The organism is Salmonella sp. NW1250 (assembly GCF_051812965.1).
GTDB classification, from domain to species: Bacteria; Pseudomonadota; Gammaproteobacteria; order Enterobacterales; family Enterobacteriaceae; genus Salmonella; species Salmonella enterica.
Window position 1 is genome coordinate 1 of record NZ_JAMNDD010000005.1, and the last position, 115,343, is coordinate 115,343.

The following is a 115,343-nucleotide window of genomic DNA, read 5'->3' on the forward strand; positions in this document are numbered from 1 at the left end:
GGTACCGGTTCTGAAGTCACACCGTTTGCGGTTGTGACCGACGATGCAACCGGTCAGAAATATCCGCTGGCTGACTATGCCCTGACCCCGGATATGGCGATTGTCGATGCCAACCTGGTGATGGATATGCCGAAGTCCCTGTGTGCGTTCGGTGGTCTGGATGCGGTAACTCACGCCCTGGAAGCTTATGTTTCCGTACTGGCTTCTGAGTTCTCTGACGGTCAGGCTCTGCAGGCTCTGAAACTGCTGAAAGAAAACCTGCCGGCGTCTTACCACGAAGGGTCTAAAAACCCGGTTGCGCGTGAACGTGTTCACAGTGCAGCGACTATCGCCGGTATCGCGTTTGCCAACGCCTTCCTCGGTGTATGTCACTCCATGGCGCACAAACTGGGCTCTCAGTTCCACATTCCGCACGGTCTGGCGAACGCCCTGCTGATTTGTAACGTTATCCGCTACAACGCGAATGACAACCCGACCAAGCAGACCGCTTTCAGCCAGTACGATCGTCCGCAGGCACGCCGTCGTTACGCTGAAATTGCTGACCACCTGGGCCTGAGCGTGCCGGGCGACCACACCGCCGCTAAGATTGAAAAACTGCTGGCATGGCTGGAAAGCATTAAAGCTGAGCTGGGTATTCCTAAGTCTATCCGTGAAGCAGGCGTACAGGAAGCTGACTTCCTGGCACACGTTGACAAACTGTCTGAAGATGCCTTCGATGACCAGTGCACCGGCGCTAACCCGCGTTATCCGCTGATCTCCGAACTGAAACAGATTCTGCTGGATACCTACTACGGTCGTGATTTCACCGAAGGTGAAGTTGCAGCGAAGAAAGACGTCGTTGCCACACCGAAAGCAGAGAAGAAAGCGAAAAAATCCGCTTAATTCGTTATCTGCTTTAGCATGACAAAAACGGCCTCAATTGAGGCCGTTTTTTTGTTTTACCTGTTTATCTGATGCCTGAAGGCGCTATGCTGATCATCTGGCCTACGTGCTCACGGCACGCCCTTCGTCAGAAGGCCTGAATAATGACCTCCAAAGCGCTACAGGGCGTTTTATAAGCCGATCTTTACCTCAGGTATCATATGTGCCGATGACGCTCCTGAATCGCCGTCAGTGAGCCCTCCTCCAGCGCGTCCTTATAATGCTTACGGCAAACTGAAACGTAGCGTTCATTCCCGCCAATAACCACCTGTTCGCCTTCGTTATAAGGCCTGCCGTCCTGATCAAGGCGCAGAACCATACTGGCTTTACGACCGCAGAAACAGATAGTTTTTAATTCCACCAGCTTATCTGACCATGCCAGCAAGTATTGGCTGCCGACAAAGAGCTCCCCACGAAAGTCTGTTCGTAGCCCATAGCAAAGTACTGGAATATCTAATTTGTCGACAACCTCGGATAATTGATAAACCTGCTGGCGAGTCAAAAACTGGCTTTCGTCGACTAACACGCAATGTATTGTCTGCCGCGCGCTCTCGGCACGAATCTCTTCAAACAAGGATGTATTTTGGTTAAACAATTTTGCCGGCGACGACAAACCGATACGAGAGCTGACTTTGCCTGCGCCGAAACGATCGTCGATTTCCGCCGTATATACGACGGTACGCATCCCGCGTTCCTGATAATTGTATGAAGATTGCAGCAGTGCAGTCGACTTACCCGCATTCATTGCCGAATAGTAGAAATATAGCTGTGCCATTGGTCGCAGGACCTCACCTGAGTGAAATAAAGATTGGCGGGATTGTACCATAATTTACCGACGCGACGGCGCGGCTCGCGCTCCGGTGAGTATTAAGAATTGTACAAACATCGCTCACTATACCCAAAATAATTCGAGTTGCTTAAAGGCGGCAAGGGAGTGAGTCCCCAGGAGCATAGATAACTATGTGGCTGGGGTGCGCGAGCGTAGCCAACACATAAGCAACTTGAAGTATGAAGGGTATATACACATTCCTTCACAAATTATGCCGTTAAAATTCATCAACAATGCTTATCATCACCCGCCAATATGAAAACCTTGTACTTATTGTTACCGTTACTCATACCCGGTGCAAAGTAATAGGGTTTTCTTGTAAGGAAAGCTAATACAAGAGATTGATATCTCTGCAATGAGATCGTATTTCATCATGATAAAATGTGACCTGACTCCTAAATTTTTAGCGACAGACGGTGAGTATCCCCCCTGCCAATAAGCTCTTTTTTGTGCGGCGCCTCAAGGAAAATTTAAGTTGAGATAATTAAAACGTGTGCTTAATAAAGCGTAATTTTGAATTCCTTACATTCCTGGCTATTGCACAACTGAATTTATCGCTCTATTATTAGCTCAACAAACCACCCCAATATAAGTTTGAGATTACTACAATGAGCGAAGCACTTAAAATTCTGAACAACATCCGTACTCTTCGTGCGCAGGCAAGAGAATGTACTCTGGAAACGCTTGAAGAAATGCTGGAAAAATTAGAAGTTGTCGTTAATGAGCGTCGTGAAGAAGAAAGCGCTGCTGCTGCTGAAGTGGAAGAACGCACTCGTAAACTGCAACAGTATCGTGAAATGTTAATTGCCGACGGCATTGACCCGAATGAACTGCTGAATAGCATGGCTGCCGCTAAATCCGGCACCAAAGCTAAACGCGCAGCTCGTCCGGCTAAATATAGCTATGTTGACGAAAACGGTGAAACTAAAACCTGGACTGGCCAGGGTCGTACACCGGCTGTAATCAAAAAAGCAATGGAAGAACAAGGTAAGCAACTGGAAGATTTCCTGATCAAGGAATAATTTACTTCCTGGATGCTTAAAATCCCGCCGCTGGCGGGATTTTTTTTGCCTGAGTTCTCCGCTGACGACCCCAGGCATAAAAAAAGCGCCGGATTTACCAGCGCTTCTGTTAAAAAATTTATAACGTATCGTTACTTCTTAATACCCATTTCTTCTTCAAGCCAGGCTTTAAATTCAGCACCCAGCGAATTATGACGGATGCCATATTCAACGAATGCCTGCATATATCCTAACTTATTACCACAGTCATGGCTTTTACCCTTCATGTGGTAGGCTTCAACCGTTTCTTTTTCGATCAGCATATCGATAGCATCGGTCAACTGAATTTCATCCCCGGCGCCCGGAGGGGTTTTCGCCAGCAACGCCCAGATATCCGCGCTCAACACATAACGCCCGACAATCGCAAGGTTAGACGGCGCGACATCCGCTTTTGGTTTTTCAACCACGCCAACCATCGGCACACTTTCGCCCGGCGCCAGCTCAACGCCTTTGCAATCGACCACGCCGTATGCAGTCACATCTTCTACTGGCTCAACCATAATCTGGCTATTGCCGGTTTCGTCGAAGCGGCGGATCATTTCAGCCAGGTTATCCTGAGACAGGTCGGACTCATATTCGTCAAGAATAACGTCTGGCAGAATAACAGCGACAGGTTCGTTTCCGACAACGGGATGCGCGCACAATACGGCATGGCCCAGGCCTTTTGCCAGCCCTTGACGTACCTGCATAATAGTGACATGCGGAGGGCAAATAGACTGAACCTCCTCCAGAAGCTGACGCTTAACGCGTTTTTCCAGCATCGCTTCCAGCTCAAAACTGGTATCAAAGTGGTTTTCAATAGAGTTTTTAGACGAGTGCGTAACAAGCACGATTTCAGTAATGCCAGCAGCGATACATTCGTTCACGACGTACTGAATTAATGGCTTATCAACCAGCGGCAGCATCTCTTTCGGGATAGCTTTGGTCGCTGGCAGCATCCTGGTTCCCAATCCCGCGACCGGGATAACGGCTTTTTTGACTTTCGAATTAAGGGCAGCCATTTAAAATTCTCCTGGACTGTTCATGTATTGAACGTGTTCATTAATCTGTATCGTGTTCCAGTATATCAGTACCAGAACAAGCCTCAGGTCCAAAAAGGACTTATATTGGTATAATTAAGACAAATACTTATAAATCTGCCGCAGATAGTAACACTCGTCGGGAAAGGCCGGTAAAGCAATTTCCGCTCACTCTTCCGTTTGGTCATTCCGCAGACAACATCAATCGCAGGCGCCCTCCTGCGCCCCATATTTGACACTGCCATGAGTCGCAACGCTGGCTTAATTGGTTAAGGTAGGCGTTACCCAATGTTCCTAGCGGCACGCCGCTGCTAATTTGAACCTGATGAGCGCCCGTATTTAAGGTGGCGTTCAATCCGGCGGAGACGAGAATCAAATTTTTGAGCTCACTGTGATAGTAGCCGACAAATAGCGGGAATTGCCCAGGTAAATTGGCTTGTCTGAGCAGATGATTTACCTGTTTTAATAGCGCGCCTAACTCCGGTAAACGGTGCTTTTGTTGGCCGAGCTGATCCTGCAATAAGCCGTTAAATAGCGCTCGCAGCAACAATGCGGCTAACACGCCGTTATCGCCCGCCCGGGTGACATCCAGGCAATAAAATGCCAGTTCGTTATCAGATAGCGGCGCAATATCCAGCACCAGTCCAGGCTGATCGGCGGAGACGAGCTGCCGGTAATTAATGCGGCAATGGGAAATCACCTGCTGTACCGGGGGCTGCAATTCCTGCAACAATTGCGCTGCGGCGGTTGGATTACTCACCATTGCATCCCAGTCACGAAACAGGCGTTCTTCTTCTTCAACCCGCGAGTTAAACATATTAGGGTATAAGCAAGCGAATACGGTTTCCCGCAAGCGGTTGAGATCTTTTACCGGCTTCAGCAAGACATCTTCAACCCCAAGGCGTAACGCTTTGGCGATATCCGCCATATTTTCTGTTGCGGAAATAACCAGAATAGGCGTCTGGTCTCCGCGATTACGTAAGTTTTCTACCAGTTTGAGACCGTTCATTCTCGGCATCGCGATATCACATATCATGAGATCAGGGGTAAAACGCCCCATCAACTCCAGGGCATCCACCCCGTCGCCTGCCAATGCCGTTGTCGCTCCCAAAGAGGAAAACCACGAATCCAGAAGCGAGCGAAATACAGGCTCGTCTTCAACAATAAGAATCTGTTTTCCGACCAATGGCTGCGTCATGTTCTCTCCCCTGACTGGCTTTAATCAATAGTGGCATGGTATTGCCGCTTGCGCCTGTCAGAATTTGCTTAAGTGATCGTAAAAGGTACATTAAACGTCGGTACGCACCAAGGGTATAAGTTCGTCCATCTTTTTCTCTACGGCTAACTGACCCGCCGCAATAGCGGCATGGGCGCGATGAAAATCCAGCGTAGAGATTTGCGGACAGAATGGTTGAATGAGAATATCAGGCGGATCGCCAGCCATACGGTTACGTTTAAGACGATTTTCCAACACCTGAATGGAGGTTGTCATGATTTCCATTGCCCCAGGCGAACTCACGCCACGGCGTGAAGTCAGGCTACTGAAACGTTCTTTTAAACGCTTATGCCAGGGCAGCGCATCATCGCTCTCTTCATTGATATTCCCGACATTTACAGAGAGCAAATCTTGCTGCATGAGGTGGGCATCATGTTGCAGGTCTACCGCAATAACGATATCAGCCCCCAGCGCCCTGGTTAACGAAACAGGTACCGGATTAACGACTGCGCCATCTACCAGCCAGTAACCGTTATGTTCAACCGGAGACATCAGCCCTGGCATACTGCACGACGCGCGTACGGCAAGGTGTAGATCGCCTTCAGTAAACCATAGCTCTCGTCCCGTGCTAAGATTCGTCGCGACCGCGCCAAAACGTCTTGAACAGTGGTCAAAATCCGTGACGGGCATAATATCCCGATAGTGATTAAATACGCGTTCGCCGCGAAGCAACCCTCCTCTGCCCCAGGATACATCCATCAGGCGTAAAACATCCCAGTAGCGGAATGAACATACCCACTGTTCAAGCGCCGATAATTTATTACAGGCATACGCGGCGCCGACCAGTGAACCTATTGAGCATCCTGCAACGATATCAATATCAATGCCTGTTTGCTTGAGGGCTTTGATGACCCCAATATGAGACCATCCTCTCGCTGCGCCAGATCCCAGCGCCAGCCCTATTTTCATTTTTCTCATCGTACTTAACGACTTCCCCTGGCTTCAAGACGTAGCAACATCGCCACTGCTCAGTTAACATAATGCCACCCTGGCGTTCAACGCCGTTTTTTATATTCAGGGAGATTATTGTGTCTCAGCCTTGTCCCTGTGGTAGCGCTGACGAGTATAGCCTATGTTGTGGTCGTATTGTGTCCGGAGAACGAGTAGCACCCGATCCGTCACATCTCATGCGCTCTCGTTACTGCGCTTTTGTGATGAAAGACGCAGATTACTTAATTAAGAGCTGGCATCCAACCTGCAATGCGGCCGCGTTTCGTGATGATATCATCGCCGGATTTGCCAATACCAGGTGGCTCGGCCTGACTATTTTTGAACATACCTGGTCAGAAGCAGAAAATACAGGGTATGTTAGTTTTATCGCGCGTTTTTCCGAACAAGGGAAAACCGGGGCGATTATCGAACGTTCTCGTTTTATCAAAGAAAACGGTCAGTGGTATTATATTGACGGTACCCGCCCGCAGTTGGGTCGAAACGATCCCTGCCCGTGCGGTTCAGGCAAAAAATTTAAAAAGTGCTGCGGCCAGTGACGCCTGACAGTATCGATACAGCAAACACTCTCAACAGGATTTTTCCGGCAATGCAATCACTACAACGTAAAGTTCTGCGTACTATTTGTCCCGATCAAAAAGGCCTTATCGCGCGGATTACCAACATTTGCTATAAGCACGAGCTTAATATTGTGCAAAACAATGAATTTGTGGACCATCGCACCGGACGCTTTTTTATGCGGACCGAGCTGGAAGGCATCTTCAATGATTCCACTCTTCTGGCCGATCTGGACAGCGCCTTACCGGAAGGCTCTGTTCGTGAACTCAATCCCGCCGGACGCCGTCGGGTAGTGATTCTGGTTACCAAAGAGGCGCATTGTCTGGGCGACCTGCTGATGAAAGCCAACTATGGCGGGCTGGATGTTGAAATCGCCGCGGTCATTGGCAACCATGAAACGTTACGCTCGCTGGTTGAACGTTTTGAGATCCCTTTCGAACTGGTCAGCCATGAGGGATTAACGCGTGAAGAGCATGACACGAAGATGGCGGACGCCATTGATGCCCATCAACCGGACTATGTGGTGCTGGCCAAGTATATGCGTGTTTTGACGCCAGGTTTTGTGGCGCGCTTCCCGAACAAAATTATCAATATCCACCACTCATTCCTGCCGGCGTTTATCGGCGCGCGTCCTTATCATCAGGCCTATGAGCGCGGCGTGAAAATCATCGGCGCTACCGCGCACTATGTGAATGATAATCTGGATGAAGGCCCAATCATTATGCAGGACGTGATTCACGTCGATCACACTTACACCGCAGAAGATATGATGCGTGCCGGGCGCGACGTTGAGAAAAACGTATTAAGCCGCGCGCTGTACCAGGTTCTGGCGCAGCGGGTCTTTGTTTACGGCAATCGGACGATTATTCTTTAATCGTCAGTAATATGAATTGATTAGCTTTAATCCGTTACGGATGAAAAGTACGCAAACAGTTCATTTCAGGCAAAGGAATGCTTTACAGCGGCGTGTCATTTGATATGATGCGCCCCGCTTCCCAAAAGGAAGCGGGCCAGTATTAAGCATTACCCCGTGGTGGGGTTCCCGAGCGATCATAAGGGAGCTGACTGCAAATCTGCCGTCATCGACTTCAAGGTTCGACTCGAGCAATAGTGAGAGAACGTTGCCGCAGGCAACGGCCCGAAGGGTGAGGAGCTTTAGCTCCGAATAATCCTTCCCGCTATAGAATGCAAGCAGCATAATGAATTTATCCCGTGGTGGGGTTCCCGAGCGGCCAAAGGGAGCAGACTGTAAATCTGCCGTCATCGACTTCGAAGGTTCGAATCCTTCCCCCACCACCATTATTCACTACAGCGATGTAGTTAACTCGATGAGCAATGCAGAAGTTTGCACTTGTCGGGGAAGGGTGAGAACCTTCGATTAAGGTTCGACTCGAGCGAAAGAACGTTGCCACCGGTAACGGCCCGTAGGGTGAGGAGTGAAGCGACGAATAATCCTTCCACCACCACCATCTTCAAGCTTTACCTACAATTTGAATTACCCCTGGTGGGGTTCCCGAGCGGCCAAAGGGAGCAGACTGTAAATCTGCCGTCATCGACTTCGAAGGTTCGAATCCTTCCCCCACCACCATCATGATCTTCAGAAAGCATCTAACCTTCATTCGACATCGGTTTGTCATAATTCTACCCATGTGGGGAAGGATGAGAAGCTTCGACTAAGGTTCGATTCGAGCGCAGCGAGAAAGCGTTGCCGTAGGCAACGACCCGAAGGGCGAAGCGCGCAGCGCTGAGTAATCCTTCCCCCACCACCATAATCTCCTGGCAGCGCCTCAATCAATCTTAATCGCCCCCACAGGCAGACTTCACACCATGGCGCCATAGCTTATTGGTTATCTTATCAATACTTCTTCCTGGCTGTCTTTTTCGCCTCCTTTGACTGGTCAATTTTTCGCCAGATGAGATTAAAGGCGGCATATGTCTCGCTAAGTTGATCTGGGGTGAGCGTTCCCTTGAGTCGGTTTCTTTCGGCAATGAGCGCTGAACAATCATCCTTAGATTTTTCCGTATATATACTTGCCATGTAATACCAAATATAGGCCTGCTTATTATCTTTAGGCACACCCTGGCGCCCATGAGCATAAATTTCCCCAAGCGCTGATTGTGCCGGAGTAAACCCCTGCTCTGCCGCTTTGAGGTACCACTTCAGCGCATTCCGGCTATTTTCAGGCACGCCTCTTCCCGTGCTATATGCTACGCCAAGCTGATATTGCGCTTTCGCAAAATCCTGTTTTGCTGCTTTTCGATACCATGCGATAGCCTGTCTGTCGCTTTGCGCGACGCCGCGACCAAATGCAGACATGATGCCAAGATGCGTTTGCGCAGCAGGCAGTCCCTGGCGAGCGGCTTTGCGATACCACGCCAGCGCCTGTTGGTAGTCCTGAGAAACGCCCTCGCCCTGCATAAACATCACGCCGATCGCATCCTGCGCCTCGGCCAATCCTTGCGCTGCGGCTCTGCGATACCACTCCAGCGCCAGGTTGTGATCTTTCAATAAGTGATAACCGTTGTAATACCATACGCCAAAATTGTACTGTACCTTTGCCATCACGCGTTGCGCTGTTTTTCGATACCACGTCTGAGAGTGAACCCGGTCAGCGGGATGCGCTTTATCATAGAGCGCATTCAGTGGAATGTGGCCTGGCGTATAGCTGCTTGGTATACCTTCATTAAGCCAGTAAACTGCCTGACGATAATCCTGAGGCACGCCTTCACCATAAAAATAGGCAACACCGAGATAAAGTTGCGCGGGGTAGTACATATTTTCCGCCGCTTTACGCATCAAGATCGCCGTTTGCTGATAATCCTGAGGGACGCCCTGACCGTGGGCGTACATTACCCCAAGCTTAAATTGTGCTGACGAAGCTGAACCCTGGCCGCGGACAACGCCCGCATCATTGGTTGGAGAGGCGGCTTTTCGATACCACTCCAGCGCTAGCTGGGTATTTTGGGGAAACCCATCGCCATACATATAGGCGTCACCGAGGATTTCTTGCGTACTACTATCCCCTAGCTCTGCCGCCTTGCGATACCACTCCAGCGCTTTTTGTCGACTAAGTGGAAAATTTTCACCATAGTTGTAATGATAGCCAAGGATGAAATAGGAAAAATCAGAACCTTGTTTACCCGCTTTCTCCAGCCATTTTATGGCTAGTTTATAATCAGGCTTAACATATCGCCCCTCCGCATACCAGCTTCCAAGCGAGAACTGCGCGCTTTCATCTCCTTGTTCCGCTTTTTGCTCTAATTCCTGAACGTACTGGCATTCTTCTGAGTCGGCGGGATAGCGCTCCTCGCAGACAGCAGCGTGAGCCATTTTTGAAATAAATATATTTAATATTATTATTTTGAAAATTGATGAAAAACGCATACAACTATCCTTATTGTCGTTTATGGCGTGATTATATGCTGCATCATCCTTTTTCTGCTTACAAAAAACTCGCACAGATGCTGAATAAACCCAAAAACAAAGAGTACGGATTCAGATGCCAGACATGGCAAATCCGCTGTAAACGAAACAAGGCGGCGGTCGATAAGGCATTTATGCCGCACTCCGGCAAACAGCCATAAAAAAACTCCGCCGAAGCGGAGTTTAGGGCATCGAGAGAAAATCAGTGACGCGCACGTACAATCTGGTATTTGCGGGTCAGATACTCGACCGGCACGCTCCAGATATGCACCAGGCGCGAGAAGGGGAACAACAGGAACAGCGTCATCCCCAGTACCAGGTGCATACGGAAGATAAAGGCTACACCGTCCAGATGTGCGGATGCGCCACCGTGGAAGGTCACAACTGACTGCGCCCACCCGACCAGCTTCATCATTTCACTCCCGTCCATATGCTGGGCGGAGAACGGAATGGTCAGCAGGCCCAGCGCGCACTGAATCACCAGCAATGAGAGAATCAAAATATCTGCACCGGTAGTGGTGGCGCGGACACGTGGGCTAAACAGACGACGCTTGAGCAGTAAAATACCGCCAACCAGCGTCAGCACGCCGCAGGCGCCGCCGGCAATCATCGCCATCTTCTGTTTCACGTCGACCGGCAGAAAAGCTTCATACATCCAGTGCGGCGTTAACATGCCCAGGAAGTGACCAGCGAAAATACCCAGAATCCCAATGTGGAACAGGTTTGACGCCAGGTTCATTCCTTTGCGATCCAGCATCTGACTGGAAGCCGCCCGCCAGGTGTACTGGCCGTAGTCGTAACGTAACCAGCTACCGATCAGAAATACCGATCCGGCAATGTACGGGTAGATATCAAAGAAGAACATATTCAGGAAGTGCATTAGTGCTGTCCTCCGGTGGTGATATTCAGATATTGCGGCGCCACGGCACCGGCAAAACGACGCTGGTGAGCGGAGATCTCCGACTCGCCACACCCTTGATCGGCGAAGAATTTCACCTGCTCTTCTTCCCAGACCGCATCCAACGCCTGCGGGGTATCATCACGTGCTTCATTCGCAATTTTTTCAGCCACTTTGTCGCTGTCGATAACGGTATTCGCCAGTTTTAACAGCAGATCGAACAGCACCGCATAACGGCTGTCACGTTGTTGCAAACGTGCGCTGAGCAGCGCCAGAATCGGCGCGATATCCTGTAACCCCCCTAACGCTTCGCTTTTCGGCAATTGCGCAAGGTATTCCAGATACAGCGGCAGATGATCGGGAAGTTCGCGGCTGTCGAGCTGCAAACCGTGCTGTTCATACTGTGCCATCAGGTCAACCATCGCCTGACCGCGATCGCGGGATTCCCCGTGTACATGTTCAAACAGCAGCAGCGATGTGGCGCGACCACGGTCAAACAGTTCACTGTAGGCGGCCTGTACATCCAGCATGTCCTGCGCGGTTAAATCGCGCAGGAAAACGCCCAGAGTCTGGGCATCCTCTTTATCCAGGTTCTCAGATGACGCGAGCGCATCGAACAACTCCTGCTGATGCTGCCACAGGGCAGCATCCGGGTACTCGAGCAGACGCGAAACAATGACGAGTTCAATCATGCGTGCGGCTCCGTTTTGCTGGTCACATCAACAGCGTCGATGCGGCGGCTGTTGAACAGATTGAATTTGGTATCAGACCCGTGGCAACCATCGCCGAAGGTAAAGCCACAACCGCTTTTCTCCGGGAATGCGTCACGCGCCAGTTCACGATGGCTGCTCGGTACCACAAAGCGATCTTCATAATTAGCAATCGCCAGGTAACGATACATTTCCTGCGCCTGGGCTTCGCTTAAACCCACCTCTTCCAGCGCGCGGGTATCCACTTTACCGTCTACGGTTTCCGCACGTTTGTAGTGACGCATCGCCAGCATCCGTTTCAGCGCCAACAGTACCGGTTGGGTGTCGCCAGCGGTCAACAGGTTCGCCAGGTACTGCACCGGGATACGCAGACTGTCTACATCCGGCAGAATACCGTTGCTGCCCAGTTCACCCGCGTCGGCGGCAGACTGAATCGGTGACAAAGGCGGCACGTACCAGACCATCGGCAGCGTGCGGTATTCCGGATGCAGCGGCAGCGCCAGCTTCCAGTCCATCGCCATTTTGTATACTGGCGATTGCTGCGCCGCATCGATCACGCTCTGCGGCACGCCGTCCTTCAGCGCCTGCTCAATGACAGCCGGATCGTTTGGATCGAGGAACACGTCCAGTTGACGCTGGTACAGATCTTTTTCGTTTTCCGTACTGGCGGCGCTTTCAATGGCATCTGCGTCATACAGCAGTACGCCGAGATAACGGATACGGCCCACGCAGGTTTCCGAGCAAACGGTCGGCTGACCGGCTTCGATACGCGGGTAGCAGAAGATGCACTTCTCGGACTTGCCGCTCTTCCAGTTGAAGTAAATCTTCTTGTACGGGCAGCCGGTGATGCACATCCGCCAGCCGCGGCACTTGTCCTGGTCGATCAGCACGATGCCATCTTCTTCACGCTTGTAGATAGCACCGCTCGGGCAGGTCGCCACGCACGCCGGGTTGAGACAGTGCTCGCACAGGCGCGGCAGGTACATCATGAAGGTGTTTTCGAACTGGCCGTACATCGCCTTCTGCATGTTTTCGAAGTTCTGGTCTTTAGCGCGTTTTTCGAACTCGCCGCCCAGAATCTCTTCCCAGTTTGGCCCGCTGGTAATTTTGTCCATCCGCTGGCCGGTAATCAGCGAGCGCGGACGCGCGATCGGCTGATGTTTGCTTTCCGGCGCGGTATGCAGGTTCTGGTAGTCGTAATCAAACGGCTCGTAGTAGTCGTCGATACCCGGCAGATGCGGGTTAGCGAAGATTTTACCCAGCAGCAGCGCCCGGTTGCCTATGCGCGGCTGTAGTTTGCCGTTGATTTTGCGGATCCAGCCGCCTTTCCATTTTTCCTGATTTTCCCAGTCATTCGGAAAACCAACGCCAGGCTTACTTTCTACGTTGTTGAACCACGCGTATTCCATACCTTCGCGACTGGTCCAGACGTTTTTACAGGTGACTGAACAGGTATGACAGCCGATGCACTTATCGAGATTCAGCACCATGCCGACTTGTGAACGAATTTTCATTTTACGCTCTCCTGTACCTGGTCATTGCCTTCGCCATCCAACCAGTTAATGTTCTTCATCTTACGTACCACCACAAACTCATCGCGGTTGGAGCCGACGGTACCGTAGTAGTTAAAGCCGTAGGCTAACTGCGCATAGCCGCCGATCATATGGGTCGGTTTCGGCGTAATGCGCGTCACCGAGTTATGAATACCGCCGCGCTGCTGGGTAATTTCCGACCCCGGCAGGTTTACGATACGTTCCTGCGCGTGGTACATCATGGTCATACCCGCCGGTACACGCTGGCTGACCACTGCGCGTGCGGTCAATGCGCCGTTGCTGTTGAAGACTTCGATCCAATCGTTATCTTCAATGCCCAGCTCTTTGGCGTCGGTTTCGCTCATCCATACAATCGGGCCGCCACGCGACAAGGTCAGCATCAACAGGTTATCGCTGTAGGTCGAGTGGATACCCCATTTCTGGTGCGGCGTCAGGAAGTTGAGCGCCTTCTCCGGATTACCGTTGGATTTACGCCCCATCACCGCTTTCACCGAGCGGGTGTCGATCGGTGGGCGATACACCAGCAGACTTTCGCCGAAGTCGCGCATCCACTGGTGATCCTGATACAACTGTTGGCGACCAGACAGCGTACGCCACGGGATCAGCTCGTGAACGTTGGTATAACCGGCGTTATAAGAAACATGCTCATCTTCCAGACCAGACCAGGTCGGGCTGGAGATAATTTTGCGCGGCTGGGCCTGAATATCGCGGAAGCGGATTTTCTCTTCTTCTTTATTGGTTGCCAGATGCGTATGGTCGCGACCGGTAAACTCGCTCAGCGCCGCCCAGGCTTTCACCGCCACCTGACCGTTGGTTTCCGGCGCTAACGTCAGGATCATCTCTGCCGCGTCAATCGCCGTGTTGAGCATCGGCTGGCCTTTCGCCGGACCGTCCGCTTTGGTGTAATTAAGCTTACGCAGCAAGTCCATTTCGCTCTGCGTGTTCCAGGCAATCCCTTTCCCGCCGTTGCCGATTTTCTCCATCAGCGGGCCGATAGAGGTAAAGCGTTCGTAAGTCGCCGGGTAATCGCGCTCGACGGTCATGATGTGCGGCGCGGTTTTCCCTGGGATCAGATCGCATTCGCCTTTTTTCCAGTCTTTCACGTCCAGCGGCTGTGCCAGTTCAGCGGCAGAATCGTGCTGGATCGGCAGCGTCACGACGTCAGTCTCTTTACCCAGGTGGCCTACACAGACTTCGGAGAATTTCTTCGCAATGCCTTTGTAGATTTCCCAGTCGCTTTTCGATTCCCAGGCCGGATCTACGGCGGCAGACAGCGGATGAATAAACGGATGCATATCCGAGGTATTCATATCGTCTTTTTCATACCAGGTGGCGGTCGGCAGTACGATATCGGAGTACAGGCAGGTGCTCGACAGGCGGAAGTCCAGCGTCACCACCAGATCCAGTTTGCCGTCCAGGCCATTGTCACGCCACTCCACTTCTTCCGGCTTCACACCGCCCTGCTTGCCGAGATCCAGCCCCTGAATACCATGCTCAGTACCCAGCAGATATTTCAGCATGTACTCATGGCCCTTACCGGAAGAGCCAAGCAGGTTTGAACGCCAGATGAACAGGTTACGCGGGTGGTTTTTACCGTTTTCCGGCTGCTCGGCGGCAAAGCGAATCGAACCCTCTTTCAGGGATTTGACGGTATAGTCTACCGGCGTCATACCGGCTTTTTCCGCTTCACGCGCAATGTACAGCGGGTTAGTGCCTAACTGCGGTGCCGACGGCAACCAGCCCATACGTTCGGCGCGCACATTGAAGTCAATCAGATGACCGCTATAGCGGGATTTGTCCGCCATCGGCGACAGTAACTCCTCGGCGGTCACCGTCTCGTAGCGCCACTGGCTGGAGTGGTTATAGAAGTAAGAGGTGCTGTTCATGTGACGCGCCGGACGCTGCCAGTCAAGGGCAAACGCCAGCGGCTGCCAGCCGGTTTGCGGGCGCAGTTTTTCCTGGCCGACGTAGTGCGCCCAACCGCCACCGCTCTGACCAACGCAACCACAGAACACCAACATATTGATCAGCCCGCGATAGTTCATATCGAGGTGATACCAGTGGTTCAGACCAGCGCCAACGATAATCATTGAACGTCCGTGCGTTTTATCCGCGTTATCGGCGAATTCCCGGGCGATACGGATGATCTGCGCCCGCGGCACGCCGGTGATCTGCTCGGCCCATGCTGGCGTATACGCTTTGGTATCGTCATAACTGGCGGCGCAATTTTCATCGTTCAGGCCGCGTTCCAGACCATAGTTCGCCATGGTCAGATCGTAAACGGTGGTCACCAGCGCGGTAGAACCATCGGCCAGTTGCAGACGTTTTGCTGGCAGTTTATGCAGCAGGACGTTATCCAGCGCCACATGATTAAAGTACTCTGAACCTTCGCCGCCGAAATACGGGAAGCCCACGTCAGCAATCTCATCCTGGCTGCCCAGCAAGCTGAGCTGCAATTCAGTTTCTGCACCGGTAGTCCCGTCGCGCTGCTCGAGATTCCATTTGCCTTTTTCGCCCCAGCGGAAACCAATTGAACCGTTTGGCGCCACCATTTCACCGTTGCTGTTGATAGCGACGGTTTTCCATTCCGGGTTATTTTCCTGCCCCAGCGAATCAACGAGATCGGCAGCGCGCAGCATACGACCTGCGGCATAATAACCATCACGCTCTTCAAGCATCACCAGCATTGGCATGTCGGTATAGCGACGGACATAATCGGTGAAGTACTGGCGCGGGTTGTCGAGGTGGAACTCGCGCAGCATGACGTGGCCCATCGCCAGCGCCATCGCCGCATCGGTCCCCTGCTTCGGCGCCAGCCACAGATCGCACAGTTTGGCGATTTCAGCATAGTCCGGCGTCACCGCGACGGTTTTAGTGCCTTTGTAACGTACTTCGGTAAAGAAGTGGGCATCCGGCGTACGGGTTTGCGGCACGTTAGAGCCCCAGGCGATAATATAGCTGGAGTTGTACCAGTCAGCGGATTCCGGCACGTCGGTCTGCTCGCCCCAGGTTTGCGGGGAGGCTGGCGGCAGGTCGCAGTACCAGTCGTAGAAGCTCAGGCAGGTACCGCCAATCAGCGAAAGATAACGTGCGCCGGAAGCGTAGGAAACCATCGACATCGCCGGAATGGGTGAGAAGCCCGCGACGCGGTCAGGGCCATAGGTTTTCACGGTGTACACGTTGGAGGCGGCGATCAGCTCGTTCACTTCCTGCCATGAGGAGCGAACAAAGCCGCCACGACCACGCGCCTGTTTGAAGCTTTTGGCTTTATCGGCATCTTCAATGATGGAGGCCCATGCCTCTACCGGATCGCGATGCAGTTTTTTCGCCTCGCGCCACATCTTCATCAGACGTTTGCGCATTAGCGGATATTTCAGTCGGTTAGCGCTGTAGAGATACCAGGAGTAACTTGCCCCGCGCGGGCAGCCGCGAGGTTCATGGTTTGGCATATCAGGACGGGTGCGCGGGTAATCGGTTTGCTGTGTTTCCCAGGTCACCAGACCATTTTTGACATAAATTTTCCAGCTACAAGAACCGGTGCAGTTCACCCCATGGGTTGAGCGCACAATTTTGTCATGCTGCCAACGTTGGCGGTATCCGTCCTCCCAGTCCCGGTTTGTTTCGAGAAGCTGGCCGTGCCCATCGGCAAAGGTTTCGCCCTTCTGCTTGAAGTAGCGAAACCGGTCCAGGAATTTACTCATCGGGTTTCTCCTGTGTGGAACCTTACGGCTCTCTGATAAATCGACATTGCTTAACTAAGGGCGAAGGTAACGCGCTGAATGGGCGTGAGAATTGATAACGATCAAGGCGGACAGGGATGCAAATGGCGCGCAAACCTTCTGCATACTCCTTTTGGAGGAGGAGTTTTATTTATATATATTACTGATTTAATTACATAAAATTAAATTTACGCACGACATGAATGTTAAATTTTCAACAAGTGGGTATTAAGGGGTATCCCCCTGGATGACCGATAAAGATGTGCGTGGTTAGCCCTGTCGCGTCTATCTTTTTGACTATAAGTATGTTGTAACTAAATGCAGATAAAAAAAAGCGCGGTCTAACGCCGCGCAAAGGATAATCAAAAGTTACTTTTTATTTTTAGAATGACGTCCATATACCGCCCAGGTAATAACGACGCAGGCGATATAGAAAATAAGAAAGACTTTCATCGCGCCGACTGGCGAACCGGTTAATGCTAAAGATGAACCAAACGCTTTCGGAATAAAAAAGCCGCCAATCGCGCCAATCGCGGAAATAAAGCCCAGCGCCGCCGCCGTATCGGTCGCCGCTTCACGCATGGCTCTTTCGTCCGACCCGCCTTCCGCTTTTACCCGGTCCATCGTCAGTTTACGGAAGATAACGGAGATCATCTGGAAGGTAGAACCACTCCCCAACCCCGCCGTCAGGAACAGCGCCAGAAATACCCCGTAGAACGCGATAAAGCTACCGCCAACGCCGCCAGTAGGTAATGTCAGGAACAGCAGACCGCTGAAAATCGCCATCAGGACAAAGTTGATAAGCGTGACGCGGGTCCCCCCCAGACGGTCAGAAATTGCGCCGCCTGCCGAACGCGCCAGCGCGCCGATAAACGGACCGAAAAACGCATAATGCAGGATCTGCACATCCGGGAATTGCGTTTTAGACAGCATAGCGAACCCCGCGGAGAAACCGATAAACGATCCGAAGGTCGCCAGATACAGCAGACTCATGATCCACAGATGACCACGTTTGAGCACCGGCAGTTGCTCTTTTAGCGAGGCCTTAGACGTCGCCAGTTCGTTCATGCCGAACCACGCCGCCAGCGTAAAAATGGCCAGGAAAGGCACCCAAATCCAGGCCGCGTTCGCCAGATAGAGCTGAGAACCGTCCGGCTGCTCTACACCGTGGCTGCCAAAGGCGGCAAAGATAGAGAGCGAAACCACCAGCGGCGCAACCAGCTGCATCACGCTCACGCCCATATTGCCCAGACCACCGTTCAGACCCAGCGCGCCGCCCTGCTTTTGTTTAGGAAAGAAAAAGCTGATGTTCGCCATACTGGAGGCAAAGTTCGCGCCGGCAAAACCACACAGCAAGGAAATAATAATGAAAGTGCTAAAAGGCGTACTGGTATCCTGAACGGCAAAGCCTAACCATACGCAAGGCACGATGAGGATACCGGTACTGAACGCTGTCCAGCGACGTCCGCCAAATAGCGGCACCATAAAGGAGTAAGGCACCCGTAGCAGCGCGCCGGAAACAGATGGCAGCGCAGTCAACATAAAGAGCTGATCGGTCGTAAAATTAAATCCCACTTTCGGCAGGTTCACCGCCACTGCGCTGAATAGCATCCAGACGCAAAACGCCAGCAGTAAACACGGCACAGAAATCCACAGATTACGGCTGGCGACACGATGGCCGCGCTGCTGCCAGAATGCCGGATCTTCCGGACGCCATTCCGTGATAACAGCGCCAGTTGCCCTTTCCGGGGCGGATGAGTGACTCATAGACACCTCTGATTCTTGATTTGATGTCTGCCACATTAGGGTTTACTGCCGAAGGTAAGTTGATATAAATCAAAGGAAAAGTCGTCATCACCGGCGACTAAAAAGCGTTATTACCCTTAATGAGTAGGCTATTTTGGTAAAAAAGCTGTGGTTTTTCACCATGCTGTATCTGTCTACTCCTTCCCGTCGCAGATACCTCTCTACGGCGGCAATTAAGGAGTAACTCGTTATAGGTATGGGTATACTCCGCTGTATCGTTGAGAATAGCGGCACAGCCGATTGACGCCCCTCTTTTTTGCTACGTTTTTTCGGCGACATTACCCCGAAGAAAGAAGGTAACATGTTTAAACGGTGTTTCTCTCCTCTTACGCTGGTTAACCAACTGGCGCTGATTGTCATGCTCTCTACCGCTATCGGCGTGGCGGGGATGGCGGTTTCCGGCTGGCTGGTTCAGGGCGTACAGGGTAGCGCTCATGCGATTAATAAAGCGGGCTCATTGCGTATGCAAAGCTATCGACTACTGGCCGCTGTCCCGCTGGATACTAAAGATCAAAAGCTGCTGGATGAGATGGAGCAAACGGCATTCAGCCCGGAACTGACCCGCGCCGCTGAGCGAGACGGGCAGCAGAAGCAGCTTAAAGCGTTGCAGGATTACTGGCATAACGAACTCTCGCCAGGGCTACAGCACGCGCAAAACGCGCACGCGGTCGCAGAAGATGTCACGCGCTTTGTAGCGGGCCTGGATCGCCTGGTGACGTCGTTCGACCATACTACTGAATTGCGTATCGAACGCGTGGTATTAGTTCACCGGGTAATGGCGATCTTTATGGCGCTATTGCTGGTATTTACGATTATCTGGCTACGTGTTCGCCTTTTGCAGCCCTGGAAACAGTTGTTATCAATGGCGCGCGCCGTCAGTCAGCGTGACTTTACCCAACGTGCCAATATCAGTGGACGCAATGAGATGGCCGCGTTGGGTTCTGCGCTCAATAATATGTCTGAAGAGCTGGCCGAAAGTTATGCGGTACTGGAACAGCGCGTACAGGAAAAAACAGCCGGTCTGGAACATAAAAACCAGATTCTCTCGTTTTTGTGGCAAGCCAACCGCCGACTGCATTCACAGGCTCCGCTATGTGAGCGTCTTTCACCGGTACTGAATGGCCTGCAAAATTTAACCCAGTTGCATGATATTGAGCTGCGAGTCTATGACCTGGAAGATGAAGATAATCACCAGGAATTTACCTGTCAGTCGGACATCAGTTGCGATGATAAAGGCTGCCACCTTTGCCCACGTAGCGCCCTGCCGATGATTAACGGCGGCACCACCTTAAAATGGCGGCTCACCGACTCTCACACCCAATACGGTATTTTGCTGGCGACGCTGCCCTATGGACGCCATCTCAGCCACGATCAGCAACAGTTGGTGGACACGCTGGTTGAACAGCTTACCGCGACTCTGGCGCTCGACAGGCATCAGGAGCGCCAGCAGCAGTTGATTGTCATGGAAGAGCGTGCCACCATTGCCCGCGAACTGCATGATTCTATTGCCCAGTCGCTCTCTTGTATGAAGATGCAGGTGAGCTGCCTGCAAATGCAGGGCGACGTGTTACCGGAAAGCAGCCGTGAGTTACTCAGCCAAATTCGCAATGAGCTGAACTGCTCCTGGGCGCAACTGCGCGAACTGTTAACCACTTTCCGCTTACAGTTGACGGAACCCGGGCTACGTCCGGCGCTGGAAGCAAGCTGCCAGGAGTTCAGCGCCCGGTTTGGCTTTACGGTAAAACTGGATTATCAGCTTCCCCCCCGCCTGGTGCCGTCACACCAGGCGATACACCTGTTGCAAATTGCCAGGGAAGCCCTCAGCAACGCCCTTAAACACTCTCATGCCGACGATGTGCTGGTGACAGTGACGCAATGTGGCAAACAGGTCAAACTAAAAGTGCAGGATAATGGCTGCGGCGTCCCGGAAAACGCCGAACGCAGTAATCACTACGGCATGATCATCATGCGCGATCGGGCGCAAAGTTTGCGCGGCGATTGCCAGGTACGCCGACGCGAGACTGGCGGAACAGAGGTCACTGTTACTTTTATTCCAGAAACAAACTTCACAGAAACCCAGGGAGATACCCATGAATAATCAGGAACCGGCAACCATCCTGTTAATCGACGACCATCCGATGCTACGCACGGGTGTAAAGCAGCTTGTGAGTATGGCGCCCGATATCAGCGTGGTCGGAGAAGCCAGCAACGGTGAGCAGGGTATTGACCTGGCGGAATCGCTCGATCCCGATCTGATCCTCCTTGATTTGAATATGCCGGGAATGAATGGTCTCGAAACGCTGGATAAATTACGCGAAAAAGCGCTGTCAGGACGTATTGTCGTTTTCAGCGTATCCAACCATGAAGAAGATGTCGTCACGGCGCTAAAGCGCGGCGCGGACGGTTATCTGTTGAAAGACATGGAGCCGGAGGACTTGCTCAAAGCGTTACAACAGGCCGCCGCCGGCGAAATGGTATTAAGTGAAGCGTTAACGCCGGTACTGGCGGCCAGCCTGCGGGCCAACCGCGCCACCACCGATCGCGATGTAACGCAACTCACCCCGCGTGAGCGCGATATTCTGAAGCTCATCGCGCAGGGATTGCCGAATAAGATGATTGCCCGGCGTCTGGATATCACCGAAAGTACGGTCAAAGTGCACGTGAAACATATGCTCAAGAAAATGAAGCTGAAATCGCGCGTGGAGGCCGCCGTCTGGGTACATCAGGAACGCATCTTTTAATTATTGCTCCTGGAACGGTTGCCAATGCGGATTATCGTCCGGCATCGTGATAAACGGTTCAGTCAGCGCGAGCGTGATCTCATTGGAAGAGACACGCTGACCTTTTTCATCCTCAACCACCACCGATAAACGCCAGCGATTTGCCGCGCCTTCGCGGTGATCCCAGGCCGGCATAATGATTGTCCAGCCCTCGGTACTGCGGGTGTCCGTTCCTGCCGTCAAACTTAAGGCCTGTGTATCGCCCTGCCAGCTCAAATGACGAATACCGTGCACGCTGCGCACCTGCAATTTTAACGCAACCGTCTCACCAGGCGTAAGATCCCAGGGCGGCGTCGCCAGAAAAACCGTTAACGTTTTACGCTGCCGATACTCCATTGTCGGCAGCAAGTTACGTTGCGGCGTATCATAGCGGCTACCGCGTAATGACTGGCTTTGCGCCACTTCACTGGCGGCAAGCTGCTTTTTGAGCGGCACGCCGAAGCGGTAGTTAAGCGTCAGCCCCAGGTTATTCTGACTGACCCCGCTCTCGCCCTGTTTGTGCTGGGCGGTCATGGTAAGCAAAGGTACTGGCGTATAGTTGAGACCCAGTTTTAACGCGACAGGATTGTGATACCCCGTTCCGGAGTCAAACAGATCCACGCTATCGCCAAAGTACTGCTCCAGACTAACGCTGGTATTGATATGCTGGTAAAACGGCAGCCGCATTTGCGCGTTGATATCATATCCGCGCGCCATTCGCTGTTCTAAGGTCGCCGTATGCGTCTGCCAGTCGGCAAAAGGCTGATAATAGTTGGCGGATAAACGCAAATATTCTCCCCACGCCTCCGCGCCAAAGCCGGCGCGCTGCAGATTTTCATCCAGCAGATTATCGTAAAAGGTATTATAGCCAAGAAGCCAGCCATCCTGCGCCCAGCGCTGTCCTATACCAACGTTGCTTACCAGTCCGTCAGTCTGTTGCGTAAGACCAAGCTGGCTCCAGGTCAGATAGCGCTGTTTATCCTGTAAAGGGATAAACCAGCTTCCGCGACTGCCGTTAAAATGACCTTCGTTATCGACGTTAATATCCACGCTGGCGCTGCCCCAGGCTGATAGCCAGCTTTCAAGCTGCTGGTTAACCTGCTCGCTGACCACATCACGTACCTGTCCGAAAGCGAATTGCCGCGCCTGTTCACCGGTATCCAGATCGTTATTTTTCATGCTGGCTTCGCCAAACGCTTTGGCCATCTCGGCAAAATGCTTTTCCCCTTCGTGGGATTCCGGCATCATGCCTAAATCCGGCAGACGGTTTTGCGTGAAAGGATCTTGCGCCTGCGCACGGATCGTACCGCTGGCAGCCAGCAAGAGAAGCGAGAGTGAGAATGAACGAAAAACAATACGGCTCAACGTGTCGGCAACTTCTACAACAAAAGATAAGAGGAATGGCATCAGAGTAAACCATAACGTGTCCGGACAGGTTTTGCAGCCTTTTCTCGTGCTTCCAGGAATATCCTTATTTTTTCCGCAGAGCGTCCCGGGATTTTATCCACGCATTTGGCGGTACCCGGTTCCCGAGGTAACATAACGCCATTGCCGACAAAATTTCTCAAGGAGAAGGGTTATCCATGCAAAATATCGTCATTATCGCTAACGGCGCCGCCTACGGCAGCGAATCATTATTTAATAGCCTGCGTCTGGCCATTGCGCTGCGCGAGCAGGAAAGCCATCTCGATTTACGCCTGTTTTTGATGTCAGATGCCGTAACCGCAGGGTTACGCGGTCAAAAACCAGCCGAAGGCTACAATATTCAGCAAATGCTGGAAATTCTGACCGCGCAAAACGTACCGGTAAAATTATGCAAAACCTGTGCGGACGGACGTGGTATCACTCCCCTGCCGCTGATTGACGGTGTGGAAATCGGAACGCTGGTCGAGCTGGCGCAATGGACGCTGGCGGCGGACAAAGTGCTGACATTTTGAATCTGTACGCGGGAAAAGCTCCCGCGTCAGGATAGACTTCCGGCAAGAAAATCAGGCTAACGCGTGAGTAATACCGCGTTTATTTTTTCTTATGCCATTTATCATCCTCGCCTTTTTCATAATCGTTTTTAACCGCCGCCCAGGCGACTTTGTGTGCGGTTTCCTCGCGACTGTCGTCATCACGACGATCGGCTTTATCTTTATATTGCTCCCATGCGCTATTAAACGCTTCTTTGTAAATGTCCTGGGCATGGGCTGGAAGAACATTCCGCACATTATCGGGTAAATCACTTTTGGCTTTATACGGCATCAGCGCCTCCGTCTTCAGGGAAAACATTAAGTGTGGTAAACAATGCGTTATTACGCCAGTCGAGGAGGATTTTTGCTTTTTACGGAAATTAACTTTTTGTTATTTAAACACTGTTAAAACAAGATCGTTGTTTTACTGACCTTGAAAGAAAAAAATCGTCTACGCCGTAAAACTACGTAAAAAACCACTAAAAAAATACAAATTTCTGCTATTTTTACCTTCTTTACTCTTTCCAAAATATTAACACCTGCACAAGGGAGACCCTCATGACACATGCCTGTGAGGCGGTGAAAACCCGCCATAAGGAGACTTCGCTTATTTTCCCGGTTCTTGCGCTGGTAGTGCTGTTCCTTTGGGGAAGCAGCCAGTCACTACCAGTGGTTATTGGCATCAATATCCTTGCACTTATTGGTATTTTAAGCAGCGCATTTAGCGTGGTCCGTCATGCCGATGTATTAGCGCACCGACTCGGCGAACCCTACGGATCGCTTATTTTAAGCCTGTCCGTCGTTATTCTTGAGGTGAGTTTAATTTCCGCGCTGATGGCCACCGGCGATGCTGCGCCAACGCTTATGCGCGATACGCTCTACTCTATTATTATGATTGTCACCGGGGGACTGGTCGGTTTCTCGTTGTTGTTGGGCGGGCGTAAATTCGCAACGCAATATATGAATTTATTTGGGATTAAGCAGTATCTTATCGCGCTGTTTCCGCTGGCGATTATTGTGCTGGTTTTTCCAATGGCATTGCCGCAAGCCAATTTCTCTACCGGTCAGGCATTATTGGTCGCGTTAATTTCCGCCGCGATGTACGGCGTATTTTTGTTGATTCAAACCAAAACGCACCAGAGCTTATTTATCTATGAACATGAAGATGAAGGCGATGATGACAATCCACACCACGGTAAACCCTCCGCGCACAGTAGCGGCTGGCATACGGTCTGGTTACTCATTCATTTAATTGCGGTCATTGCCGTTACCAAAATGAATGCCAGCCCGCTGGAGGCGTTGCTGACCAGCATGAACGCCCCGGTCGCCTTTACCGGTTTCCTGGTCGCGTTGTTAATTCTCTCGCCGGAAGGACTGGGCGCGCTGAAGGCGGTACTGAATAATCAGGTTCAGCGGGCAATGAATCTGTTCTTCGGATCGGTGTTGGCGACGATTTCATTAACCGTGCCGGTCGTCACGCTCATCGCCTGGGCGACAGGTAATGATCTGGTGTTTGGTTTAGGCGCGCCGGAAATGGTAGTGATGGTGGCCTCGTTAGTGCTGTGCCATATTTCGTTCTCTACCGGACGCACCAACGTGCTAAACGGCGCGGCGCATCTGGCTTTATTTGCCGCCTATCTGATGACGATTTTTGCCTGATATAAAAAAGCCGGATAGTATCTTATCCGGCCTACACAAGCTAAAAACCGCAATCAGTTCTCGGTATCCAGCTCGTCGAAGCTTTTCACCAAATCATCAATCGCTTTTATCTGGGTCAGGAACTGCTCCAGTTTCGCCAGCGGCAGCGCGGAAGGACCGTCGCACTTCGCGTTAGCCGGGTCCGGATGCGACTCCAGGAACAGGCCCGCCAGACCGACAGCCATACCGGCGCGCGCCAGCTCGGTCACCTGACCACGACGACCGCCCGAGGCGGCGCCAAATGGGTCGCGGCATTGCAACGCATGGGTAACGTCGAAAATCACCGGCGAGTTGCCGGAGACCTTTTTCATCACGCTAAAGCCCAGCATATCCACCACCAGGTTGTCATAGCCGAAGTTCGCGCCGCGATCGCACAGAATCACCTTATCGTTACCGCCCTCATGGAACTTATCCACGATATTGCCCATCTGACCCGGGCTTACGAACTGCGGCTTTTTCACGTTAATCACAGCGCCGGTTTTCGCCATCGCTTCCACCAGGTCGGTCTGGCGCGCCAGAAACGCCGGGAGTTGAATCACGTCAACCACATCAGCAACAGGCTGCGCCTGGCTGGCTTCGTGGACGTCAGTGATCACTTTTACGCCAAATGTCTGCTTGAGTTCCTGGAAGATTTTCATCCCTTCTTCCAGACCCGGCCCACGGTAAGAGTGAATAGAGGAACGGTTGGCTTTATCAAAAGAGGCCTTGAACACGTAAGGAATACCCAGCTTCTGGGTAACGGTTACGTAGTGCTCACAAATGCGCATTGCCAGATCGCGTGACTCCAGCACGTTCATACCGCCAAACAGCACAAACGGCAGGTCATTTGCCACCTTAATGTCGCCAATGTTAACCACTTTTTGTTTCATAGGATCGCCTTACACTTATAGGTAAAATGTCGGTTAATTAATGTAGAACAATTTGCTTGTGCGCAATGGTGTTGATCTGCGCACGAATCATTTCGCTGATCGGGTCTTCCGGACACTGTTCAACGAAGTAGCTTAAATCAGTCAGCGCAACGTGTTCACACTCAAGCTGCGCGTAGATCAACCCGCGGTCACGGATTTCGTAAGGATCTTCCGGGTTAAATTGCAACAATGCTTCGCTAACGCGCAGCGCCAGCTCCATTTGCCGTTCCTCCATCAGCGAGGATTTCAGCGTATCCAGTAGCTTACGAATCACTTCGGCGTTATCCGCTTCGTCCAAATCTTCATTAAACAACTCGGCGACCGGACTAATATTGCCTTTTAACCAGACTTCGAGGGTATGTTCATCAAGCGTTTCACCGTTGAACGGGTTAATCAGCCACATTTCCCCTTCCAGCGATTCAATACGCAAAATCAGCTGCGTTGGGAAGATAACGGGCACCAACGGCAAATCAAGACGGTTTGCTATCCATAATAAAATAGCGCCCAACGATACCGCGCTCCCCTGGCGTTTTTTCAGGACTTTATCGAGCCATAAAGCATCAGAAAGACGGTAGACGCCGCGGGAGTCCGTGAACCCCCACTCGCCGTAAAAAAGTGCCAGCAATTTTTCCAGTTGCTCATCCTGAGACAGGAGCTGGCTAATTTCTTCCTGCGCCAGACTGACCAGACGTTCCAGTTCGTCGTAGACAAACTGCGTGGGAAAATCCAGGCGAATCATCTCTGATGCCAGGATCATGCCATCACACAGCGGCGCATTGTTAAATTCGAAATCAGCTAACGACCTCATGACTTACCCCAGTAACGGTATTTTTGTGGTGGCGAGTTTAATGATGATGTACAGCACCACCAGCGCCAGCGGGAAAGCGATAAAACGCGCCTGCTGGCTGCGCGCCTGACGATAATCAAGCGCAATAAAACCCAAAACGATGTAGATGATAACGCCAAACAGTTTTTCAGTCAGCCATGAGCCCGACTCCGTGAATGGCAGGATGTGCGTTTTAACGATTAACCCAATACCGCTAAGCAGTAACAGGGTATCTATGACGGGAGGCACGATTCGTGTCCAGCGCGCGGCGGCCAACGCATGGCCGCAATAGCGCCACCAGTAACGAGCGACAAACAAACTGACGGAGAGCGCAACACAGATAAGATGAAGCGTGAGCAGCATCGCAATTGTCATGGCGTAAAACGTCCGCAGGTCACGCGTTCATTACCGCCATAATCACGACACGTTTCTACATCCGTGTAACCAGACCGCCTGAAAACCGCTCTTACCGCTTCGCCCTGCTGCCAACCGTGTTCCAGCAGCAGGAAGCCGCCGGGCGTTAACATCTGGCGGGCGTTATCGATAATATGCGTCAGATCCGCCATACCGTTTTCGTCCGCCACCAACGCCGAGCGCGGTTCAAAGCGTACATCGCCTTCGCTAAGATGCGGGTCCTGCGCGTCAATGTAGGGCGGATTGCTGACAATCATGTCGAACTGCTGCCCCGATAGCGCGCTGAACCAACAACTTTGCAGTATACGCACATTCCGGATAGCCAAATGTTCCGCGTTGCGTATCGCCAGCGCAACCGCATCAGGCATACGATCGACCGCAGTCACCTCGCAATCCGGTCGCTCGCAGGCCAGCGCCAGCGCAATCGCGCCGGTTCCGGTGCCTAAATCCAGAATACGACAGGTTTTTACCGGCAATCGCGCCAACGCCTGTTCAACCAGACATTCGGTATCCGGGCGCGGGATTAGCGTGGCGGGAGAAACGAAGAGCGGCAGCGACCAGAATTCGCGTAAGCCCGTCAGGTACGCAATAGGTTCGCCCTGTTTACGCCGCTGCAGCAGGTCCGCGAGCTGTTGTTGCTGGACGTCGGTAAGCGGCGTTTCGCCAAAGGCCATGATATACGTCCGTCCCTTGCCCGTAACGTACTCAAGCAGGATCTCGGCGTCGCGCCGGGGGCTGTCGCTGTCCCGGAGCTGGTTTACCGCCTCATGCAGCCAGTGCTGAAAATCCATTATTCCTGCTCGGATAAGGCGGCTAACAGGTCAGCCTGGTGTTCCTGAACAATCGGCTCAATCAGCATATCCAGCTTACCTTCCATCGTTTCATCAAGGCGATATAACGTCAGATTAATACGATGATCGGTCACTCGCCCCTGCGGGAAATTATAGGTCCGGTTACGATCGCTGCGATCGCCGCTGCCAAGCAGGTTGCGGCGCGTTGACGCCTCGGCCTGCTGGCGTTTTGCCGTTTCGGCGGCGTGAATGCGCGCCCCGAGCACCGAGAGCGCTTTCGCTTTGTTTTTATGCTGCGAACGCTCGTCCTGGCATTCCACCACGATGCCGGTCGGCAAGTGGGTAATACGGATAGCGGAGTCGGTGGTGTTAACGTGCTGACCGCCCGCGCCGGAAGAACGAAACGTATCAATGCGCAGATCCGCCGGGTTAATATCCGGCAGCTCGGCTTCCGGCAGCTCCGGCATCACGGCGACGGTACAGGCGGAGGTATGGATACGCCCCTGCGACTCGGTCGCCGGAACACGCTGTACGCGGTGTCCGCCGGACTCAAATTTCAGTCGGCCATACACGCCGTCGCCGCTGATTTTGGCGATGATCTCTTTATAACCGCCATGCTCGCCTTCGCTCATGCTCATGATCTCCACGCGCCAGCGGCGCGCTTCGGCATAACGGCTGTACATGCGGAACAGATCGCCGGCAAACAGCGCGGCTTCGTCGCCGCCTGTGCCGGCGCGAACCTCAAGGAACGCGTTTCGTTCATCGTCCGGATCTTTCGGCAGCAGCAGTACCTGTAACTGTTGCTCCAGTTGTTCGCTTTTTTCTTTCGCTTCGCGCAGTTCTTCCTGCGCCATTTCCCGCATTTCAGGATCGTCGAGCATCATCTGAGCCGTCTCGATATCGTCCTGAACCTGTTGCCAGTCCGTAAAACAGCGAGAAACGTCGCTTAATTGCGCATATTCGCGCGACAATGCGCGAAAGCGGTCCTGGTCGGCGATAATTCCCGCATCGCCCAGCAACGCCTGAACTTCCTCATGGCGTTCGTGCAGGGCTTCCAGTTTGGCAACGATAGAAGGCTTCATAGGCGTAAATTCACCCTGTAAAAAAGTGTGGTGTGTGCTGCTACTCCAGCCCGAGGCTGTCGCGCAGAATATTCAGGCGTTCGTCATCCCCGTCACGGGCAGCCTGTTGAAGTGATTTCGTTGGCGCATGAATCAGGCGGTTGGTCAGTTTCCATGCCAGATCCTGCAAGATGGCTTGCGCATCACCGCCCTGTTGAAGGGCCGACAGCGCTTTGGTAGTCAGTTCGTCACGAATCTGCTCCGACTGACTACGGTATTCCCGAATGGTCTCGCTGGCCCCCTGGGCGCGTAGCCAGGCCATAAACTCGCTGGCTTCCTGCTCAACAATCGTTTCCGCTTCCACCGCCGCAGCCTGACGCTGCGCCAGATTATGCGAAATGATGCTCTGTAAATCATCGACGCTATAAAGATAAGCGTTCGCCAGTTTGCCGACTTCCGGCTCAACGTCGCGCGGTACGGCGATATCCACCAGCAGCATCGGCTGGTTGCGACGGCTTTTTAATGCGCGCTCCACCATACCTTTACCGATAATCGGCAGCGGGCTGGCGGTCGAACTGATGATAATATCGGCATCCTGCAAACGGGCGTCGATATCGCTGAGCGAGATAACCTCAGCACCTACTTCATCCGCCAGGGCTTGCGCGCGCTCGCGGGTTCGGTTGGCGATAATCATCTTTTGTACTTTATGCTCGCGCAGGTGACGCGCCACCAGTTCAATAGTTTCACCCGCGCCAACTAACAGTACAGTGACCGTCGAGAGCGATTCAAAGATTTGGCGGGCGAGCGTACAGGCGGCAAACGCGACGGAGACGGCGCTGGCGCCGATATCGGTTTCAGTCCGCACTCGCTTGGCGACGGAAAAAGACTTCTGAAACATTCGCTCCAGCGCGCTGGCGTTAAGGTGGCCTTTTTGCGAATCCGCAAACGCTTTTTTCACCTGACCGAGGATTTGCGGTTCGCCCAGCACCAGTGAATCCAGACCGCTGGCGACGCGCATCAGGTGGCTGACGGCGTCATTGTCCTGATGCCAGTACAGACTGTTGCGCAGATCGTCCTCGTTCAGGTTATGGTAATCGCATAACCAGCGGATCAACGCTTCTTGCAGGTTATCCTGCTCTTCCACGCTCAAATACAGTTCTGTACGGTTACAGGTTGACAGCACGACCCCGCCCTGCACCATTGGCTGCGCAAGCAGGCTGTCCAGCGCCTGATCAAGCGTGTCCGGCGAAAACGTTACGCGTTCTCGCAGCGATACAGGTGCCGTTTTATGGTTAATACCGAGCGCTAAAAGGGTCATGTCTGCGGGAGTGGTACCAGCGTTGATATGGTTAGTCTGCTTGCATCATACAGGATGCGCGTGGTCAATAAAAGAGAGAGCCCCCTTTTGGAGTAATTGGCAGCGCTCGCTAATTTGATGATTTAAGACAACTTGAAAGTAGACGATGTCACCAGGCGGCGCTAGCATTAAAGGCTATAACTGTAACCGATAGCAAAAATTTGCCGAATCGCGGCGCGAACGTTTTTACAGCCTGCAGGTTCAGTTTTCAGGCCTGATAAGCGTAACGCCATCAGGCAATTATTGCACCGTATCACAAGGATTCGTCATCACTATGACCCTGCCCGATTTTCGCCTGATTCGTCTACTGCCGTTAGCAAGCCTGGTTCTCACCGCCTGTACGCTTCCTGGGCATAAAGGCCCGGGCAAGAGCCCGGATTCCCCTCAGTGGCGCCAGCATCAGCAAGAGGTGCGTCATCTGAATCAATACCAGACGCGCGGCGCCTTTGCTTACATCTCAGATGATCAGAAAGTCTATGCGCGCTTCTTCTGGCAACAGACCGGACAGGATCGCTACCGCCTGCTGCTTACCAACCCGCTGGGCAGCACCGAGCTGGAGCTTAACGCCCAGCCGGGCAACGTCCAGTTGGTGGATAACAAAGGCCAGCGTTATACCGCCGATGACGCCGAAGAGATGATCGGCAAACTCACCGGGATGCCGATTCCGTTAAACAGCCTGCGGCAGTGGATCCTCGGTCTGCCTGGCGATGCCACCGACTACAAACTGGACGACCAGTACCGCCTGAGCGAAGTGAACTACCGCCAGGATGGTAAAAACTGGAAAGTGGTTTACGGTGGCTATGACAGCAAAACGCAGCCTACCATGCCTGCCAATATGGAGCTTTCAGACGGCAGTCAGCGCATTAAGCTGAAAATGGATAACTGGATTGTGAAATGATGACCCATTGGCCTTCTCCGGCAAAATTAAATCTGTTTTTATATATCACCGGACAGCGAGCAGACGGCTACCACACGCTGCAGACGCTGTTTCAGTTTCTGGATTATGGCGACACACTCCACATCGAACCGCGTCACGATGGCGAAATCCATTTATTAACGCCGGTTAACGGCGTTGAAAATGAAGACAATCTGATCGTCCGCGCCGCGCGGCTGTTGATGAAAATCGCCTCGGAGAGTGGACGCCTGCCCGCCGGAAGCGGCGCGGATATCAGCATTGAGAAGCGCCTTCCCATGGGCGGCGGTCTGGGCGGCGGCTCGTCTAACGCCGCGACCGTTCTGGTGGCGCTCAATCATCTTTGGCAATGCGGGCTTTCCATTGATGAACTGGCGACGCTCGGCCTGACGCTCGGCGCCGACGTCCCGGTCTTTGTTCGTGGCCACGCCGCGTTTGCCGAAGGCGTAGGCGAAATATTAACGCCGGTGAATCCGCCGGAAAAATGGTATCTGGTCGCGCACCCTGGCGTAAGCATTCCGACGCCGGTTATCTTTAAAGATCCTCAATTGCCGCGTAATACGCCAAAAAGGTCAATAGATACGTTACTAAAATGTGAATTCAGCAATGATTGCGAGGTTATCGCAAGAAAACGTTTTCGCGAGGTTGATGCGGCGCTTTCCTGGCTGTTAGAATACGCGCCGTCGCGCCTGACTGGGACAGGGGCCTGTGTCTTTGCTGAATTCGATACAGAGTCTTGTGCTCGCCAGGTGCTTGAGCAAGCCCCGGAATGGCTCAATGCTTTTGTGGCGAAGGGTGTCAACCTCTCCCCATTGCATCGAGAGTTACTCTAACGCATTCGGGTTTCAGGAAGATGGCGAAATGACGAATCGCCGGTCATATATGCCGTATTTGACCGGTGTGAGGCATCGATACCAGCGCACATGAAACGTGAATGAAGACGAGTAAGCCGGGCAAGCTGAGCTTCGGTGACAACGTCACCTTGTTCCAGACGTTGCATCGCGCTCTTTAATACACCGCCTGGATAGGATTTTGCCTGGCCCGCACAGTTTTCGGCAGATTCTTTCCACCAATGGACGCATGCCTGAGGTTCTTCTCGTGCCTGATATGAAGCTTTTTGCTGGTAACGCCACCCCGGAACTAGCACAACGTATTGCCAACCGCCTGTACACTTCTCTCGGCGACGCCGCCGTAGGTCGCTTTAGCGACGGCGAAGTCAGCGTACAAATCAACGAAAATGTACGCGGTGGTGATATTTTCATCATCCAGTCCACTTGTGCCCCAACCAACGACAACCTGATGGAATTGGTCGTTATGGTTGATGCCCTGCGTCGTGCTTCCGCAGGTCGTATCACCGCCGTTATCCCCTACTTTGGCTATGCACGTCAGGACCGTCGCGTACGTTCCGCCCGTGTGCCGATTACCGCAAAAGTTGTCGCTGACTTCCTGTCCAGCGTCGGCGTTGACCGCGTTCTCACCGTAGATCTGCATGCTGAACAGATCCAGGGCTTCTTTGACGTTCCGGTTGATAACGTGTTCGGTAGCCCAATCCTGCTCGAAGATATGCTGCAACTGAATCTGGATAACCCGATCGTGGTTTCCCCGGATATTGGCGGCGTGGTTCGTGCCCGCGCTATCGCTAAGCTGCTGAACGATACCGATATGGCTATCATTGATAAACGTCGTCCGCGCGCGAACGTTTCTCAGGTGATGCACATCATCGGCGACGTCGCTGGCCGTGACTGCGTGCTGGTTGATGATATGATCGATACCGGCGGTACTCTGTGCAAAGCAGCAGAAGCATTGAAAGAACGTGGCGCTAAACGCGTGTTTGCCTACGCGACGCACCCGATCTTCTCAGGCAATGCGGCAAACAACCTGCGCAACTCCGTCATTGATGAAGTCGTTGTCTGCGACACCATTCCGCTGACCGACGAAATCAAAGCGCTGCCGAACGTGCGTACCTTGACCCTGTCAGGTATGCTGGCCGAAGCGATTCGCCGTATCAGCAACGAAGAATCGATTTCCGCCATGTTCGAGCATTGATCGAACCCGGATCTGAAACCCGCTGCGGCGGGTTTTTTTGTCTGTAACACCCTTTTGTATGACTTATGCCTCCTTCACCTGCCATTTAGTTGACAGATGATGCGCTCATGGATGAAACATTATTGTGAACAAATTATTTTCCTCACATGTGATGCCTTTCCGCGCTCTCATCGATGCTTGCTGGAAAGAAAAATATACCGCCTCCCGGTTCACCCGTGATGTGATAGCCGGGATCACCGTCGGGATTATTGCTATCCCGCTGGCGATGGCGCTGGCAATTGGCAGTGGCGTTGCGCCGCAGTATGGCCTCTATACCTCCGCTGTCGCCGGGATCGTGATCGCGCTAACCGGCGGCTCGCGCTTTAGCGTTTCCGGCCCTACCGCCGCGTTTGTGGTGATTTTGTATCCGGTATCGCAACAGTTTGGTCTGGCGGGCCTACTGGTCGCCACGCTGATGTCGGGCTTCTTCCTGATCCTTTTCGGCCTGGCGAGACTGGGGCGATTGATTGAATATATCCCGGTGTCGGTCACGTTGGGTTTTACCTCAGGGATTGGTATTACCATCGGTACCATGCAGATTAAAGATTTTCTTGGTCTGCAGATGGCCCATGTGCCAGAGCACTATTTGCAGAAAGTCGGCGCGCTGTTTATGGCGTTGCCCACCGTCAATATTGGCGATGCCGCCATTGGCGTGGTAACGCTGGGAACGTTGATTTTCTGGCCGCGTCTCGGTATTCGTCTGCCAGGACATCTTCCCGCGCTGCTGGCCGGTTGCGCCGTGATGGGGATCGTTAATCTGCTGGGCGGCAATGTGGCGACTATCGGCTCACAGTTCCATTACGTTCTGGCTGACGGCACTCAGGGCAACGGCATCCCGCAGCTTCTGCCGCAACTGATGCTGCCGTGGAGTCTTCCTGGCTCCGATTTCACGCTAAGCTGGGATTCACTGCGCGCGCTGCTGCCAGCGGCTTTCTCAATGGCAATGCTGGGGGCAATCGAATCATTGCTCTGCGCCGTCGTGCTGGACGGCATGACCGGCACCAAACATAAAGCTAACAGCGAACTTATCGGCCAGGGGCTGGGGAATATGGTCGCGCCGTTCTTTGGCGGCATCACCGCCACCGCCGCGATTGCCCGCTCTGCCGCCAACGTCCGCGCTGGCGCGACCTCTCCCGTCTCAGCGGTAATTCACGCTATCCTGGTTATTCTGGCGCTACTGGTCTTAGCCCCGCTACTCTCCTGGCTGCCGCTTTCCGCGATGGCGGCGCTACTGCTGATGGTGGCATGGAATATGAGTGAAGCCCATAAAGTGGTGGATCTGTTACGCCATGCGCCGAAAGACGACATCATCGTTATGCTGCTGTGCATGTCATTAACGGTTCTGTTTGATATGGTCATCGCCATCAGCGTGGGGATTGTCCTTGCTTCCCTGCTGTTTATGCGCCGTATTGCGCGAATGACTCGACTTGCGCCGGTCAATGTCGATGTGCCTGATGATGTGCTGGTGCTGCGTGTTATCGGTCCGCTCTTTTTCGCCGCGGCGGAAGGGCTGTTTACTGACCTTGAGTCACGTATTAAGGGCAAACGTATCGTCGTTCTGAAATGGGACGCAGTACCAGTGCTGGATGCAGGCGGGCTTGATGCTTTTCAGCGTTTTGTGAAGCGTCTGCCGGAGGGTTGCGAATTGCGTATCAGTAATCTGGAGTTCCAACCGCTGCGCACAATGGCGCGTGCCGGTATCAAACCTATTCCTGGGCGTCTGACCTTCTTCCCGAACAGGACGGAGGCGTTAGCGGATTTACTCAGTTAATGGACAATGCCCGGTGGCGATAACGCTTACCGGGCCTGAACCGGTTAGCTATGACGACGATTGTCGTTACGGCGGCAACGTTTGTCATAGTGACGTACCCACCAATATTTGTCGCTCACCTGCTCATGCCCCCCTACACGAGCCCCTGCCAGCCAAAGAACTGCACCGACAAAAATACTCAGTATTGCGCCATGCGCAAAAAATTGCGGCAAATTAAACTGCGGCAGTTGGTTTAAAATAGAGTAACCCACGCCGACAACCATCACGACCAGCCCCAACCCCATCAGCACGTTACCGAATAACGAAGCGTTTTTGCGTTTCATATGTCACCTCCGGAACTTTTGGGTTGTTTTTAGGAAATCCCCCTAAACTTTATGTGTAAAGTATAGACAACACTTCCGTTTGTAAGTGCGGCTGTGATCACAAATGTAAAGTTTCATTTAACAAAACTTTACAAATAACACACTGAACAGTTTACATTTTTAATAATCAATGCTGGCAATTATTTAATTTACTTCAGAGTGTCGCTGTGTTTTGTCAAGCGGGCAGACAGACAGTAAACTACGCGCCAGTTATGGATCTACTCAGGACAAAAAACGTGGCAATTAAATTGATTGTTGGTCTGGCGAATCCCGGTGCGGAATATGCCGCGACGCGACACAATGCAGGCGCATGGTACGTCGATTTACTGGCGGAGCGCCTGCGCGCGCCGTTGCGTGAAGAGCCTAAATTCTTTGGCTATACCTCACGCATCACGCTGGAAGGGGAAGATGTTCGCCTGCTGGTACCCACCACGTTCATGAACCTCAGTGGTAAAGCAGTTGGCGCAATGGCCAGTTTTTACCGTATTCAGCCGGACGAAATTCTGGTCGCTCACGACGAGTTGGATCTCCCTCCGGGCGTGGCGAAATTTAAACTTGGCGGCGGCCACGGCGGCCACAATGGCCTGAAAGACATCATCAGCAAGCTGGGCAATAATCCCAACTTTCACCGCTTACGCGTTGGAATTGGTCATCCAGGCGATAAAAATAAAGTTGTTGGTTTCGTGCTGGGTAAACCCCCTGTTTCTGAACAAAAATTAATTGATGAGGCCATTGACGAAGCGGCACGCTGTACGGAATTGTGGTTCAAAGAGGGTCTGGCCAAAGCAACAAGCCGTTTGCATACCTTTAAGGCGCAATAACCAGTGATGTGCGGCATTTTTGCCGCACGCCGTGTATAATAGGCGAAGTTATTTCCATTTCTGCAATCTGTTTTCTATAACAGGTTGATTATTAAGATATTAAGGTGAGTTAAATCATGGGATTCAAATGCGGTATCGTCGGTCTGCCCAACGTCGGGAAATCCACCCTGTTCAACGCGCTGACAAAAGCCGGTATTGAAGCGGCAAACTTTCCGTTCTGCACTATCGAACCGAATACCGGTGTCGTGCCGATGCCCGATCCGCGTCTGGACCAGTTGGCTGAGATTGTTAAACCGCAACGCATTCTACCAACCACGATGGAGTTCGTGGATATCGCCGGTCTGGTAAAAGGCGCATCCAAAGGCGAAGGGTTGGGTAACCAGTTCCTGACCAATATCCGTGAAACCGAAGCTATCGGTCACGTGGTTCGCTGCTTTGAGAACGACAATATCATCCACGTGGCGGGTAAAGTAAACCCGGCAGAAGATATTGATGTTATCAATACCGAACTGGCGCTGGCTGACCTCGATACCTGCGAGCGCGCTATCCATCGCGTACAGAAGAAAGCCAAAGGCGGCGATAAAGACGCCAAAGCGGAACTGGCCGCACTGGAAAAATGCCTGCCGCACCTGGCCGAAGCGGGGATGCTGCGTTCGCTGGACCTGACGGACGAAGATAAAGCGGCTATCCGTTATTTAAGCTTCCTGACGCTGAAGCCGACGATGTATATCGCTAACGTCAATGAAGACGGTTTTGAAAATAACCCGTATCTGGACCAGGTTCGCGAAATCGCCGCCAAAGAAGGTTCGGTCGTGGTTCCGGTGTGTGCCGCCGTCGAAGCTGATATTGCTGAGCTGGATGATGACGAGCGCGACGAATTTATGGCTGAACTGGGTCTGGAAGAGCCGGGGCTGAACCGCGTTATTCGCGCAGGTTATCGCCTGCTGAACCTCCAGACCTACTTTACCGCCGGGGTGAAAGAAGTTCGCGCATGGACCATTCCGGTTGGCGCAACCGCGCCGCAGGCAGCAGGTAAAATCCATACCGACTTCGAAAAAGGCTTTATCCGCGCCCAAACAATCGCCTTTGACGACTTTATTACCTATAAAGGTGAACAAGGCGCGAAAGAAGCCGGTAAGATGCGAGCGGAAGGGAAAGATTACATCGTTAAAGATGGCGATATAATGAACTTCCTGTTCAACGTCTAAATAACATTTGTTGTCTCATGAGGTTTTGCTGAATCTCATGACATCGATAAAACTTTATAAAATCCACGCCATTGCGTGGATTTTTCATTTCATAATGCCTCAACTCATCTCGTAACAATGCTGTCAAAAATGAGTACAACATTCTTCCATCTTCATTTTAAGTAAATACAAGAACGGTATAATAAATAAACAAGGCCCCGTTATGCTCACTGATACGCAATGCCGCACTGCCAGGGCCATAGTGTGAATGTTGTTTCGTCTAAGGTTTAGACTCTATACCAACTAAAAGCTTTTTAGAAAGGTATAGATACCGTATAGCCTGTTTGGGTTAACTCATATCACAGTATCGTACATAGCCTCAGATCTTGTTCAGGCGCTCCCCTACACTCACCACCGAGGATCTTAGGCCAACTGCATGAACTACAAAATTATAATCATTTTGCAATTCTGAAACTAAATATAATTTGCGATTGCACTGCCATTAATTTAATACGCATAATGAATGAATAAAAAATCATTAAAATCGTAGACTGTAATACTCCAGAATCGCGTGAAGGAATTCATATTAAAATATTGAGATGATTTTTTAACAAAGAATCAACTCTGTTTGCTCTGTGACTATAGAGAAATACCGAAATTTTTATTTTAGATCAAATCCAACCGGCTGGACGCACCATCATCAAATTTATATTGACATTCATTAATAATAGTAGAATAGTGACCATAGAAATTTCGGTAGATATACAGGATGATGCCGTGGATAGTTTTATTTCTAATTTAATCATTTTCTTATTTATTGCCTTTTTGATAACGTTTTTTATATTCACACAAAGAATAAAAGCTAAAGCAATAAATAAAATTGACAATAGTTTGACGCTTTACAGCATTATCTTTAACAAGGGCGTTCAGGACCATGTCACATCTCCTCAGAATATCATATCACATTTAAAAATCGATCGTTTTTACCCGTTGGTCACTTACCTCCCTGCAATCCCACTCTTTTGTCTTGTTTTATATTGCCTGGAAGGCTTGTCATTAGCAATATTAACAATTTCCATCATTGCATTATTTTCATTTGCTGCATTGAGTCTTACAATGTCACTTGATATATATGAAAATGCTATTGTTCATAATACTTTGCTAAGGAAAAGAGTCTTTTTATTTAGCCAACTTGACTCTATTGATGAAAAAATAGACTATGATGGTGTTCCAAACACAAAAGAAGAAGCGCTAATGTATCCAAGATATTATGCCATAGTAAAAAATGGGCGAGTCATCTTTTGCATACCGAAAACACTTAGCAATTACTCCAACTTCAAAAAAAATTTCAATGAATCGTCTATTTTTATAAAAGAAATAATAGGCAACGAATATTAACCAGATAATTAACCCATTATTTATCAGGAAAGTATAAAATGTTTCAGAATTCAGGCGAAGTGATTATGTACTTCGGTTGTTTTTTATTTTCCTTACCATTTGTTCTTGTTTTAATTAGAAAAGTGCTTTTTTTTGTGGGGCTACCATATAATTTCCTTCATAGCCACAAAGCAGGTGTCTCTTTTGGATTGCTACTTATATATGGACTTATCATCGCATACATAGGGCAGTCGTATAAAGACAGGATCTGCAATGATGTGATGCTTTCTTATTATGAACAAGGTATAAATTATTCTGAGCTAACGCCATCGCAGAGGATAAATATATTATATGCGAGTATTCATATGCCTATAGATTTCAAAAAAGGTAACGATGTCTCTAAATACTTACCTGCGTTAGAAAAATACACATACCAATCAAAAATATATAAATATAAATCAATAGAAAAGGCCAAAGAAGAGACAAATCAATTTATGAAAATATTCACACAATAATTATACATACTGCATACCAAGCCACAAGTGCGGTAAACACATCGACCTTTGGTGTACATTAACACTAAGAGCCTATCCCACCAGGCGTTATTGGCGCAGCCAGTTTGGACACGGACAGCGCGCAAAAACCGGAGCGTACACGTAGTACGTGAGGTTTGACTCGCTACGCTCGCCCTTCGGGCCGCCGCTAGCGGCGTTCAAAACGCTAACGCGTTTTGGCGAGCACTGCCCAGGTCCAAAATGGCAAGTAAAATAGCCCTAATGGGATAGGCTCTAAGCGTCAATCCCTCTTACACAGTTATAGCAGCACACCAGGTACAATGCATTGATACTTAAAGACTGGTGTAGAAATTCACAATTGGAAACATCGAAGATTCAGAGTTTTCGTCAGAGATCGGGCCAGGCGGTGAGCGAGGAGAATTTATATGGTCGGTGGACTACATTATCGTCAGAGCACACCACGAAGAACGTAAAACTGACAACAGGCCAGGTTTATTGACTTTACGCCCGTCAAGATCCGGGGGATGCGTGACTGCATCGTGATCACGCAACATACCCGCAAACTCTTAAGCCTGGCTCTGATATTAGGCCAGGGTCACTCGCTGAAAACCTCATCCTGGAACAAGCTCAACCGTCCTTCCCCGCCACGGCCCTTTCGCCGAAAAACCGATAATGGGTATAAATATACCGCTATAAGCCATACCCACACACTTCACATTGTTTCTTATCGTTAATCCGATACGCTTTTTTCACATTATTTCTGGCGGTATACGCCGGTGCAAAGTGAATCGGGCTCGTTTCCGCGCTCGCGCGTAACACAATGATTTACCTTGCTGGCGGAACGTCAACGGACCCGCAAAAGCGCCTTATGCCCCTGGCGGAGCGTGGTGCAAAAAGGAGAAAAAATACGCGTTATGAATAACGAGGAGACCTTTTATCAAGCCATGCGTCGTAAGGGAGTGACCCGACGCAGCTTTCTCAAATTCTGTAGCCTTGCCGCCACATCGCTGGGACTGGGCGCCGGAATGACGCCAAAGATCGCTTGGGCGCTGGAGAATAAACCGCGGATTCCGGTGGTCTGGATTCATGGACTGGAATGCACCTGCTGTACCGAATCCTTTATCCGTTCCTCGCACCCGCTAGCCAAAGATGTGATCCTCTCGCTGATTTCCCTCGATTATGACGACACCCTGATGGCCGCCGCCGGCGCACAGGCCGAAGAAGTCTTTGACGATATTACCACTCGCTACGCCGGGAAATACATTCTGGCGGTGGAAGGCAATCCGCCGTTAGGAGAGCAAGGAATGTTCTGTATCAGCGGCGGCCGCCCGTTTATTGAAAAACTGAAGAAAGCCGCCGCGGGCGCCAGCGCTATTATCGCCTGGGGAAACTGCGCCTCCTGGGGTTGCGTCCAGGCCGCCCGCCCCAATCCGACCCAGGCAACGCCTATCGATAAAGTGATCACCGACAAGCCGATCGTGAAAGTCCCTGGATGTCCGCCAATCCCGGATGTCATGAGCGCCATTATCACCTATATGGTGACGTTTGATCGTCTGCCGGAACTCGATCGCATGGGTCGTCCACTGATGTTCTACGGTCAGCGTATCCACGATAAATGCTACCGCCGCGCCCATTTTGACGCCGGTGAATTTGTTGAGAGCTGGGATGATGACGCCGCCCGCAAGGGATACTGCCTGTACAAGATGGGCTGTAAAGGGCCAACCACCTATAACGCCTGCTCCTCCACACGCTGGAATGACGGCGTCTCCTTTCCTATCCAGTCCGGTCACGGATGTCTGGGATGTTCAGAAAATGGTTTCTGGGATCGCGGCTCGTTTTATAGCCGCGTGGTGGATATTCCCCAGATGGGTACCCATTCAACCGCCGATACGGTGGGGCTGACCGCGCTGGGCGTGGTCGCGGCGGGCGTTGGCGGTCACGCTATCGCCAGCGCGCTCAACCAACGTAAACGCCACAAACAACAGTTAGCGCAAGCCGAACAACAGCCGGACAATGAGGATAAACAGGCATGAGTAACCAGTATCAAACCCAGGGTTATACCGTTAACGACACCGGCCGTCGTCTGATCGTGGACCCGATTACCCGCATCGAAGGGCATATGCGCTGCGAAGTGAACATTGATGAGCAAAACATCATTACCAATGCCGTTTCCTGCGGCACAATGTTCCGCGGGCTGGAGATCATTCTGCAAGGCCGTGACCCGCGTGACGCCTGGGCGTTTGTTGAACGTATTTGTGGTGTATGTACCGGGGTACATGCTCTGGCATCGGTGTACGCTATCGAAGATGCGATTGGTATCCAGGTGCCGGATAACGCCAATATTATACGTAACATCATGCTGGCTACGTTGTGGTGTCACGATCATCTGGTCCATTTTTATCAGTTAGCCGGTATGGACTGGATTGATGTTCTGAATGCGCTGAAAGCCGATCCGCGCGCCACCTCGCAGTTGGCGCAAAGCCTTTCCGCCTGGCCGATGTCATCGCCGGGCTACTTCTTTGACGTACAAAATCGATTAAAGAAATTTGTCGATGGTGGCCAGCTTGGGATATTCCGTAACGGCTATTGGGGACATCCACAGTACAAACTGTCGCCAGAGGCTAATCTGATGGGCTTTGCCCACTATCTTGAAGCCCTCGACTTCCAGCGCGAGATCGTCAAAATCCATACCATATTTGGCGGTAAGAACCCCCATCCTAACTGGATCGTTGGCGGGATGCCGTGCGCGATCAATCTCGATCAAAGCGGCGCGGTCGGGGCTATCAATATGGAGCGCCTCAACCTGGTGCAGTCGATCATCACCCGCACCGCCGACTTCATTAACAACGTGATGGTTCCGGACGCGCTGGCTATCGGCCAGTTCAATAAAGCATGGAGTCAAATTGGCACCGGTCTGTCGGATAAATGCGTGCTGAGCTACGGCGCATTTCCGGACATTGCCAACGACTTCAGCCAGCAAAGCCTGTTAATGCCGGGCGGCGCGGTGGTCAATGGCGACTTTAAAAATGTCATGCCGGTAGATTTGGCCGATCCGCAGCAGATACAGGAGTTTGTGGATCACGCCTGGTACCGTTATCCGGACGATCGGCAGGGGCGTCATCCTTTTGACGGCATTACCGATCCCTGGTACAACCCGGGTGATGTCAAAGGCAGCGATACGCATATCCAGCAGCTCAACGAGCAGGAACGTTACTCCTGGATTAAAGCGCCGCGCTGGCGGGGTCATGCCATGGAAGTCGGCCCGCTTGCCCGAACGCTTATCGCGTACCACAAAGGGGACGCCGCCACCATAGAGTCGGTAGATCGCATGATGTCCGCCCTTAAACTGCCGCTCTCCGGTATCCAGTCTACGCTTGGCCGTATTTTATGCCGCGCGCACGAAGCGCAATGGGCCGTCGGTAAGCTGCAGTATTTTTTCGACAGGCTTATGACCAACCTGAAAAACGGCGACCTGGCCACCGCCAATACCGAGAAATGGGAACCGGCCAGTTGGCCGCAGCACTGCCGCGGCATCGGTTTTACCGAAGCGCCTCGCGGAGCGTTGGGACACTGGGCGTCAATACGCGATCAGAAGATTGAACTCTATCAGTGCGTGGTTCCCACCACCTGGAACGCCAGCCCGCGCGATCCTAAAAAACAGATCGGCGCCTATGAAGCGGCATTGATGGGAACGCAAATGGCGATTCCCGACCAACCGTTAGAAATCCTGAGGACGCTGCACAGCTTCGACCCCTGCCTCGCCTGCTCAACCCACGTGCTCGGCGACGACGGCAGCGAACTGATTGCCGTCCAGGTACGCTAAGCGTTAAGGAAAAGAACGATGACTGGAAAGCTATCTCCACGCGTCGGGGAGGCGCGTGATACTGCCGTCAGCCACTATGTGTTTGAAGCGCCGGTACGCCTGTGGCACTGGCTAACGGTGGCCTGCATGTTGGTACTGATGGTAACAGGCTACTTCATTGGCCGACCGCTGCCGTCGGTGAGTGGCGAGGCGACCTATCTGTTTTACATGGGCTATATCCGGCTGATCCACTTTGCCGCCGCGATGATCTTTACCGTGTTACTGTTGGGGCGAATTTATTGGGCCTGTGTCGGCAACCGCTATTCACGAGAGCTGTTTATCGTCCCGGTCTGGCGTCGTAGTTGGTGGCAAGGCGCTTTCACCGTGGTCCGCTGGTATCTGTTTCTGGAGAAAAAACCGGGGAGCGACATCGGACATAACCCTGTCGCGCAGGCCGCGATGTTCGGCTATTTCCTGTTGTCGGTATTTATGATCCTCACCGGTTTCGCTCTGTTTGGCGAGCATAGCCAGTACGCCATCTTTGCGCCGTTCCGCTATGTGGTTGAATTTTTCTACTGGACCGGCGGCAACTCCATCGATATTCACAGCTGGCACCGACTGGGTATGTGGCTGATCGCCGCCTTCATCGTCGGGCACGTTTACCTCGCTATCCGGGAAGACATTATGTCCGACGATACGGTGATCTCCACCATGATCAATGGCTATCGCAGCCACAAATTCCCCAAACCACACGACAAGGAGCCCTCATGAATGCGCAACGCGTAGTGGTGATGGGGTTAGGAAACCTGCTGTGGGCCGATGAAGGATTCGGTATCCGGGTCGCGGAGCGTTTGTATGCCCGATATCACTGGCCTGAAGAGGTGGAAATTGTGGACGGCGGTACGCAAGGGCTAAACCTGTTAGGTTATGTTGAGCAAGCCAGCCATCTCCTGCTCCTTGACGCGATCGATTACGGCCTGGCGCCGGGCAGCCTGCGAACCTATGCCGGCGAGAAAATCCCCGCGTATCTCAGCGCCAAAAAAATGAGCCTGCATCAAAACAGTTTTTCCGAAGTTCTGGCGCTGGCCGACATCCGCGGACATCTGCCCTGTCACATAGCGCTGGTCGGTCTGCAACCGGCGCACCTGGACGACTACGGCGGTAGCCTGAGCGAAATAGCTCGCGGCCAGCTACCGGCGGCGGAACAGGCCGCCCTGGAGCAACTGGCCGCCTGGGGGATCGTACCGCAGGCAAACGAGGTCGCACGCTGCCTGAACTATAAATGCCTGTCGATGGAAAATTATGAGGGAGTGCGCATACGTCAGTATCAGACACGTCTGGAGGGCAAAAGAAGTGGTGAATGACACCCCGTTCTCTGCGCTATGGCAACGCCTGTTAACCCGTGGATGGCAACCGGTAGAGGCTTCCACGGTAGACGACTGGATCAAACGGGTTGGAGATGGCGTCATCCTGTTAAGTAGCGATCCGCGGCGTACGCCGGAAGTCAGCGATAACCCGGTGATGATCGCCGAACTCCTGCGTGAGTTCCCGCAGTTTGACTGGCAGGTGGCGGTGGCCGACCTTGAACAAAGCGAAGCTATCGGCGATCGCTTTAATGTGCGTCGGTTTCCGGCGACGTTGGTTTTTACAGACGGCGAGCTACGCGGCGCGCTCAGCGGCATTCATCCCTGGGCTGAACTGCTCACGCTGATGCGTTCGATGGTTGACACTCCCGCAGCGCAGGAGACAGTACAATGAGCAACGCCTTTTTTCATCTGCTGGGGCCAGGTACGCAGCCTGATGACGCCAGTTTCTCGATGAATCCCTTACCGCTCACCTGTCAGGTCAATGGCGACCCAAGTATGGCGGCGCTGGAGCACTGCGCTCACAGCCCGGCGGTGATGGCATTGTTGACCGATCTGCGAGGTCAGCTTGCCCGGCGCATCCCGGAAGTCGGCGACGTGCTGGGATGGGAGTTATCTCCCCTGAATGCCGATGATCTCTCATTCCTCAATACGCTATTGGGCGAAGGCGAAGTCTCGGTACGCATTCAGCATCCGGACGGGAGTGAAAGCGAGATTCAGGAGACCATCTTCTGCGGCCTGTGGCGGGTACGCCATCTGCATAACCGACGTCTGCTGACGGATCGTCTGGAAGCAGGTAGCGCGCCCCTGACATTATGGCAAGCGGCGACCGCCGATACGCTGCCTGACGACTCTCTACTGCCTCCGCCTGTCGCTGGCCTGATGAATGGACTGCCGCTGGCCCATGAATTATTGGCGCACGTACGCGATCCGGCGTTGCAACCTCACAGCATCAATTTGACCCAACTGCCGCTCAGCGAGGCCGATCGTCTTTTTCTGGCGCGTTTATGCGGACACGGGAACATCCAGATTCGCATCTCCGGGTATGGCGAAAGCCAAATCAACGCCACAGCATTGCGCCATCTCTGGCATGTGCGCTGTCTGGATGCCCTTAAAGGGCCGTTGCTCGATAGCTATGAGATTTGTCCTTTGCCGGAGCTGGTACTGGCGGCTCCGGAAGATCTGGCCGATTCGCGCCAGCGCCTGGATGAAGTCTGCCGATGGCTGGAGACGCGCTAGCGCTCTCAACAGGAACGTCACCGGTGTCCGGTACTGATTAGCTTTTTACTCTCTTTCTGCCTACAGGAGTTAGCATGTGGGATGTCATTGACTTATCGCGCTGGCAGTTTGCGCTGACCGCGCTGTATCACTTTTTATTTGTTCCTCTTACGCTTGGGCTGATTTTTTTGCTGGCCGTCATGGAGACGATCTATGTGGTGACGGGGAAAACCGTCTACCGCGATATGACGCGTTTCTGGGGCAAGCTCTTCGGGATCAATTTTGCTCTCGGTGTGGCTACCGGCCTGACCATGGAGTTTCAGTTCGGGACTAACTGGTCGCTCTATTCCAACTATGTGGGCGATATCTTCGGCGCGCCGCTGGCGATGGAAGCGTTACTGGCCTTCTTTCTCGAATCCACTTTTGTCGGCCTGTTCTTTTTCGGCTGGCAGCGGCTGAATAAATACCAACACCTGCTGGTCACCTGGCTGGTGGCCTTCGGCTCCAATATTTCAGCATTATGGATTCTGAATGCCAATGGCTGGATGCAGTATCCTACCGGCGCTCATTTCAACATTGATACGTTACGGATGGAAATGAGCAGCTTCAGCGATCTGGTCTTTAACCCGGTGAGCCAGGTGAAATTCGTCCATACCGTCATGTCCGGTTATGTCACCGGCGCCATGTTTATTATGTCCATCAGCGCCTGGTATCTGCTACGTGGCCGCGAGCGTGAAGTGGCCTTGCGCTCGTTTGCTATCGGCTCTGTATTCGGCACCCTGGCCATTCTGGGAACCCTGCAACTGGGGGACAGTTCGGCCTACGAGGTCGCCCAAATTCAGCCGGTGAAACTGGCGGCGATGGAAGGCGAATGGCAAACCGAACCCGCGCCCGCGCCGTTTCATCTGATTGCCTGGCCGCAGCAGGAACAGGAGCGTAATGCGTTTGCCGTGAAGATCCCTGCTCTGCTGGGTATTCTGGCCACCCATTCGCTGGATACGCCGGTTCCGGGGTTAAAAAACCTGATGGACGACACTCTGCCGCGCCTGAAGCGTGGCCGGGAGGCCTGGCTACTCATGCAGGAGATAGCGCAAGGCAATCGCTCGCCGCAGGTACTGAATGCGTTTCACGCCGTTGAGGGCGATCTGGGGTACGGCATTCTGCTGGCGAAATATGCCCCGGATATGAACCATGTGACGCCGGAGCAGTATCGTGCGGCCCAGCGTGGCGCTATTCCTCAGGTGGCGCCGGTGTTCTGGAGTTTCCGTATTATGGTCGGCTGCGGTTCGCTGCTGTTAGTGGTGATGTTGATTGCGTTGATACAGACGCTACGAATGCGTATCGACCAGCATCGCTGGGTATTGCGTATGACGCTCTGGAGCCTGCCGTTACCGTGGATTGCCATTGAAGCCGGTTGGTTTATGACGGAGTTTGGCCGTCAGCCCTGGGCGATTCAGGACATTCTGCCGACCTGGTACGCTCACTCCGCGCTGACGCCGGGCCAGTTGGCCTTCTCAATGGGACTTATCCTCGGACTTTACACCCTGTTTTTAATCGCGGAAGTCTATCTGATGCAGAAGTACGCGCGTCTTGGGCCAAGCGCCATGCAACATCAACAACAAGCGCAACAACAGGGATAAAGGAGACAATCATGTTGGATTATGAAACGTTGCGGTTCATTTGGTGGCTGCTGATCGGCGTTATCCTGGTGGCATTTATGGTAACTGACGGGTTTGATATGGGTGTCGGTTGCCTGCTCCCGCTGATAGCGCGCAACGATGACGAACGCCGGGTGTTGATCAATAGCGTCGGCGCCCACTGGGAAGGAAACCAGGTATGGTTGATTCTCGCGGGCGGGGCATTATTCGCCGCCTGGCCACGGGTCTATGCCGCCGCGTTTTCCGGTTTTTATGTGGCGATGATCCTGGTGCTGTGTGCCCTCTTCTTTCGCCCGCTGGCCTTTGATTATCGGGGTAAAATCGCCAATGCCCGCTGGCGCGCGCTGTGGGATACCGGTCTGGTTATCGGCAGCCTGGTTCCCCCCGTCGTATTCGGCATCGCGTTCGGCAACCTGTTTTTAGGCGTGCCGTTTGCCTTCACGCCGCAGCTTCATGTTGACTATTTTGGCACCTTCTGGCAGTTACTCTCGCCCTTTGCCCTACTGTGTGGATTATTGAGTCTGTCGTTGGTGATTATGCAAGGAGGCGTCTGGTTACAGTTGAAAACGGAGGGCGTTATTCGTCAACGGGCTCTGTCGGCCACCCGCCACAGCGCGCTGCTGATCGTGATCTGCTTCCTGCTGGCCGGTTACTGGCTGTGGGCCGGCGTTGATGGCTTTGTCTTACTCACGCAAGATGCCAACGGCCCTTCCAATCCGCTCTTAAAAGGCGTGGCGATACTCCCTGGCGCATGGATGAACCACTTTATACGCTCGCCGCTACTGCTCATCATCCCGTTGCTCGGTATGATCCTGCCGATTCTGGCTTTCTATGCCTGCCTTCGCGGTCAGACTATTCGTGGATTTCTGTTCGCTTCCCTGACCCAGGCCTGCGTCATCTTTACCGCCGGCATAACGCTATTTCCTTTTGTGATGCCGTCGAGTGTTAGTCCTCTCTCCAGCCTGACGGTGTGGGACAGCACCTCCAGCCAGATGACGCTCGAAATCATGCTGGTGATTGTGCTGATTTTTCTGCCAATCGTACTGCTCTATACGCTATGGAGCTATTACAAAATGTTGGGGCGTATCAACCTGGAGACCCTCCGCCGCAACGATCATGAACTTTATTAGGGAGCGGGAGCGATGTGGTATTTACTGTGGTTTGTCGGCATTCTGCTGATGTGCTCACTGTCGACACTGGTGTTGGTATGGCTTGAGTCGCGTCAACAATAAAGAGGTAAACCGGGGTCAGCGCCGTCTGACTCCGGTTATTTTTATCTTTTTACGCGCCTGGTGAAGACGTTTCCCCGCCGACAGGACGACATAACATTGATACATGTCGTTATCATAATGTTTACTTTTAGAGGTGCGTCATAATTATGACAAATAGCCGCCTTGCACATATTACGCATATTTAAGCAATTAATTGCATAATTAGCGATATATCACCTCTTATATAGGATAGTTAACCACTTCCCATCCAAAATCATAACGAAAATCCAACTGCCTGCCATTTTTGATCTGAGTTAATTGTTTAAAAAAGTGTTAAATTTATCGCTACATGGTGTGATCTACTATGTACCACGGTCAATTAAAGAACATATTACTTTTATCACTAAGGTTTATCATGGATAAGTTATCTTACGCTTCAGATAGCAGCACATCTGCCTGGAATACCTACCTGCAACAAATCGAGCGTGTGGCCCCTTATCTGGGCGAGTTATCCCCCTGGGTGGATACTCTGCGCCACCCAAAACGCGCTCTGATCGTCGATATTCCGGTACAAATGGATGATGGCACTATTCGTCATTTCGAAGGATATCGCGTGCAGCACAACCTCTCCCGAGGTCCGGGTAAAGGCGGTGTTCGCTACCATCCTGACGTTGATCTCAATGAAGTGATGGCCCTGTCAGCATGGATGACCATCAAATGTGCCGCGCTGAACCTGCCGTACGGCGGCGCCAAAGGCGGCATCCGCGTCGATCCGTTCTCGCTGTCGGAAGGTGAACTGGAGCGTTTGACCCGCCGCTATACCAGCGAGATCGGCATTATCATCGGGCCGCAGAAAGATATTCCTGCGCCGGATGTCGGCACCAACGGTAAAGTGATGGCCTGGATGATGGATACGTATTCCATGAATCATGGCACGACGGTCACTGGCGTCGTCACCGGTAAGCCTATCCATCTTGGCGGTTCGCTGGGCCGTGAAAAAGCGACGGGGCGCGGCGTTTTCGTCAGCGGGCTGGAAGCCGCGCGTCGGGCGAATATCGCCGTTGAAGGCGCTCGCGTTGCGGTTCAGGGTTTTGGTAACGTCGGCAGCGAAGCCGCGCGTCTGTTTGCAGGCGCTGGCGCCCGTGTCGTGGCGATTCAGGATCATACCGCGACGCTGTTTAACGCCACCGGTATTGACATGAAAGCGCTCACGGCATGGCAGACAGAACACAAACAGATAGCCGGTTTCCCGGGCGCGGAAACTATCGCCAGCGATGCGTTCTGGCGTCTGGAGATGGATATTCTGATCCCGGCGGCGCTTGAAGGTCAGATAACTCGTCAGCGCGCGGAAGCCCTGACGTGTAAGCTGGTGCTGGAAGGGGCTAACGGCCCGACCTATCCGGATGCTGATGATGTTCTGGCCAGCCGTGGTATCCTTGTGGTGCCTGACGTGGTCTGTAACGCAGGCGGCGTAACCGTCAGCTACTTCGAATGGGTACAAGATATGGCCAGCTTCTTCTGGAGCGAAGAAGAGATCAACGCGCGCATGGACAAAATCATGACCGACGCGATCGTCCATGTCTGGGAGAAAGCGGCTGAGAAATCCTGTTCTCTGCGCACCGCAGCCTATATTGTCGCCTGTGAGCGCATTCTGTTGGCCCGTAAAGATCGCGGTATCTATCCGGGTTAAGGCTACAAGTTATTGCGCTAAAATCCACGTCCCGGCGTGGATTTTTTGTCTGTATACCCCGTTTTCCACGCGCGCGCCGATAAATTCTGTCTCAATAAAATGTCTGTTTGTTCGCAAAATAGCGGTTCAATCACGCGTATCTGGTCATCGTAGACTAAGGTTTTGTCATGGTAAATGCCGTTGGCTTTGGCTCACCGCTAAGGAGATAACTTGATGATACCCCCAGAGATTCGCCGTTCTGTTCTACTGCAGAAAGCCATAAAACTGGCGCTGGCAGGGACGCTGCTGACGTTTGCATCGTTTTCGGCGACTGCCGCAGACCCGTCTTCCGACACTGAAACTCCGCAGCCGCCGGATATTTTGCTTGGCCCGCTCTTTAATGATGTCCAGAATGCAAAACTCTTCCCCGATCAGAAAACCTTTGCTGACGCCATACCTAATAGCGATCCGCTCATGATTCTTGCCGATTATCGTATGCAGCGGAACCAGTCCGGCTTCGATTTGCGTCATTTTGTTGATGTTAACTTCACCCTGCCGAAAGCAGGTGAAAAATATGTCCCGCCTGCCGGGCAGTCATTGCGTGAACATATTGATGGCCTGTGGCCGGTGCTGACCCGTTCAACTAAAAACGTCGAAAAGTGGGACTCGCTCTTGCCGTTGCCTGAATCCTATGTCGTGCCGGGTGGGCGATTCAGAGAGATTTACTACTGGGACAGCTATTTTACGATGCTGGGGCTGGCGGAAAGCGGGCACTGGGATAAGGTGGCGGATATGGTGGCGAACTTTGGTTACGAAATTGACGCCTGGGGGCATATTCCTAACGGCAACCGTACCTACTACCTGAGTCGTTCGCAGCCGCCTTTCTTTGCGTTTATGGTTGAGTTACTGGCGCAACATGAAGGTGACGATGCGCTGAAAGAATACCTGCCGCAACTGCAAAAAGAGTACGCCTACTGGATGGAGGGCGTTGAGACATTGCAGCCAGGGCAACAAAACCAACGCGTCGTCAAACTGGAAGACGGTAGCGTTCTCAACCGCTACTGGGACGATCGGGATACGCCCCGCCCTGAATCCTGGGTTGAAGATATCGCTACCGCCAAAAGCAACCCCAACCGCCCGGCAACGGAGATCTATCGAGACCTCCGATCTGCCGCCGCCTCCGGCTGGGATTTCAGCTCCCGCTGGATGGATAATCCGCAGCAGCTCAGTACCATCCGTACCACCACGATTGTCCCTGTCGATCTTAACGCTCTGCTGTATCAGCTGGAGAAAACCCTCGCGCGCGCCAGCGCTGCGGCGGGCGATCGGGCCAAAGCCTCGCAATATGACGCGCTGGCCAACGCGCGGCAAAAAGCCATTGAAATGCATCTGTGGAATAACAAAGAGGGTTGGTATGCCGACTACGATCTGCAGAACAATAAAATCCGTGACCAACTCACCGCTGCCGCGCTGTTCCCGCTCTATGTAAACGCCGCCGCGAAAGATCGCGCCGTGAAAGTGGCGGCGGCGGCCCAGGCGCATCTGCTACAGCCTGGCGGGCTGGCTACCACCTCGGTTAAAAGCGGACAGCAGTGGGATGCGCCAAACGGCTGGGCGCCGTTACAATGGGTCGCTGCCGAAGGATTGCAAAATTATGGGCAGGATGACGTGGCAATGGAAGTCACCTGGCGCTTTTTAACCAATGTGCAGCACACCTACGATCGCGAGAAAAAACTGGTCGAAAAATATGACGTCAGCAGTACCGGAACCGGCGGTGGCGGCGGCGAATATCCCCTTCAGGACGGCTTTGGCTGGACCAACGGCGTGACGCTGAAAATGCTCGATCTGATTTGTCCGCAGGAAAAACCGTGCGATAGCGTACCGTCTACTCGTCCGGCATCGTTAAGCGCAACGCCGACAAAAACGCCGTCTGCAGCGACGCAGTAACGCGTGTTTATAGTAGGTTGACCCGGCGCTGACCGGGTCAACGCTTACACGTTCTGCAGCGGTTAGCCGCGTCGCAGAAGGCGGAAAATCACCAGCACCACAATCGCGCCCACCACGGCGACCAGGAAACTGTGCAGATTAAAGCCGCTGATACTGCCGCCAATACCAAACATCGTCGCCAGCCATCCGCCAACGACCGCCCCGACGATACCGAGAATACAGGTCAGGATAAATCCCCCGCCATCGCGCCCCGGCATAAGCAATTTGGCGATAACGCCGGCAATCAAACCAAAAATAATCCAGGCGATAATTCCCATTTGCAAACCCTCTTTCCAGTAAAAACGTTTTAAGTATAGGCAAAGTCGAGCGTCGCATTTCTGAACACTGATTTATCTCGCGGACATAAAAATTTATTTATCGCTATTAAGTTCTTTCTACCGATGCCGATAACCCAACGATAGTCTGCGTATCAGGGGTTATTTCGTGTGAGTGGTTACAATGAGCAGTTCCTGAAAAAAAATCCATTAGCGATATTAGGCGTGCTACGGGATTTAAATAAAAATCAGGTTCCACTGCGTATTTCATGGGCGCATGGTCAATTCATCAGTAAAATTTTGGCGGTAGACCCGGAAAAACTCATCGTGGATTACGGCAGCCAGGAATATGAAAATAGCGCCGTATTACGTGCCGGACAGGTAGCCATTATCGCAGAAACGCAGGGCGCAAAAGTCGAGTTCACGTTGCCGCAACTCGTTACAGGCGAATATCAGCGGCTGCCAGCCTTTATCACGCCCCTGCCGTCGTCACTGTGGTTTGTCCAGCGCCGGGAGTATTTTCGCATTGGCGCGCCGCTGTATCCGCCTTATTACGGCGTCACCACGCTACCGGACACCCGTACGTTACGTTTTCGCCTGTTTGATCTTTCCCTGGGCGGCATGGGCGCGCTACTGGAATCCGCCATCCCCGACGGACTAATCGAAGGCGCACGCTTTTCGCAGGTTGAACTGAACATGGGGCCATGGGGGATTTTTCACGTTGACGCCCAGCTTATCTCCATCAGCGAGCGTAAGGTGATTGATGGGAAAAATGAAACGATCACCACTCCCCGCCTGAGCTTTCGTTTCCTTAACGTTAGCCCGGCGGTGGAGCGGGAGTTGCAGCGGATTATTTTTTCGCTTGAGCGCGACGCCCGAGAAAGAGCGAATAAAGTGCGAGAATAATCTTCACGCTAAACTACATGGCGTCCAGCGCCTGCTGAAGCTTCCAGATATAGCGCGGCGCCTGCGGCGCGGGATGATTATCAACAACATGTTCAAAAAACTCGTCCGCATCCAGATCGTTAATTTTTTCTATCGCCTTCTTCCTGTCGGATGAAAAAGTACGCAATAACGCGCCTGCGCCGTTAGCATAAGAGACGACCAGCGCATATTGCATCACCTGCGGATCTTTGATGCCGGCTAGCGGCCCATTTTCCAGAATGCTCAGATACGCCGCGCCCATTGAGATGTTACGCTCAGGGTTTTTCAGCTCGCTGGTGGTCGGTTCGCCACGCCAGCCCATGCGACGGTAAACGTCGCGCCCGGAGGTCGACGCCTTTAACTGCATCAGGCCAATCGCATTGGATTTACTGACCGCGTTAGGGTTGCCGCCGGATTCAATGGCGATAATCGCGGTGATTAAATGCGGATCAACCCCCCATGCCGCCCCGGCTTTTTCACTGATGGGCATCCACTGCATCGCACGCTTTACAGGCACTTCGGCATTCCACGGTGGATTCCTGTAATCCTGTTTTGAGCTACAGCCAGCCAGTATTACTACCAAAAAAGCAAACCATCTTAATTTCACGTCATCTATCCTTATAGCCGTAACTTATCTGCCGAAGAGGTCATACCGCCCCGGCCAGGCACTTAGGTTGCCTCCCTGGTGCGCATCCAGAAACGTCGCACAACGAGGGACATCGCCTAATATATGCGGCATGATATACATTTGCATTCTATTGTCAGCAAGGAATTACCATGTCTCTGTTTCATTTAATCGCCCCCTCGGGCTACTGTATTAACCAACAGGCCGCGTTACGCGGCGTTCAGCGCCTGACTGACGCGGGTCATCAGGTGGAGAATGACGAGGTGATTCGTCGCCGCTATCAGCGTTTTGCCGGTACGGACGCGGAACGGCTGGCCGATGTTAATTCGCTGGCCTCGCTAACTTCGCCGGATACGATTGTCATGCCGGTTCGCGGCGGCTATGGCGCCAGCCGCTTGCTGGATCGTATCGACTGGCAGGCGCTCGCCTCCCGGCAACAGCGCGATCCCTTACTGATTTGCGGTCATAGCGATTTTACGGCGATTCAGGCTGGACTCCTGGCGCAGGCCAATGTCATCACCTTTAGCGGTCCTATGCTGGCGGCAAATTTTGGCGCCGAAACGCTGAATACGTTCACCGAGCAACATTTCTGGCTGGCGCTACGCAAGGCGCAATTTACCGTAGAGTGGCAAGGCGACGGCCCTCAGTGCGACGTACAGGGCACCTTATGGGGCGGAAATCTGGCGATGTTGATTTCCCTTATCGGTACGCCCTGGATGCCGACTATCGATAAAGGAATTTTAGTGCTGGAAGATGTCAATGAGCATCCTTTCCGGGTGGAGCGTATGCTTTTGCAACTGGAGTACGCCGGAATTTTAAACCGCCAGAGCGCCATCGTTCTCGGCAGCTTTAGCGGCGCGGCGCCCAACGAGTATGACGCCGGCTATTCTCTGGAGAGCGTCTACGCGTTTTTACGTTCCCGTCTGTCCGTTCCGCTGATTACCGGTCTCGACTTCGGGCATGAACAGCGTACGGTAACGCTCCCTATCGGGGCAAACGCGACGCTTAAAAATACGCGCCAGGGGACTCAACTCACTTTATCTGGTCATCCTACGCTGCAATTGTAAAAAAAGTCCCCGACAGGCTAAGTAAAACGCTGCCCTGGCCGTTATTATGTTAATGTTAAATAATACGAAGTCGTGTGAGTCAGGAGATATAAAACGTTGGATGCTGCAACAATTATTAGTCTATTTATTTTAGGTTCCATCCTTGTAACCAGCAGTATCCTGTTAAGTTCATTCTCATCGCGACTGGGTATCCCGATTCTGGTCATTTTCCTCGCCATTGGGATGTTAGCGGGTGTGGATGGCATTGGCGGTATTCCTTTCGATAATTATCCTTTCGCTTATATGGTCAGTAACCTGGCGCTGGCGATTATTTTACTCGATGGCGGCATGCGCACCCAGGCCAGCTCTTTCCGGGTAGCGCTGGGCCCCGCGCTGTCGCTGGCGACGCTCGGCGTGCTGATCACGTCGGGGTTAACAGGTATGATGGCCGCCTGGCTGTTTCATCTGGATCTTATCGAAGGTCTGCTTATCGGCGCGATAGTCGGTTCCACTGACGCCGCAGCGGTCTTTTCTCTGCTTGGCGGCAAAGGGCTAAACGAACGTGTAGGCTCCACGCTGGAGATCGAATCGGGAAGTAACGACCCGATGGCCGTTTTTCTGACCATTACATTAATTGAGATGATCCAGAAACATGAAACCGGTCTGGACTGGATGTTTGCCGTCCATATTATCCAGCAGTTCGGTCTCGGTATTGTTTTTGGCCTCGGCGGCGGTTACCTGCTACAGCAGATGATCAACCGTATTTCTCTGCCCAGCGGCCTGTATCCGATGCTGGCGCTCAGCGGCGGTATTCTGATTTTTGCTTTGACGACCGCGCTTGAAGGCAGCGGCATTCTCGCGGTCTATCTGTGCGGATTCCTGTTAGGAAACCGTCCGATTCGCAACCGTTACGGCATCCTGCAAAACTTTGACGGACTAGCCTGGCTGGCGCAGATCGCGATGTTCCTGGTTCTGGGGCTGCTGGTGACGCCTTCCGATCTGTGGCCGATTGCCGTCCCTGCGCTTATTCTCTCCATCTGGATGATTTTCTTCGCCCGCCCACTGTCGGTGTTTACCGGCCTGCTGCCATTTCGCGGCTTCAATCTTCGGGAGCGCATTTTCATCAGTTGGGTCGGACTGCGCGGCGCGGTGCCGATTATTCTCGCCGTTTTCCCGATGATGGCCGGGCTTGAAAACGCTCGCCTGTTCTTTAATGTCGCTTTCTTTGTGGTACTGGTGTCGCTGCTCCTGCAGGGAACATCGCTGTCATGGGCGGCGAAGAGAGCTAAAGTGGTCGTGCCTCCGGTTGGCTGGCCAGTATCGCGCGTGGGGCTTGACATCCATCCTGATAATCCGTGGGAGCAATTCATCTATCAGTTGAGCGCCGACAAATGGTGCGTCGGCGCGGCGTTGCGCGACCTGCATATGCCGAACGAAACCCGCATTGCCGCGCTATTTCGCAATAATGAACTGTTTCACCCCACGGGTAGCACTCGCCTGCAGGAAGGCGACGTACTCTGCGTGATTGGCCGGGAGCGCGATCTGCCAGCGCTGGGCAAATTGTTTAGCCAGTCGCCGCCGGTTTCGTTAGATCAGCGTTTCTTTGGCGATTTTATCCTCGAAGCGAATGCGAAATTCGCCGACGTGGCGCTTATCTACGGGCTGGAAGAAGGAACGGAATACCGGGATAAACAACAAACCCTGGGTGAAATCATACAGCAGCTGCTGGGCGCTGCGCCGGTCGTCGGCGATCAGGTGGAGTTTGGCGGCATGATTTGGACGGTAGCTGAAAAAGAAGATAACGTGGTACGCAAGATTGGGGTACGCGTCGCCGAAGACGAAGCAGAATAAGGTCGTCGGACAACGTCGACCCGCCCCCAGGTGGACCGGTCGACGCCTTAGCCTGAGTTAGGTTACGTTGTCACAAACGGCACACGCGGCGCTACGGCGCACAGTAGCTCATAGCCCAGCGTGCCTGCCGCAGAGGCGACATCATCGACCTTAATTTCTTTGCCCCATAATTCAACCGGCGTGCCGATTCCCGCCTGCGGACACGGCGTCAAATCCACCGCCAGCATATCCATTGAAACGGTGCCTACTGTTCTGGTACGGATACCGTCCACCAGCACGGGCGTCCCGGTCGGCGCATGGCGTGGATAGCCATCGGCATAACCCGCCGCGACGATGCCAATGCGTTGTTCCTGAGTCACAGAATACCCTCCGCCATAGCCTACCCTTTCACCAACGCTCAGCGTCTGCACGCCAATAATTTCGCTACTCAACGTCATCACGGGTTTTAGTCCGGTATCGGCAATATCCCGCCACTGTCCTGACGGCGACGCGCCGTACAAAATAATGCCCGGCCTGACCCAGTCATAATGCGCCTGGGGATGCCACAGCGTCGCTGCCGAATTTGATAACGAGTATGCACACTGCAGGCCTTCTGTCGCCAGCGCAATACGCCTCATCGCCTCCCCGATACCTTCCGGATGATCGGCCTGAGCAAAATGTGACATCAGGGTCATTTCACCGACATTGCGCATTGCCCGCAATTGCTGCCAGACGGTCTGCGCCCGCTCAGGCTGAAAACCGAGTCGGTTCATGCCGCTGTTGACTTTGACATAGATATCCAGCGGCGCGTTAAGCCGCGCATTTTGCAGCGCTTTCAACTGCCAGTTACTGTGGATGCAGGTGGTCAGCCGATAAGTGTCATACGCCTCCAGGTCTTGCGCATGGAAAAACCCCTCCAGCATTAATATCGGCCCTTTCCACCCGCGCTCACGCAGGGTAATCGCCTCTTCAAGGTTGAGCATAGCGAAACCATCTGTGGCGCCCAGCGCGCTCCAGACGCGTTCAATACCGTGGCCGTAGGCGTTGGCTTTCACTACCGACCAGACGCGCGCCTCTGGGGCCGCCCGGCGCACAATAGCCAAATTTTGTTTCATTACCTGTAAATCAAGGCTGGCCTGTATAGGGCGGGTCATTTCACTTCCTTTATCAGTTATGCGCGCTATGCAAACGTTGCGGGCGGGTGGGCGTAAAATCGGAACGGTATCGCGCCACGCTCAGATCGTCGTAGGGTATCGCTGGCGTACGACCCGACAAGATATCGCTTAACAACTGGCCTGAACCGCAGGCCATCGTCCAGCCTAAGGTGCCGTGTCCAGTATTAAGCCACAGATTTTTATAACGGGTGCGTCCTACTACCGGCGTGCCGTCTGGCGTCATGGGGCGCAGGCCGGTCCAGAATGTGGCCTGCTCAATATGACCGCCGCGCGGAAAGAGATCGCGCACAACCATCTCCAGCGTCTCGCGGCGCGGTTGCAGTAAGTCGGTATTAAAGCCCACGATTTCCGCCATTCCCCCCACACGAATACGCTTATCAAAACGCGTAATAGCGATTTTGTAGGTTTCATCAAGAATCGTCGATACCGGCGCGCCGTCTGGCTCGACGATTGGGATGGTTAATGAATAGCCTTTCAGCGGATACACCGGGATATCAACAATGCCTTTAAGCATCGCCGTCGAATACGATCCAAACGCCATAACATACGCATCTGCTTTAATGATCTCATCGGCGCATTTCACGCCGTAAATCTGATCATTTTCGTACAGTAATTTTTCCACGGGAGTATTAAAGCGAAAGGTTACGCCCGCCTGCTCCGCCATGCGCGCCAGACGCTGGGTAAAGAGCTGACAGTCCCCGGTTTCATCATTCGGTAAGCGCAGTCCGCCGGTTAATTTATGCGCAACCTCAGCCAGAGCGGGTTCAACTTCCGCCAGTCGGCTGGATTCCAGGAGCTGATACGGCACCCCGGCATCTTCCAGCACGGCGATATCACGGGTGGCGTTCTCATACTGTTGCGCGGTGCGGAAGAGTTGCAGCGTTCCCCCCTGGCGGCCTTCATATTCGATACCGGTCGCGGCGCGTAGCGTTTTCAGGCAGTCGCGACTATATTCCGCCAGACGCACCATGCGGCCTTTATTTTCCATATAATGCCGGGTATCGCAGTTACGCAGCATTTGCCACATCCACTTCAGTTGAAACGGGGTGCCATCCAGACGCACCGCCAGCGGCGCATGGCGCTGGAACATCCATTTTATCGCCTTCAGCGGTACGCCAGGGGCCGCCCAGGGCGCCGCATATCCCGGTGAAATTTGTCCGGCATTCGCCGCGCTGGTTTCTTGCGCCGGGCCGGATTCGCGATCGATGACGGTGACATCATGCCCCGCCTGACTCAAGTACCAGGCGCTGGTCACGCCAACTACGCCACTCCCCAGGATGACAACTCGCATAGCCACTCCGTTAATAGTAAAAGAACAATCTTCTGATTACATCTTGATAACCCAGATAAAAATATTATTCAACATATGACTTTTTTATGGTGACGTGCTTCACATATACCCTAAAGACAAGCGATCCCACTGGTTTGGGATCTCCTGCTACGCGGCATGGCTATACAGCATAAAATGATGCCAATACCCGATTTTTTGCCGTTCAATGTGGAGGAAATCGCAAAGAAAAGTTTTCACGATCAAGTCGTTTTTTAACATGGTGTTCTATGCTTGAAAGGAGGCGCTCCATACAGAGAGCGTCGCCAACAATGAGGGTGCGCGAATGGCAACGATTGATTCCATGAACAAGGACACCACACGTTTGAGCGATGGACCCGACTGGACATTTGATCTGCTGGATGTCTATCTGGCAGAGATAGACCGCGTGGCGAAACTCTACCAACTGGATACTTACCCGCACCAAATTGAAGTCATCACTTCCGAACAGATGATGGACGCCTACTCTAGCGTCGGGATGCCGATCAACTATCCGCATTGGTCGTTTGGCAAAAAGTTCATTGAGACGGAACGTCTGTATAAGCATGGTCAACAAGGACTGGCTTATGAAATTGTGATCAACTCTAATCCCTGCATTGCCTACCTGATGGAAGAGAACACCATCACCATGCAAGCGCTGGTCATGGCGCACGCCTGTTACGGACACAACTCCTTTTTTAAAAATAATTATCTCTTCCGGAGCTGGACGGATGCCAGCTCTATCGTCGATTACCTGATTTTCGCCCGAAATTACATTACCTGCTGTGAAGAACGCTACGGAGTGGATGAAGTAGAAAAACTGCTCGACTCCTGCCACGCGCTGATGAATTACGGCGTCGATCGTTATAAGCGCCCGCAGAAAATCTCGTTGCAGGAAGAGAAAGCGCGACAAAAAAGCCGGGAAGAGTATTTACAAAGCCAGGTGAATATGCTGTGGCGCACGCTGCCAAAACGCGAGGAAGAAAAAACTGTCGCCGAAGCACGCCGCTTTCCCGCTGAACCGCAGGAAAACCTGCTCTATTTTATGGAGAAAAACGCCCCGCTGCTCGAGCCGTGGCAGCGCGAAATTCTGCGCATCGTGCGTAAAGTCAGCCAGTATTTTTATCCGCAGAAACAGACGCAGGTCATGAACGAGGGCTGGGCGACCTTCTGGCACTACACCATCCTGAACCATCTGTATGATGAAGGCAAAGTGACGGAACGCTTTATGCTGGAGTTTTTACACAGCCATACCAATGTCGTATTTCAGCCGCCCTATAATAGCCCCTGGTATAGCGGAATTAACCCCTATGCGCTCGGCTTTGCCATGTTCCAGGATATCAAACGTATTTGTCAGTCGCCCACGGATGAAGATAAATACTGGTTTCCGGATATTGCCGGTTCCGACTGGCTGGAAACGCTGCACTTCGCCATGCGCGATTTTAAAGATGAAAGCTTTATCAGTCAGTTCCTGTCGCCAAAAGTGATGCGTGATTTCCGTTTCTTCACGGTACTTGATGATGACAGGCATAATTATCTGGAGATCTCCGCCATTCATAACGAAGAAGGTTATCGGGAGATTCGATCAAAACTGTCGTCACAGTATAACCTGAGCAACCTGGAGCCGAATATTCAGGTCTGGAATGTGGATTTACGTGGCGACAGATCGCTAACGTTGCGTTATATCCCGCATAACCGCGCGCCGCTGGATAAAGGCCGCAAAGAGGTACTGAAACATGTGCATCGGTTATGGGGCTTTGATGTGATGCTGGAGCAACAAAATGAGGATGGCAGCGTAGAACTGCTGGAGCGTTGTCCGCCGCGCATGAACACGCTGTAATCGAGATGCTGCCCGGTAGTGTTTTCGCTTACCGGGCATCGCGGGATTATCGTCCCTGAATCGCTAAATCGCCGGGAAGATTTTTCTGCATCCGATGCCAAATCTCGCCGCTGTCATGCCCGTAACGCCGCACCGTTTCATACACCTGGTCGTGCGCGCCCTGCTCGCATAACGACGATAATTTATGATAGAAACCCAGTGCCAGACTGCGCGCTTCCGGATTGGCGAAATAGTGGCGACCAATGCGGGTGTATAACCCTTTCATGCCGTTCAGGATCAAGCCGTAAATAGGATTGCCGGAGGCAAATGCCAGACCACGAAAGATGTTATAGTCCAGATCGGCGAATGCATCGGCATGGTCGGCCACTTCGTGGGCAGTGGCCAGCACTTCCTGCGCCTTATCCGGGTGTTGACGCAACGCGGTACGAATAAAGATAGTAGAAATATTGGTACGCACCGACAACAAATTGTCGATCAGTTGCGGAACGCTTTCATGATCAAGGCGGGCCAGCGTTTCAAGGATATTCAGCCCTGACGTTTCCCAAAAATTATTAACCTTTGTCGGTTTGCCATGCTGAATGGTCAGCCAGCCATCTCGCGCCAGCCGCTGTAACACCTCGCGTAATGTCGTGCGCGTCACGCCGATCAGTTCGGAGAGTTCTCGTTCTGCCGGTAAGATCGTGCCAGGAGGAAAGCGGTTATTCCAGATACTTTCAATAATATACTCTTCCGCGAAACCCGCCGGGCTCTGCGCCTTAATGACCATAGTGAGATTTCCATTACACAGCAAAACATAGTTGTACTCATCATACCAGACGGGCGTAACACCTGATAGCGGACGCAATGAAGAAAAAGGGGATCAAGGCACCATTTCTGATATCGCCTGCCAATATCGTTAAGGACTTGCTTGCATTCGTCGCGCTCGCTACTCTCTGTGTTTAAACATAAAAACGCTATTTCATTTTTCTAGGTAAGGAAAAATTTCATGGAGATCTCATGGGGTCGCGCCATGTGGCGCAACTTTTTAGGCCAGTCGCCCGACTGGTACAAACTGGCACTACTTGTCTTTTTAATTGTTAACCCATTCATTTTCTTAGCTAATCCCTTTATTGCCGGTTGGCTGCTGGTGGCAGAGTTTATCTTCACTCTGGCGATGGCGTTAAAGTGTTACCCCCTGCTGCCCGGCGGGTTACTGGCCATTGAAGCCGTCATCATCGGTATGACCAGCGCCGCCCATGTACGTGAAGAGGTTGCCGCCAACCTGGAAGTCTTGCTGCTGCTGATGTTTATGGTGGCAGGCATCTACTTTATGAAGCAGTTATTGCTGTTTATTTTTACCCGTCTGTTACTCAGTATCCGCTCGAAGATGGTTCTGTCGCTGGCCTTTTGCGTCGCCGCCGCATTCTTGTCGGCTTTCCTTGACGCGCTTACCGTCGTTGCGGTGGTGATCAGCGTCGCCGTCGGTTTTTACGGGATTTACCATCGTGTGGCCTCATCGCGCGGCGAAGAGAACGATATGCTGGACGACAGCCATATCGATCCGCATTACAAAACGGTGCTGGAGCAATTCCGCGGATTCTTGCGTAGCCTGATGATGCATGCAGGCGTGGGGACGGCGCTGGGCGGTGTCATGACCATGGTCGGGGAGCCGCAAAACCTGATCATCGCTAAAGCGGCTGGCTGGCATTTCGGCGACTTCTTTTTGCGGATGTCGCCTGTCACCGTCCCGGTACTGGTATGTGGACTGTTAACCTGTATGCTGGTCGAGAAAATGCGCTGGTTTGGCTATGGCGAAACGTTGCCCGAAAAAGTCCGTGACGTCTTGCAGCAATTCGACGATCAAAGCCGTAAGAAGCGCACCCGCCAGGATAAAATTAAACTAATAGTCCAGGCGGTTATTGGCGTCTGGCTGGTTACCGCCCTCGCCCTCCATCTCGCGGAGGTGGGACTGATTGGTCTGTCGGTCATTATTCTGGCCACCGCGTTAACGGGTGTAACCGATGAACACGCCATCGGCAAAGCGTTTACCGAGTCGCTGCCGTTTACTGCGCTGTTAACCGTTTTCTTCTCCATTGTGGCGGTTATTATCGATCAACATCTTTTCGCGCCGATTATTCAGTTCGTCTTGCAAGCCTCTGAACACGCGCAGCTAACGCTGTTCTATCTCTTTAACGGCCTGTTGTCTTCCATCTCAGATAACGTCTTTGTCGGCACCATTTATATCAACGAAGCGAAGGCGGCAATGGAAAACGGCGCAATCAGCTTAAAACAGTTTGAGCTGCTAGCCGTGGCCATCAATACCGGTACTAACCTGCCATCGGTAGCGACGCCAAATGGTCAGGCGGCATTCTTATTCCTGCTGACCTCCGCGCTGGCGCCGTTAATCCGTCTCTCCTATGGCCGTATGGTCTGGATGGCGTTACCGTACACTATCGTACTGACCCTGATAGGGCTACTGTGCGTCGAATTCACTCTTGCGCCGGCCACCGAATGGATGACTCAGGCAGGATGGTTAGCAACGCTTTCGTAACGTTTGGCCGGGCAATACACCGCCCGGCTCCGATTTTTGCCTGATAATTATCCAATTACACATTATTTCATTTCCCGCTAGTGGCGCACGAATTGAATTGGTTTACACTGCGGTCTCTACGCATGTTGCAGGGAAATTATTATGTTGCGATTTTTAAACCAGTGCTCACGGGGTCGGGGCGCATGGTTACTGATGGCGTTTACCGCCCTGGCGCTGGAAATGGTGGCGCTGTGGTTCCAGCACGTCATGTTACTTAAACCTTGCGTGCTATGTATTTACGAACGTTGCGCCCTGTTTGGCGTGATGGGCGCGGGTCTGGTCGGCGCAATAGCGCCGAAAACGCCGCTGCGATACGTGGCGATGGTTATCTGGATTTACAGCGCCTGGCGGGGTCTACAACTGGCGTATGAACATACGATGATTCAGTTGCATCCCTCGCCGTTCATGACCTGTGACTTTATGGCGCGCTTTCCAGACTGGTTGCCGTTGGGTAAATGGCTGCCGCAGGTGTTTGTGGCATCCGGTGATTGCGCCGAACGCCAGTGGTCGTTTTTAACGCTGGAGATGCCGCAATGGCTGTTGGGGATCTTTGCCGCTTATCTTGTAGTGGCGATAGCCGTCGTCATAGCCCAGGCATTTAAGCCTAAAAAACGCGACCTGTTCGGTCGTTGATACACACGCTCCTTCGGGAGCGTTTTTTTTGCCCGAAGCGTTGTTTGCCAGTGATTAAAAGTTGTATATTAAATACATCTTTTAATCACCACATCAGGGAGATGTCTTATGTCCCACTTACGCATCCCGGCAAACTGGAAAGTTAAACGCTCTACCCCCTTTTTCACCAAAGAGAATGTTCCGGCGGCACTGCTCTCTCATCACAACACAGCGGCAGGCGTTTTCGGACAACTCTGCGTGATGGAAGGCACCGTGACCTACTATGGCTTTGCGAATGAAACCGCGACAGAACCCGAAGTGAAAGTGGCGATTAATGCCGGGCAATTCGCCACCAGTCCGCCGCAATACTGGCATCGGGTAGAGCTGAGCGATGATGCGCGGTTCAACATTCATTTTTGGGTAGAGGAAGACCATCAGGGCGAGGAAATGTATCAACAGAAAAAAGCCTGACATCGGTAAACCAGTCACCACTGGGCGGCGTCCCGCCCAGTAGCCAGGTGATTAATGGCGCTAATTAAACGCTAGAGTAGTTTAATTTTAACGTGGTATCCCTCAAGCCCTTTCATCGTTTCTCGCGGCGCGAACTCTATTTCGGAAACCTCTTGCCCGGTTTTCTTCCGTAGTTCGGCAACCTTTTTGCTAATGAGTGCCGCGATTTCCTCTTCTGCTTTATGTGTCAACTCTTCGCTGTTCATTGATTTCCTCCTTTGAACTCGCAAACGGCTAAGCGCAATAAGACAGTCTCGTCATGGACGCGCTACTATTTTAACGTACAAAAAATTATAGGCTATCTTTCTGAGGATTATCAGGATGTTTCGCTTTAGAAGATGCAAAAAACCGCCTGGCACAGACGGTGCATCAGGCGGTTGGTTAATAGCACAAGACGCTATCTACGAGGATCTTCAACCTCATTCTGGGTATCCGGGTCGAGAGGATCGTCTCCCTCCGGCGTATCCGGAATATTTTCACCAGGAAGCGGCTCATCCTCTGGTAATGGATCGACTAAATCAGGACGTTCAGACATAAAGCCTCCAACGAACCATAGTTATTAAAGATACCCTACAGCACTACTTTTGGTTTTTCTTTGGATTTTTTCCTTCGTCTTCGGGTGTCTTATCAGGCTTCCTGGGCTGATCCTTTGAAACGCGCAACGGTTGGTTATTCATGGGGTAACTCCTCAGGATAGGCAGCGATATACTGCTTTGAAAGTATAGAGTCGCCGCCATACGTGCGCGAGCGCAGCGACAAGGCGCGTCAGGGAAGAATAGAAGGCAGTGATAACGCCAGGTGACGGAATTTGCACGCAATTCCTGATTTCAGGGGCCGCCCGGCGTAAATTAAAGAATTGTAAACAATCAGCCGTTTTGCCGAAGACTTATTCTGCCCACGACGGTTTATTTAAAATATGATCCTGCCAGTCCCGTACTTCAGATTCTTTAACCGCGATATGACGGACAGAAATTCGCTCGCCATGCATAGCGGCTTTCGATCCAGTCAGCAGCGGATGCCACGTCGGCAAGGGCTTACCTTCCGCCAACAAACGGTAGGCGCAGGTCATCGGCAACCATTCAAAGTCTGGCAAATTTTCGCGAGTGAGTTTGATACAGTCGGGTTCAAATTCAAAACGGCGCTCATAATGGCGGCACTGGCACGTTTTGATATTTAATTGCCTGCACGCCACGTTGGTGAAGTAGATTTCATCTGTATCTTCATCCATCAGCTTATGCAGGCAGCATTGACCGCAGCCATCGCACAACGACTCCCACTCGGCATCGGTCATTTCATCCAGGGTTTTACGTTGCCAGAAAGGTGTATCGCTCATTAAAGTATCCGCCATTGCACTAAAGCTGCACCTTATAACCAGTCTGGCCTGCAGATGCAAGTTTTACCGCCGCTGAAGGCGGCAAGCAGATTTTACAGAACGCGGGTAGACAACGTTTCGCCATTAAAACGAATGTCCAGCTCATCGCCGCTTAATAATGGCCCCACGCCTGCCGGCGTGCCGGTTAGCACCACGTCCCCGGCTTTGAGCGTAAAATAGCGGCTCATATAGGCGATAAGAGGCACAATAGGATGAATCATATCCGCGGTCGACCCTTGCTGGCGAACCTCGCCATTAACGTTAAGTCCGATAACCGTATTTTGCGGATCGCCGCAGAAGGCCGCGACAGGGATGAAGCCTGAAATCGGACATGCGTTATCAAAACCTTTGGCTTTTTCCCAGGGCTGTCCGGCCTTTTTCATTTTCCCTTGAATATCGCGCAGGGTTAAATCAAGCGCCACGCCATAACCAGCTATCGCTTTACGTACATGATCTTCGGTCGCCTGGCGGAGCGTTGCGCCAATCAGCACGGCAAGCTCAACTTCATGATGAACAGCGCCCATATCCGCCGGAATCGCCAGCGGCTGGCGAATATCACACAATGCGGTTTCCGGCTTGATAAAAAGCACGGGTTCTTCCGGCGTCGCGCTGCCCATCTCCTTGATGTGATTTGCGTAATTACTGCCCACGCAGACCACTTTACTTACCGGGTAATCAAGCAAGGCACCTTGCCAGTTACGATGTTGATACATATTTTCCCCTAAGATCATGATGGAATTCAGGCGCGGCGCCGAATACCGTTTAACGGTCAGCGGGCGACGTATTTTGTCCCACCGAAGAAAGATGTTGTTTCAGCAAATCTTCCGGCGGCGGCGGCAATTGTAAATAATAGCCCTGCTCGCTTAACGCCTGTTTTACTTTTTCGAGCTCGGCATTGACTAATTTTTTACGTCCATCAAGCGGCAGCATCATCGCTAACTGCGGCTGACCGAATCCTTTCATCAACGCTTCAGGCACCCGCGAAAAATCGTCTTTTTTTTCGACATACAAATAGGTTTGATCGCGCTTGCTACTTCTATAGATCACACAAAACATACTTTTACTCTGAATTAACGGGATGGTGACTTGCCTCAATATAATACTGACTATAACATGCCTTCTGGACTTCGGAATATCACTCCGTATCGGAGATGATAAATAGCAAATTGAGTAAGGCCAGGATGTCAAACACGCCAATCGAGCTTAAAGGCAGTAGCTTCACCTTATCAGTGGTTCATTTGCATGAAGCGGAACCAGAGGTTATTCGTCAGGCGTTAGAAGACAAAATAGCGCAGGCTCCTGCGTTTTTAAAACACGCCCCTGTCGTTATTAACGTTAGCGGTCTTGAAAGCCCGGTAAACTGGCCGGAACTGCATAAGATCGTGACCTCAACCGGCTTACGCATTATCGGCGTGAGCGGCTGTAAAGACGCCAGCCTGAAAGTAGAAATCGATCGGATGGGTCTTCCTTTACTGACTGAAGGTAAAGAGAAAGCGGTTCGGCCTGCGCCCGCTGAGCCGGCAACGCCCAGCGAACCGCCGCAAAACGCTAATCCCATCACAAAAACGCGATTAATTGATGTTCCGGTTCGTTCCGGTCAGCGCATTTATGCTCCACAATGTGATCTGATTGTTACAAGTCACGTCAGCGCTGGCGCAGAACTTATCGCTGACGGCAATATCCATGTCTATGGCATGATGAGAGGTCGCGCGCTGGCAGGGGCGAGCGGCGATCGGGAAGCGCAAATTTTTTGTACCCATCTGACGGCAGAACTGGTCTCTATCGCAGGTGTTTACTGGCTGAGTGATAAAATCCCAGCAGAATTTTATGGCAAAGCGGCGCGCCTGCGTTTAGCAGACAACGCTTTGACAGTTCAACCGTTGAATTGATCCCTTTTTAACAAGGAATTTTTATGGCACGCATTATTGTTGTTACTTCGGGTAAAGGGGGCGTTGGCAAGACCACCTCCAGCGCGGCCATCGCTACAGGTTTGGCCCAGAAGGGAAAGAAAACTGTCGTCATTGATTTTGATATCGGACTGCGTAACCTCGATCTGATTATGGGGTGCGAACGTCGTGTCGTTTACGATTTTGTAAACGTCATTCAGGGCGATGCGACACTGAATCAGGCGCTGATCAAAGATAAGCGTACTGAAAATCTCTTCATTCTTCCGGCGTCGCAGACCCGGGATAAAGACGCGCTAACGCGCGAAGGCGTCGCTAAGGTACTGGACTCACTGAAAGCGATGGACTTTGAGTTCATCGTTTGCGACTCGCCGGCGGGTATCGAAACCGGGGCGCTGATGGCGCTCTATTTTGCCGATGAAGCGATCATCACGACTAACCCGGAAGTCTCTTCTGTCCGTGACTCGGACCGTATTCTGGGTATTCTGGCATCGAAATCTCGTCGCGCAGAAAATGGCGAAGAACCGATTAAAGAACATCTCCTGTTGACGCGCTACAATCCAGGCCGCGTCAATAAAGGCGACATGCTCAGCATGGAAGATGTACTGGAGATTCTGCGTATTAAACTCGTCGGGGTGATCCCGGAAGATCAATCCGTACTGCGCGCATCGAACCAGGGCGAACCGGTGATTCTTGACGCCACTGCGGATGCGGGTAAAGCCTATGCAGATACCGTAGATCGTCTGTTGGGAGAAGAACGTCCTTTCCGCTTCATTGAAGAAGAGAAGAAAGGTTTCCTCAAACGCCTGTTCGGAGGATAAATTATGGCATTACTGGATTTTTTTCTCTCGCGGAAAAAGAGTACCGCTAATATTGCAAAAGAGCGGTTGCAAATCATTGTCGCGGAACGTCGCCGTAGCGATGCCGAACCGCATTATTTACCGCAGTTACGTAAAGATATTCTTGAGGTCATTTGTAAATACGTACAAATCGATCCGGAAATGGTTACCGTCCAGCTTGAGCAAAAAGATGGTGATATCTCCATCCTTGAACTTAACGTAACGCTGCCGGAAGCCGAAGAGTCAAAATAAGCTCTTTTATGGGAAAATTCCTGGATTAAAAAAGGCAGAAGAATCTGCCTTTTTTATTTTTTTACATTATCCCGAATACGGACATTTATTTCACTGGCCGTTTTCCCGGCAATTACCGTCGTTAACGCGGATACTCCTGCAACAGAAGAGTTAACTTCTCCGCCATCAGTTCGGCGCGCCAGCCGGAAATCAATTCCGGTTGCCCATTTTGCGGTTTTAATTTCCAGTGCCAGTTAAGCAACTGATTAATCTGCCGACGAGATGCCAGTAGCTCGCCGCTGACGTGATGCGACGCGCTCACCTCCGCCACCAGCGCTTTGATGGCCTTAAACGCTTTGCGATAGCCCGGCATGTCCATCAGATTCAACAGGGGTTCCGGCAATGCCTCTTCCGGTAACGCCTGTGCTTTCGCCACCAGCGATATCAACGTCTTGCCGTGAAAACGAATCTCGCTGCCGGAAAGCCCCAGGCTATCCAGCTCACCGAGACTGCCCGGCATATAACGCGCGACCGCCCACAGGTTTTCTTCACGCACAACAAAGTTCACCGCCATATCGCGCTCACGCGCCTTACGTAGCCGCCAGTCAGCTAAAAGTTGCAGACAGGCTAACTGGCGGGTACGCAGTTGCCAGGCATTAGTGATATCCCGCCATGCCTCTTCCGGTGCCTGAATCTCCTGACGGCGCTGCTGCATCAACCGACACTCATCAAGCGCGGCAGGCAGCCATCCTGCGGCTTCAGTTTCAATCATCAGCTTTTTGGCGATCGGTAACAGATACCAGACATCCGCCGCCGCGTATTCACACTGACGCTCGCTTAAAGGCCGGGCTAACCAGTCGGTACGAGATTCGCTTTTATCCAGCGCCACGCCCGTATACTCTTCTACCATCGCCGCAAAACCCCACGACAGCGGACGCCCGCAAAACGCCGCCAGAATTTGCGTATCAATCAGGGGTTCCGGCAGTTCGCCAAACGCATTCAGAAATACTTCCAGATCTTCGCTACCCGCGTGCAGAAATTTGGTGATTCCCGTATCGCGCAGCACCGCTTTTAACGGCGACCAGTCGCTGATGCCGAGCGGATCGATCAGGGCGACATTTGCCCCGTCAAATAACTGGATCAATCCTAACTGCGGGTAATAGGTGCGGGTACGGACAAATTCCGTATCTAAAGCAATAGCCGGACATGCGCGGACAGCTTCACACAGGCTCGCCAGCGCATCGTCCGTTTCAATCATTTGGTAATTCAAATCGTGTTCTCTTTGGTTCGCGCCAAAAAAAACGCCGGCTTAACCGGCGTCTCTCGTTAGCTGACTTAACGCTCAGGCTTTATTGTCTACTTTGCCACGGGCTTCGTCACGCAGTTCTCGTCGTAAAATTTTCCCAACGTTAGATTTTGGTAATTCCTCGCGAAACTCGACCTGTTTGGGCACTTTATATCCGGTCAGATGGCGACGGCAGAAGGTGATCAACGCATCGTCAGTCAATGCCGGATCTTTCTTAACCACAAAAAGCTTCACCGCTTCGCCGCTACTACCGGAAGGCACGCCAACCGCCGCGACTTCCTGCACGCCAGAATGCTGCATCACCACATCTTCAATTTCGTTTGGATAAACGTTGAAACCAGAAACCAGAATCATATCTTTCTTACGATCGACAATCCGCAGAAAGCCGTCTTCATCCATAACCGCAATATCGCCCGTATGCAGCCAGCCATCTTTAATGATTTCATCCGTCGCGTCAGGACGCTGCCAGTATCCCAGCATAACCTGCGGGCCTTTCACGCAAAGCTCTCCGGCCTCACCCGGCGCGACTTCGTTGTCATCGTCATCCACCAGTTTGGCTTCTGTTGACGGTACAGGCAGGCCGATACTGCCGCTGTGATAATCAATATCATGCGGGTTGACGCTCACCAGCGGGGCGCACTCGGTCAGCCCGTAGCCTTCCAGCAGGTATTGCCCGGTCAGCTTTACCCAACGTTCCGCAACGACATTTTGTACCGGCATCCCGCCGCCGGCTGACAGATGCAGCGAAGAAAAATCCAGCTGTTGAAACTCTTTATTATTGAGCAGAGCGTTGAATAGCGTATTAACGCCAGTCATCGCCGTAAATGGATATTTCGCCAGCTCCTTGACCAGGCCGGGGATATCACGCGGATTGGTAATCAGCAGGTTTTGCCCACCCAGCTCGATAAAAAGCAGACAGTTCATGGTTAAGGCAAAAATGTGATACAGCGGCAGCGCGGTCACTACCAGCTCTTTCCCCGGGTGCAGCAGCGGCCCATAGGTCGCTTTCACCTGCTCCAGATTCGCCAGCATATTGCGGTGGGTCAACATCGCGCCTTTCGCCACGCCCGTCGTACCGCCGGTATATTGCAGGAAAGCCAGATCTTCAGCGACAACCTCGGGTTTGACATACTGCATACGGTAGCCATGCTGTAGCGCGCTGCGAAACGAGATCGCATCTGGCAAGTGGTATTTTGGCACCAGACGCTTGATGTATTTCACGACAAAGTTAACAACCGTACCTTTAGCGGTAGAAAGCTGGTCGCCCATCCGCGTCAGAATAACGTGCTGTACCGACGTTTTCTCGACCACTTTTTCCAGCGTATGGGCAAAGTTAGAAACAATAATGATTGCCGCCGCGCCGCTATCGTTAAGCTGATGCTCAAGTTCGCGCGGCGTGTAAAGCGGGTTAACGTTCACCACAATCATGCCGGCGCGTAAAATACCAAATAGCGCGACAGGATACTGCAACAGGTTTGGCATCATCAGCGCCACACGGTCGCCTTTTTTGAGTCCCAGCCCTTGTTGTAAATAAGCCGCAAATGCCCGACTACGTTCTTCTAATTTGCGGAAGGTCATTACCTCCCCCATATTGACGAACGCAGGCTGATCGGCATAGCGCGTCGCCGCATGTTCAAACAGTTCAACCAGGGATTGATAACGGTCAGGGTTGATCTCCGCCGGAACATCAGCAGGATAACGGTTAAGCCAAACCTTCTTCAATGCATCACCTCTAAAATGAGTGTTCGTCGTCATCACAACCCCAGTTAATAAACAAGTCGTTAACATTATATTAACTCAGCGTACCAGTTTATTAATTACGCAACTGAAAGGTTGCGAAGCGCGTCACTATTTATTTTTATTATGTCTCTATGAATGCAGAAACAGCGGACCAGCCGCTGTTTCTTTTATTGATAAAACAAAGGGTTACTCTGTTACTATCGTCTGAACCTCTGCGGGTCCAGGGTTATACCATCCCCAACCGCCATAGCCATAAGGCCAGGCGCGTCCGCCGTAAAACCACGGATCGATCGGCTGTGGAGGCATGACGACCTGCTGAACAAGATGCCAGCGTTTATAGCCGGTAGCCTGCATCAGCATAAATTTATACGGCGTATTGCCGATTTTACCGTCAACCGTGCCGGTTATCGGGCCGACAACGGTAACTAACTGGCCACGGAAGTCCACCGGGTCCAGAAAACCGTTCACATCGGCAAAAATTCTGCCGCGCGAGGCTTCGCCCAGAACAGGACGCGCGCCGCTATCGAGCGGTACGGTCGCGATTTCAAGCCGGGTTTTTCCCTGCTGATTTTGTACCGCCACAACTTTACCGCCGAAACGCGCCTCTTGCCCGATATAGAGTTGTGGCGCATTCATCACCCGCACCAAATCCTGCTGCGGCGTCGGACTCGAACCTTTAATGGCATCCGGGATAGTCACGCAACCACTCAGCATAAGCGCAAAAGCGCACGCCAGCGCCCCTTTTATTAACCGTTTTTGAACCGCCATGATGCGACTCCTTTTTCTCGACCTCTATTCCACCCCACAGCATAAAGTATGGGGGGTAATAGTAGTGAGAGTCATTCTTTGCCGGGAAGTTTCTTCCACGCCACTTCGTTACGCAAATAAACCGGCTCGGCATGTTCCACGGCAACGGTCTCTCCTGCCGCCAACTTTTGACTGGCGATGGGCAACATATCTTCCGCTGCCGGGAGCGACACCTCCCCATCATGAAGCGTCAGGCCGCACTCCTTCGCCAGATCGGGCCAGGCGGACCAACCCGTTCCTACCGTCGCCCACTCGCCGGAAAGCTGTTTCAACCGCTCGCCGACCCGTTCCGGTTTCAGCACCGCTTCCGTCTCTTCGCCCTGCCAGACGCCCTGCGCATCACGCTGGTATTCCGCCCAGTACACTTCGCCCATCCGCGCGTCAATCGCAGCGAGTATGCGGGTCGCGCCGGTTTTACGCCACGCGCCCTGCGCCATCGTGGCAAGCGTCGAAACACCAATCATCGGCAGATTTGCCCCTAACGCCAGCCCTTGCGCAATACCAATGCCGATACGCACGCCGGTAAAGCTGCCCGGACCGCGCCCAAACGCCAGCGCATCTATCTCATTGAGCGAGGCGCCGCTGGCGGCCAGAATCTCCTGCACCATGGGCAGGATACGTTGAGTGTGTTCTCGTGGACAAAGCTCAAAGTGAGCATTGATAGTACCGTTGTTCCACAGGGCGACAGAACAGGCCTCTGTGGCGGTATCGATAGCCAGAATTCGCATGAGGTTTCGTGCTTAGATCAATAAAATAGCGCGCATCTTACCATACTCCGTAACAAATTACTCGGCGGATGGAATCGCAAGAAAGCGAACGGCACGGGCGATATCACGCGTGCGCGGCGCAGGAGGCAGGCTGGCGAGAAACGTGGCGCCATAGGGCCGCATCACCAGCCGGTTATCACAAATCACTAACACCCCGCGATCGTCCGCATCGCGAATCAGCCGCCCTACTCCCTGCTTCAGCGTAATCACCGCGTCGGGCAGTTGAACCTCATCAAACGGATCGCCGCCGCGCAAACGACAGTCTTCCATTCGCGCTTTTAACAGCGGGTCGTCCGGGGAGGTAAACGGCAATTTATCGATAATCACCAACGATAACGTATCGCCGCGCACGTCCACCCCTTCCCAGAAGCTGCTGGTGGCGACGAGCAGCGCGTTGCCCGCGCTAACAAATTGCTGTAACAGTTGGCCTTTACTGGTTTCCCCTTGCAACAATACCGGCAGCGTCATGGTGGCGCGAAACTGCTCCGCCAGATCGCGCATCATGGCGTGTGAGGTGCACAGCATAAAACATCGCCCGTTATTGGCTTCGATAATCGGCCTGAGCATAGCCGCCAACTGTCGCGCCGCGCCGGGCTGGTTGGTTTGCGGTAGGTTACGCGGTACGCAGAGTAACGCCTGGCGCGTATAGTCGAATGGGCTGGGCAGCAGCATGGATTCTGCCTGTTCAATTCCCAGACGGGCGGTAAAGTGGTGGAGATCATCATTTACCGATAACGTGGCCGAGGTAAAAATCCAGCTACCGGGCTTCTGTTCCATCACCTCTTTGAATTTGTCCGCCACGGTGAGCGGCGTCAGCGCCAGGGTGAAATGGCGCGAGGTGCACTCATACCAGTAGCTGTATCCCGGCTGATTGATCTCTTTTAAGCGTTTCAGCCGTGAACGGTATAGCGTGGCGCGTTCAAAAGCCGCATCCAGCAGCGCCGAACGGCCCAGCGACAGCTTCGCCACGTCGTAACAAAGCTCCAGCGTATCATCCAGCAGTAAAAATGCCCGTTGGATACGTGGGTCGGCTAACAGTTCACGCAAATTTCCCCGGTAGCCGGGCTCCCCCAGTTGCAGGCGAAAATCCTGGGCGCTCTGGGCAAGGCGATCGGCGCATTTTTGCAACTGTTGAGTGTCTTTCAGTTCCGTCCGGTAGGCGATGGTGATGTCTTTTGCTAAATCCAGCAACTGACGGCTGGAGAGCGATTGTCCGAAATACTGGCTGGCGATGTCAGGCAGTTGGTGGGCTTCATCGAAGATCATTACTTCAGCCTGAGGGATAAGTTCGCCAAACCCGCTCTCTTTAACCACCATATCCGCAAGAAAAAGGTGGTGGTTTACAATCACCACATCCGCGTCCATCGCCTTTTTACGCGCTTTCACCACAAAGCACTCTTTATAGAGCGGGCAATCGCTGCCAAGGCAGTTGTCGTTGGTACTGGTGACCAGCGGCCAGGCCTGGGAATCCTCCGCCACGCTGACGCAGGTGCTGATATCGCCATCCCGCGTCTGATTTGACCAGGAGCGCAGCAATATCACGTCGCTTAACGTTTGTACCGGTAAATCGCCGCCCGCCAGCGCTTGTTGTTCCAGCCGCTCCAGGCAGAGGTAGTTTGAACGTCCTTTCAACAGGGCCGTCTTACCGGTAAACGCCAACGCTTTTGCTACCGTCGGCAGATCGCGGCTGTAGAGTTGATCCTGCAACGCTTTCGACCCGGTCGAAATAATGACTTTTTTCCCGGCGCGCAACGCCGGAGCGAGGTAAGCATAGGTCTTCCCGGTTCCGGTGCCGGCTTCAACAACCAGAGGCTGCGCATTTTCAATCGCTTGTGTTACGGCAACCGCCATTTGTCGCTGTGGTTCGCGCGGTTTAAAGCCGGTTATCGCTTTGGCCAGTTGGCCATCTGCTGCAAAATCGTCCGTCACACTGCCCCCTGTTAATTTACACAGGGATTATGTCAGGGTAGAAAGGCTTACGCCAGTTACAGAGGTGACGGCGGCGCCACATTGTGGCAGTCTTGAGCCATTCAAATGGAAAGCGAATGAGGAATAAGTGATGTCTATCGTGCGTATTGATGCCGAAGATCGTTGGTCAGACGTGGTGATCTACAATAATACGCTGTGGTATACCGGCGTGCCGGAAAACCTGGACGCCGACGCTTTTGAGCAAACGGCGAATACTCTGGCGCAAATTGATGCGGTGCTGGAAAAACAGGGCTCCAGTAAGTCACGTATTCTGGATGCCACTATTTTCCTGAGTGATAAAGCGGATTTTGCCGCCATGAATAAGGCGTGGGATGCGTGGGTCGTCGCAGGCCATGCGCCGGTACGCTGTACCGTACAGGCCGGGTTAATGAATCCGAAATATAAAGTTGAGATTAAGATTGTCGCGGCGGTATAAGCCGGTTATTCGTCTTCATCCTCAAAACGCGCCACTATCCGTTCGCCGGTATGGTTGGCGCGAAGTTCGCCCGCCACCTGGGCAATCGCTTCTCCGCTGCTCATACCTTGCGACATCAATTCCTGGATACGTTCTACGGCTTTTTGCTGTTGTTCATGACTGAGTGAAGGTAAACCTGCAAACATGATTAACTCCTGCTAAATTGTTAGCGCTAATTATTTCACGCTACCCGGCGGTAAGCCAGTAGTGTTGTAACGAGTCAGGAATGATGAAGACGTTATCTCCCACTGTTATCACCTTACCCTGGCGTCCGAACGCCGCTGAACACTATTTTGCGCCCGTAAACCATTTGCCATGGGCGATGCTGCTGCATTCAGGTGATGCTATTCATCCCTATAACCGTTTTGATATTCTGGTCGCCGATCCTGTCACCACGCTGACCACGCGCGCGCAGGAAACCACGGTATGTACTGCGCGCACGACTACCGTCACTCTCGACGATCCGTTACACGTTTTGCAGACTCAACTGGAGGCTCTGCCTTTTCATCCTCAGCCTGACCCTGACTTACCCTTTCAGGGCGGCGCGCTGGGTCTGTTTGGTTATGATTTAGGGCGGCGTTTCGAAATTCTGCCCGATACTGCCGCGCGCGATATCGCTTTACCCGATATGGCGATTGGCCTTTACGACTGGGCGCTGATTGTCGATCACCATAAACAGGTAGTGTCGCTGATAAGCTATCACGATGCAGACGCCCGATATCGCTGGCTCACCAGCCAGCGCGCGCCGACCCGAACGCCCTTCAGGCTTACCTCGGCCTGGCAATCCAATATGACGCGTTGCGAGTATGGCGAGAAGTTTCGTCAGGTGCAGGCCTGGCTGCACAGCGGGGACTGCTATCAGGTCAATCTTTCCCAGCGTTTTCAGGCGAGCTACGAGGGTGATGAATGGCAGGCTTTCGAACGCCTTAACCGCGCAAATCGCGCCCCGTTCAGCGCCTTTCTTCGTTTACATGACGGCGCCATATTGAGCCTTTCTCCCGAGCGTTTTATCCAACTGGAGAATGGTCATATTCAGACGCGCCCGATCAAAGGTACGCTTCCACGGCTTAACGATCCGCAGGCGGATCGTCAGCAGGCGCAGAAACTGGCCAACTCAATGAAAGATCGCGCTGAAAATTTGATGATCGTCGATTTGATGCGTAACGACATTGGCCGGGTCGCCGTGCCGGGTTCGGTGAAAGTGCCGGAACTGTTCGTCGTCGAACCATTTCCTGCCGTTCACCATCTGGTTAGCACCATTACCGCCCGTTTACCGGACTCGCTTCATGCCACCGACCTGCTGCGCGCGGCTTTCCCCGGCGGCTCCATTACCGGCGCGCCTAAAGTGCGGGCAATGGAAATTATCGACGAACTGGAGCCGCAGCGACGCAACGCCTGGTGCGGTAGCATCGGTTATCTGAGTTTCTGCGGCAAGATGGATACCAGTATTACTATCCGCACCGTCACGGCAACGCAGGGCCAACTCTATTGCTCAGCCGGCGGCGGTATCGTGGCCGATAGCAACGAAGAAGCGGAATATCAGGAAACTTTTGATAAAGTTAATCGTATCCTGCACCCACTGGAGAACTAATACGTGGATACCAGCCGACTGACGCTCGATCATTTCTTATCGCGCTTTCAGCTTTTGCGCCCGCAGATGCCCCATGAAACGTTGAATCAACGTCAGGCCGCCGTACTGATCCCTGTGGTTCGCCGCCCCCAACCGGGGCTGCTGTTGACCCAGCGGGCTATTCATTTGCGCAAACACGCCGGACAGGTCGCCTTTCCCGGCGGGGCCGTGGACAGTACCGATGCTTCGCTTATCGCCGCAGCGCTTCGCGAAGCGCAGGAGGAAGTCGCCATCCCGCCGCAAGCCGTGGAAGTGATTGGCGTTTTACCGCCGGTAGACAGCGTGACCGGTTTTCAGGTCACCCCGGTGGTCGGCATTATTCCGCCAAATCTCCCCTGGCGCGCCAGTGAAGACGAAGTGTCTGCGGTGTTTGAAATGCCGCTGGCGCAAGCGTTGCAACTGGGTCGATATCACCCGCTTGATGTTTACCGTCGCGGCAATTCGCACCGCGTATGGCTCTCCTGGTATGAGCATTATTTCGTCTGGGGCATGACCGCAAACATTCTTCGTGAGCTGGCGCTGCAAATCGGCGTAAAGCCCTGACTGTACACAACGCCTTTCACGTTGCCTCAAGGCGGTAACAATCGCCTCCCCCAAAGAGGCAGCCTGAAGGGCAACGTGTATATACTTAACTTTACGCGCGCAAGACACGACTTGAGATTACTGTCGCAATATTAGTAAAAACGCGGTTATTCATTAGTTTAATTCATGTGAATAGTTAAGCTGATGCCAGCGTTCCCTCTTACACTATGCGCAGTTATAACATCGTAACCGGAAGCCCCGGTTGCCCTGTCAGGAGTATTATCGTGATTAGCCTATTCGACATGTTTAAGGTAGGGATTGGTCCCTCCTCTTCCCACACTGTTGGCCCGATGAAGGCCGGTAAACAGTTCGTCGATGACCTGGTCGAAAAAGGATTACTGGATAACGTTACCCGCGTCGCTGTCGATGTCTACGGCTCGCTGTCGCTGACGGGGAAAGGTCACCATACCGATATCGCCATTATTATGGGTCTGGCGGGTAATGAACCCGCTACCGTGGATATTGATAGTATCCCCGGTTTTATTCGCGACGTCGAAACGCGCGAGCGTCTGTTACTGGCCCAGGGACGTCACGAAGTCGACTTCCCGAAAGATGACGGAATGCGTTTTCACAACGGCAATTTGCCGCTGCATGAAAACGGGATGCAGATCCACGCCTGGCATGACGACACGGTCATTTATAGCAAGACGTACTATTCCATCGGCGGCGGCTTTATCGTTGATGAAGCGCATTTCGGCCAGGAAGCGACGAATGAGGTTACTGTACCTTATCCGTTTAAATCGGCGAAAGAAATGCTGGAGTATTGCAACAGCACCGGCCTTTCACTCTCCGGCATGGTGATGCAAAACGAACTGGCGTTGCATAGCAAGAAAGAGATTGAAGAGTATTTCGGTCACGTCTGGCAGACCATGCAGGCCTGTATTGATCGCGGTATGAATACCGAAGGCGTGCTGCCGGGGCCGCTGCGCGTACCGCGTCGCGCCTCCGCGCTGCGTCGTATGCTGGTTTCCAGCGATAAGCTTTCCAGCGATCCGATGAACGTCATTGACTGGGTGAACATGTTTGCTCTGGCGGTGAACGAAGAGAACGCCGCAGGCGGTCGCGTCGTGACGGCGCCAACCAACGGCGCGTGCGGCATCGTTCCTGCGGTACTGGCTTACTACGACCATTTTATTGAGTCTGTCAGCCCGGATATTTACACCCGCTACTTCCTGGCGGCAGGCGCTATTGGCGCGCTGTATAAGATGAACGCGTCTATTTCCGGCGCGGAAGTCGGCTGTCAGGGTGAAGTCGGGGTCGCCTGTTCGATGGCGGCGGCAGGCCTTGCTGAACTGTTGGGCGCCAGCCCGGAACAGGTTTGCGTTGCCGCTGAAATCGGCATGGAGCATAACCTGGGGCTGACCTGCGACCCGGTTGCCGGTCAGGTGCAGGTGCCGTGTATCGAGCGTAACGCCATTGCTTCGGTTAAAGCGATTAACGCTGCGCGTATGGCCATGCGTCGAACCAGCGCGCCGCGCGTCTCGCTGGATAAAGTCATCGAAACGATGTACGAGACCGGAAAAGACATGAACGCCAAATACCGTGAAACGTCGCGCGGCGGGCTGGCCATTAAAGTCCAGTGTGATTAAACGCCGTTTCCCCTCCCTTCGCCCATCTGCTACGGATGGGCGAAATTTTTATCTCTTCCTCGTCGACTCCACGTTTCCCCACTACACTTGCTGTGTCGCGGTTGGCTTTTGTCGCCAACGCTTATTGGGCGGCCCGCATGCAAACAGCACAACGGATCATCAACCATTATCGCCGTAATCGTTTCATTGTTTGCACGATTTGTGCACTGGTCACGCTCATTCTTACGCTGAGCATCCGATTTATTTCGGAGCGGAACTTAAATCACCATCGCACGGTTGCATTCGCGAATCATGCCGTTGATGCGCTGGATAATGTGCTGCATCCTCTCCTGGTCGGACGAAACATACTGCTACCCTTGCTTGAGCTTCCGTGCGCGACCGCGCATTTGCCGTTGCGTAAGCAAGCCGCCCGCCTGCAAACCATTCGTTCTATCGGGCTGGTAAAAGAGGGAATTCTCTACTGCTCAAGCATTTTTGGCGCCCGTAATACTCCCATACGCCAGCTTCAGCCCGATCTTCCCGCAGCTGGCGATCTGCTGCTACTTTCCACGGACCAATCGTTACTCAAGGGAAGCCCGATCCTCATTCAGTGGTATCCCGCCTCTGCCAATGGACAGGATGGCGTGATGGAAATTGTGAATATTGACTTGCTGGCGACTATGCTACTTGAGCCGCAGCAGCCGCAAATTACCAGCGCCAGCCTGACGGTCGGCAAACGGCACCTGTTATATGGTCGGGGCGTGGTCGATACTCTTCCGGAATTAAAAAAAGATGAAGAGCGTTACCAGCTTTCATCGCGGCATTTCCCTTTTACTATCAGCGTCAGCGGGCCGTCGGCAGGCGTACTGGCGTTCAAACATCTCCCGACACAGTTACCGCTGGCCGTATTGCTTAGCCTGTTGATCGGTTATATCGCCTGGCTGGCAACGGCCAGCAGAATGAGCTTTTCCTGGGAGATTAATCTGGCCCTTGCCGAACGGGAGTTTGAGCTATTTTGTCAGCCGTTGCTTAATGCCCGCACGCAGCAGTGTACCGGCGTTGAGATCCTGTTACGCTGGAACAACCCGCGCCAGGGCTGGATCTCTCCGGATGTTTTTATTCCTATCGCCGAGGAGCATAACCTGATAGCGCCGCTGACCCGCTATGTGATTGCGGAAACCATTCGGCAGCGGCACTACTTCCCCATCAACCATCAGTTTCATATCGGCATCAATGTGGCGGCAAGCCATTTCCGACACGGCGTGCTTCTCAAGGATCTTAATCAGTACTGGTTTAGTGCGGAACCTGTTCAGCAACTGGTGCTGGAGCTCACGGAACGCGACGCGTTGCTTGACGTTGATTACCGCCTGATGCGCGAGCTGCATCGTAAAGGCGTGAAGTTAGCCATCGATGATTTTGGCACAGGAAACAGCTCGCTCTCCTGGTTGGAAAAACTGCGGCCGGATATTTTGAAAATCGATAAATCCTTCACCGCCGCCATCGGTACCGATGCGGTCAATTCAACGGTGACCGATATTATTATCGCGCTAGGGCAGAGACTGAATATTGAACTGGTGGCGGAAGGGGTCGAAAACCAGACGCAGGCACAGCATTTGCGCCAGCATGGCGTGCAAATGTTACAGGGCTATCTCTATGCGAAGCCGATGCCCATTAGCGAATTTCCACAGTGGCTGGCGGGCAGCGCGCCGCCGCCCGCCCGGCATAACGGACAGATTATGTCCGCGATGCCGCATCTATAGACTTGATTCCTGCGTGTGACGTTATTCCTCTTCGTCGTGGGCAGGCTGTTCTTTAACAATCCGAACCAGATCGACACGATAGTCGTTGGCCTCGACAATGGTGATCCGCAGTGGCGGAACATCAATGACATCGCCTACACGAGGAATATGGCCATTAGCGGCGATCACTAACCCCGCGACCGTCGCAATATCGCCCTCTTCGTTCACCAGATGGTCAACTTCCAGCGCCTGCTGTAGCGCATGAAGATCGGTGCCGCCCTTCACTATCCAGCCCTCGGCATCGGCAACGATTTCCGGCGTTTCATCGGCATCCGGGAACTCACCGGCAATCGCTTCCAGCACATCCAGCGGCGTAACCAGCCCCTGCACCACGCCGAACTCGTTAGTGACGATAACGAAACTGCCGCGCGCGCGACGCAAAACGCCTAACAGATTGATAGGATCAAGCGTTTCCGGCACCACTATCGCCGGAGAAGACGCGGCGATAGCCGCAACGTCCGCGCCCTCTTCCAGCGCCACCAGCAACTCTTTCGCCCGAACGATACCGATAATTTCATCCAGCTCGCCCCGACATACCGGGAACAGGCTATGCGGAGAAGAGAGTAACTGCTGACGGATTTCAGCTACGCTGAGATTCGCATCCACCCAACTAATTTCGCCTCGCGGCGTCATAATGCCGCGCAGGGAGCGCGACGCCAGAGTCAGTACGCCGTTAATCATGTAGCGTTCTTCTTCGGCGAAGGCGCCTTCCGACACCGATATCGCGGCCGGGCTATCCGTCTCATGTTGCGTACTCGCCTGACGTTTACCGCCCATCAGACGCAGGATAGCGTCCGCAGTACGCGCGCGCAGCGGCAACGTGGACTGATGACGAATAAAGTTGCGGCGCGCAATCTGGTTAAACACCTCGATAACGATCGAGAAACCAATTGCCGCGTACAGGTAGCCTTTCGGAATATGGAAACCGAACCCTTCCGCCACCAGGCTCAAGCCGATCATCAGCAGGAAACTCAGACAGAGCACCACCACCGTCGGATGCTGATTGACAAAACGGGTCAGCGGTTTTGACGCCAGTAGCATCACCGCCATCGCAATCACCACCGCCGCCATCATAACCGGCAGATGGTTTACCATACCTACCGCCGTAATCACGGCGTCCAGCGAGAAGACCGCATCCAGGATGACAATCTGCGTGACTACCACCCAGAAGCTCGCATAGCCTTTACCGTGTCCGGTGTCATGCTCGCGGTTTTCCAGACGTTCATGCAGCTCGGTGGTCGCTTTAAACAGCAGGAATATACCGCCCAGCAGCATAATTAAATCGCGGCCGGAGAAGGTAAAATCCCAGACGGTAAAGAGCGGCTTTGTTAAGGTCACCAGCCATGAAATAATGGACAGCAGCGCCAGACGCATAATCAGCGCCAGCGAGAGCCCAATAAGACGCGCTTTGTCACGCTGCTTTGGCGGCAACTTATCGGCGAGGATCGCGATAAAGACCAGGTTATCGATACCCAGGACAATTTCCAGGACGACGAGCGTGAGTAAACCCACCCAAATTGAGGGATCCATTAATAATTCCATGACAAGCTCCTGCTTAAGGAATGACTAAACGGCGCCCACAACATCTCAAAGGATGCAGGCGGTAACGCAATAAACAAAGTAAGGCTATGGCAAGATATGCCAGATTGACAGGCGCAAAACGGCCAAAGAGTGAAATGACGTCGGTGACGATCCATACAACGGGCTGCTGCCCTATACCCCATTCTAATTAAACGGAAGCTAAACATAACAGAGACAACTGGTTTTTGGCAAAGATTTACCTTCCTTTGCAAAGAGATGTAACCGGGATATTTTACACTTCGAAATTTCTCATTATCGAAAACAAAATTACGGATCTCCATCACACAAAATATTTTTTTCGATATCTAAAATAATTCACGAAAATCATGCGTTTTTCGTTGTAACCCTCATCTGAATCGATTCGCTTGCGGACGGCGATTCAAAAAATACATCTGTCAAGTTGATGTGTTGACAATAATAAAGGAGGTAGCAAGTGACCATTGCTATTGTTATAGGCACACATGGTTGGGCTGCAGAGCAGTTACTTAAAACAGCCGAAATGCTGTTAGGCGAGCAGGAAAACGTCGGCTGGATCGATTTCGTTCCAGGCGAAAATGCCGAAACGCTGATCGAAAAGTACAACGCTCAGTTGGCTAAACTCGATACCAGTAAAGGCGTGCTATTTCTCGTTGATACATGGGGAGGCAGTCCGTTTAATGCTGCCAGCCGCATTGTCGTCGATAAAGAGCGCTATGAAGTTATTGCCGGCGTCAACATCCCGATGCTGGTCGAAACGTTTATGGCTCGTGACGACGATCCGAGCTTTGACGAGCTGGTCGCACTGGCGGTAGAAACCGGTCGTGAAGGCGTAAAAGCGCTGAAAGCGAAACCGGTAGAAAAAGCCGCGCCAGCGCCAGTCGCCGCCGCGCCAAAAGCGGCCACGCCAGCAAAACCGATGGGCCCGAATGATTATATGGTTATCGGGCTTGCCCGTATTGATGACCGCCTCATTCACGGTCAGGTCGCTACCCGCTGGACCAAAGAGACCAATGTCAGCCGTATTATTGTTGTGAGCGATGAAGTCGCGGCGGATACCGTACGTAAAACGCTGCTGACGCAAGTTGCGCCGCCGGGCGTTACGGCGCATGTGGTTGACGTCGCGAAGATGATTCGCGTCTACAATAACCCGAAATACGCCGGTGAACGCGTGATGCTTCTGTTTACCAATCCTACCGACGTCGAGCGCATCGTTGAGGGCGGCGTGAAAGTCACTTCCGTGAACATTGGCGGTATGGCCTATCGTCAAGGTAAAACGCAGGTGAACAACGCCGTTTCCGTCGATGAAAAGGATATCGAAGCCTTTAAAAAGCTTAACGAGCGCGGCATCGAGCTTGAGGTGCGTAAAGTTTCCACCGATCCGAAACTGAAAATGATGGATTTAATTGCCAAAGTGGCGAAATAACCGCCGGCATTTAATTAGCTTTCACACTTAAGATAGCAATAGGAGAAGTACAATGGAGATTACCACTCTTCAGATTGTGCTGGTGTTCATCGTCGCATGTATCGCGGGTATGGAGTCGGTACTTGATGAATTTCAGTTCCACCGTCCGCTGATCGCCTGTACCTTAATCGGCGCCGTTTTGGGGGACATGAAAACCGGTATTATCATCGGCGGTACTCTGGAAATGATCGCTCTGGGCTGGATGAACATCGGTGCTGCCGTTGCGCCTGATGCCGCACTGGCGTCCATCATCTCTACCGTTCTGGTCATCGCCGGGCATCAAAGCATTGGCGCCGGTATCGCGCTGGCGATTCCGCTGGCGGCGGCAGGCCAGGTACTGACCATTATCGTTCGTACCATCACCGTGGCATTCCAGCACGCGGCGGACAAGGCGGCTGAAAACGGCAACCTGACGGCGCTCTCCTGGCTGCACGTTTCTTCTCTGTTCCTGCAGGCAATGCGTATCGCCATCCCGGCGGTTATCGTTGCCATCTCCGTAGGCACCAGCGAAGTACAGGGAATGCTGAATGCGATTCCTGAAGTCGTCACAGGCGGTCTGAACATCGCCGGCGGCATGATCGTCGTGGTTGGTTATGCGATGGTTATTAACATGATGCGCGCAGGCTACCTGATGCCGTTCTTCTACCTCGGTTTCGTCACCGCGGCTTTCACAAACTTCAACCTGGTCGCACTGGGTGTCATCGGCGCAGTGATGGCTATTCTTTACATCCAGCTGAGCCCGAAATACAACCGTGTAGCGGGCGCGCCTGCAGCGGCTGCTGGCAATAACGATCTCGATAACGAACTGGACTAACAGGTGAGCGAAATGGTTGATATGACTAAAACTACCACCGAGAAAAAACTCACTCCGAGCGATATTCGCGGCGTATTTCTTCGTTCTAACCTGTTCCAGGGATCATGGAACTTCGAACGTATGCAAGCGCTGGGCTTCTGCTTCTCTATGGTGCCGGCGATTCGTCGCCTGTATCCGGAGAATAATGACGCGCGTAAACAGGCGATTAAGCGTCACCTGGAGTTCTTTAACACCCACCCTTACGTTGCGGCGCCGGTACTGGGCGTGACCCTGGCAATGGAAGAAAAGCGTGCGAACGGCGCAGAGATTGACGATGGTGCTATCAACGGTATCAAAGTCGGTCTGATGGGACCGCTGGCAGGCGTCGGCGACCCTATCTTCTGGGGTACCGTCCGTCCGGTATTCGCGGCGCTGGGCGCAGGTATTGCAATGAGCGGCAGCCTGCTTGGTCCGCTGCTGTTTTTCATCCTGTTTAACCTGGTGCGTCTGGCGACCCGCTATTATGGCGTAGCTTATGGCTACCGCAAAGGCGTCGATATCGTTAAAGATATGGGCGGCGGCTTCCTGCAAAAACTGACTGAGGGGGCGTCAATCCTCGGCCTGTTTGTCATGGGGGCATTGGTTAACAAGTGGACGCACGTGAATATCCCGCTGGTGGTCTCCACCATCACCGGTCAGGATGGTCAGACACGCGTTACCACCGTGCAAACCATTCTCGACCAGCTGATGCCGGGTCTGGTTCCGCTACTGTTGACCTTTGCCTGTATGTGGCTGCTGCGTAAGAAAGTTAACCCGCTGTGGATTATCGTGGGCTTCTTCGTCATCGGTATCGCCGGCTACTCCGTAGGACTGCTGGGCCAGTAAGACTGTTGTACACTACCGGGGCCAAACGGCCCCGTTTTTTTATTTCTCTGGAGGATAAATGACTATCACGGACCTGGTGCTGATTCTCTTTATTGCCGCATTATTGGCTTACGCTCTCTACGATCAGTTCATCATGCCCCGTCGCAATGGCCCCACTCTGCTTTCTATAGCCCTGCTCCGCCGTGGTCGCGTAGACAGCGTTATCTTCGTTGGGCTGGTCGCCATCCTTATTTATAACAACGTAACCAGCCACGGAGCGCAGATGACCACATGGTTATTAAGCGCGCTGGCGTTAATGGGGTTTTATATATTCTGGATCCGCACGCCACGGATCATCTTTAAACAACGTGGCTTTTTCTTCGCCAATGTCTGGATAGAATATAACCGTATTAAAGAGATGAATTTATCGGAAGACGGCGTACTGGTGATGCAATTAGAACAACGACGCTTGCTTATCCGTGTACGCAATATCGACGATCTGGAAAAAATATATAAACTTCTTATTGAAAATCAATAATCTAAGATATAGCCTCAACTATGTTTTTCGAATTTTATTTCGAATCATAATATAGCTAAGGCTATATTTTCTATTGACCAATTGTTATTTAATTTAACGTTTTATTGATGAATAAATCTAAATGAAAATCGTTTTCAATTAGAAGACAAATAATATTTTATCGCTGTTGTTTTATATTCTAAAAATATGTTAATGTTGCGCCGTCAATTGGGGAGTAGCCGATTTCCAGACTCCGGAAATGTACGCGTCAACATACTCGTTGCAAAACGTGGCGCGTACGGACCAGCCGCCGCTGGTCAGGCGAGACCATAGGCGCATCAACTGCTGTGTATTTCGTCACAGAATGGCGACATGCATGTTTGCTGGGGGCAGTGATGTGTTTAATGGATACCCCGGTCAGGACGTTGTCATGCACTTTACTGCTACTGTTCTTCTCGCTTTCGGCATGTCGATGGATGCTTTCGCGGCATCAATTGGCAAAGGCGCCACCCTACATAAACCCAAATTCTCAGAAGCGTTGCGTACCGGCCTTATCTTTGGCGCGGTTGAAACGCTGACCCCGTTAATCGGCTGGGGGCTGGGGATATTGGCGAGTAAATTCGTTCTGGAATGGAACCACTGGATAGCCTTTGTTCTGCTGATCTTTCTGGGCGGGCGCATGATCATCGAAGGTATCCGCGGCGGTAGCGATGAAGATGAAACACCGTTACGTCGCCACAGCTTTTGGCTATTAGTCACGACGGCTATCGCGACCAGCCTCGATGCGATGGCGGTTGGCGTCGGTCTGGCGTTTTTGCAGGTAAACATCATCGCAACCGCATTGGCTATCGGTTGCGCCACGCTTATCATGTCCACCCTCGGGATGATGATCGGTCGCTTTATCGGCCCAATGTTGGGTAAGCGTGCTGAAATTCTCGGCGGGGTCGTACTGATAGGAATTGGCGTCCAGATCCTCTGGACGCATTTTCACGGTTAACGGTTACGCTGCCAGAGATGAAGGTTGAAATCCGTCTGGCAGCTAAGTCCGGCGCTGGCAGCCAGTTGTTCCCACACTTCTGGTCTGGCGCGCCAGGCAAATGGCGTCATTTGCAACAGTGCTACAGCCGCTTCGGCGGTGAGCTGCATGTGATAAGCAAGGCGGATACTCTGCTGCAATGTGAATCCGTCGAGCTGCTCGGTATACGGCGCATGTAAACGCACCTCATCATAAATGAGCCCTTTTAGTTCCATCAGATGATGCGGTCCAGGCGTGGCGGTAACGACCCAACCACCAGGTTTCACCACGCGCGCCAATTCCTGCGCCTTACACGGGGCGTAGATTCTGATCACCGCATCCATTGACGCATCGGCAAAGGGCAGTCGATGGCTTGACGCCACACAAAACTTCACCTGCGAATAGCGTTTCGCCGCCGCTTTGATCGCCGTTTTAGCAACGTCCAGTCCAAACGTGGTAACTCCCGGCAACGCCTCGGCAAAAGCATGAGTGTAATACCCCTCGCCGCAGCCAATATCCAGAATCGCCGTGGCCGACTGATCCAGCCGCTCGCGCAACAGGTTAATCACGGCATCGCGCAGCGGCTGATAATGGCCTGCATCAAGAAACGCTCTCCTCGCCTGCATCATTTCGGCGCTGTCGCCCGGATCGCGCGAACGTTTATGCTGTACCGGCAGCAGATTGATGTAGCCCTCTTTCGCCACATCAAACTGATGGCGCTGTGGGCATATAACGCTGTTATTAATCTGCGTAAGCGGCTGATGGCAAAGCGGACAGGTAAACGACATGACAACTCCGGACTGGGGCGCTAAAGGGCGCAAGTGTAACGCGAATTGCGCCCCGGGAAAATCCTTTACGAGCCTGGAACCGCAACGTGGCTGCCATGCATCACCAGAAGGTGATCTGAATCGGCTGGCATACCGTCTGGCTCAACATTTTCCAGCCGCAGCACATCGCCCATGATCTGGCTGAATACGGGCGCAGATACCGCGCCGCCATAATAAGCCCCATTTTGTGGATTATTAATCACCACCACCAGCGCAAACCTGGGGTTACTTGCCGGCGCGACGCCTGCGGTATATGCCACATACTTATCGACGTATTTACCATCATCGCCAATTTTTTTCGCCGTCCCGGTTTTGACCGCAATACGGTAGTCTCTTACTGCGGCTTTTGTTCCGCCGCCGCCAGGCAACGCGACGCTCTCCATCATATGTTCCACCTCGTGCACCAGTTCTTCCGGCATTACCCGCGTGCCGATCACGGGCGGATCAACTTTGGTGATCGATAACGGACGGTAGATACCAAAGCTGCCAATCGTGGCATAAACATGCGCCAGTTGCAGCGGCGTCACCATTAATCCATAGCCAAAAGCGAAGGTAGCGCGATCTAAATCACTCCAGTAACGGCGTTTCGGTAATAACCCGCTGCTCTCTCCGGTGAGACCCAGTCCGGTAGGCACGCCGAAACCAAAGCTTTTATAAGTATCCATTAATTTCTGCACCGGCATCGCCAGAGAAAGGTGAGAAACGCCGGTATCGCTGGATTTTTGCAAAATGCCGGTTAATGTCAGTTCCGGATAGTAACCGACGTCGCGGATACGGTGTCCATCGAGAGTAAAAGGATGGGTATCGATAACGCTGTCCGGTTGCACGATACCCTGCTGTAACGCAGTCATAATGACCAATGGCTTCACAGTAGAACCGGGTTCGAAAGTGTCGCTAATCGCGCGGTTACGAAAATCGTCCAACTGCGCGCCTTCACGGTTGTTCGGGTTGAAATCCGGGTAGCTCGCCATCGAGAGAATTTCACCCGTTGGGATGTTAATCAATACGGCAGCGCCGGATTCCGCTTTGTTCCAGATGACGGCGTTATCCAGCGCATCTTCGGTAACCGTTTGCAGACGTTCATCAATGCTAAGCTGAAGTTCATGAGCAGGAACCGGATTCACTTCCGTAATGTTCTCAATAACGTGACCAAATTTATCTTTACGCACCAGTCGGGAGCCCGGTTTTCCCGTCAGTTGCGCGTTAAAGCTCTTTTCAATACCTTCTATTCCCTGCCCGTCGATATTGGTAAAGCCGATCAAATTGGCCGCTACGTGTCCGGCAGGGTAAAAACGGCGCGACTCTTCCCGCAGGTTAATACCCGGTAGATTCAGTTTATCTATCCATTCGGCTTGCTGGGGTGAAACCTGGCGCGCAAGGTAGATAAAACGGCCTGCCGGGTTACTGTTTACCCGTTCCGCAAGCGTACTGAGAGACAGATGCAGGGCGCTGGCCAGCGCCTGCCAGCGCTCATTGTAGCCAACGCCGCCTTTGCTTATGATAGTCTTCGGATCGGCCCAGACAGCATTAACCGGAACGCTCACCGCTAAGGGTCGCCCTTCTCTGTCGGTGATCATGCCGCGTGGAGAGGCCGTGGTCACTTCACGAAGCGAGCGCATATCTTCTTGTTTCACCAGTTTCGACGGCGTAACAATTTGCAGCCATGCCACCCGCCCTAACAACAATGCCATACTGAGCAGAATGGCAGTGCAAAGTAGTGCAAAACGTATGGGCGTAAAATTACGGGTATCGCCGTCGCTTTTCTTTTTCACCTGATCTCCAGCCGAATCATTTTTCAGGTGATTGATTTAACGGGAAACGGCCGGAAAAACCAGAAAAAACAATGCTAATAACATCGCGCCTTTGCAACAAATCGCTAACGAGAGCGCATCCAGACACATTTTGAAGGATATTGAATTAAAAAGCCCCGCTTTTAGCGAGGCTTTATATCTGAGGCTGACGCGACAAACGCATCAAATCAGTGGTGTCGATCAGATAGCTGTTACGTTAACAGCAGCCGGACCTTTCTGGCCGTCCTGAATTTCGAACTCAACGTTCTGGCCTTCAGCCAGAGTTTTGAAACCATTGCCCTGGATAGCGGAGAAGTGTACGAACACATCTTTGCTGCCGTCAGCCGGAGTAATGAAGCCAAAACCTTTGGATTCGTTGAACCACTTAACTTGACCTTTAATCTTTGCCATTTGCAAAATTCCTTAGAGTGTTTTCTTTGCCCGTAGGCATAACATAGATAAAACTGAGACATTACTGCTTGAGGCACTAATATAAGGTTCGGCAGAGAAGCGGTATTCAACGTCAACGTGTTTACTCAGGACTTCTTTACTGAAAATGCCACACATAAACAGAACTGTACCTCGTTTAACCCAAAGCCTGTTATCACATACAACGTTAATTATGGCAAGCCATTTTTAAACATGTCTCGATCCGTCGCACAAATTACGAGAACCTTCACAAATTGACAGCACGTTTATGCAACAAAATTGCGAAAGATATATCCTCACGCGCTGACGGACTCCTGACAACGTCACTGCTGAAAAGCCATTTTTCTACCATAGCTCAATAACTTCGCTTCTTCCAGTGCATCAAATCACATTTAAAAGCTGTATTTTTCATATCACTTTTTATGCTGAGTTATGCATAAATTGTCACAATGATAAAAAACACCTTTTAATCAAAATAATAGAAAAGAAAAGCGATTTTCGACACCGCTTTTTGTGATGTTCTGCGTCTTTACAGAATGCCTTAAAATAATGAACAAACAATGACAATCCATAAAGAGAGAGAAACGTTTCGCTTTTAATAGAGAATGAGCGGTATCACAAAAATGCCATATGTCCATTTGTTATACATATAAAACTATGTTGCATATAAAGCCATATATTATGTAAGGTGTTGATGCTGTAGTATCAGTTGCAAACGGCAACGCGGAGAGATCCGACGGGGAAATGGGGCGTATGGCACTGGCGCCATTTGCGCCCCGGTAAGCATTATCGTTCTGCAACCAGACGAATGATGTCCTCATCCTCTTTTGGTTCGCTTGCCGCTGTTGCGGGTTCCGCTTCTTTTTCTGGTTCGTTTGCTTCGCAAAGGCGACGTAACAACGCGTTTTGCCGCTTCTGTTGATCTAATAACGCTTCGAGCAGTTCTATCTGCTCGTTGGCACGGGAACTTGCCCGGTTGACAAAGAACCAGAGCGCCAGCCCCACCACCAGAACCACCATTGATACTATTAAAGATGCAAGAGAAAACGCACCAGAGTTTAAAACGTCGTTCATTTCACCACCTCAATGTAGAGACGTCATTCTACCACTGCTACACGGGAAGGAAATCTCTGGTGTAAAACGTTTACCAGGGAATAAATTTATTGATGGCGCAAATACCGCTGAAAAATTGTACATCCTGATCGCACATGATATTAAACACCTGCGCCCACAGCAACAGGCATACTACCACCACGATGCCGAGAACGACCCATCGAAATTTTTTCACTCCACTCTCCGATCTTACATCTTATGTCGCTAAATTATCATGAGTTACTTAAACCAGGAGTAACTGTAGCGGCATTATATGTTTTTAGGAATGATTCACTTGTTTCAATCAATGTACACGCTACTCTTATTCTAACTAAAAAAGAAAAGAGGTAGTAATGCGTTTGATCATTCGCGCAATTGTATTGTTTGCCCTGGTGTGGATAGGCCTGCTGATGAGCGGCTATGGCGTCCTGGTGGGAAGTAAAGTGAACGCTGCGGGGCTGGGTTTACAGTGCCATTACCTGACCGCACGCGGCACCAGCACGGCGCAATATCTCCATACCAACAGCGGCATTATTGGCTTTTCCGACTGTCCCATTTTCAGAAAAATCGCCACCGTGGTGGATAATGGCTAAGCGGCAATAAATAATTTCACAGTGAAACTATCGCCAATAATTCCCCTATATTGGCTGTTGTTCATAAGTACTGTTAAATAATATTTTAATAACCGTTAAATAAGCCGACAGATATTATCTACTTTTACGATTTCATCCCACCCGATGTTATAAAAAAAGCAGCTACATTTTTCGTAGCTGCTTTTTTTTAACGTCATGCTAATAACGTTGCTTAGAAGGGATAATCGTTGTAACCCATTTGTTCAGAAATTTTACGCGCGGCGGCGTGTAACATAGCCACATATTCCTGTAGGCGTTCTTCTGAAAAACGCAGCGTCGGGAACGAAATGCTTAACCCTGCGATGACTACGCCAAAACGGTCAAATACCGGTACGCCGATACAACGTAACCCTTCTTCCTGTTCTTCGTTATCTTCACCGTAGCCTTGCGCACGCACTTCATCCAACAGCGGCAGCAACGCTTCAGTGCTGGTAATCGTGCGTCCCGTGCTTTGCTTATACTCTACGCCGTCGAGAATCTGCTTAACCTCATCACGGTCGCGCCAGGCCAGAAGCACTTTACCGATGGCCGTACTGTACAGCGGATTACGACGCCCAATACGTGAGTACATCCGCAGATTGTACATAGAGTCAATTTTATGGATATAGACAATGCTGTCTTCATCCAGCGCGCCAAGATGGATAGTTTCTTTTGTCAGACGAGACAGTTCGCGCATCTGAATGTCCGCACTGCGGATGAGATCAACATTTTGCAACGCTCGCGCGCCCAGCTCAAACAGCTTTAGCGTCAGAGAGTATTTTTCAGACTCCCCTTCCTGAGCCACGTAGCCCAGCGTTTTCATGGTTTGCAAAAAGCGATAAACGGTGCTTTTCGACATCATGACGCGCTGCGATAGCTCGGTAATCCCTATTTCACGCTCTTCACCCAGCGCCTGCAGAATGCCGAAAACTTTCAGCACAGAAGATACAGAATCAGGCTGCTTATCCAGATCTGCGTTTGCCATTTATCACCTCATTACGAGCGTTTTATAAAATTCAGAACGAGTTTTTATTATAATTTCACGCCAGGTCGCCCGCAATCCATCTTTGCTTACTTCGTTACAAATCTGCGACATAACAACTCAGTATTAATGCTAACATTATTATTCAGCTCATAATTCCCCTTATTACAAAATACTTATGGAAAAAACACGGGCCGATGGCCTGCCCCTCCCGCAGAGATACGGCGCTATCCTGACGATTATTATCGGTATTTCGATGGCGGTTCTGGATGGCGCAATCGCTAATGTCGCGCTGCCAACCATTGCGACTGATTTACATGCCTCCCCTGCCAGCTCTATCTGGATTGTCAATGCGTACCAAATCGCCATTGTCGTCTCACTGCTTTCCCTGTCTTTTTTAGGCGACATGTTTGGTTATCACCGGATCTATAAATGTGGTTTAGTGGTATTTCTGCTTTCATCATTGTTTTGCGCGCTTTCAGACTCGCTGCAGATGCTGACGCTGGCGCGCATCGCGCAGGGATTTGGCGGCGCGGCGCTAATGAGCGTAAACACGGCGCTGATTCGTCTTATCTACCCCCAGCGTCATCTGGGACGAGGCATGGGAATTAACTCTTTTATCGTCGCAGTCTCTTCCGCCGCGGGTCCGACGATCGCCGCAGCGATTTTGTCCATCTCATCATGGAAATGGCTGTTTCTGATTAATGTCCCGTTAGGTATCATCGCGTTAATTCTGGCCATACGCTTTTTACCAGCAAACATCGCCCATGACACTAAGCCGCGCTTTGACTTACCGAGCGCGGTAATGAATGCGCTCACATTTGGCCTGCTGATTACCGCATTGAGCGGCTTTGCCCAGGGACAGTCGCTAACGTTGATTGGCGCAGAGCTGCTCGTTCTGGTCGTGGTCGGGTTTTTCTTCGTGCGCCGCCAGCTTTCTTTGCCCGTCCCTTTGTTACCCATCGACTTGTTACGCATTCCGCTTTTTTCACTCTCGATCGGCACGTCAATTTGCTCGTTCTGCGCGCAAATGTTAGCCATGGTCTCGCTACCTTTTTATCTGCAAACCGTGCTGGGCCGTAGCGAAGTAGAAACCGGCCTGTTATTGACGCCCTGGCCGCTGGCAACGATGGTGATGGCGCCGCTGGCGGGATACCTGATAGAACGTCTTCATGCCGGTTTGCTGGGGGCGCTGGGAATGGTGATAATGGCAGCCGGGTTGTTTGCGCTGGTCATGTTGCCGGGCTCCCCCTCCGATCTGAATATTATCTGGCCGATGATCCTTTGCGGCGCAGGGTTTGGCCTGTTCCAGTCGCCGAATAATCACACCATTATCACTTCCGCGCCGCGTGAGCGCAGCGGTGGCGCCAGCGGGATGCTGGGCACGGCGCGACTGTTAGGCCAAAGTACTGGCGCCGCGCTGGTAGCGCTGATGTTGAACCAGTTTGGCGATAGCGGTACGCATCTTTCGCTGCTCGCGGCGGCGATCCTGGCGACTCTCGCGGCGGTGGTGAGCGGTTTACGTATTACGCAACCACGCGTTCAGGCGTAAAAAAAGCGCGTCATTCGACGCGCTTTTCATACTTGCCAGTGGGCTTATTATTTCAGGTACTCACCGCTACGCAGCGCTTCAATGCGTTTATCCAGCGGTGGGTGCGTCATAAACAGCTCGCTTAACGATTTCGATTTACCGTTAATACAAAACGCCATCATGCTGGTCGCTTCTTGCGGTTCGTAGCTGGTTTTCAGGCGCTGCAACGCGGCAATCATTTTTTCACGGCCTACCAGCTTCGCCGATCCCGCATCGGCATGAAACTCACGGTAACGGGAGAACCACATGGTGATGATGCTCGCCAGAATACCGAAGACCAGTTCCAGCACCGTCGCAACGGCGAAATAGATTAGCGGATTACCGTTACTTCCTTCGCCTTCATCGCGGTTGCCGCCCAGAAAACCAGCAGCAATTTGCGCGATAATGCGCGAAATAAAGATAACGAAGGTGTTAACCACCCCCTGAATCAACGTCATCGTCACCATATCGCCATTGGCAATATGGCTGATTTCATGCGCAATGACGGCTTCCGCTTCGTCAGGGCTCATGTTTTGCAACAAACCGGTGCTCACAGCGACCAATGAGGCGTCACGGCGTGCGCCCGTCGCAAACGCGTTAATGTCCGGCGCATGGTAGATAGCAACCTGCGGCATGGCGATACCGGCCTGGCGCGCTTGCGTTGCTACGGTGTTCATCAACCAGCGTTCTCTTTCATTGCGAGGCTGTTCAATAACTTCCCCTCCTACGGATTTTAACGCCATCCATTTGGACATCAGCAATGAAATAAAAGAACCGCCAAAACCAAACAGCAGCGCCATGATCAGCAAGCCTTGCACGCTGCTCGACTGTATCCCTGTCAGGCTCAGAACCAGCCCGAAAACGACCATCACGGCCAGGTTCGTCAGCAGGAAGAGCGCGATTCGCATCATAATTTTCTTTTAACCTCAATTTAACAAAGCGCACTATGCGATTACCCACATCGTATGGGTCTTATGGCTATTTTCAAGCATCACCAGGCGGTAAGTCACGAGAAAAACACAACTTTACATTTTGTAGCATTATCCTGACGACTTCTGCGCTTGTTAAAAAAAAACAGGCACAATTTTTTGTGCCTGTTTAGCGTTACTTATTGGCTGCCGCCTGCTCCGCTGGTTTTTCTTTTTCAAGATGCGCCAGGTCCAGAGCAATCTTCACCGTTTCATCAAGGTACGGGTCCGGCTCCTGGTAATCCTTTGGCAGATCGTCCAGTTTCTTCAGCAACGGTTTACCCTCGCGTTTAAACCGATCGTTAATACGCGCCAGACGCAGAGCGTCTTCTTCATTGTTCTCTTTCTCACGCTGCGCATAATTCAGAGAGACGATGTTGCGCTTATCCTTCATGGCATTGAAACGTGCGATATCCTTCATGATGTACTGGAACTCAGGATCTTTGGCGATACGCGCGTTGTGTTCTTTCAATAATTCCGGGCCAAACGGGGCCAAATCGTCCGATTTCACGTATTTCGCCGCATCAATGCTATCCCACGGCAAGGCGTTATCTTCAAATTTTTCTCCGGTTTCCGTCTCTTCATTGCCAGTCGGCATGATGATATCCGGCGTGACCCCTTTACGCTGCGTACTACCGCCGTTGACACGGTAAAACTTCTGAATGGTGTACTGCACCGAACCCAGCGCAGGCCATTCCGGGCGAAGCATCTGATCGTAAATTCGGTTTAGCGAACGATATTGCTGTACCGTCCCTTTACCGAAGGTCGGCTCACCGACAATCAGCGCGCGCCCATAATCCTGCATCGCGGCAGCAAAGATTTCCGATGCCGAGGCACTGAAACGATCTACCAGCACCACCAGCGGGCCTTTGTAGTAGACCACGCCGTCGGTGTCGCTATCCTCACGCACTTTGCCGTTATTGTCGCGCACCTGAACTATCGGACCAGAAGGGATAAACAGACCGGAAAGCGAAACGGCTTCCGTCAGCGCCCCACCGCCGTTTGAACGCAGATCGATAACGATGCTATTAACGTTCTGTTTTTCCAGCTTCTGAAGCTGAACCTTGACATCATCGGTCAAACCGACATAGAAGCCTGGAATATCCAGTACGCCAACTTTTTCCTTGCCGACGGTTTTCACCGACATTTTAACCGCACGATCTTCAAGACGAATCCGTTCACGCGTCAGCGTGATGATACGCGTTTTCGTCCCTTTACCAGCCGGCAGTATTTCCAGTCGGACCTTGCTGCCTTTTGGCCCTTTGATCAGCGCCACCACATCGTCAAGACGCCAGCCAATGACGTCGACCATCGGTTTTCCGGCTTGCCCTACGCCGACGATACGATCGCCGACGCTAATCGACTTGCTCTTCGCTGCCGGGCCGCCGGCAACCAATGAGTTAATGACAGTATAATCGTCATCCATTTGCAGCACCGCGCCGATACCTTCCAGAGACAGGCTCATTTCGGTATTAAACTGCTCGGTATTGCGGGGAGAAAGATAATTCGTATGTGGGTCGATTTCACGCGCAAAAGCGGTCATCGCCAGCGAGAACACATCTTCACTGTTGGTCTGCGCCAGGCGACGAATAGCGAATTTGTAGCGACGCGTCAGCGTTTCGCGAATTTCTTTGTCGCTCTTGCCGGTGAGTTTCAGACTGAGCTCATCGAATTTCACTTTACCATCCCACAGCGCATTTAGCTCAGCCTCATCTTTCGGCCAGGGCGCTTTACTGCGGTCCAGGTTAAACGTATCGTTTCCGGTGAAATCCATTGGCCGTTCCAGCACTTTTAGCGCGTACTGGTAACGTTCAAACCGGCGCTTTTGCGCCAGGTTATAAAGATCGTAAAAAACATCCAGCTTACCCGTGCGCAGCTCATCGCCCAACACGGTTTTCTTTTTCGCAAACTGCTCGACATCGCTCGCCAACAAAACGTTGTGGCTATAGTCGAGAAGATTCAGATAGCGATCAAAAATCTTTGCCGAAAATGCCTCATCCAGATCGAACTGGCGATAGTGGGAGCGGGTAAAACGCGACGTTACGCGCTCACTCACCGTCGCATGTTGCGTCTCTTCCTTTAGTACGGGAATTTGATCGGCACGCGTAATATCTTCCACGGCGAAGGACTGGCCTGCTAATGCAAGCAGGCCAGCTAACGCGGTAAGCCTAAAAAAAGTGTTCATGCCAGGCCTGGCCTCCGTTTCAGAACACCAGGTGTTCTGCGCGTACAATCAAAGACATACCCGAATTCAGCTGTACACGGACACCATCTTTGGTGATTTCTAATACGGTGGCATCCATCGCATTATTACCCGCTTTCACCTTGAGGGACTGCCCTACGGTCAATACTGAAATATCAGAAACCGGCGTGTGCTTCTCTTCGCGAGGCGCACGCGGCGCTTTCGTCGTCGGTTTATCAGCGCGAGGTTTACGTTCAGCGCCTTCTTTACGACGCGCTACCGGGCGAGGTTTACGCTCGCGTCGCGGCGCGTCTTCTTTTTCGCCAGCCGCCGCGGCAGCTTCGCGTTTTTTCGCTTGCTGCTCTGCGCGCTGCGCCTGAACACGGGCTTTGGCTTCTTCAAGCTGCTTACGCGCATGTTCGACATGCTGTTCTTCCAGCTCGCCGCACGGATTGCCATCAAGGTCGACGCGCGTTGCGCCCGGCTTAACGCCGTACAGGTAACGCCAGCTTGAAGTATAAAGACGTAAAGCGGAACGAAGTTGCGTTTTGCTGAGGTTCATTTCGCCCCCAACTCGCTCTACCAGATCCTGAAAAATACCAATTTTCAGCGGGCGAGCTTCGCCTTCCGCACTAAAACAGTGAGGAAAACGCTCGGCCAGAAACGCGATAACTTCTTTACTGCTATTCAACTTAGGTTGATTTTCCATGAAATTTCCTGATTACAACGGACGTAGCCAACAAGCAGCAGGCATGAACAGGCGTCATTATAATGACGCCATCAGTAATTGCTACGTTATCCGTTGATTATCCTGCGACGCTCGCAAAGAATTTTTTGTAATCCGTCGTTGCAAGCACGGTTTCAAGCTGTGCGACCAGCGTACGCAGGCCGTGTTCATCTTCTTCGGTAAAACGGCCAAACGCCGTGCTATCTATATCCAGCACGCCGATAATCCGTTCGCCAACCGTGACAGGCAGCACAATTTCGGCGTTGCTGGCGGCATCACAGGCAATATGGCCGTCAAACGCATGAACATCATCAATACGTTGAACCTTATTCTGCGCTACCGCTGCGCCGCACACGCCGCGACCAACCGGAATCCGCACACAGGCGATTCGCCCCTGAAACGGCCCCAACACCAGCGTATCGCCTTCGAGGAGATAAAATCCTGCCCAGTTCACCTCGGTAAGACGTTCGAACAGTAGCGCGCTGGTATTCGCCAGCGTGGCCAGAAAGCTGGTTTCACCTGCCATTAACGACTGAAAATCGCGGTTTAACGCCGCGTATAGTTCTGTTTTGCTCATTATATAATCACTTCGTGGTCTTACTCCTAAACACAGGCTATTAAAATAAGCATTAAATGCGTTCTTGCTCAAGATTATTCCTGTCATGAGTTAAGATTACATTATTCTAACACTTTGATTCACGATACATGGCTCTGAACACCTCACACGTCACGCCAACAAAAAAGCTAACGATCAGGTCAATTAGCGAAGCGCTGCCGCGCAGCCACTACCAGCGCTGCCCTGAATGCGACATGCTGTTCAGCTTGCCGGAGATGAGCGCTCATCAAAGCGCTTATTGTCCTCGTTGCCAGGCCAAAATTCGCGATGGGCGCGACTGGTCGCTGACGCGGCTGACCGCGATGGCGGTAACCATGCTGCTATTGATGCCGTTTGCCTGGAGCGAACCGTTACTCCATATCTACCTGTTGGGCGTACGCATTGATGCCAATGTGATGCACGGCATCTGGCAAATGACGCAGCAGGGCGATCCGTTAACCGCCGCAATGGTGCTCTTTTGCGTGGTTGGCGCGCCGCTTATTCTGGTTTTTTCAATTGCTTATCTGTGGTTTGGCAGCCTTCTCGGCATGAATCTGCGTCCAGTCCTGCTGATGCTGGAAAAACTGAAAGAGTGGGTGATGCTGGACATCTATCTGGTCGGTATTGGCGTTGCCTCTATCAAAGTGCAGGACTATGCCTTTCTGCAGCCGGGCATCGGGCTTTTAGCGTTCGTTTCGTTGGTGGTTCTTAGCATTCTGACTATGATTCATCTGAATGTGGAGCAACTATGGGAACGATTTTATCCGCAGCGCCCTGCTCAACGTGCGGACGAAAGATTGCGCGTCTGTCTTGGCTGCCACTTTAGCGGCTATCCGGATGCGAAAGGACGCTGCCCGCGTTGTCATATTCCGCTACGGTTACGCAGAAAACAGAGCATACAGAAGTGTTGGGCGGCCTTGCTGGCGTCTATTGTCTTTTTGCTGCCGGCAAACCTGCTGCCTATCTCGGTAATCTACATTAATGGCGGGCGTCAGGAAGATACTATCCTGTCGGGCATTATGTCGCTTGCCAGCAGCAATATCGCCGTCGCCGCCGTCGTTTTTATCGCCAGTATTTTGGTGCCGTTTACCAAAGTCATCGTGATGTTTACGCTACTATTGAGTATCCATTTTAAATGCGAACAGGGACTGCGGACGCGAATTCTGTTGCTGCGTCTGGTGACATGGATAGGCCGCTGGTCGATGCTGGATCTTTTCGTTATCTCGTTAACCATGTCTCTGATTAATCGCGATCAGATTCTGGCTTTTACTATGGGACCGGCTGCGTTTTATTTCGGCGCAGCGGTAATTTTGACTATTCTTGCAGTGGAATGGCTGGATAGCCGCTTACTTTGGGATGCACATGAGTCAGGAAACGCCCGCTTCGAAGACTGAAGCGCAAATTAAAACCAAACGCCGTATTTCACCTTTCTGGCTGCTACCGCTTATCGCGCTAATGATCGCAGGGTGGCTAGTATGGGATAGCTACCAGGATCGCGGCAATAGCGTGACTATCGATTTTATGTCGGCGGATGGTATCGTACCAGGCCGGACTCCCGTGCGTTATCAGGGAGTAGAAGTCGGCACCGTGGAAGATGTCAGTCTGAGCAAAGATCTGCGCAAAATTGAAGTTCGCGTCAGTATCAAATCAGATATGGAAGATGCGTTGCGCGAAGAGACGCAATTCTGGCTGGTGACGCCCAAAGCCTCGCTGGCGGGCGTTTCCGGCCTGGATGCGTTGGTCGGCGGGAATTACATCGGTATGATGCCAGGTAAAGGCAAGCCCAGAGATCATTTCGTCGCCCTGGATACACAGCCTAAATACCGGCTTAGCAACGGCGATCTGATGATTCATCTCAATGCGCCGGATCTCGGCTCGCTTAATAGCGGTTCACTGGTCTATTTCCGTAAAATCCCTGTCGGACGGGTGTATGACTATTCGATTAACCCTAACAAACAGGGCGTGACGATTGACGTTCTGATTGAGCGACGGTTTACCGATCTGGTGAAAAAAGGCAGCCGTTTCTGGAATGTCTCCGGCATTGACGCCGATCTAAGCCTGAGCGGCGCGAAGGTGAAACTGGAGAGCCTCGCGGCCCTGGTCAATGGTGCGATTGCGTTTGATTCGCCGGACAATTCCAAACCCGCCGCCCAGGATGACACGTTCGGCTTATATAAAGATTTAGCCCACAGCCAACGAGGGGTAATCGTTAAACTTGAGCTGCCCAGCGGAGACGGTCTGAAGGCGGAATCTACGCCGCTCATGTACCAGGGACTGGAGGTGGGTGAGCTTTCTAAACTGACGCTCAACCCTGGCGGTAAAGTCACCGGAGAGATGACCGTCGATCCCAGCGTTGTTCCGCTGATGCGGGAAAATACGCGCATTGAGTTACGCAATCCCAAACTGTCGCTGAGCGACGCGAATATCAGTTCGTTGTTAACCGGAAAAACCTTCGAACTGGTGCCGGGCGACGGCGAACCGCGCAGTGAATTTGTGGTGGTGCCGGGTGAAAAAGCCCTGCTGCATGAGGCGAATGCCTTAACCCTGACGCTGACGGCCCCGGAAAGTTACGGCATCGAACCGGGCCAGCCGTTAATTTTACATGGTGTAAAAATTGGCCAGGTCATTGAGCGCAACTTATCCAGTAAAGGCGTGTCATTCACCGTCGCGATTGAACCGCAGCACCGGGATTTGGTACAGGGCGACAGTAAATTCGTGGTCAACAGCCGGGTGGATGTCAAAGTCGGCCTTGACGGCGTAGAGTTCCTTGGCGCCAGCGCCAGCGAGTGGATTGACGGCGGAATTCGTATTTTACCCGGTACGAGCGGGAAGATGAAATCCACCTACCCGCTCTATGCTAACCTGGAAAAAGCGCTGGAAAATAGTCTCAGTGACTTACCGACTACCACCTTAACGCTGACGGCCGAAACGTTGCCGGATGTCCAGGCAGGTTCCGTCGTGCTGTATCGAAAATTTGAAGTAGGCGAAGTCATCACCGTTCGCCCACGCGCCAATACCTTTGACATCGACCTGCATATTAAGCCGGAGTATCGCCACCTGTTAACCAGCAATAGCGTGTTCTGGGCGGAAGGCGGCGCGAAGGTGCAACTTAACGGCAGCGGCCTAACGGTACAGGCCTCGCCACTCTCCCGCGCACTGAAAGGGGCCATTAGTTTTGATAACCTGAGCGGCGCCAGCGCCAGTAGGCGCAAAGGCGATAAACGCATTCTTTATGCTTCAGAAACTTCCGCCCGCGCGGTAGGCGGACAAATTACGCTGCACGCGTTCGACGCCGGAAAATTGGCGGAAGGGATGCCAATTCGTTACCTCGGTATTGATATCGGCCAGATCCAGACGCTGGAATTGATCACCGCACGTAATGAAGTGCAGGCAAAAGCCGTACTTTATCCGGAGTACGTACAGACATTTGCCCGCGCCGGGACACGTTTTTCCGTTATTACGCCACAAATTTCCGCGGCAGGCGTCGAGCATCTGGATACGATTCTCCAGCCCTATATTAACGTTGAGCCAGGACGCGGCGCGGCACGGCGCGACTTTGAACTGCAGGAAGCCACGATTACCGACTCACGCTATCTGGATGGGTTAAGCATCGTCGTGGAGGCGCCAGAAGCAGGCTCGCTTAATATTGGCACCCCCGTCCTGTTCCGCGGTATCGAAGTGGGAACCGTCACCGGAATGTCCCTGGGGTCGCTCTCCGATCGCGTGATGATCACCTTGCGTATCAGTAAGCGTTACCAATATCTGGTGCGTAATAACTCCGTATTCTGGCTCGCCTCCGGCTATAGTCTCGACTTTGGTCTGACAGGCGGCGTGGTGAAAACGGGGACATTTAATCAGTTCATCCGTGGCGGTATCGCCTTCGCTACTCCACCAGGTACGCCGCTGGCGCCAAAAGCGCAAGCCGGTAAGCATTTCCTGTTACAAGAGAGCGAACCGAAAGAGTGGCGTGAATGGGGCACCGCTCTGCCACGTTAAACACCAGGCTCCGGCGTACTCGCGCCGGAGCGTTTTATGCTACACTGCGCGCCTGTTTTTTTGCCGGCGATACACCTGTGGCTCAACACGCTGTCTATTTTCCTGACGCTTTTCTGACGCAAATGCGTGAAGCAATGCCTTCCACGCTCTCTTTTGATGAATTTATTTCGGCCTGCCAACGCCCGTTGCGCCGCAGTATACGCATCAATACGCTTAAAATATCCGTGGCTGATTTCCTTGCCCTAATCGCGCCCTACGGCTGGTCGCTCACGCCAATTCCGTGGTGTCATGAAGGATTCTGGATCGAGCGCGATGATGAAGAGGCATTGCCGCTTGGCAGTACCGCTGAGCATTTAAGCGGCCTGTTTTACATTCAGGAGGCCAGTTCGATGCTGCCGGTCGCGGCCCTGTTCGCCGATGATAATCATCCGCAGCGGGTCATGGATATGGCAGCGGCGCCTGGCTCCAAAACCACGCAGATCGCTGCCCGCATGGGGAACCGCGGCGCCATTCTGGCCAACGAATTTTCGGCCAGCCGCGTCAAAGTTCTGCACGCTAATATCAGCCGATGTGGAATCGCCAATACCGCACTGACGCATTTCGATGGCCGCGTATTTGGCGCTGCGTTACCGGAGATGTTTGACGCTATCCTGCTGGATGCGCCCTGCTCTGGCGAAGGCGTAGTACGTAAAGATCCTGATGCGCTAAAAAACTGGTCGCCAGAAAGCAATCTGGATATCGCGGCGACACAGCGGGAACTGCTCGACAGCGCTTTTCATGCTTTACGACCCGGCGGCACGCTGGTCTACTCCACCTGCACGTTAAATCGCCAGGAAAACGAAGCGGTCTGCCTCTGGCTGAAAGAGACCTACGCCGGCGCCGTTGAATTTTTGCCGCTGGGTGATCTGTTTCCTGACGCTGACCGCGCCCTCACCCCGGAAGGCTTCCTGCACGTCTTCCCGCAAATTTACGACTGCGAAGGATTCTTTGTCGCACGTCTGCGTAAAATGTCATCCCTTCCAGCCATGCCCGCGCCGGGGTATAAAGTGGGGACGTTTCCTTTTACCCCCCTCAAAGGCCGCGAAGCATTACACGTTAGCCAGGCGGCCAACGCCGTCGGACTGCTATGGGATGAAAATCTCCATCTTTGGCAGCGTGAAAAAGAGGTCTGGCTGTTCCCGGCAGAAATTGAATCACTGATCGGAAAAGTCCGTTTTTCCCGGCTCGGCATTAAGCTGGCCGAAAGTCATAATAAAGGCTATCGCTGGCAACATGAGGCGACGATAGCCCTTGCCTGCCCGACTCATGCTCACGCGTTCGAACTTTCTGCGCAAGAGGCGGAGGAGTGGTATCGCGGTCGGGATATTTATCCGCAAACACCTCCTGCCGCTGATGATGTCCTGGTGACGTTCCAGCATCAGCCGCTTGGTCTGGCAAAACGTATCGGCTCAAGAATAAAGAACAGTTACCCGCGTGAACTGGTACGTGATGGCAAACTCTTTACTGGTAATAGTTAAAAGGCGCACAAAAAAACCGCACTTTTTGACTGGCGCTTTTGCGTACGTTGACTACGCTGAAAAATGGACGGCTAAACTGGTCGTACCACAATTAGCGTATTAACGGAGAGCACGATGATGAAAACCAGTGTGCGCATTGGCGCTTTTGAAATCGACGATGCCGAATTACATGGCGAATCGCCGGGGGAGCGAACGTTAACTATCCCCTGTAAATCCGATCCGGATTTATGTATGCAACTGGATGCCTGGGATGCCGAAACCAGCGTTCCCGCCATTCTCAACGGGGAACATTCCGTTTTGTTCCGTAATCATTACGATCCTAAATCTGATGCCTGGGTTATGCGTCTTGCCTGACTCAAAAAGAACCCGTCGCCAGGCGGGTTATTTATTCTTCCTTTTCTCATTTCCCCCCTGCGCTAACCTCTCCTACACTATCGTGTAAAGTAGTTAACATTGAGGATGTAATGTTCGCGCTGGTACTTTTTGTATGTTACCTGGATGGAGGATGCGAGGATATTGTCGTGGACATCTACGATACCGAGCAGCAGTGTCTTTATTCGATGGACGATCAACGGATTCGCCATGGCGGCTGTTTTCCGGTAGAGGATTTTATCGACGGCTTCTGGCGACCTGCGCAGCAATATAGCGATTTTTAACCCTGGTCGCTGATACCGCTATTGTATCCGCGCTAACGTCAATTGCCCGCCAAATACCGCGCCCGTATCAATATAGTGTACGTTGGCAAAATCCATGCGCCGACGCAACGGCGTATGGCCAAACCAAAAATGATCGGCTCCGCTAATCCCGCCGCGCTTATTTATGAGCCGTTCGCGGCTCCAGAGAACCTGATGTAAGTCGACCTTTTTTTGCCATTGATAGGTTGATGCTGGGTAATCAGCATGAGCGATCACATGCGTGCTATGGCGGCAGCGAACTTCCAGTATCCAGGGCAGCCGCTGACAAAGAATAAAAAGCGCTTCAGCTTGCGCAGCGTGTTCAGCCGTCAGGCGGGTAAACCAGTCGCCACCATTCATCAACCACAGCGTCGACTGCGATGAGGCCCGCGCATCCAGCGCCATTTGTTCATGATTGCCGCGAACCGCCGTCATCCAGGACTCACGCAGTAAAGCCAGGCAACCCAGGCTGTCCGGGCCTCTATCAATGATATCGCCCACAGAAACTAACAGGTCTTGTTGCGGATCAAATCGACACTCACGTAACCTTTTCATTAACATTGAAAAACAGCCGTGAATATCGCCGACCACCCAGACATGCCGCCAATTCTTTGCCTCTATTCGCTGATAAATATCTTCAGGCCGCATCATGTTTTTCCTGTCGTTCATTACCCAGGACAGATATAAAAAGATAGCGTATGCAGATTTTTTTTGCTTAGTAAACGTGCTCTGTTGTAAATAGCGAATTTCATCAGTAGTGAGTAAATGCTTTGTTATCACCGCAATAAAATATAACTGGCTGCGCCAGGGAACGTTATCCCCTGGCGCAGCGAGCTACTCACTATCACCTGTTCGCGTTCAATATTCTCCCTCCTTAAAAGCATGCCAAAAACATAAACCACATATCGACACCACAGGCTTCAGCACACTCTTTAGCTGAGTGAGATGCAAGGCAAACCAGCGCCAATGCAGGTGTTGTTACTGTGGCGACCATCACCCCCACAAACAGGAGCAGCATAATTTTTTTTAAAGGCGGCATAACCTCTCCTGACAGTTAACAGACCATTAATCCTTATCGAGACATCATCCGTGCGCGGGTATCATAGACTTAACAACACGCAGCGTTACAAAAAAAGCTGTCTGGTTATGCCGGTATTTAGAGTAATAACAATTATTTTAAGTTTTAAGGGTATCCATTTGATTTTTATATTAAAATAAAGATGACGACGTTTTGTTAAAAGCGTCGCCATAAAAATGAATATATACTTTCAGAAAATCTGCTATTAATTCATATGGTTAATAGCGGTATTGTGTTTGCTATCTTCAGGAGGCATTCTGAAGATGCTTATTCGCGATATTTTCTATAGTTAACTGAAATTGTTGTGGCGTCGGCATCGTCCCCTTATTAAACAGCGGCGCAACCTCTTTCATAACGATTTTCTCAGCATACGCTTTAAAAGACACCTGCTGATTATGATTTATAAACATATGCGGATATTTAATGCTCGCTGCAGCAATGAGGGGGACGACAAAAGGATTCGCCCCTGCCCCACCTGGAGTAAATACGCCGTTTTTTATCTCCCCAGGTAGCCCCGCATTCTGCGCAGCCTCTCCTATCTCTTTTAGAAAGGGGGTAATACTGACCCCTTTACTGATGAGTAATTTACAACAGTGATCTTTATTATTACTGTACACGGCTGATAACATGGCTTCGCATGTCTGACGAGCATAGGCCGGATCTTTACTCGCATTACCTTTGATATCCAGGCTATTGAGCTTTTGCAGCATAAAATCTTTAACAGTTTTACTGGTTAATACTGCCCTACCCTCAGAGGCGCTCCCACGATGAAAATGGCTAGTCGGTATGTCTGTTTGCAGATGCAGGCTCAAGCGATCTGACAGACTCGTCGACAGGCTGATAAAGCTATTTCTAACGGCAGTAATACTTTTTGCAAAAACGTCCTTATCCGTTGTTTTTTCTTTTACTGGTTCAACGTCACTTCTATGGATTCTGTAGTGCTGGGTGGATAGTGTTATGTTAGTCACGGTAGTTCTCCTTTTGGGTACCTATGCATAGCTACACTTTATTTATATTTCTTGCTTTCAAAAAATAGCCACCTTCGCCACAACCATTTTTATTCATTGATCTGTATAAATTTTATTTTCCTGATGAATTTTGTTCTTCTGTCACTTAGCCTGTTTTTTTTCGGCGCAAGGAGATCGACTTTTATCGAGGAACATTTTTATCGGGACAATCCTGAACAGGCAAAACATCACTTCAATTCAACTGCTGCGTCACGCAAAAACATTCATGAATATTATTATTTATGCTGATGTTGTTACGATTTTGCCCCCATTCAAACGCTGACTGTCAGTTATCCTGCCAGCGAGTTAGCTGCTTTTTCAAAACCTATAAAGTCTCCACGCCAAACCTCTCCACCACTGTAATCCTTATCTAAATATCAATTAATTAACTGATTTTTATATATTATGACTTTTCATGGCGTTCAGAAAAACTACAAATGAAATGGATTGACTCATCTATTAGTGGTCAAAAAAACGCGCTACGAGAAATAATCAGTAACAATTGCAACACTATTCCAATCATAACGTAAACTATATGATACCAGGAGATTATTATTGCTTTTAGGTAACATCTTTGTATGGCTGCTTTTAAGCAACAATACTCTAACACAACATATAACATTATAACTTACAATAGGTTAACAAATGGAATTACAGCTTATGCTTAACCACTTTTTCGAGCGCGTCAGAAAGGATGCAAATTTCAACGCATTTCTAATCGATCTGGAATATAATAATATCGCTTATTACATCTATTTTGTTGCTACCGGTAATGTGAAAATTATCACTCATGCAGGCCACTTCATTTCTATTAAAAGCAATAGAAAGCTGATTAAAGTCAATTCAACACCGAATACGCAATTAATAAAATTGACTTCAGCCAAACACTTTTCGGGGGAGCATTCCTATGAAAAATACTGTACCGATCTGGCAACAGCAGGCGTTTTTAAATGGATTGTGGAATTAAACCAAAAAACTCGACAATACTGGTCGAAAGACAACCAATTATTATATATAGAAAATGTGGTCATGCCGCTTTAACAAGCCAGGGTAATAATAGCGTCAGTCGTGACATCCGGCGTGTTGCGACTGCGGGTTATCCATTTGAGACCATGATGAGAGTCTGACTACGAGAGTTACCCTGTGCAGTCCGACCGACGCAGCAACGTTTGACACGATGCTCGACAACAGCATCTCCTGATGCAGGAGAAAGGATATTCAAAGCGATATCGACTAAAAGCTCAAAATATTTGCCTGCTATTTATATTCTATCTAATTAATACCCTCCAGGAAGTGTGGCATAATTGCAGAATCTGTCAGGATTCCGGGAGCATACCGGAGCGTAATCGAAAAAACATCTGGAGATGTATGAGCAAGGATGAAATCAGTTATCAAATTCTTTACCGGTACTCTCTGGAAAAACTATACAGTACTCTTACCAGAAGAGTAGATAACGTGCTGTCATTCGCCCTCGTTTTTCTCGGGGTCGGCGTCACCATAAACGTCGGGAGTCCCTTTATTCTGGGGCCAGGCATTGTGGGTATCGCCATACTAAAAAGAGTACTCCGCTTCGGCACGCGCTCAACACAGGCCGACCGGCAGTCCCGCGCCTGGCTGAAACTTTTTAATACTCAGCACCGCTTTCCTTCAGATAAAACACTGTTCCTTGCCTTCACATCGCTTGAGAAAGACGCGAGCGAAGTATGGTCCATGCTTATTGGTCCTGCCATCGTCATGACTGAGACCGCCCTCGGAAAAACGCCCATTGAGCCATTGACGGCGGGTGAAAAACTCTGCGCATTTTTGAGTGGCGCGACGAAATCCCAGCCAGCAGATCGCAATTGACCTGTCTTCTAAACGCCTGCGCCATACCACAGAGATTTAGTATAAAATTAATTAATGGAGTACTAACGCTGTCAGCAGGTTTCTCTGAGTGAAAGATTCGTATTATACGCACAGCCCAGTTTACAGTTTATATAACAGCGCAATATGTTTTTGTATCCGCACCATGCCGCCTACAAGCGGCTGTCTGAGTACCTCTAGCCGTGCCAGGGGGTATTAGCACAAATGTGAGCTGACATATCTATGGCACAGCGCCAAACCTAATCTGACTGTCCGCCCTGTGCCAGAAGCGGACGCTGATCATGGTGTGTACAGGCCACCAGTACGATATATTATAAAGCCACCAGATTGCAGCTTTCATAAAGCTATGGGTATTCAAATGCAGCAAAGCTATAAACCGGGCTTAATTAAATAATGCCTTTGCGAACCTACTTTAGGAAAGTCCGGTAGCGACATTTGAAGTATATAACCCTGTTTTTCATAAAAAGGGAGAGCCTGGAAGCTAAAGGTATCTACAAGTCCATGAACACAGCCTTTCCGCAAACCTTCTTTTTCGGCCATCTCCATAAGTTGACTCCCCAGACCGCGGCTCCTTGCAGATTCACTTACCCAAAGATAGTCGATGCAAAGCCACGGACCTTTTCTGTCAGCAATTAATCCGCCTACCATTTCGCCGCTTTCGTTTCTGCAGTAGACCCCAAGCTGCCCATTTTTACTAAAATCGACGAACTGAGCATTGTAGCTTCTTAATCCGGCTAATAGTTCTTCTTTATCAAATTCAGTAACTTGATGTGTAATTTGAATGTCCATACATATCCAATTGAACAAGTTTGCATTTGGAATATAACGTTATAAATAAGTTAATTAAATGTATCAATAGAAAGTTTATTTTTACTCCTGCGGGACAGGTCACGTCCGCTACTCGCTTAAAGCAAACTGTCAGTTGGAGTCTGAGCTGGTACAATTAACGTGCCACTGGTTAGAAATCAGTAATACGATTTTATCAGGCTGATGCTCTGGCCTGTCAGGATTTGAGGTATCCACCCGGTTTACCAGCCCACTGTATTTGGCACCAGTGGAACCCACTTCCCGATCCAGGATATCCAGTACCCACCACCGAACCTTTTTCCCCAAAAGATATGAGCAACCTCAAGCGCCTTGTCTGGATGATGACCACGGTATGAAGTTTGATAACGCGTGGAATCAGGGCGTTTGGTACGCTCTCCGTTCAGCAACTGGACGCCCTTCTCCCCAGCCTTTCAGCGTTGAAGATTTGCCAGCGCTGGGTGAAGAGTGTAGGCGAATTATGAAAATCACTTCTGCCGTTTATACTTCGAAAAAGACGTTATCAGAAAGGTGGTTCGCAAGCGCGGAGTTATTAAACCTTTACTTAACGAAATACGGTTTAAGTTGCTTGAATTGCAGCAGAAAGAAAACGACGGCTTGCTGATGCTGGACAAATTAAGCGAGCATGGCATCAATGGACTGATACGCCGTCAATAAAAGGAAGGGTGCATGGACGATCCCGTCACATCACCAATCACAACAGAAGAGCACAAAACAACATTTCACAGCGTAAAGGATAAAACACGATGCCATTTTCAATCAAAAACATATGTTCAGGTCCACAAGGACACTACCCAGAAATCTCCAGACCTATACAGAACAAGCCAGTACCGAGGAATTGCACACTGATCTCAACAACATGCAAAATACAGGAGTATACAGTATTCAGCAGATGTTCCTGCAGTTTTGAAATGCGACCACCCGGTACAGAAGAAAGAACCCCACGACTAAAACTCTCAGCAACAGAGCTCTCATGGCTATCTAAAACAATAGAAACAGAGATGCGCAACACAAAAGAATGAGCCTGTCAGTAATTCTGTGTAACTGCCCAGTTATTAAAGGTGATCGCTCAGGCGGTCACCGAACTCGATAATAAAACGGCTCATCGCCAGCCGCCAGTTCTGGATCGGCCTACTCCATTTTTTTGATGCATCCTTGATTGCCAGATAAATAACTTTTCGTACTGAGTCATCCGTTGGGAACACCTTGCGTTTCTTAATCGTGGCACGGATCACGCAGTTCAGGGATTCGATTGCGTTTGTCGTATAGATGGCCTTGCGGATATCCGGCGGATAACTGAAGAGCGTATTGAGGTTTTCCCGGTGCGCACGCCAGCTTTTGCTGATTTGCGGATATTTATCGTCCCGGACTTTCGCGAACGCATCCATCGCCATCAGTACCGCATCTTCGGCCGGGCCTGAGGCCGCTGGTGGCGGCTTTGTAGTCTTTCCAGGCTACGTATTTCAGGCTGTTACGCACCATATGGATAATGCATAGCTGGATATGGGTTTGCGGGAAGACGCTGTTTATCGCATCCGGGCAGCCCTTCAGACCATCCACACAGGCAATCAGGATGTCCTTAACATCAGGAAGAAGCAGGTCTTCATAGCGGGTGGTGTACCGGGGCGAAAGCATTTCTCGCTTCATAGCCCACTGTTGCGGCATCCCCTGCCCGGCGAAGTACAACGTCCCCCATTCGCCTGGCGCGGTGAATATCATGTTCAGTTAAGGCGCTAGATAGCTACCCAGCATCTCCTCCACAAGAGGTCGCAGGCCATCCAAAAATGTCTTTTTCGCGCTCTCCATCGCTCTTGCTCCGATAGTGCGCTCTGCATCGGTATTACCGACAAGCCCAAACGGTCTCAGCTCTGTGTCAGACAGCATCCGGTACGTTTCCTCATAATCCGATATTTGCTTTTCACGAAGCGCGTTAACGCGTTCCGGCGCTTTGCGCTCCAGCACGCTGTGTAACGGCCCCCACTGCAGTATCCACTCCCTGAGCTCGCTTTTTTCAGCGGCTTTCACCTGAAGCTCCGCAGCCTGAAGGTCTGAAACCGTCACGCCGGATACGCCAAAGAAACGCATTTCTGCCGTCACGCTGGTCAGCCCGAGTGCTTTCTTCAGCTTATTCTGATACGCCAGATAGACTTCAACATCATCGGCCAAGGCCAGCGTTCCGGCCTTTTCCCGGGCAATCTGTTCCAGTTTTTCCAGACGGAACATCTCACGCCCCGTGGCAACCAGCGCCGCGAGATTGTTATCGTATTGCCCTTTTTCTGCATCATGTACCAGTTGTACGTTCTTCATCTGGTGCAGAGCAAGTGTGACCCGATCCTGGCAGCTTGCTGTTGCCTCTGTTGCCATGGCAAAGGTTTTTGCTCTCAGCGCCTCATCTTCAGCCAGTTGTACCAGCCAGGACGATATCTGTGCCTTAAACCCCGCGTCCTTCATGAAGTTTTCCGTCTCACTCAGTCTGTCCAGGAAGAGGCTGAAGGCAGCAGCGTTATCTTCCTGTCCGAACATATGCCATCTGTCTGCAGGAGCCGGTTCGCCCTCCCGGGCAGGCACCAGCCAGCCAGCGGCCGCCAGGTGCAGTGCCCGGGCTTCCCGGGGGGCTGAGGCTCCCGCCATATCGAATAGTATCCTGGGGCCTGAATAGCCAGGCGCGCTGGTGATATTCTGCAGCGCCTGCAGAGTGCGTTCAGACAGAGGATTGCCATACAGATTTACGATTGCCTCTGAAGACAGACCCGTGATGCTTTCCGGCAGGCGGGTCAGTTGGTTATTGCGGGCATACAACCGTTGTAGGCCTGACGGCAGCGCCGGCAGGCGGGTCAACTGTGGGTTAGCATCAACCGACAGCGTCTGTAGCCCTTCCGGCAACGGCGGCAGGCGGGCCAGTTGTGGATTGCGATCGAGCGTCAGCAACTCCAGTCCTGCCGGCAACAACGGCAGGCTGGTCAGTTGATTATCTGATACCGACAGCACCTGTAGTCCTGCCGGCAACGGCGGCAGGCTGGTCAGTTGGTTACCTGCTACTAACAGCCTCTGTAGTCCTGCCGGCAACGGCGGCAGGCTGGTCAGTTGATTACCTGCTACCGACAGCATCTGTAGTCCTGCCGGCAACGGCGGCAGGCTGGTCAGTTGGTTACGTGCTACCAACAGCATCTGTAGTCCTGCCGGCAACGGCGGCAGGCTGGTCAGTTGGTTACCTGCTACCGACAGCGTCTGTAGTCCTGCCGACAACGGCGGCAGGCTGGTCAGTTGGTTACCTGATACCGTCAGCACCACCAGTCCTGCCGGCAATGGCGGCAGGCTGGTCAGTTGGTTATCTTCGACAGTAAGCACCTCCAGTCCTGACGGCAACGGCGGCAGGCTGGTCAGTTGGTTATCTTCGACAGTAAGCACCTCCAGTCCTGACGGCAGCGTCGGCAGGCTAGTCAGATAATTATTATGAGGAATAACCAATGTTGTTATATGCGCTGGTAAACAGTCTGGTAAGGCGGTAAGGCCTGACTCTCCCACATTAAGCTCTCGACTGCCGTTATTCAGGCAGGTACATATTCTCTGTACCGTCGCAGCACGACCGCGTAACTCTTCTGCTGGCGCAGCCCCCTTCCATTCTGACCAGACAGCATCATACTCTGCTGGTGTCTGTGGAGCCGCCGGAGCCGGAAGGGGGGATACCTGGAGTGTCCCGGATGCCCCTTCCGCATGTTCTGTACATTCCTCTCCCTGTTCTATGTCCATGGTGAAGCGATATGTTTCATTGTGCCCCTGGCAATTCACGGTATAGTTCCCGGCGTCATCAAGGGTGACCGACAATATCTCCTGGTTGTCTGCATCCAGGATACAGAAGTGGCTTTCCCCGTGGCGGCCGGAGTGAATGCTTTCCTCGTATCCGGCATACACGAGCATCCTGAGCTGTTCAAATCTGCTGACTACATCCTCCCGCGTCGTTCCGACCGAAGGGTGGCAAATCGTCCAGATACATTCCTGCGCTTCAGTCTGGTGCGTTGAGCAGAAAAACTCCTTAATTTTTTCCCATAAGCTCATTTCAGGCGGGGTTGCAGATTGGGCTATACAGTTAATACGAAGATTAGTAATTGTGGCGGGAAGACATCCGCTTCCAACATGCAAGGGCATAATAAAAAACCTTTATAAATTTACACATAATGTCTGTCTGGCGGACATCCTCTTTCCCTGGTCTTAATTTCACAATAAGGTTATCGACGGATTCATGGTCGTCCTGCCATGGCGGGCTTCAGT

110 protein-coding genes, 2 tRNA genes, 3 other RNA genes, 5 pseudogenes and 1 riboswitch are annotated in these 115,343 nt (G+C 52.0%); of the genes and pseudogenes, 64 read left to right on the plus strand and 56 right to left on the minus strand.

The features are described from left to right. A partial coding sequence (locus NBA72_RS09840) for an iron-containing alcohol dehydrogenase (RefSeq protein WP_439006040.1) occupies nt 1-882 on the plus strand: 882 nt, incomplete at its 5' end. Nucleotides 883-1,078: 196 nt separating this feature from the next. Here NBA72_RS09840 and tdk read toward each other — a convergent pair. After that, the gene (gene tdk / locus NBA72_RS09845) at nt 1,079-1,696 is read right to left on the minus strand and encodes a thymidine kinase (RefSeq protein ID WP_000068097.1); all 618 of its coding nucleotides are present in this window, start codon (nt 1,694-1,696) and stop codon (nt 1,079-1,081) included. A gap of 662 nt (nt 1,697-2,358) precedes the next feature. Between tdk and hns the strand changes: the two genes are divergently transcribed. Next, the gene (hns, locus tag NBA72_RS09850) at nt 2,359-2,772 is read left to right on the plus strand and encodes a histone-like nucleoid-structuring protein H-NS (protein WP_001287383.1); all 414 of its coding nucleotides are present in this window, start codon (nt 2,359-2,361) and stop codon (nt 2,770-2,772) included. A gap of 131 nt (nt 2,773-2,903) precedes the next feature. Here the strand turns inward: hns and galU are convergent, their stop codons facing one another. The 3 genes from galU to rssA form a co-directional block, all read right to left on the minus strand. Further along, nucleotides 2,904-3,812 carry a UTP--glucose-1-phosphate uridylyltransferase GalU gene (gene galU, locus NBA72_RS09855; protein WP_000729450.1) on the minus strand — a complete coding sequence of 303 codons (909 nt, stop codon included), beginning with the start codon at nt 3,810-3,812 and terminating at the stop codon, nt 2,904-2,906. Between the two features lie 202 nt (nt 3,813-4,014). Continuing rightward, on the minus strand, nt 4,015-5,028 hold the full coding sequence (gene rssB, locus NBA72_RS09860) for a two-component system response regulator RssB (RefSeq protein ID WP_000193432.1): 1,014 nt from the start codon (nt 5,026-5,028) through the stop codon (nt 4,015-4,017). 90 nt (nt 5,029-5,118) lie between these two features. Continuing rightward, nucleotides 5,119-6,024 (minus strand): patatin-like phospholipase RssA, encoded by a 906-nt coding sequence (gene rssA, locus NBA72_RS09865; RefSeq protein ID WP_001230575.1) that lies wholly within the window; start codon nt 6,022-6,024, stop codon nt 5,119-5,121. A 110-nt stretch (nt 6,025-6,134) separates the two neighbouring features. Between rssA and NBA72_RS09870 the strand changes: the two genes are divergently transcribed. The 7 genes from NBA72_RS09870 to NBA72_RS09900 all read left to right on the plus strand — a co-directional run bounded on the left by NBA72_RS09870 (nt 6,135) and on the right by NBA72_RS09900 (nt 8,381). After that, nucleotides 6,135-6,593, plus strand: coding sequence for a YchJ family protein (locus NBA72_RS09870; protein ID WP_001540172.1), 459 nt, complete (start codon nt 6,135-6,137; stop codon nt 6,591-6,593). Nucleotides 6,594-6,643: 50 nt separating this feature from the next. After that, nucleotides 6,644-7,486 carry a formyltetrahydrofolate deformylase gene (gene purU / locus NBA72_RS09875; protein WP_001191156.1) on the plus strand — a complete coding sequence of 281 codons (843 nt, stop codon included), beginning with the start codon at nt 6,644-6,646 and terminating at the stop codon, nt 7,484-7,486. Nucleotides 7,487-7,656: 170 nt separating this feature from the next. Then, nucleotides 7,657-7,798: non-coding RNA, RtT sRNA (locus NBA72_RS09880), on the plus strand. Between the two features lie 28 nt (nt 7,799-7,826). Then, nucleotides 7,827-7,911, plus strand: a tRNA-Tyr gene (locus NBA72_RS09885). A 44-nt stretch (nt 7,912-7,955) separates the two neighbouring features. Beyond that, nucleotides 7,956-8,081, plus strand: a non-coding RNA gene (locus NBA72_RS09890) — RtT sRNA. 34 nt (nt 8,082-8,115) lie between these two features. Next, nucleotides 8,116-8,200: transfer RNA gene (locus NBA72_RS09895), tRNA-Tyr, on the plus strand. Nucleotides 8,201-8,250: 50 nt separating this feature from the next. Continuing rightward, nucleotides 8,251-8,381: non-coding RNA, RtT sRNA (locus NBA72_RS09900), on the plus strand. Nucleotides 8,382-8,467: 86 nt separating this feature from the next. On the opposite strand, the gene NBA72_RS09905 is transcribed toward NBA72_RS09900, so the two are convergent. The 6 genes from NBA72_RS09905 to narK form a co-directional block, all read right to left on the minus strand. After that, on the minus strand, nt 8,468-9,997 hold the full coding sequence (locus NBA72_RS09905; RefSeq protein WP_042949647.1) for a tetratricopeptide repeat protein: 1,530 nt from the start codon (nt 9,995-9,997) through the stop codon (nt 8,468-8,470). Between the two features lie 241 nt (nt 9,998-10,238). Then, the gene (gene narI, locus NBA72_RS09910; protein WP_000545594.1) at nt 10,239-10,916 is read right to left on the minus strand and encodes a respiratory nitrate reductase subunit gamma; all 678 of its coding nucleotides are present in this window, start codon (nt 10,914-10,916) and stop codon (nt 10,239-10,241) included. Then, nucleotides 10,916-11,626 (minus strand): nitrate reductase molybdenum cofactor assembly chaperone, encoded by a 711-nt coding sequence (narJ, locus tag NBA72_RS09915; RefSeq protein ID WP_000571668.1) that lies wholly within the window; start codon nt 11,624-11,626, stop codon nt 10,916-10,918. The genes narI and narJ overlap by 1 nt, the downstream gene beginning before the upstream one ends. Then, the gene (narH, locus tag NBA72_RS09920) at nt 11,623-13,158 is read right to left on the minus strand and encodes a nitrate reductase subunit beta (protein WP_000702608.1); all 1,536 of its coding nucleotides are present in this window, start codon (nt 13,156-13,158) and stop codon (nt 11,623-11,625) included. The genes narJ and narH overlap by 4 nt, the downstream gene beginning before the upstream one ends. Beyond that, a complete protein-coding gene (locus tag NBA72_RS09925) occupies nt 13,155-16,898 on the minus strand; it encodes a nitrate reductase subunit alpha (protein ID WP_023205875.1) in 3,744 nt (1,247 codons plus the stop codon). The genes narH and NBA72_RS09925 overlap by 4 nt, the downstream gene beginning before the upstream one ends. 387 nt (nt 16,899-17,285) lie before the next feature. Then, nucleotides 17,286-18,683, minus strand: coding sequence for a nitrate transporter NarK (gene narK, locus NBA72_RS09930; RefSeq protein WP_000019848.1), 1,398 nt, complete (start codon nt 18,681-18,683; stop codon nt 17,286-17,288). 340 nt (nt 18,684-19,023) lie between these two features. On the opposite strand from narK, the gene narX reads away from it, so the two are divergent. Further along, nucleotides 19,024-20,820, plus strand: coding sequence for a nitrate/nitrite two-component system sensor histidine kinase NarX (gene narX / locus NBA72_RS09935; protein ID WP_042949651.1), 1,797 nt, complete (start codon nt 19,024-19,026; stop codon nt 20,818-20,820). Then, nucleotides 20,813-21,463 (plus strand): two-component system response regulator NarL, encoded by a 651-nt coding sequence (gene narL, locus NBA72_RS09940; protein WP_001064598.1) that lies wholly within the window; start codon nt 20,813-20,815, stop codon nt 21,461-21,463. Before narX ends, narL begins: the two co-directional genes overlap by 8 nt. Here the strand turns inward: narL and NBA72_RS09945 are convergent, their stop codons facing one another. Next, complete coding sequence (locus NBA72_RS09945; RefSeq protein WP_042949654.1) at nt 21,464-22,888, minus strand: YchO/YchP family invasin; 1,425 nt, start codon at nt 22,886-22,888, stop codon at nt 21,464-21,466. A gap of 176 nt (nt 22,889-23,064) precedes the next feature. Between NBA72_RS09945 and NBA72_RS09950 the strand changes: the two genes are divergently transcribed. Next, entirely contained in the window at nt 23,065-23,418 is a 354-nt protein-coding gene (locus NBA72_RS09950) for a DsrE/DsrF/TusD sulfur relay family protein (RefSeq protein ID WP_001179794.1), read from the plus strand. A gap of 79 nt (nt 23,419-23,497) precedes the next feature. Here NBA72_RS09950 and chaB read toward each other — a convergent pair whose 3' ends face one another. Next, a complete protein-coding gene (gene chaB, locus NBA72_RS09955; RefSeq protein WP_042949710.1) occupies nt 23,498-23,728 on the minus strand; it encodes a putative cation transport regulator ChaB in 231 nt (76 codons plus the stop codon). A 266-nt stretch (nt 23,729-23,994) separates the two neighbouring features. Between chaB and chaA the strand changes: the two genes are divergently transcribed. Beyond that, nucleotides 23,995-25,095, plus strand: a complete 1,101-nt coding sequence (gene chaA, locus NBA72_RS09960; protein ID WP_000148418.1) for a sodium-potassium/proton antiporter ChaA — start codon at nt 23,995-23,997, stop codon at nt 25,093-25,095. A gap of 53 nt (nt 25,096-25,148) precedes the next feature. Here chaA and kdsA read toward each other — a convergent pair whose 3' ends face one another. The 6 genes from kdsA to hemA are packed head-to-tail and all read right to left on the minus strand — an operon-like array spanning nt 25,149 to nt 30,452. After that, a complete protein-coding gene (gene kdsA, locus NBA72_RS09965) occupies nt 25,149-26,003 on the minus strand; it encodes a 3-deoxy-8-phosphooctulonate synthase (RefSeq protein WP_000811046.1) in 855 nt (284 codons plus the stop codon). A 37-nt stretch (nt 26,004-26,040) separates the two neighbouring features. Then, complete coding sequence (gene sirB1 / locus NBA72_RS09970) at nt 26,041-26,850, minus strand: invasion regulator SirB1 (RefSeq protein WP_001257065.1); 810 nt, start codon at nt 26,848-26,850, stop codon at nt 26,041-26,043. A gap of 3 nt (nt 26,851-26,853) precedes the next feature. After that, the gene (gene sirB2 / locus NBA72_RS09975) at nt 26,854-27,243 is read right to left on the minus strand and encodes an invasion regulator SirB2 (protein ID WP_000150667.1); all 390 of its coding nucleotides are present in this window, start codon (nt 27,241-27,243) and stop codon (nt 26,854-26,856) included. Then, nucleotides 27,240-28,073 carry a peptide chain release factor N(5)-glutamine methyltransferase gene (gene prmC, locus NBA72_RS09980; RefSeq protein WP_000347312.1) on the minus strand — a complete coding sequence of 278 codons (834 nt, stop codon included), beginning with the start codon at nt 28,071-28,073 and terminating at the stop codon, nt 27,240-27,242. The genes sirB2 and prmC overlap by 4 nt, the downstream gene beginning before the upstream one ends. Next, a complete protein-coding gene (gene prfA, locus NBA72_RS09985) occupies nt 28,073-29,155 on the minus strand; it encodes a peptide chain release factor 1 (RefSeq protein WP_000804703.1) in 1,083 nt (360 codons plus the stop codon). Before prfA ends, prmC begins: the two co-directional genes overlap by 1 nt. A 40-nt stretch (nt 29,156-29,195) precedes the next feature. Further along, nucleotides 29,196-30,452 carry a glutamyl-tRNA reductase gene (gene hemA / locus NBA72_RS09990; protein WP_000173208.1) on the minus strand — a complete coding sequence of 419 codons (1,257 nt, stop codon included), beginning with the start codon at nt 30,450-30,452 and terminating at the stop codon, nt 29,196-29,198. A gap of 313 nt (nt 30,453-30,765) precedes the next feature. Between hemA and lolB the strand changes: the two genes are divergently transcribed. The 4 genes from lolB (at nt 30,766) to dauA (ending at nt 35,260) form a co-directional block, all read left to right on the plus strand. Next, entirely contained in the window at nt 30,766-31,389 is a 624-nt protein-coding gene (lolB, locus tag NBA72_RS09995) for a lipoprotein insertase outer membrane protein LolB (RefSeq protein ID WP_042949663.1), read from the plus strand. Next, complete coding sequence (gene ispE, locus NBA72_RS10000; RefSeq protein ID WP_000988245.1) at nt 31,386-32,237, plus strand: 4-(cytidine 5'-diphospho)-2-C-methyl-D-erythritol kinase; 852 nt, start codon at nt 31,386-31,388, stop codon at nt 32,235-32,237. Before lolB ends, ispE begins: the two co-directional genes overlap by 4 nt. Before the next feature lie 265 nt (nt 32,238-32,502). Next, nucleotides 32,503-33,450, plus strand: coding sequence for a ribose-phosphate diphosphokinase (gene prs, locus NBA72_RS10005; protein WP_001518537.1), 948 nt, complete (start codon nt 32,503-32,505; stop codon nt 33,448-33,450). Between the two features lie 124 nt (nt 33,451-33,574). After that, complete coding sequence (dauA, locus tag NBA72_RS10010) at nt 33,575-35,260, plus strand: C4-dicarboxylic acid transporter DauA (RefSeq protein WP_001037186.1); 1,686 nt, start codon at nt 33,575-33,577, stop codon at nt 35,258-35,260. A 44-nt stretch (nt 35,261-35,304) separates the two neighbouring features. On the opposite strand, the gene ychH is transcribed toward dauA, so the two are convergent. After that, entirely contained in the window at nt 35,305-35,583 is a 279-nt protein-coding gene (ychH, locus tag NBA72_RS10015) for a stress-induced protein YchH (protein ID WP_000823878.1), read from the minus strand. 275 nt (nt 35,584-35,858) lie between these two features. Between ychH and pth the strand changes: the two genes are divergently transcribed. From pth to NBA72_RS10095, 16 genes and pseudogenes are all read left to right on the plus strand, one after another. Next, a complete protein-coding gene (pth, locus tag NBA72_RS10020; RefSeq protein WP_000985595.1) occupies nt 35,859-36,443 on the plus strand; it encodes an aminoacyl-tRNA hydrolase in 585 nt (194 codons plus the stop codon). A 116-nt stretch (nt 36,444-36,559) separates the two neighbouring features. After that, a complete protein-coding gene (ychF, locus tag NBA72_RS10025) occupies nt 36,560-37,651 on the plus strand; it encodes a redox-regulated ATPase YchF (protein ID WP_000505850.1) in 1,092 nt (363 codons plus the stop codon). A 756-nt stretch (nt 37,652-38,407) separates the two neighbouring features. Then, a complete protein-coding gene (locus NBA72_RS10030) occupies nt 38,408-39,028 on the plus strand; it encodes a hypothetical protein (protein WP_170318148.1) in 621 nt (206 codons plus the stop codon). A 38-nt stretch (nt 39,029-39,066) separates the two neighbouring features. Further along, complete coding sequence (locus tag NBA72_RS10035; protein ID WP_042949668.1) at nt 39,067-39,522, plus strand: hypothetical protein; 456 nt, start codon at nt 39,067-39,069, stop codon at nt 39,520-39,522. A gap of 494 nt (nt 39,523-40,016) precedes the next feature. Beyond that, nucleotides 40,017-40,088: pseudogene (locus tag NBA72_RS10040) on the plus strand (SymE family type I addiction module toxin); the annotation flags it as partial. Between the two features lie 348 nt (nt 40,089-40,436). After that, nucleotides 40,437-41,555, plus strand: coding sequence for a hydrogenase 1 small subunit (hyaA, locus tag NBA72_RS10045; protein WP_001058311.1), 1,119 nt, complete (start codon nt 40,437-40,439; stop codon nt 41,553-41,555). Next, entirely contained in the window at nt 41,552-43,345 is a 1,794-nt protein-coding gene (gene hyaB / locus NBA72_RS10050) for a Ni/Fe-hydrogenase large subunit (protein ID WP_042949671.1), read from the plus strand. The genes hyaA and hyaB overlap by 4 nt, the downstream gene beginning before the upstream one ends. An 18-nt stretch (nt 43,346-43,363) precedes the next feature. After that, nucleotides 43,364-44,095 carry a Ni/Fe-hydrogenase b-type cytochrome subunit gene (gene hyaC / locus NBA72_RS10055; RefSeq protein WP_000147036.1) on the plus strand — a complete coding sequence of 244 codons (732 nt, stop codon included), beginning with the start codon at nt 43,364-43,366 and terminating at the stop codon, nt 44,093-44,095. After that, entirely contained in the window at nt 44,092-44,688 is a 597-nt protein-coding gene (gene hyaD, locus NBA72_RS10060) for a hydrogenase 1 maturation protease (protein ID WP_042949674.1), read from the plus strand. Before hyaC ends, hyaD begins: the two co-directional genes overlap by 4 nt. Further along, nucleotides 44,678-45,082 (plus strand): hydrogenase-1 operon protein HyaE, encoded by a 405-nt coding sequence (gene hyaE, locus NBA72_RS10065; RefSeq protein ID WP_000245855.1) that lies wholly within the window; start codon nt 44,678-44,680, stop codon nt 45,080-45,082. The genes hyaD and hyaE overlap by 11 nt, the downstream gene beginning before the upstream one ends. Continuing rightward, nucleotides 45,079-45,927, plus strand: coding sequence for a hydrogenase expression/formation protein (locus NBA72_RS10070; RefSeq protein WP_001604952.1), 849 nt, complete (start codon nt 45,079-45,081; stop codon nt 45,925-45,927). The genes hyaE and NBA72_RS10070 overlap by 4 nt, the downstream gene beginning before the upstream one ends. A 74-nt stretch (nt 45,928-46,001) precedes the next feature. Next, on the plus strand, nt 46,002-47,546 hold the full coding sequence (gene appC, locus NBA72_RS10075; protein ID WP_000263615.1) for a cytochrome bd-II oxidase subunit 1: 1,545 nt from the start codon (nt 46,002-46,004) through the stop codon (nt 47,544-47,546). Between the two features lie 11 nt (nt 47,547-47,557). Next, a complete protein-coding gene (gene appB / locus NBA72_RS10080; RefSeq protein WP_000888110.1) occupies nt 47,558-48,694 on the plus strand; it encodes a cytochrome d ubiquinol oxidase subunit II in 1,137 nt (378 codons plus the stop codon). A gap of 12 nt (nt 48,695-48,706) precedes the next feature. Next, entirely contained in the window at nt 48,707-48,796 is a 90-nt protein-coding gene (gene cbdX, locus NBA72_RS10085) for a cytochrome bd-II oxidase subunit CbdX (RefSeq protein WP_000270306.1), read from the plus strand. Between the two features lie 394 nt (nt 48,797-49,190). Continuing rightward, nucleotides 49,191-50,465 carry a Glu/Leu/Phe/Val family dehydrogenase gene (locus NBA72_RS10090; protein ID WP_001526439.1) on the plus strand — a complete coding sequence of 425 codons (1,275 nt, stop codon included), beginning with the start codon at nt 49,191-49,193 and terminating at the stop codon, nt 50,463-50,465. Nucleotides 50,466-50,678: 213 nt separating this feature from the next. Then, the gene (locus tag NBA72_RS10095; protein ID WP_000612832.1) at nt 50,679-52,391 is read left to right on the plus strand and encodes an alpha,alpha-trehalase; all 1,713 of its coding nucleotides are present in this window, start codon (nt 50,679-50,681) and stop codon (nt 52,389-52,391) included. A 62-nt stretch (nt 52,392-52,453) separates the two neighbouring features. Here NBA72_RS10095 and NBA72_RS10100 read toward each other — a convergent pair whose 3' ends face one another. After that, nucleotides 52,454-52,708, minus strand: coding sequence for a GlsB/YeaQ/YmgE family stress response membrane protein (locus NBA72_RS10100; RefSeq protein WP_000511320.1), 255 nt, complete (start codon nt 52,706-52,708; stop codon nt 52,454-52,456). A gap of 168 nt (nt 52,709-52,876) precedes the next feature. On the opposite strand from NBA72_RS10100, the gene ycgR reads away from it, so the two are divergent. After that, the gene (ycgR, locus tag NBA72_RS10105; RefSeq protein WP_024157101.1) at nt 52,877-53,611 is read left to right on the plus strand and encodes a flagellar brake protein YcgR; all 735 of its coding nucleotides are present in this window, start codon (nt 52,877-52,879) and stop codon (nt 53,609-53,611) included. A gap of 13 nt (nt 53,612-53,624) precedes the next feature. On the opposite strand, the gene emtA is transcribed toward ycgR, so the two are convergent. Beyond that, a complete protein-coding gene (emtA, locus tag NBA72_RS10110; protein ID WP_000776974.1) occupies nt 53,625-54,236 on the minus strand; it encodes a membrane-bound lytic murein transglycosylase EmtA in 612 nt (203 codons plus the stop codon). A gap of 170 nt (nt 54,237-54,406) precedes the next feature. On the opposite strand from emtA, the gene ldcA reads away from it, so the two are divergent. Together ldcA and NBA72_RS10120 are read left to right on the plus strand one after the other, a co-directional pair. Next, nucleotides 54,407-55,321: a muramoyltetrapeptide carboxypeptidase gene (ldcA, locus tag NBA72_RS10115; RefSeq protein ID WP_000051613.1), complete on the plus strand. Its 915-nt coding sequence runs from the start codon at nt 54,407-54,409 to the stop codon at nt 55,319-55,321. Nucleotides 55,322-55,417: 96 nt separating this feature from the next. Beyond that, nucleotides 55,418-57,133, plus strand: a pseudogene (locus tag NBA72_RS10120) (potassium/proton antiporter); the annotation flags it as partial. Here NBA72_RS10120 and NBA72_RS10125 read toward each other — a convergent pair. From NBA72_RS10125 to NBA72_RS10135, 3 genes and pseudogenes are all read right to left on the minus strand, one after another. Then, nucleotides 57,089-57,181, minus strand: a pseudogene (locus NBA72_RS10125) (hypothetical protein); the annotation flags it as partial. The pseudogenes NBA72_RS10120 and NBA72_RS10125 sit on opposite strands and share 45 nt — an antisense overlap. A 32-nt stretch (nt 57,182-57,213) precedes the next feature. After that, a complete protein-coding gene (gene dadX / locus NBA72_RS10130) occupies nt 57,214-58,284 on the minus strand; it encodes a catabolic alanine racemase DadX (protein WP_000197905.1) in 1,071 nt (356 codons plus the stop codon). Nucleotides 58,285-58,297: 13 nt separating this feature from the next. After that, entirely contained in the window at nt 58,298-59,596 is a 1,299-nt protein-coding gene (locus tag NBA72_RS10135) for a D-amino acid dehydrogenase (RefSeq protein ID WP_001266938.1), read from the minus strand. Between the two features lie 322 nt (nt 59,597-59,918). Between NBA72_RS10135 and NBA72_RS10140 the strand changes: the two genes are divergently transcribed. Next, entirely contained in the window at nt 59,919-61,451 is a 1,533-nt protein-coding gene (locus tag NBA72_RS10140; protein WP_042949684.1) for a SpoVR family protein, read from the plus strand. A gap of 46 nt (nt 61,452-61,497) precedes the next feature. Here NBA72_RS10140 and fadR read toward each other — a convergent pair whose 3' ends face one another. Further along, nucleotides 61,498-62,217 carry a fatty acid metabolism transcriptional regulator FadR gene (gene fadR, locus NBA72_RS10145; RefSeq protein ID WP_000234826.1) on the minus strand — a complete coding sequence of 240 codons (720 nt, stop codon included), beginning with the start codon at nt 62,215-62,217 and terminating at the stop codon, nt 61,498-61,500. A 219-nt stretch (nt 62,218-62,436) separates the two neighbouring features. Between fadR and nhaB the strand changes: the two genes are divergently transcribed. The 3 genes from nhaB (at nt 62,437) to NBA72_RS10160 (ending at nt 65,103) form a co-directional block, all read left to right on the plus strand. Next, the gene (nhaB, locus tag NBA72_RS10150; protein ID WP_000406438.1) at nt 62,437-63,981 is read left to right on the plus strand and encodes a Na(+)/H(+) antiporter NhaB; all 1,545 of its coding nucleotides are present in this window, start codon (nt 62,437-62,439) and stop codon (nt 63,979-63,981) included. A gap of 141 nt (nt 63,982-64,122) precedes the next feature. Continuing rightward, nucleotides 64,123-64,653 (plus strand): disulfide bond formation protein DsbB, encoded by a 531-nt coding sequence (gene dsbB, locus NBA72_RS10155; protein WP_000943475.1) that lies wholly within the window; start codon nt 64,123-64,125, stop codon nt 64,651-64,653. Between the two features lie 108 nt (nt 64,654-64,761). Beyond that, nucleotides 64,762-65,103, plus strand: coding sequence for a DUF1971 domain-containing protein (locus NBA72_RS10160; protein WP_042949687.1), 342 nt, complete (start codon nt 64,762-64,764; stop codon nt 65,101-65,103). 71 nt (nt 65,104-65,174) lie between these two features. On the opposite strand, the gene NBA72_RS10165 is transcribed toward NBA72_RS10160, so the two are convergent. From NBA72_RS10165 to NBA72_RS10185, 5 genes are all read right to left on the minus strand, one after another. Next, entirely contained in the window at nt 65,175-65,348 is a 174-nt protein-coding gene (locus NBA72_RS10165; RefSeq protein WP_001083582.1) for a GnsA/GnsB family addiction module toxin, read from the minus strand. A 191-nt stretch (nt 65,349-65,539) separates the two neighbouring features. Then, nucleotides 65,540-65,677 (minus strand): hypothetical protein, encoded by a 138-nt coding sequence (locus tag NBA72_RS10170; protein ID WP_001519337.1) that lies wholly within the window; start codon nt 65,675-65,677, stop codon nt 65,540-65,542. A gap of 351 nt (nt 65,678-66,028) precedes the next feature. Then, nucleotides 66,029-66,475, minus strand: coding sequence for a YcgN family cysteine cluster protein (locus tag NBA72_RS10175; RefSeq protein ID WP_001285703.1), 447 nt, complete (start codon nt 66,473-66,475; stop codon nt 66,029-66,031). 92 nt (nt 66,476-66,567) lie between these two features. Then, nucleotides 66,568-67,227: a fumarylacetoacetate hydrolase family protein gene (locus NBA72_RS10180; protein WP_001519895.1), complete on the minus strand. Its 660-nt coding sequence runs from the start codon at nt 67,225-67,227 to the stop codon at nt 66,568-66,570. A gap of 49 nt (nt 67,228-67,276) precedes the next feature. Beyond that, entirely contained in the window at nt 67,277-67,570 is a 294-nt protein-coding gene (locus tag NBA72_RS10185; protein ID WP_001525604.1) for a YcgL domain-containing protein, read from the minus strand. Nucleotides 67,571-67,695: 125 nt separating this feature from the next. Here NBA72_RS10185 and minC point away from each other — a divergent pair, with 125 nt between their 5' ends. Genes minC through minE form a run of 3 tightly spaced genes read left to right on the plus strand, consistent with a single transcriptional unit; the run spans nt 67,696 to nt 69,509 of the window. Continuing rightward, nucleotides 67,696-68,403: a septum site-determining protein MinC gene (minC, locus tag NBA72_RS10190; protein WP_020438154.1), complete on the plus strand. Its 708-nt coding sequence runs from the start codon at nt 67,696-67,698 to the stop codon at nt 68,401-68,403. 23 nt (nt 68,404-68,426) lie between these two features. Next, on the plus strand, nt 68,427-69,239 hold the full coding sequence (minD, locus tag NBA72_RS10195) for a septum site-determining protein MinD (RefSeq protein WP_000101047.1): 813 nt from the start codon (nt 68,427-68,429) through the stop codon (nt 69,237-69,239). Nucleotides 69,240-69,242: 3 nt separating this feature from the next. Continuing rightward, on the plus strand, nt 69,243-69,509 hold the full coding sequence (minE, locus tag NBA72_RS10200; protein WP_001185666.1) for a cell division topological specificity factor MinE: 267 nt from the start codon (nt 69,243-69,245) through the stop codon (nt 69,507-69,509). Between the two features lie 121 nt (nt 69,510-69,630). Here minE and rnd read toward each other — a convergent pair whose 3' ends face one another. The 5 genes from rnd to NBA72_RS10225 form a co-directional block, all read right to left on the minus strand. Next, entirely contained in the window at nt 69,631-70,758 is a 1,128-nt protein-coding gene (rnd, locus tag NBA72_RS10205) for a ribonuclease D (protein ID WP_001109124.1), read from the minus strand. A 72-nt stretch (nt 70,759-70,830) separates the two neighbouring features. Then, a complete protein-coding gene (gene fadD / locus NBA72_RS10210; protein WP_000758418.1) occupies nt 70,831-72,516 on the minus strand; it encodes a long-chain-fatty-acid--CoA ligase FadD in 1,686 nt (561 codons plus the stop codon). Nucleotides 72,517-72,720: 204 nt separating this feature from the next. After that, nucleotides 72,721-73,302 (minus strand): Slp family lipoprotein, encoded by a 582-nt coding sequence (locus NBA72_RS10215; RefSeq protein ID WP_000290594.1) that lies wholly within the window; start codon nt 73,300-73,302, stop codon nt 72,721-72,723. A 71-nt stretch (nt 73,303-73,373) separates the two neighbouring features. Then, nucleotides 73,374-74,069 (minus strand): tRNA (adenosine(37)-N6)-threonylcarbamoyltransferase complex dimerization subunit type 1 TsaB, encoded by a 696-nt coding sequence (gene tsaB, locus NBA72_RS10220; protein WP_042949693.1) that lies wholly within the window; start codon nt 74,067-74,069, stop codon nt 73,374-73,376. Nucleotides 74,070-74,126: 57 nt separating this feature from the next. After that, complete coding sequence (locus NBA72_RS10225) at nt 74,127-76,037, minus strand: ATP-dependent DNA helicase (protein WP_000128801.1); 1,911 nt, start codon at nt 76,035-76,037, stop codon at nt 74,127-74,129. 130 nt (nt 76,038-76,167) lie between these two features. Here NBA72_RS10225 and NBA72_RS10230 point away from each other — a divergent pair, with 130 nt between their 5' ends. Then, the gene (locus NBA72_RS10230; RefSeq protein WP_000029550.1) at nt 76,168-76,512 is read left to right on the plus strand and encodes a RidA family protein; all 345 of its coding nucleotides are present in this window, start codon (nt 76,168-76,170) and stop codon (nt 76,510-76,512) included. Nucleotides 76,513-76,517: 5 nt separating this feature from the next. Here the strand turns inward: NBA72_RS10230 and NBA72_RS10235 are convergent, their stop codons facing one another. Further along, nucleotides 76,518-76,697 (minus strand): YoaH family protein, encoded by a 180-nt coding sequence (locus tag NBA72_RS10235; protein ID WP_000457328.1) that lies wholly within the window; start codon nt 76,695-76,697, stop codon nt 76,518-76,520. 80 nt (nt 76,698-76,777) lie between these two features. On the opposite strand from NBA72_RS10235, the gene pabB reads away from it, so the two are divergent. From pabB to NBA72_RS10255, 4 genes are all read left to right on the plus strand, one after another. After that, the gene (gene pabB, locus NBA72_RS10240; protein ID WP_077917574.1) at nt 76,778-78,142 is read left to right on the plus strand and encodes an aminodeoxychorismate synthase component 1; all 1,365 of its coding nucleotides are present in this window, start codon (nt 76,778-76,780) and stop codon (nt 78,140-78,142) included. A gap of 3 nt (nt 78,143-78,145) precedes the next feature. After that, nucleotides 78,146-78,724: a CoA pyrophosphatase gene (locus tag NBA72_RS10245; RefSeq protein ID WP_000381534.1), complete on the plus strand. Its 579-nt coding sequence runs from the start codon at nt 78,146-78,148 to the stop codon at nt 78,722-78,724. A gap of 263 nt (nt 78,725-78,987) precedes the next feature. Then, nucleotides 78,988-80,352 carry an L-serine ammonia-lyase gene (sdaA, locus tag NBA72_RS10250; RefSeq protein ID WP_000624274.1) on the plus strand — a complete coding sequence of 455 codons (1,365 nt, stop codon included), beginning with the start codon at nt 78,988-78,990 and terminating at the stop codon, nt 80,350-80,352. Nucleotides 80,353-80,489: 137 nt separating this feature from the next. Beyond that, nucleotides 80,490-82,091, plus strand: a complete 1,602-nt coding sequence (locus tag NBA72_RS10255; RefSeq protein ID WP_042949697.1) for an EAL domain-containing protein — start codon at nt 80,490-80,492, stop codon at nt 82,089-82,091. A 21-nt stretch (nt 82,092-82,112) separates the two neighbouring features. On the opposite strand, the gene yoaE is transcribed toward NBA72_RS10255, so the two are convergent. Then, a complete protein-coding gene (yoaE, locus tag NBA72_RS10260) occupies nt 82,113-83,672 on the minus strand; it encodes a CNNM family cation transport protein YoaE (protein ID WP_000421815.1) in 1,560 nt (519 codons plus the stop codon). Further along, the gene (locus tag NBA72_RS10265; protein ID WP_011233029.1) at nt 83,660-83,992 is read right to left on the minus strand and encodes a protein YoaL; all 333 of its coding nucleotides are present in this window, start codon (nt 83,990-83,992) and stop codon (nt 83,660-83,662) included. The genes yoaE and NBA72_RS10265 overlap by 13 nt, the downstream gene beginning before the upstream one ends. Before the next feature lie 152 nt (nt 83,993-84,144). Here NBA72_RS10265 and manX point away from each other — a divergent pair, with 152 nt between their 5' ends. The 5 genes from manX (at nt 84,145) to mntP (ending at nt 88,323) form a co-directional block, all read left to right on the plus strand. Then, a complete protein-coding gene (manX, locus tag NBA72_RS10270) occupies nt 84,145-85,113 on the plus strand; it encodes a PTS mannose transporter subunit IIAB (protein ID WP_000150523.1) in 969 nt (322 codons plus the stop codon). A gap of 52 nt (nt 85,114-85,165) precedes the next feature. Continuing rightward, a complete protein-coding gene (manY, locus tag NBA72_RS10275; RefSeq protein ID WP_000406918.1) occupies nt 85,166-85,966 on the plus strand; it encodes a PTS mannose transporter subunit IIC in 801 nt (266 codons plus the stop codon). Nucleotides 85,967-85,978: 12 nt separating this feature from the next. Next, nucleotides 85,979-86,830 carry a PTS mannose transporter subunit IID gene (locus NBA72_RS10280; protein WP_001518647.1) on the plus strand — a complete coding sequence of 284 codons (852 nt, stop codon included), beginning with the start codon at nt 85,979-85,981 and terminating at the stop codon, nt 86,828-86,830. A gap of 58 nt (nt 86,831-86,888) precedes the next feature. After that, nucleotides 86,889-87,347, plus strand: a complete 459-nt coding sequence (locus NBA72_RS10285; protein WP_000156280.1) for a DUF986 family protein — start codon at nt 86,889-86,891, stop codon at nt 87,345-87,347. Nucleotides 87,348-87,543: 196 nt separating this feature from the next. Continuing rightward, nucleotides 87,544-87,645: riboswitch (yybP-ykoY riboswitch) on the plus strand. 111 nt (nt 87,646-87,756) lie between these two features. Further along, nucleotides 87,757-88,323 carry a manganese efflux pump MntP gene (gene mntP, locus NBA72_RS10290; RefSeq protein WP_001518359.1) on the plus strand — a complete coding sequence of 189 codons (567 nt, stop codon included), beginning with the start codon at nt 87,757-87,759 and terminating at the stop codon, nt 88,321-88,323. Here the strand turns inward: mntP and rlmA are convergent. The 6 genes from rlmA to mgrB all read right to left on the minus strand — a co-directional run bounded on the left by rlmA (nt 88,320) and on the right by mgrB (nt 92,675). Next, nucleotides 88,320-89,129 (minus strand): 23S rRNA (guanine(745)-N(1))-methyltransferase, encoded by an 810-nt coding sequence (gene rlmA, locus NBA72_RS10295; RefSeq protein ID WP_023203205.1) that lies wholly within the window; start codon nt 89,127-89,129, stop codon nt 88,320-88,322. The genes mntP and rlmA overlap by 4 nt on opposite strands. Before the next feature lie 65 nt (nt 89,130-89,194). Next, complete coding sequence (gene ftsI / locus NBA72_RS10300) at nt 89,195-90,940, minus strand: peptidoglycan glycosyltransferase FtsI (protein ID WP_000730322.1); 1,746 nt, start codon at nt 90,938-90,940, stop codon at nt 89,195-89,197. A 219-nt stretch (nt 90,941-91,159) separates the two neighbouring features. Further along, nucleotides 91,160-91,369: a transcription antiterminator/RNA stability regulator CspE gene (gene cspE, locus NBA72_RS10305; protein WP_001062678.1), complete on the minus strand. Its 210-nt coding sequence runs from the start codon at nt 91,367-91,369 to the stop codon at nt 91,160-91,162. Nucleotides 91,370-91,381: 12 nt separating this feature from the next. Continuing rightward, entirely contained in the window at nt 91,382-91,525 is a 144-nt protein-coding gene (locus NBA72_RS10310; protein WP_001537930.1) for a DUF2627 domain-containing protein, read from the minus strand. Nucleotides 91,526-92,173: 648 nt separating this feature from the next. Further along, entirely contained in the window at nt 92,174-92,461 is a 288-nt protein-coding gene (locus NBA72_RS10315) for a YebO family protein (RefSeq protein WP_001000660.1), read from the minus strand. Nucleotides 92,462-92,531: 70 nt separating this feature from the next. Next, nucleotides 92,532-92,675: a PhoP/PhoQ regulator MgrB gene (gene mgrB, locus NBA72_RS10320; protein ID WP_000714547.1), complete on the minus strand. Its 144-nt coding sequence runs from the start codon at nt 92,673-92,675 to the stop codon at nt 92,532-92,534. A 157-nt stretch (nt 92,676-92,832) separates the two neighbouring features. On the opposite strand from mgrB, the gene yobH reads away from it, so the two are divergent. Next, a complete protein-coding gene (yobH, locus tag NBA72_RS10325; protein ID WP_001236780.1) occupies nt 92,833-93,072 on the plus strand; it encodes an invasion protein YobH in 240 nt (79 codons plus the stop codon). Between the two features lie 211 nt (nt 93,073-93,283). Here the strand turns inward: yobH and kdgR are convergent, their stop codons facing one another. After that, nucleotides 93,284-94,075 carry a DNA-binding transcriptional regulator KdgR gene (gene kdgR / locus NBA72_RS10330; RefSeq protein WP_001262195.1) on the minus strand — a complete coding sequence of 264 codons (792 nt, stop codon included), beginning with the start codon at nt 94,073-94,075 and terminating at the stop codon, nt 93,284-93,286. A gap of 175 nt (nt 94,076-94,250) precedes the next feature. Between kdgR and NBA72_RS10335 the strand changes: the two genes are divergently transcribed. Then, a complete protein-coding gene (locus tag NBA72_RS10335) occupies nt 94,251-95,624 on the plus strand; it encodes an MFS transporter (protein WP_000416129.1) in 1,374 nt (457 codons plus the stop codon). A gap of 47 nt (nt 95,625-95,671) precedes the next feature. Here the strand turns inward: NBA72_RS10335 and htpX are convergent, their stop codons facing one another. From htpX to NBA72_RS10355, 4 genes are all read right to left on the minus strand, one after another. Continuing rightward, nucleotides 95,672-96,553, minus strand: coding sequence for a protease HtpX (gene htpX / locus NBA72_RS10340; RefSeq protein WP_000984498.1), 882 nt, complete (start codon nt 96,551-96,553; stop codon nt 95,672-95,674). A 193-nt stretch (nt 96,554-96,746) separates the two neighbouring features. Beyond that, complete coding sequence (gene prc / locus NBA72_RS10345) at nt 96,747-98,795, minus strand: carboxy terminal-processing peptidase (protein WP_001091237.1); 2,049 nt, start codon at nt 98,793-98,795, stop codon at nt 96,747-96,749. Between the two features lie 19 nt (nt 98,796-98,814). Then, nucleotides 98,815-99,501: an RNA chaperone ProQ gene (proQ, locus tag NBA72_RS10350; protein WP_000431401.1), complete on the minus strand. Its 687-nt coding sequence runs from the start codon at nt 99,499-99,501 to the stop codon at nt 98,815-98,817. Nucleotides 99,502-99,598: 97 nt separating this feature from the next. Further along, nucleotides 99,599-100,096: a GAF domain-containing protein gene (locus tag NBA72_RS10355; protein ID WP_001518229.1), complete on the minus strand. Its 498-nt coding sequence runs from the start codon at nt 100,094-100,096 to the stop codon at nt 99,599-99,601. A gap of 128 nt (nt 100,097-100,224) precedes the next feature. Here NBA72_RS10355 and yebS point away from each other — a divergent pair, with 128 nt between their 5' ends. The 5 genes from yebS (at nt 100,225) to NBA72_RS10380 (ending at nt 106,283) form a co-directional block, all read left to right on the plus strand. Beyond that, nucleotides 100,225-101,508 carry a membrane integrity lipid transport subunit YebS gene (yebS, locus tag NBA72_RS10360; RefSeq protein WP_001207293.1) on the plus strand — a complete coding sequence of 428 codons (1,284 nt, stop codon included), beginning with the start codon at nt 100,225-100,227 and terminating at the stop codon, nt 101,506-101,508. Beyond that, nucleotides 101,477-104,110: a PqiB family protein gene (locus NBA72_RS10365; RefSeq protein WP_001529852.1), complete on the plus strand. Its 2,634-nt coding sequence runs from the start codon at nt 101,477-101,479 to the stop codon at nt 104,108-104,110. The genes yebS and NBA72_RS10365 overlap by 32 nt, the downstream gene beginning before the upstream one ends. Before the next feature lie 77 nt (nt 104,111-104,187). After that, nucleotides 104,188-105,627 (plus strand): 16S rRNA (cytosine(1407)-C(5))-methyltransferase RsmF, encoded by a 1,440-nt coding sequence (gene rsmF / locus NBA72_RS10370; protein ID WP_042949712.1) that lies wholly within the window; start codon nt 104,188-104,190, stop codon nt 105,625-105,627. 117 nt (nt 105,628-105,744) lie between these two features. Next, on the plus strand, nt 105,745-105,981 hold the full coding sequence (locus NBA72_RS10375) for a YebV family protein (RefSeq protein WP_024131167.1): 237 nt from the start codon (nt 105,745-105,747) through the stop codon (nt 105,979-105,981). A gap of 110 nt (nt 105,982-106,091) precedes the next feature. Then, complete coding sequence (locus NBA72_RS10380) at nt 106,092-106,283, plus strand: YebW family protein (protein WP_000457838.1); 192 nt, start codon at nt 106,092-106,094, stop codon at nt 106,281-106,283. Between the two features lie 18 nt (nt 106,284-106,301). Here NBA72_RS10380 and pphA read toward each other — a convergent pair whose 3' ends face one another. The 3 genes from pphA to sopE2 all read right to left on the minus strand — a co-directional run bounded on the left by pphA (nt 106,302) and on the right by sopE2 (nt 108,347). Continuing rightward, nucleotides 106,302-106,952, minus strand: a complete 651-nt coding sequence (pphA, locus tag NBA72_RS10385; protein ID WP_042949698.1) for a protein-serine/threonine phosphatase — start codon at nt 106,950-106,952, stop codon at nt 106,302-106,304. 223 nt (nt 106,953-107,175) lie between these two features. Continuing rightward, a complete protein-coding gene (locus NBA72_RS10390; RefSeq protein WP_001134853.1) occupies nt 107,176-107,340 on the minus strand; it encodes a hypothetical protein in 165 nt (54 codons plus the stop codon). 284 nt (nt 107,341-107,624) lie between these two features. Then, nucleotides 107,625-108,347, minus strand: coding sequence for an SPI-1 type III secretion system guanine nucleotide exchange factor SopE2 (gene sopE2, locus NBA72_RS10395; protein WP_042949699.1), 723 nt, complete (start codon nt 108,345-108,347; stop codon nt 107,625-107,627). A 684-nt stretch (nt 108,348-109,031) separates the two neighbouring features. Between sopE2 and NBA72_RS10400 the strand changes: the two genes are divergently transcribed. Beyond that, on the plus strand, nt 109,032-109,427 hold the full coding sequence (locus NBA72_RS10400) for a DUF1398 domain-containing protein (RefSeq protein ID WP_000422887.1): 396 nt from the start codon (nt 109,032-109,034) through the stop codon (nt 109,425-109,427). 327 nt (nt 109,428-109,754) lie between these two features. After that, a complete protein-coding gene (locus tag NBA72_RS10405; RefSeq protein ID WP_042949700.1) occupies nt 109,755-110,231 on the plus strand; it encodes a hypothetical protein in 477 nt (158 codons plus the stop codon). A gap of 387 nt (nt 110,232-110,618) precedes the next feature. Here the strand turns inward: NBA72_RS10405 and NBA72_RS10410 are convergent, their stop codons facing one another. Then, nucleotides 110,619-111,038 (minus strand): GNAT family N-acetyltransferase, encoded by a 420-nt coding sequence (locus NBA72_RS10410; RefSeq protein WP_000354405.1) that lies wholly within the window; start codon nt 111,036-111,038, stop codon nt 110,619-110,621. Nucleotides 111,039-111,408: 370 nt separating this feature from the next. Here NBA72_RS10410 and NBA72_RS10415 point away from each other — a divergent pair, with 370 nt between their 5' ends. Together NBA72_RS10415 and NBA72_RS10420 are read left to right on the plus strand one after the other, a co-directional pair. Continuing rightward, the gene (locus NBA72_RS10415; protein ID WP_011233024.1) at nt 111,409-111,678 is read left to right on the plus strand and encodes a hypothetical protein; all 270 of its coding nucleotides are present in this window, start codon (nt 111,409-111,411) and stop codon (nt 111,676-111,678) included. Nucleotides 111,679-111,843: 165 nt separating this feature from the next. After that, nucleotides 111,844-111,984: a hypothetical protein gene (locus tag NBA72_RS10420; protein ID WP_001576018.1), complete on the plus strand. Its 141-nt coding sequence runs from the start codon at nt 111,844-111,846 to the stop codon at nt 111,982-111,984. Nucleotides 111,985-112,129: 145 nt separating this feature from the next. On the opposite strand, the pseudogene NBA72_RS10425 reads toward NBA72_RS10420, so the two are convergent. The 3 genes and pseudogenes from NBA72_RS10425 to sspH3 form a co-directional block, all read right to left on the minus strand. Next, a pseudogene (locus tag NBA72_RS10425) lies at nt 112,130-112,658 on the minus strand (transposase); the annotation flags it as partial. 9 nt (nt 112,659-112,667) lie between these two features. After that, a pseudogene (locus NBA72_RS10430) lies at nt 112,668-112,766 on the minus strand (DUF4113 domain-containing protein); the annotation flags it as partial. A 33-nt stretch (nt 112,767-112,799) separates the two neighbouring features. Beyond that, nucleotides 112,800-115,220, minus strand: a complete 2,421-nt coding sequence (sspH3, locus tag NBA72_RS10435) for a type III secretion system effector SspH3 (RefSeq protein ID WP_042949701.1) — start codon at nt 115,218-115,220, stop codon at nt 112,800-112,802. Nucleotides 115,221-115,343: the final 123 nt, after the last annotated feature.

Coding starts and splice junctions, on each gene's coding strand:
- tdk (WP_000068097.1), bottom strand. CDS start 1,696: ATGGCACAGCTATATTTCTACTATTCGGCAATGAATGCGGGTAAGTCG.
- hns (WP_001287383.1), top strand. CDS start 2,359: ATGAGCGAAGCACTTAAAATTCTGAACAACATCCGTACTCTTCGTGCG.
- galU (WP_000729450.1), bottom strand. CDS start 3,812: ATGGCTGCCCTTAATTCGAAAGTCAAAAAAGCCGTTATCCCGGTCGCG.
- rssB (WP_000193432.1), bottom strand. CDS start 5,028: ATGACGCAGCCATTGGTCGGAAAACAGATTCTTATTGTTGAAGACGAG.
- rssA (WP_001230575.1), bottom strand. CDS start 6,024: ATGAGAAAAATGAAAATAGGGCTGGCGCTGGGATCTGGCGCAGCGAGA.
- purU (WP_001191156.1), top strand. CDS start 6,644: ATGCAATCACTACAACGTAAAGTTCTGCGTACTATTTGTCCCGATCAA.
- NBA72_RS09905 (WP_042949647.1), bottom strand. CDS start 9,997: ATGCGTTTTTCATCAATTTTCAAAATAATAATATTAAATATATTTATT.
- narI (WP_000545594.1), bottom strand. CDS start 10,916: ATGCACTTCCTGAATATGTTCTTCTTTGATATCTACCCGTACATTGCC.
- narJ (WP_000571668.1), bottom strand. CDS start 11,626: ATGATTGAACTCGTCATTGTTTCGCGTCTGCTCGAGTACCCGGATGCT.
- narH (WP_000702608.1), bottom strand. CDS start 13,158: ATGAAAATTCGTTCACAAGTCGGCATGGTGCTGAATCTCGATAAGTGC.
- NBA72_RS09925 (WP_023205875.1), bottom strand. CDS start 16,898: ATGAGTAAATTCCTGGACCGGTTTCGCTACTTCAAGCAGAAGGGCGAA.
- narK (WP_000019848.1), bottom strand. CDS start 18,683: ATGAGTCACTCATCCGCCCCGGAAAGGGCAACTGGCGCTGTTATCACG.
- narX (WP_042949651.1), top strand. CDS start 19,024: ATGTTTAAACGGTGTTTCTCTCCTCTTACGCTGGTTAACCAACTGGCG.
- narL (WP_001064598.1), top strand. CDS start 20,813: ATGAATAATCAGGAACCGGCAACCATCCTGTTAATCGACGACCATCCG.
- NBA72_RS09945 (WP_042949654.1), bottom strand. CDS start 22,888: ATGCCATTCCTCTTATCTTTTGTTGTAGAAGTTGCCGACACGTTGAGC.
- NBA72_RS09950 (WP_001179794.1), top strand. CDS start 23,065: ATGCAAAATATCGTCATTATCGCTAACGGCGCCGCCTACGGCAGCGAA.
- chaB (WP_042949710.1), bottom strand. CDS start 23,728: ATGCCGTATAAAGCCAAAAGTGATTTACCCGATAATGTGCGGAATGTT.
- chaA (WP_000148418.1), top strand. CDS start 23,995: ATGACACATGCCTGTGAGGCGGTGAAAACCCGCCATAAGGAGACTTCG.
- kdsA (WP_000811046.1), bottom strand. CDS start 26,003: ATGAAACAAAAAGTGGTTAACATTGGCGACATTAAGGTGGCAAATGAC.
- sirB1 (WP_001257065.1), bottom strand. CDS start 26,850: ATGAGGTCGTTAGCTGATTTCGAATTTAACAATGCGCCGCTGTGTGAT.
- sirB2 (WP_000150667.1), bottom strand. CDS start 27,243: ATGACAATTGCGATGCTGCTCACGCTTCATCTTATCTGTGTTGCGCTC.
- prmC (WP_000347312.1), bottom strand. CDS start 28,073: ATGGATTTTCAGCACTGGCTGCATGAGGCGGTAAACCAGCTCCGGGAC.
- prfA (WP_000804703.1), bottom strand. CDS start 29,155: ATGAAGCCTTCTATCGTTGCCAAACTGGAAGCCCTGCACGAACGCCAT.
- hemA (WP_000173208.1), bottom strand. CDS start 30,452: ATGACCCTTTTAGCGCTCGGTATTAACCATAAAACGGCACCTGTATCG.
- lolB (WP_042949663.1), top strand. CDS start 30,766: ATGACCCTGCCCGATTTTCGCCTGATTCGTCTACTGCCGTTAGCAAGC.
- ispE (WP_000988245.1), top strand. CDS start 31,386: ATGATGACCCATTGGCCTTCTCCGGCAAAATTAAATCTGTTTTTATAT.
- ychH (WP_000823878.1), bottom strand. CDS start 35,583: ATGAAACGCAAAAACGCTTCGTTATTCGGTAACGTGCTGATGGGGTTG.
- ychF (WP_000505850.1), top strand. CDS start 36,560: ATGGGATTCAAATGCGGTATCGTCGGTCTGCCCAACGTCGGGAAATCC.
- NBA72_RS10035 (WP_042949668.1), top strand. CDS start 39,067: ATGTTTCAGAATTCAGGCGAAGTGATTATGTACTTCGGTTGTTTTTTA.
- hyaA (WP_001058311.1), top strand. CDS start 40,437: ATGAATAACGAGGAGACCTTTTATCAAGCCATGCGTCGTAAGGGAGTG.
- hyaB (WP_042949671.1), top strand. CDS start 41,552: ATGAGTAACCAGTATCAAACCCAGGGTTATACCGTTAACGACACCGGC.
- hyaC (WP_000147036.1), top strand. CDS start 43,364: ATGACTGGAAAGCTATCTCCACGCGTCGGGGAGGCGCGTGATACTGCC.
- hyaD (WP_042949674.1), top strand. CDS start 44,092: ATGAATGCGCAACGCGTAGTGGTGATGGGGTTAGGAAACCTGCTGTGG.
- NBA72_RS10070 (WP_001604952.1), top strand. CDS start 45,079: ATGAGCAACGCCTTTTTTCATCTGCTGGGGCCAGGTACGCAGCCTGAT.
- appC (WP_000263615.1), top strand. CDS start 46,002: ATGTGGGATGTCATTGACTTATCGCGCTGGCAGTTTGCGCTGACCGCG.
- appB (WP_000888110.1), top strand. CDS start 47,558: ATGTTGGATTATGAAACGTTGCGGTTCATTTGGTGGCTGCTGATCGGC.
- cbdX (WP_000270306.1), top strand. CDS start 48,707: ATGTGGTATTTACTGTGGTTTGTCGGCATTCTGCTGATGTGCTCACTG.
- NBA72_RS10090 (WP_001526439.1), top strand. CDS start 49,191: ATGGATAAGTTATCTTACGCTTCAGATAGCAGCACATCTGCCTGGAAT.
- NBA72_RS10095 (WP_000612832.1), top strand. CDS start 50,679: ATGATACCCCCAGAGATTCGCCGTTCTGTTCTACTGCAGAAAGCCATA.
- NBA72_RS10100 (WP_000511320.1), bottom strand. CDS start 52,708: ATGGGAATTATCGCCTGGATTATTTTTGGTTTGATTGCCGGCGTTATC.
- ldcA (WP_000051613.1), top strand. CDS start 54,407: ATGTCTCTGTTTCATTTAATCGCCCCCTCGGGCTACTGTATTAACCAA.
- dadX (WP_000197905.1), bottom strand. CDS start 58,284: ATGACCCGCCCTATACAGGCCAGCCTTGATTTACAGGTAATGAAACAA.
- NBA72_RS10135 (WP_001266938.1), bottom strand. CDS start 59,596: ATGCGAGTTGTCATCCTGGGGAGTGGCGTAGTTGGCGTGACCAGCGCC.
- NBA72_RS10140 (WP_042949684.1), top strand. CDS start 59,919: ATGGCAACGATTGATTCCATGAACAAGGACACCACACGTTTGAGCGAT.
- fadR (WP_000234826.1), bottom strand. CDS start 62,217: ATGGTCATTAAGGCGCAGAGCCCGGCGGGTTTCGCGGAAGAGTATATT.
- nhaB (WP_000406438.1), top strand. CDS start 62,437: ATGGAGATCTCATGGGGTCGCGCCATGTGGCGCAACTTTTTAGGCCAG.
- dsbB (WP_000943475.1), top strand. CDS start 64,123: ATGTTGCGATTTTTAAACCAGTGCTCACGGGGTCGGGGCGCATGGTTA.
- NBA72_RS10160 (WP_042949687.1), top strand. CDS start 64,762: ATGTCCCACTTACGCATCCCGGCAAACTGGAAAGTTAAACGCTCTACC.
- NBA72_RS10165 (WP_001083582.1), bottom strand. CDS start 65,348: ATGAACAGCGAAGAGTTGACACATAAAGCAGAAGAGGAAATCGCGGCA.
- NBA72_RS10170 (WP_001519337.1), bottom strand. CDS start 65,677: ATGTCTGAACGTCCTGATTTAGTCGATCCATTACCAGAGGATGAGCCG.
- NBA72_RS10175 (WP_001285703.1), bottom strand. CDS start 66,475: ATGAGCGATACACCTTTCTGGCAACGTAAAACCCTGGATGAAATGACC.
- NBA72_RS10180 (WP_001519895.1), bottom strand. CDS start 67,227: ATGTATCAACATCGTAACTGGCAAGGTGCCTTGCTTGATTACCCGGTA.
- NBA72_RS10185 (WP_001525604.1), bottom strand. CDS start 67,570: ATGTTTTGTGTGATCTATAGAAGTAGCAAGCGCGATCAAACCTATTTG.
- minC (WP_020438154.1), top strand. CDS start 67,696: ATGTCAAACACGCCAATCGAGCTTAAAGGCAGTAGCTTCACCTTATCA.
- minD (WP_000101047.1), top strand. CDS start 68,427: ATGGCACGCATTATTGTTGTTACTTCGGGTAAAGGGGGCGTTGGCAAG.
- minE (WP_001185666.1), top strand. CDS start 69,243: ATGGCATTACTGGATTTTTTTCTCTCGCGGAAAAAGAGTACCGCTAAT.
- NBA72_RS10215 (WP_000290594.1), bottom strand. CDS start 73,302: ATGGCGGTTCAAAAACGGTTAATAAAAGGGGCGCTGGCGTGCGCTTTT.
- tsaB (WP_042949693.1), bottom strand. CDS start 74,069: ATGCGAATTCTGGCTATCGATACCGCCACAGAGGCCTGTTCTGTCGCC.
- NBA72_RS10230 (WP_000029550.1), top strand. CDS start 76,168: ATGTCTATCGTGCGTATTGATGCCGAAGATCGTTGGTCAGACGTGGTG.
- NBA72_RS10235 (WP_000457328.1), bottom strand. CDS start 76,697: ATGTTTGCAGGTTTACCTTCACTCAGTCATGAACAACAGCAAAAAGCC.
- pabB (WP_077917574.1), top strand. CDS start 76,778: ATGATGAAGACGTTATCTCCCACTGTTATCACCTTACCCTGGCGTCCG.
- NBA72_RS10255 (WP_042949697.1), top strand. CDS start 80,490: ATGCAAACAGCACAACGGATCATCAACCATTATCGCCGTAATCGTTTC.
- yoaE (WP_000421815.1), bottom strand. CDS start 83,672: ATGGAATTATTAATGGATCCCTCAATTTGGGTGGGTTTACTCACGCTC.
- NBA72_RS10265 (WP_011233029.1), bottom strand. CDS start 83,992: ATGGAGATCCGTAATTTTGTTTTCGATAATGAGAAATTTCGAAGTGTA.
- manY (WP_000406918.1), top strand. CDS start 85,166: ATGGAGATTACCACTCTTCAGATTGTGCTGGTGTTCATCGTCGCATGT.
- NBA72_RS10280 (WP_001518647.1), top strand. CDS start 85,979: ATGGTTGATATGACTAAAACTACCACCGAGAAAAAACTCACTCCGAGC.
- NBA72_RS10285 (WP_000156280.1), top strand. CDS start 86,889: ATGACTATCACGGACCTGGTGCTGATTCTCTTTATTGCCGCATTATTG.
- mntP (WP_001518359.1), top strand. CDS start 87,757: ATGCACTTTACTGCTACTGTTCTTCTCGCTTTCGGCATGTCGATGGAT.
- rlmA (WP_023203205.1), bottom strand. CDS start 89,129: ATGTCGTTTACCTGTCCGCTTTGCCATCAGCCGCTTACGCAGATTAAT.
- cspE (WP_001062678.1), bottom strand. CDS start 91,369: ATGGCAAAGATTAAAGGTCAAGTTAAGTGGTTCAACGAATCCAAAGGT.
- NBA72_RS10310 (WP_001537930.1), bottom strand. CDS start 91,525: ATGTGTGGCATTTTCAGTAAAGAAGTCCTGAGTAAACACGTTGACGTT.
- NBA72_RS10315 (WP_001000660.1), bottom strand. CDS start 92,461: ATGAACGACGTTTTAAACTCTGGTGCGTTTTCTCTTGCATCTTTAATA.
- yobH (WP_001236780.1), top strand. CDS start 92,833: ATGCGTTTGATCATTCGCGCAATTGTATTGTTTGCCCTGGTGTGGATA.
- kdgR (WP_001262195.1), bottom strand. CDS start 94,075: ATGGCAAACGCAGATCTGGATAAGCAGCCTGATTCTGTATCTTCTGTG.
- NBA72_RS10335 (WP_000416129.1), top strand. CDS start 94,251: ATGGAAAAAACACGGGCCGATGGCCTGCCCCTCCCGCAGAGATACGGC.
- htpX (WP_000984498.1), bottom strand. CDS start 96,553: ATGATGCGAATCGCGCTCTTCCTGCTGACGAACCTGGCCGTGATGGTC.
- prc (WP_001091237.1), bottom strand. CDS start 98,795: ATGAACACTTTTTTTAGGCTTACCGCGTTAGCTGGCCTGCTTGCATTA.
- proQ (WP_000431401.1), bottom strand. CDS start 99,501: ATGGAAAATCAACCTAAGTTGAATAGCAGTAAAGAAGTTATCGCGTTT.
- NBA72_RS10355 (WP_001518229.1), bottom strand. CDS start 100,096: ATGAGCAAAACAGAACTATACGCGGCGTTAAACCGCGATTTTCAGTCG.
- yebS (WP_001207293.1), top strand. CDS start 100,225: ATGGCTCTGAACACCTCACACGTCACGCCAACAAAAAAGCTAACGATC.
- NBA72_RS10365 (WP_001529852.1), top strand. CDS start 101,477: ATGAGTCAGGAAACGCCCGCTTCGAAGACTGAAGCGCAAATTAAAACC.
- NBA72_RS10375 (WP_024131167.1), top strand. CDS start 105,745: ATGAAAACCAGTGTGCGCATTGGCGCTTTTGAAATCGACGATGCCGAA.
- NBA72_RS10380 (WP_000457838.1), top strand. CDS start 106,092: ATGTTCGCGCTGGTACTTTTTGTATGTTACCTGGATGGAGGATGCGAG.
- pphA (WP_042949698.1), bottom strand. CDS start 106,952: ATGATGCGGCCTGAAGATATTTATCAGCGAATAGAGGCAAAGAATTGG.
- NBA72_RS10390 (WP_001134853.1), bottom strand. CDS start 107,340: ATGCCGCCTTTAAAAAAAATTATGCTGCTCCTGTTTGTGGGGGTGATG.
- NBA72_RS10400 (WP_000422887.1), top strand. CDS start 109,032: ATGGAATTACAGCTTATGCTTAACCACTTTTTCGAGCGCGTCAGAAAG.
- NBA72_RS10405 (WP_042949700.1), top strand. CDS start 109,755: ATGAGCAAGGATGAAATCAGTTATCAAATTCTTTACCGGTACTCTCTG.
- NBA72_RS10410 (WP_000354405.1), bottom strand. CDS start 111,038: ATGGACATTCAAATTACACATCAAGTTACTGAATTTGATAAAGAAGAA.
- NBA72_RS10415 (WP_011233024.1), top strand. CDS start 111,409: ATGAAGTTTGATAACGCGTGGAATCAGGGCGTTTGGTACGCTCTCCGT.
- NBA72_RS10420 (WP_001576018.1), top strand. CDS start 111,844: ATGTTCAGGTCCACAAGGACACTACCCAGAAATCTCCAGACCTATACA.
- sspH3 (WP_042949701.1), bottom strand. CDS start 115,220: ATGCCCTTGCATGTTGGAAGCGGATGTCTTCCCGCCACAATTACTAAT.